General features: G+C 41.8%; 122 protein-coding genes, 3 tRNA genes, 1 rRNA gene, 3 pseudogenes and 1 riboswitch (2 of these 130 cut by a window edge). Of the genes and pseudogenes, 35 read left to right on the top strand and 94 right to left on the bottom strand.

Annotation, left to right across the window (positions count from 1 at the left end):
- The 23 genes from NQ503_RS04750 to NQ503_RS04640 all read right to left on the bottom strand — a co-directional run.
- On the bottom strand, nt 1-509 hold the 5' portion of the coding sequence (locus tag NQ503_RS04750; RefSeq protein WP_005426950.1) for a TlyA family RNA methyltransferase. Its footprint begins 301 nt before the window's first position; 509 of the gene's 810 nt are visible here — the first part of the coding sequence; it begins with the start codon at nt 507-509; the stop codon falls past the left edge of the window.
- Nucleotides 506-2,368, bottom strand: a complete 1,863-nt coding sequence (gene dxs, locus NQ503_RS04745; protein ID WP_005426951.1) for a 1-deoxy-D-xylulose-5-phosphate synthase — start codon at nt 2,366-2,368, stop codon at nt 506-508. Before dxs ends, NQ503_RS04750 begins: the two co-directional genes overlap by 4 nt.
- A 16-nt stretch (nt 2,369-2,384) precedes the next feature.
- On the bottom strand, nt 2,385-3,272 hold the full coding sequence (locus NQ503_RS04740) for a polyprenyl synthetase family protein (protein ID WP_055055475.1): 888 nt from the start codon (nt 3,270-3,272) through the stop codon (nt 2,385-2,387).
- Nucleotides 3,262-3,492 carry an exodeoxyribonuclease VII small subunit gene (gene xseB / locus NQ503_RS04735; protein ID WP_005426954.1) on the bottom strand — a complete coding sequence of 77 codons (231 nt, stop codon included), beginning with the start codon at nt 3,490-3,492 and terminating at the stop codon, nt 3,262-3,264. The genes NQ503_RS04740 and xseB overlap by 11 nt, the downstream gene beginning before the upstream one ends.
- Nucleotides 3,489-4,700: an exodeoxyribonuclease VII large subunit gene (xseA, locus tag NQ503_RS04730; protein WP_117592608.1), complete on the bottom strand. Its 1,212-nt coding sequence runs from the start codon at nt 4,698-4,700 to the stop codon at nt 3,489-3,491. Before xseA ends, xseB begins: the two co-directional genes overlap by 4 nt.
- Before the next feature lie 5 nt (nt 4,701-4,705).
- The gene (gene nusB / locus NQ503_RS04725; protein ID WP_005426957.1) at nt 4,706-5,248 is read right to left on the bottom strand and encodes a transcription antitermination factor NusB; all 543 of its coding nucleotides are present in this window, start codon (nt 5,246-5,248) and stop codon (nt 4,706-4,708) included.
- Between the two features lie 60 nt (nt 5,249-5,308).
- A complete protein-coding gene (locus NQ503_RS04720; RefSeq protein WP_005426959.1) occupies nt 5,309-5,689 on the bottom strand; it encodes an Asp23/Gls24 family envelope stress response protein in 381 nt (126 codons plus the stop codon).
- A gap of 119 nt (nt 5,690-5,808) precedes the next feature.
- Nucleotides 5,809-7,398, bottom strand: coding sequence for a peptide chain release factor 3 (locus NQ503_RS04715; RefSeq protein ID WP_044925960.1), 1,590 nt, complete (start codon nt 7,396-7,398; stop codon nt 5,809-5,811).
- 173 nt (nt 7,399-7,571) lie between these two features.
- Complete coding sequence (locus NQ503_RS04710; RefSeq protein ID WP_070102238.1) at nt 7,572-8,321, bottom strand: SpoIIIAH-like family protein; 750 nt, start codon at nt 8,319-8,321, stop codon at nt 7,572-7,574.
- 11 nt (nt 8,322-8,332) lie between these two features.
- Nucleotides 8,333-8,587 carry a stage III sporulation protein AG gene (locus tag NQ503_RS04705; protein WP_022389260.1) on the bottom strand — a complete coding sequence of 85 codons (255 nt, stop codon included), beginning with the start codon at nt 8,585-8,587 and terminating at the stop codon, nt 8,333-8,335.
- A gap of 40 nt (nt 8,588-8,627) precedes the next feature.
- Complete coding sequence (locus NQ503_RS04700) at nt 8,628-9,203, bottom strand: stage III sporulation protein AF (RefSeq protein WP_005426967.1); 576 nt, start codon at nt 9,201-9,203, stop codon at nt 8,628-8,630.
- On the bottom strand, nt 9,200-10,477 hold the full coding sequence (locus tag NQ503_RS04695) for a stage III sporulation protein AE (RefSeq protein ID WP_005426969.1): 1,278 nt from the start codon (nt 10,475-10,477) through the stop codon (nt 9,200-9,202). The genes NQ503_RS04700 and NQ503_RS04695 overlap by 4 nt, the downstream gene beginning before the upstream one ends.
- Entirely contained in the window at nt 10,474-10,860 is a 387-nt protein-coding gene (locus NQ503_RS04690; protein ID WP_022389258.1) for a SpoIIIAC/SpoIIIAD family protein, read from the bottom strand. The genes NQ503_RS04695 and NQ503_RS04690 overlap by 4 nt, the downstream gene beginning before the upstream one ends.
- 14 nt (nt 10,861-10,874) lie before the next feature.
- The gene (gene spoIIIAC, locus NQ503_RS04685; protein ID WP_005426972.1) at nt 10,875-11,069 is read right to left on the bottom strand and encodes a stage III sporulation protein AC; all 195 of its coding nucleotides are present in this window, start codon (nt 11,067-11,069) and stop codon (nt 10,875-10,877) included.
- Between the two features lie 20 nt (nt 11,070-11,089).
- Nucleotides 11,090-11,608: a stage III sporulation protein AB gene (locus NQ503_RS04680; protein ID WP_005426974.1), complete on the bottom strand. Its 519-nt coding sequence runs from the start codon at nt 11,606-11,608 to the stop codon at nt 11,090-11,092.
- Nucleotides 11,602-12,522 (bottom strand): stage III sporulation protein AA, encoded by a 921-nt coding sequence (gene spoIIIAA / locus NQ503_RS04675; protein WP_044926047.1) that lies wholly within the window; start codon nt 12,520-12,522, stop codon nt 11,602-11,604. Before spoIIIAA ends, NQ503_RS04680 begins: the two co-directional genes overlap by 7 nt.
- Nucleotides 12,523-12,663: 141 nt before the next feature.
- Nucleotides 12,664-13,212: a 4'-phosphopantetheinyl transferase family protein gene (locus NQ503_RS04670; protein WP_005426978.1), complete on the bottom strand. Its 549-nt coding sequence runs from the start codon at nt 13,210-13,212 to the stop codon at nt 12,664-12,666.
- Complete coding sequence (locus NQ503_RS04665) at nt 13,209-15,041, bottom strand: ATP-dependent helicase (protein WP_005426979.1); 1,833 nt, start codon at nt 15,039-15,041, stop codon at nt 13,209-13,211. Before NQ503_RS04665 ends, NQ503_RS04670 begins: the two co-directional genes overlap by 4 nt.
- A 9-nt stretch (nt 15,042-15,050) precedes the next feature.
- A complete protein-coding gene (gene gltX / locus NQ503_RS04660; RefSeq protein WP_044926048.1) occupies nt 15,051-16,499 on the bottom strand; it encodes a glutamate--tRNA ligase in 1,449 nt (482 codons plus the stop codon).
- Between the two features lie 80 nt (nt 16,500-16,579).
- Entirely contained in the window at nt 16,580-16,813 is a 234-nt protein-coding gene (gene acpP / locus NQ503_RS04655) for an acyl carrier protein (protein ID WP_005426982.1), read from the bottom strand.
- Nucleotides 16,814-16,907: 94 nt separating this feature from the next.
- A complete protein-coding gene (locus tag NQ503_RS04650; protein ID WP_005426984.1) occupies nt 16,908-18,086 on the bottom strand; it encodes an FtsW/RodA/SpoVE family cell cycle protein in 1,179 nt (392 codons plus the stop codon).
- Between the two features lie 139 nt (nt 18,087-18,225).
- Entirely contained in the window at nt 18,226-21,096 is a 2,871-nt protein-coding gene (locus tag NQ503_RS04645; RefSeq protein WP_005426988.1) for a YhgE/Pip domain-containing protein, read from the bottom strand.
- A 60-nt stretch (nt 21,097-21,156) separates the two neighbouring features.
- Nucleotides 21,157-23,226 (bottom strand): efflux RND transporter permease subunit, encoded by a 2,070-nt coding sequence (locus tag NQ503_RS04640; RefSeq protein ID WP_044925962.1) that lies wholly within the window; start codon nt 23,224-23,226, stop codon nt 21,157-21,159.
- A 207-nt stretch (nt 23,227-23,433) separates the two neighbouring features.
- On the opposite strand from NQ503_RS04640, the gene NQ503_RS04635 reads away from it, so the two are divergent.
- Nucleotides 23,434-24,057: a TetR/AcrR family transcriptional regulator gene (locus NQ503_RS04635; protein ID WP_005426992.1), complete on the top strand. Its 624-nt coding sequence runs from the start codon at nt 23,434-23,436 to the stop codon at nt 24,055-24,057.
- 45 nt (nt 24,058-24,102) lie between these two features.
- Here the strand turns inward: NQ503_RS04635 and NQ503_RS04630 are convergent, their stop codons facing one another.
- From NQ503_RS04630 to NQ503_RS17705, 7 genes and pseudogenes are all read right to left on the bottom strand, one after another.
- Nucleotides 24,103-25,203, bottom strand: coding sequence for an ABC transporter ATP-binding protein (locus NQ503_RS04630; protein WP_005426994.1), 1,101 nt, complete (start codon nt 25,201-25,203; stop codon nt 24,103-24,105).
- A complete protein-coding gene (locus tag NQ503_RS04625; protein ID WP_044925963.1) occupies nt 25,203-26,219 on the bottom strand; it encodes a FecCD family ABC transporter permease in 1,017 nt (338 codons plus the stop codon). The genes NQ503_RS04630 and NQ503_RS04625 overlap by 1 nt, the downstream gene beginning before the upstream one ends.
- Nucleotides 26,220-26,233: 14 nt before the next feature.
- Nucleotides 26,234-27,409: an ABC transporter substrate-binding protein gene (locus NQ503_RS04620; protein WP_044925964.1), complete on the bottom strand. Its 1,176-nt coding sequence runs from the start codon at nt 27,407-27,409 to the stop codon at nt 26,234-26,236.
- A gap of 2 nt (nt 27,410-27,411) precedes the next feature.
- A complete protein-coding gene (locus NQ503_RS04615; protein ID WP_005426997.1) occupies nt 27,412-28,362 on the bottom strand; it encodes a hypothetical protein in 951 nt (316 codons plus the stop codon).
- A 94-nt stretch (nt 28,363-28,456) separates the two neighbouring features.
- Nucleotides 28,457-29,815 carry a sirohydrochlorin cobaltochelatase gene (locus NQ503_RS04610; protein ID WP_044926050.1) on the bottom strand — a complete coding sequence of 453 codons (1,359 nt, stop codon included), beginning with the start codon at nt 29,813-29,815 and terminating at the stop codon, nt 28,457-28,459.
- 182 nt (nt 29,816-29,997) lie between these two features.
- Nucleotides 29,998-30,203: riboswitch (cobalamin riboswitch) on the bottom strand.
- 46 nt (nt 30,204-30,249) lie between these two features.
- A complete protein-coding gene (locus NQ503_RS04605; RefSeq protein ID WP_005427001.1) occupies nt 30,250-31,530 on the bottom strand; it encodes a Na+/H+ antiporter NhaC family protein in 1,281 nt (426 codons plus the stop codon).
- A gap of 126 nt (nt 31,531-31,656) precedes the next feature.
- Nucleotides 31,657-31,887: pseudogene (locus tag NQ503_RS17705) on the bottom strand (manganese catalase family protein); the annotation flags it as partial.
- A gap of 228 nt (nt 31,888-32,115) precedes the next feature.
- Between NQ503_RS17705 and NQ503_RS04595 the strand changes: the two are divergent.
- From NQ503_RS04595 to NQ503_RS04520, 16 genes are all read left to right on the top strand, one after another.
- On the top strand, nt 32,116-32,430 hold the full coding sequence (locus tag NQ503_RS04595) for a YdcP family protein (protein WP_002578441.1): 315 nt from the start codon (nt 32,116-32,118) through the stop codon (nt 32,428-32,430).
- A gap of 21 nt (nt 32,431-32,451) precedes the next feature.
- Nucleotides 32,452-32,829, top strand: a complete 378-nt coding sequence (locus NQ503_RS04590; protein ID WP_005427010.1) for a YdcP family protein — start codon at nt 32,452-32,454, stop codon at nt 32,827-32,829.
- A gap of 38 nt (nt 32,830-32,867) precedes the next feature.
- Entirely contained in the window at nt 32,868-34,265 is a 1,398-nt protein-coding gene (locus NQ503_RS04585; RefSeq protein ID WP_005427012.1) for an FtsK/SpoIIIE domain-containing protein, read from the top strand.
- A gap of 151 nt (nt 34,266-34,416) precedes the next feature.
- Nucleotides 34,417-35,640, top strand: coding sequence for a MobT family relaxase (mobT, locus tag NQ503_RS04580; protein WP_479688889.1), 1,224 nt, complete (start codon nt 34,417-34,419; stop codon nt 35,638-35,640).
- A 51-nt stretch (nt 35,641-35,691) separates the two neighbouring features.
- Entirely contained in the window at nt 35,692-35,913 is a 222-nt protein-coding gene (locus NQ503_RS04575) for a hypothetical protein (protein ID WP_002570387.1), read from the top strand.
- A 129-nt stretch (nt 35,914-36,042) separates the two neighbouring features.
- The gene (locus NQ503_RS04570) at nt 36,043-36,531 is read left to right on the top strand and encodes an antirestriction protein ArdA (RefSeq protein WP_044926052.1); all 489 of its coding nucleotides are present in this window, start codon (nt 36,043-36,045) and stop codon (nt 36,529-36,531) included.
- A 93-nt stretch (nt 36,532-36,624) separates the two neighbouring features.
- The gene (locus NQ503_RS04565) at nt 36,625-37,017 is read left to right on the top strand and encodes a conjugal transfer protein (protein ID WP_005427021.1); all 393 of its coding nucleotides are present in this window, start codon (nt 36,625-36,627) and stop codon (nt 37,015-37,017) included.
- Entirely contained in the window at nt 37,001-39,451 is a 2,451-nt protein-coding gene (tcpF, locus tag NQ503_RS04560; RefSeq protein ID WP_005427022.1) for a conjugal transfer ATPase TcpF, read from the top strand. The genes NQ503_RS04565 and tcpF overlap by 17 nt, the downstream gene beginning before the upstream one ends.
- Complete coding sequence (locus NQ503_RS04555) at nt 39,451-41,832, top strand: CD3337/EF1877 family mobilome membrane protein (protein WP_044925968.1); 2,382 nt, start codon at nt 39,451-39,453, stop codon at nt 41,830-41,832. The genes tcpF and NQ503_RS04555 overlap by 1 nt, the downstream gene beginning before the upstream one ends.
- On the top strand, nt 41,829-42,833 hold the full coding sequence (locus NQ503_RS04550; RefSeq protein WP_005427026.1) for a bifunctional lytic transglycosylase/C40 family peptidase: 1,005 nt from the start codon (nt 41,829-41,831) through the stop codon (nt 42,831-42,833). Before NQ503_RS04555 ends, NQ503_RS04550 begins: the two co-directional genes overlap by 4 nt.
- Before the next feature lie 16 nt (nt 42,834-42,849).
- A complete protein-coding gene (locus NQ503_RS04545; RefSeq protein ID WP_005427027.1) occupies nt 42,850-43,758 on the top strand; it encodes a conjugal transfer protein in 909 nt (302 codons plus the stop codon).
- Nucleotides 43,759-43,926: 168 nt separating this feature from the next.
- Nucleotides 43,927-44,592 (top strand): response regulator transcription factor, encoded by a 666-nt coding sequence (locus tag NQ503_RS04540; RefSeq protein WP_044925970.1) that lies wholly within the window; start codon nt 43,927-43,929, stop codon nt 44,590-44,592.
- Nucleotides 44,589-45,725, top strand: a complete 1,137-nt coding sequence (locus tag NQ503_RS04535; protein ID WP_005427031.1) for a sensor histidine kinase — start codon at nt 44,589-44,591, stop codon at nt 45,723-45,725. The genes NQ503_RS04540 and NQ503_RS04535 overlap by 4 nt, the downstream gene beginning before the upstream one ends.
- Before the next feature lie 113 nt (nt 45,726-45,838).
- The gene (locus tag NQ503_RS04530; protein WP_005427033.1) at nt 45,839-47,236 is read left to right on the top strand and encodes an ABC transporter permease; all 1,398 of its coding nucleotides are present in this window, start codon (nt 45,839-45,841) and stop codon (nt 47,234-47,236) included.
- A 10-nt stretch (nt 47,237-47,246) separates the two neighbouring features.
- Nucleotides 47,247-47,888, top strand: coding sequence for an ATP-binding cassette domain-containing protein (locus NQ503_RS04525; protein WP_005427035.1), 642 nt, complete (start codon nt 47,247-47,249; stop codon nt 47,886-47,888).
- Entirely contained in the window at nt 47,885-48,055 is a 171-nt protein-coding gene (locus tag NQ503_RS04520) for a hypothetical protein (protein WP_005427037.1), read from the top strand. The genes NQ503_RS04525 and NQ503_RS04520 overlap by 4 nt, the downstream gene beginning before the upstream one ends.
- Before the next feature lie 13 nt (nt 48,056-48,068).
- On the opposite strand, the gene NQ503_RS04515 is transcribed toward NQ503_RS04520, so the two are convergent.
- A complete protein-coding gene (locus tag NQ503_RS04515) occupies nt 48,069-48,422 on the bottom strand; it encodes a helix-turn-helix domain-containing protein (protein WP_005427039.1) in 354 nt (117 codons plus the stop codon).
- 591 nt (nt 48,423-49,013) lie between these two features.
- On the opposite strand from NQ503_RS04515, the gene NQ503_RS04510 reads away from it, so the two are divergent.
- From NQ503_RS04510 to NQ503_RS04495, 4 genes are all read left to right on the top strand, one after another.
- Nucleotides 49,014-49,436 (top strand): RNA polymerase sigma factor, encoded by a 423-nt coding sequence (locus NQ503_RS04510; RefSeq protein ID WP_005427042.1) that lies wholly within the window; start codon nt 49,014-49,016, stop codon nt 49,434-49,436.
- Entirely contained in the window at nt 49,433-49,672 is a 240-nt protein-coding gene (locus NQ503_RS04505; protein WP_005427044.1) for a helix-turn-helix domain-containing protein, read from the top strand. Before NQ503_RS04510 ends, NQ503_RS04505 begins: the two co-directional genes overlap by 4 nt.
- A gap of 501 nt (nt 49,673-50,173) precedes the next feature.
- The gene (locus NQ503_RS04500) at nt 50,174-50,317 is read left to right on the top strand and encodes a hypothetical protein (protein WP_005427045.1); all 144 of its coding nucleotides are present in this window, start codon (nt 50,174-50,176) and stop codon (nt 50,315-50,317) included.
- A gap of 78 nt (nt 50,318-50,395) precedes the next feature.
- Complete coding sequence (locus NQ503_RS04495) at nt 50,396-51,967, top strand: recombinase family protein (protein ID WP_005427047.1); 1,572 nt, start codon at nt 50,396-50,398, stop codon at nt 51,965-51,967.
- An 84-nt stretch (nt 51,968-52,051) separates the two neighbouring features.
- Here NQ503_RS04495 and NQ503_RS04490 read toward each other — a convergent pair.
- From NQ503_RS04490 to NQ503_RS04290, 40 genes and pseudogenes are all read right to left on the bottom strand, one after another.
- Nucleotides 52,052-52,372 (bottom strand): annotated as a pseudogene (locus NQ503_RS04490) (manganese catalase family protein); the annotation flags it as partial.
- Nucleotides 52,373-52,457: 85 nt separating this feature from the next.
- Nucleotides 52,458-53,786 (bottom strand): N-acetylmuramoyl-L-alanine amidase, encoded by a 1,329-nt coding sequence (locus NQ503_RS17875; RefSeq protein ID WP_005427051.1) that lies wholly within the window; start codon nt 53,784-53,786, stop codon nt 52,458-52,460.
- Nucleotides 53,787-53,814: 28 nt separating this feature from the next.
- The gene (locus NQ503_RS04475; RefSeq protein ID WP_044925972.1) at nt 53,815-54,147 is read right to left on the bottom strand and encodes a hypothetical protein; all 333 of its coding nucleotides are present in this window, start codon (nt 54,145-54,147) and stop codon (nt 53,815-53,817) included.
- Between the two features lie 2 nt (nt 54,148-54,149).
- Nucleotides 54,150-54,437: a hypothetical protein gene (locus NQ503_RS04470; RefSeq protein WP_005427053.1), complete on the bottom strand. Its 288-nt coding sequence runs from the start codon at nt 54,435-54,437 to the stop codon at nt 54,150-54,152.
- A 107-nt stretch (nt 54,438-54,544) separates the two neighbouring features.
- A complete protein-coding gene (locus NQ503_RS04465) occupies nt 54,545-54,733 on the bottom strand; it encodes a hypothetical protein (RefSeq protein WP_005427054.1) in 189 nt (62 codons plus the stop codon).
- Entirely contained in the window at nt 54,720-56,579 is a 1,860-nt protein-coding gene (locus NQ503_RS04460) for a hypothetical protein (RefSeq protein ID WP_259893432.1), read from the bottom strand. Before NQ503_RS04460 ends, NQ503_RS04465 begins: the two co-directional genes overlap by 14 nt.
- 1,265 nt (nt 56,580-57,844) lie before the next feature.
- Entirely contained in the window at nt 57,845-58,843 is a 999-nt protein-coding gene (locus NQ503_RS04455; RefSeq protein ID WP_005427064.1) for a tyrosine-type recombinase/integrase, read from the bottom strand.
- A gap of 181 nt (nt 58,844-59,024) precedes the next feature.
- Nucleotides 59,025-59,585 carry a hypothetical protein gene (locus NQ503_RS04450; RefSeq protein WP_005427066.1) on the bottom strand — a complete coding sequence of 187 codons (561 nt, stop codon included), beginning with the start codon at nt 59,583-59,585 and terminating at the stop codon, nt 59,025-59,027.
- Between the two features lie 35 nt (nt 59,586-59,620).
- Nucleotides 59,621-62,752 carry a phage tail protein gene (locus tag NQ503_RS04445; protein ID WP_005427067.1) on the bottom strand — a complete coding sequence of 1,044 codons (3,132 nt, stop codon included), beginning with the start codon at nt 62,750-62,752 and terminating at the stop codon, nt 59,621-59,623.
- A gap of 29 nt (nt 62,753-62,781) precedes the next feature.
- Entirely contained in the window at nt 62,782-63,156 is a 375-nt protein-coding gene (locus tag NQ503_RS04440; RefSeq protein ID WP_005427068.1) for a hypothetical protein, read from the bottom strand.
- 9 nt (nt 63,157-63,165) lie between these two features.
- Nucleotides 63,166-63,882 (bottom strand): phage distal tail protein, encoded by a 717-nt coding sequence (locus NQ503_RS04435; RefSeq protein WP_005427069.1) that lies wholly within the window; start codon nt 63,880-63,882, stop codon nt 63,166-63,168.
- On the bottom strand, nt 63,879-68,003 hold the full coding sequence (locus NQ503_RS04430) for a phage tail tape measure protein (RefSeq protein WP_005427071.1): 4,125 nt from the start codon (nt 68,001-68,003) through the stop codon (nt 63,879-63,881). The genes NQ503_RS04435 and NQ503_RS04430 overlap by 4 nt, the downstream gene beginning before the upstream one ends.
- Nucleotides 68,004-68,061: 58 nt before the next feature.
- The gene (locus NQ503_RS04425; protein ID WP_005427073.1) at nt 68,062-68,313 is read right to left on the bottom strand and encodes a hypothetical protein; all 252 of its coding nucleotides are present in this window, start codon (nt 68,311-68,313) and stop codon (nt 68,062-68,064) included.
- A gap of 239 nt (nt 68,314-68,552) precedes the next feature.
- Nucleotides 68,553-68,978, bottom strand: coding sequence for a hypothetical protein (locus tag NQ503_RS04420; protein WP_005427082.1), 426 nt, complete (start codon nt 68,976-68,978; stop codon nt 68,553-68,555).
- Nucleotides 68,979-69,029: 51 nt separating this feature from the next.
- Nucleotides 69,030-69,593, bottom strand: a complete 564-nt coding sequence (locus NQ503_RS04415) for a major tail protein (protein ID WP_005427084.1) — start codon at nt 69,591-69,593, stop codon at nt 69,030-69,032.
- Nucleotides 69,594-69,607: 14 nt separating this feature from the next.
- Nucleotides 69,608-69,937: a hypothetical protein gene (locus NQ503_RS04410; RefSeq protein ID WP_044925978.1), complete on the bottom strand. Its 330-nt coding sequence runs from the start codon at nt 69,935-69,937 to the stop codon at nt 69,608-69,610.
- A complete protein-coding gene (locus tag NQ503_RS04405; RefSeq protein ID WP_005427088.1) occupies nt 69,924-70,328 on the bottom strand; it encodes an HK97-gp10 family putative phage morphogenesis protein in 405 nt (134 codons plus the stop codon). Before NQ503_RS04405 ends, NQ503_RS04410 begins: the two co-directional genes overlap by 14 nt.
- Nucleotides 70,315-70,635, bottom strand: a complete 321-nt coding sequence (locus tag NQ503_RS04400; protein WP_005427089.1) for a hypothetical protein — start codon at nt 70,633-70,635, stop codon at nt 70,315-70,317. The genes NQ503_RS04405 and NQ503_RS04400 overlap by 14 nt, the downstream gene beginning before the upstream one ends.
- Nucleotides 70,635-70,907 (bottom strand): phage head-tail connector protein, encoded by a 273-nt coding sequence (locus NQ503_RS04395; RefSeq protein ID WP_005427092.1) that lies wholly within the window; start codon nt 70,905-70,907, stop codon nt 70,635-70,637. The genes NQ503_RS04400 and NQ503_RS04395 overlap by 1 nt, the downstream gene beginning before the upstream one ends.
- 53 nt (nt 70,908-70,960) lie before the next feature.
- On the bottom strand, nt 70,961-72,109 hold the full coding sequence (locus NQ503_RS04390; RefSeq protein WP_005427094.1) for a phage major capsid protein: 1,149 nt from the start codon (nt 72,107-72,109) through the stop codon (nt 70,961-70,963).
- Between the two features lie 33 nt (nt 72,110-72,142).
- Nucleotides 72,143-72,814 (bottom strand): head maturation protease, ClpP-related, encoded by a 672-nt coding sequence (locus tag NQ503_RS04385; protein ID WP_005427095.1) that lies wholly within the window; start codon nt 72,812-72,814, stop codon nt 72,143-72,145.
- Nucleotides 72,801-74,072, bottom strand: a complete 1,272-nt coding sequence (locus NQ503_RS04380; RefSeq protein ID WP_005427097.1) for a phage portal protein — start codon at nt 74,070-74,072, stop codon at nt 72,801-72,803. The genes NQ503_RS04385 and NQ503_RS04380 overlap by 14 nt, the downstream gene beginning before the upstream one ends.
- Nucleotides 74,072-75,838 (bottom strand): terminase large subunit, encoded by a 1,767-nt coding sequence (locus NQ503_RS04375; protein WP_005427099.1) that lies wholly within the window; start codon nt 75,836-75,838, stop codon nt 74,072-74,074. Before NQ503_RS04375 ends, NQ503_RS04380 begins: the two co-directional genes overlap by 1 nt.
- Entirely contained in the window at nt 75,835-76,323 is a 489-nt protein-coding gene (locus NQ503_RS04370) for a phage terminase small subunit P27 family (protein ID WP_005427100.1), read from the bottom strand. The genes NQ503_RS04375 and NQ503_RS04370 overlap by 4 nt, the downstream gene beginning before the upstream one ends.
- A gap of 87 nt (nt 76,324-76,410) precedes the next feature.
- Nucleotides 76,411-76,833, bottom strand: a complete 423-nt coding sequence (locus NQ503_RS04365; protein WP_044925981.1) for an HNH endonuclease — start codon at nt 76,831-76,833, stop codon at nt 76,411-76,413.
- An 85-nt stretch (nt 76,834-76,918) separates the two neighbouring features.
- On the bottom strand, nt 76,919-77,728 hold the full coding sequence (locus tag NQ503_RS04360; protein WP_049940445.1) for a hypothetical protein: 810 nt from the start codon (nt 77,726-77,728) through the stop codon (nt 76,919-76,921).
- A 253-nt stretch (nt 77,729-77,981) separates the two neighbouring features.
- Nucleotides 77,982-78,404, bottom strand: coding sequence for a hypothetical protein (locus NQ503_RS04355; protein WP_005427118.1), 423 nt, complete (start codon nt 78,402-78,404; stop codon nt 77,982-77,984).
- 4 nt (nt 78,405-78,408) lie between these two features.
- Nucleotides 78,409-78,597, bottom strand: coding sequence for a hypothetical protein (locus NQ503_RS04350; RefSeq protein ID WP_005427120.1), 189 nt, complete (start codon nt 78,595-78,597; stop codon nt 78,409-78,411).
- A 109-nt stretch (nt 78,598-78,706) separates the two neighbouring features.
- Nucleotides 78,707-78,994, bottom strand: a complete 288-nt coding sequence (locus tag NQ503_RS04345; RefSeq protein ID WP_005427121.1) for a hypothetical protein — start codon at nt 78,992-78,994, stop codon at nt 78,707-78,709.
- On the bottom strand, nt 78,991-79,458 hold the full coding sequence (locus tag NQ503_RS04340; protein ID WP_005427122.1) for a COG3415 family protein: 468 nt from the start codon (nt 79,456-79,458) through the stop codon (nt 78,991-78,993). The genes NQ503_RS04345 and NQ503_RS04340 overlap by 4 nt, the downstream gene beginning before the upstream one ends.
- Nucleotides 79,451-79,609 carry a hypothetical protein gene (locus tag NQ503_RS04335; protein ID WP_005427130.1) on the bottom strand — a complete coding sequence of 53 codons (159 nt, stop codon included), beginning with the start codon at nt 79,607-79,609 and terminating at the stop codon, nt 79,451-79,453. The genes NQ503_RS04340 and NQ503_RS04335 overlap by 8 nt, the downstream gene beginning before the upstream one ends.
- Before the next feature lie 11 nt (nt 79,610-79,620).
- A complete protein-coding gene (locus tag NQ503_RS04330) occupies nt 79,621-79,983 on the bottom strand; it encodes a hypothetical protein (RefSeq protein ID WP_005427138.1) in 363 nt (120 codons plus the stop codon).
- A 62-nt stretch (nt 79,984-80,045) separates the two neighbouring features.
- Nucleotides 80,046-81,278, bottom strand: a complete 1,233-nt coding sequence (locus NQ503_RS04325) for a DUF3850 domain-containing protein (RefSeq protein WP_005427140.1) — start codon at nt 81,276-81,278, stop codon at nt 80,046-80,048.
- Between the two features lie 17 nt (nt 81,279-81,295).
- On the bottom strand, nt 81,296-83,416 hold the full coding sequence (locus NQ503_RS04320) for a PcfJ domain-containing protein (protein ID WP_005427141.1): 2,121 nt from the start codon (nt 83,414-83,416) through the stop codon (nt 81,296-81,298).
- Nucleotides 83,413-83,907: a hypothetical protein gene (locus NQ503_RS04315; RefSeq protein WP_005427143.1), complete on the bottom strand. Its 495-nt coding sequence runs from the start codon at nt 83,905-83,907 to the stop codon at nt 83,413-83,415. Before NQ503_RS04315 ends, NQ503_RS04320 begins: the two co-directional genes overlap by 4 nt.
- A gap of 134 nt (nt 83,908-84,041) precedes the next feature.
- On the bottom strand, nt 84,042-84,437 hold the full coding sequence (locus tag NQ503_RS04310) for an RNase H family protein (RefSeq protein ID WP_005427145.1): 396 nt from the start codon (nt 84,435-84,437) through the stop codon (nt 84,042-84,044).
- Between the two features lie 2 nt (nt 84,438-84,439).
- Nucleotides 84,440-85,231 (bottom strand): rolling circle replication-associated protein, encoded by a 792-nt coding sequence (locus NQ503_RS04305; protein WP_005427147.1) that lies wholly within the window; start codon nt 85,229-85,231, stop codon nt 84,440-84,442.
- A 190-nt stretch (nt 85,232-85,421) separates the two neighbouring features.
- Nucleotides 85,422-85,619, bottom strand: a complete 198-nt coding sequence (locus NQ503_RS04300) for a hypothetical protein (protein WP_005427150.1) — start codon at nt 85,617-85,619, stop codon at nt 85,422-85,424.
- Nucleotides 85,620-85,634: 15 nt separating this feature from the next.
- Nucleotides 85,635-85,790: a hypothetical protein gene (locus NQ503_RS04295; RefSeq protein WP_005427154.1), complete on the bottom strand. Its 156-nt coding sequence runs from the start codon at nt 85,788-85,790 to the stop codon at nt 85,635-85,637.
- A 20-nt stretch (nt 85,791-85,810) separates the two neighbouring features.
- Nucleotides 85,811-85,954, bottom strand: a complete 144-nt coding sequence (locus tag NQ503_RS04290) for a hypothetical protein (RefSeq protein WP_005427156.1) — start codon at nt 85,952-85,954, stop codon at nt 85,811-85,813.
- Nucleotides 85,955-86,134: 180 nt separating this feature from the next.
- Between NQ503_RS04290 and NQ503_RS04285 the strand changes: the two genes are divergently transcribed.
- On the top strand, nt 86,135-86,374 hold the full coding sequence (locus NQ503_RS04285) for a DUF1883 domain-containing protein (protein WP_005427159.1): 240 nt from the start codon (nt 86,135-86,137) through the stop codon (nt 86,372-86,374).
- Between the two features lie 35 nt (nt 86,375-86,409).
- On the opposite strand, the gene NQ503_RS04280 is transcribed toward NQ503_RS04285, so the two are convergent.
- Both NQ503_RS04280 and NQ503_RS04275 read right to left on the bottom strand, forming a co-directional pair.
- Entirely contained in the window at nt 86,410-86,571 is a 162-nt protein-coding gene (locus NQ503_RS04280) for a hypothetical protein (protein WP_154648351.1), read from the bottom strand.
- A gap of 1 nt (nt 86,572) precedes the next feature.
- Entirely contained in the window at nt 86,573-86,776 is a 204-nt protein-coding gene (locus NQ503_RS04275) for a helix-turn-helix domain-containing protein (RefSeq protein ID WP_005427169.1), read from the bottom strand.
- Between the two features lie 229 nt (nt 86,777-87,005).
- Here NQ503_RS04275 and NQ503_RS04270 point away from each other — a divergent pair, with 229 nt between their 5' ends.
- The 5 genes from NQ503_RS04270 to NQ503_RS04250 all read left to right on the top strand — a co-directional run bounded on the left by NQ503_RS04270 (nt 87,006) and on the right by NQ503_RS04250 (nt 91,293).
- A complete protein-coding gene (locus tag NQ503_RS04270) occupies nt 87,006-87,425 on the top strand; it encodes a helix-turn-helix domain-containing protein (RefSeq protein WP_005427171.1) in 420 nt (139 codons plus the stop codon).
- Between the two features lie 9 nt (nt 87,426-87,434).
- A complete protein-coding gene (locus NQ503_RS04265) occupies nt 87,435-87,863 on the top strand; it encodes an ImmA/IrrE family metallo-endopeptidase (RefSeq protein WP_044925982.1) in 429 nt (142 codons plus the stop codon).
- Between the two features lie 23 nt (nt 87,864-87,886).
- Complete coding sequence (locus NQ503_RS04260) at nt 87,887-88,660, top strand: potassium channel family protein (RefSeq protein WP_005427174.1); 774 nt, start codon at nt 87,887-87,889, stop codon at nt 88,658-88,660.
- 139 nt (nt 88,661-88,799) lie between these two features.
- On the top strand, nt 88,800-89,699 hold the full coding sequence (locus NQ503_RS04255) for a BRO family protein (protein ID WP_207635544.1): 900 nt from the start codon (nt 88,800-88,802) through the stop codon (nt 89,697-89,699).
- Nucleotides 89,700-89,874: 175 nt separating this feature from the next.
- Nucleotides 89,875-91,293, top strand: a complete 1,419-nt coding sequence (locus NQ503_RS04250; RefSeq protein WP_005427177.1) for a recombinase family protein — start codon at nt 89,875-89,877, stop codon at nt 91,291-91,293.
- Between the two features lie 81 nt (nt 91,294-91,374).
- Here the strand turns inward: NQ503_RS04250 and NQ503_RS04245 are convergent.
- The 4 genes and pseudogenes from NQ503_RS04245 to NQ503_RS04230 all read right to left on the bottom strand — a co-directional run.
- Nucleotides 91,375-91,473: pseudogene (locus NQ503_RS04245) on the bottom strand (manganese catalase family protein); the annotation flags it as partial.
- A 3-nt stretch (nt 91,474-91,476) separates the two neighbouring features.
- Nucleotides 91,477-91,761: a spore coat protein CotJB gene (locus NQ503_RS04240; RefSeq protein WP_005427180.1), complete on the bottom strand. Its 285-nt coding sequence runs from the start codon at nt 91,759-91,761 to the stop codon at nt 91,477-91,479.
- Complete coding sequence (locus NQ503_RS04235; protein ID WP_022389031.1) at nt 91,758-92,090, bottom strand: spore coat associated protein CotJA; 333 nt, start codon at nt 92,088-92,090, stop codon at nt 91,758-91,760. Before NQ503_RS04235 ends, NQ503_RS04240 begins: the two co-directional genes overlap by 4 nt.
- A gap of 123 nt (nt 92,091-92,213) precedes the next feature.
- Nucleotides 92,214-92,750 (bottom strand): flavin reductase family protein, encoded by a 537-nt coding sequence (locus NQ503_RS04230; protein WP_005427184.1) that lies wholly within the window; start codon nt 92,748-92,750, stop codon nt 92,214-92,216.
- A gap of 146 nt (nt 92,751-92,896) precedes the next feature.
- On the opposite strand from NQ503_RS04230, the gene NQ503_RS04225 reads away from it, so the two are divergent.
- A complete protein-coding gene (locus NQ503_RS04225) occupies nt 92,897-94,084 on the top strand; it encodes an MFS transporter (RefSeq protein ID WP_055055462.1) in 1,188 nt (395 codons plus the stop codon).
- Between the two features lie 81 nt (nt 94,085-94,165).
- Here the strand turns inward: NQ503_RS04225 and NQ503_RS04220 are convergent, their stop codons facing one another.
- The 3 genes from NQ503_RS04220 to NQ503_RS04210 form a co-directional block, all read right to left on the bottom strand.
- The gene (locus NQ503_RS04220) at nt 94,166-94,558 is read right to left on the bottom strand and encodes a DUF1284 domain-containing protein (protein WP_005427190.1); all 393 of its coding nucleotides are present in this window, start codon (nt 94,556-94,558) and stop codon (nt 94,166-94,168) included.
- Complete coding sequence (locus tag NQ503_RS04215; RefSeq protein ID WP_005427192.1) at nt 94,555-95,106, bottom strand: biotin transporter BioY; 552 nt, start codon at nt 95,104-95,106, stop codon at nt 94,555-94,557. The genes NQ503_RS04220 and NQ503_RS04215 overlap by 4 nt, the downstream gene beginning before the upstream one ends.
- Nucleotides 95,107-95,262: 156 nt before the next feature.
- The gene (locus NQ503_RS04210) at nt 95,263-96,180 is read right to left on the bottom strand and encodes a mechanosensitive ion channel family protein (protein WP_005427193.1); all 918 of its coding nucleotides are present in this window, start codon (nt 96,178-96,180) and stop codon (nt 95,263-95,265) included.
- Nucleotides 96,181-96,361: 181 nt separating this feature from the next.
- On the opposite strand from NQ503_RS04210, the gene trkA reads away from it, so the two are divergent.
- Together trkA and NQ503_RS04200 are read left to right on the top strand one after the other, a co-directional pair.
- Entirely contained in the window at nt 96,362-97,717 is a 1,356-nt protein-coding gene (gene trkA / locus NQ503_RS04205; RefSeq protein ID WP_005427197.1) for a Trk system potassium transporter TrkA, read from the top strand.
- Nucleotides 97,718-97,733: 16 nt separating this feature from the next.
- Entirely contained in the window at nt 97,734-99,173 is a 1,440-nt protein-coding gene (locus NQ503_RS04200) for a TrkH family potassium uptake protein (RefSeq protein WP_005427198.1), read from the top strand.
- 210 nt (nt 99,174-99,383) lie between these two features.
- Here NQ503_RS04200 and NQ503_RS04195 read toward each other — a convergent pair whose 3' ends face one another.
- Nucleotides 99,384-101,054 carry a glycosyl hydrolase family 18 protein gene (locus NQ503_RS04195; RefSeq protein WP_005427201.1) on the bottom strand — a complete coding sequence of 557 codons (1,671 nt, stop codon included), beginning with the start codon at nt 101,052-101,054 and terminating at the stop codon, nt 99,384-99,386.
- A gap of 313 nt (nt 101,055-101,367) precedes the next feature.
- Nucleotides 101,368-101,580, bottom strand: coding sequence for a hypothetical protein (locus tag NQ503_RS04190; protein WP_227190354.1), 213 nt, complete (start codon nt 101,578-101,580; stop codon nt 101,368-101,370).
- Between the two features lie 499 nt (nt 101,581-102,079).
- Here NQ503_RS04190 and NQ503_RS04185 point away from each other — a divergent pair, with 499 nt between their 5' ends.
- Nucleotides 102,080-102,823, top strand: a complete 744-nt coding sequence (locus NQ503_RS04185) for an adaptor protein MecA (protein ID WP_005427208.1) — start codon at nt 102,080-102,082, stop codon at nt 102,821-102,823.
- 73 nt (nt 102,824-102,896) lie between these two features.
- On the opposite strand, the gene NQ503_RS04180 is transcribed toward NQ503_RS04185, so the two are convergent.
- The gene (locus NQ503_RS04180; RefSeq protein WP_005427210.1) at nt 102,897-103,097 is read right to left on the bottom strand and encodes a DUF1858 domain-containing protein; all 201 of its coding nucleotides are present in this window, start codon (nt 103,095-103,097) and stop codon (nt 102,897-102,899) included.
- A gap of 200 nt (nt 103,098-103,297) precedes the next feature.
- Between NQ503_RS04180 and NQ503_RS04175 the strand changes: the two genes are divergently transcribed.
- Nucleotides 103,298-103,471, top strand: coding sequence for a DUF362 domain-containing protein (locus tag NQ503_RS04175; RefSeq protein ID WP_005427212.1), 174 nt, complete (start codon nt 103,298-103,300; stop codon nt 103,469-103,471).
- A gap of 56 nt (nt 103,472-103,527) precedes the next feature.
- Here NQ503_RS04175 and NQ503_RS04170 read toward each other — a convergent pair whose 3' ends face one another.
- From NQ503_RS04170 to rpsF, 7 genes are all read right to left on the bottom strand, one after another.
- Complete coding sequence (locus tag NQ503_RS04170) at nt 103,528-104,058, bottom strand: MerR family transcriptional regulator (protein WP_044925985.1); 531 nt, start codon at nt 104,056-104,058, stop codon at nt 103,528-103,530.
- 143 nt (nt 104,059-104,201) lie between these two features.
- Nucleotides 104,202-105,530, bottom strand: a complete 1,329-nt coding sequence (gene dnaB / locus NQ503_RS04165; RefSeq protein ID WP_005427215.1) for a replicative DNA helicase — start codon at nt 105,528-105,530, stop codon at nt 104,202-104,204.
- Between the two features lie 16 nt (nt 105,531-105,546).
- Entirely contained in the window at nt 105,547-105,993 is a 447-nt protein-coding gene (gene rplI, locus NQ503_RS04160) for a 50S ribosomal protein L9 (RefSeq protein WP_005427216.1), read from the bottom strand.
- Complete coding sequence (locus tag NQ503_RS04155) at nt 105,990-108,044, bottom strand: DHH family phosphoesterase (RefSeq protein WP_044926066.1); 2,055 nt, start codon at nt 108,042-108,044, stop codon at nt 105,990-105,992. Before NQ503_RS04155 ends, rplI begins: the two co-directional genes overlap by 4 nt.
- Before the next feature lie 172 nt (nt 108,045-108,216).
- Nucleotides 108,217-108,480: a 30S ribosomal protein S18 gene (gene rpsR / locus NQ503_RS04150; protein WP_005427218.1), complete on the bottom strand. Its 264-nt coding sequence runs from the start codon at nt 108,478-108,480 to the stop codon at nt 108,217-108,219.
- Nucleotides 108,481-108,512: 32 nt separating this feature from the next.
- Nucleotides 108,513-108,971, bottom strand: coding sequence for a single-stranded DNA-binding protein (locus NQ503_RS04145; RefSeq protein WP_005427219.1), 459 nt, complete (start codon nt 108,969-108,971; stop codon nt 108,513-108,515).
- A gap of 73 nt (nt 108,972-109,044) precedes the next feature.
- Nucleotides 109,045-109,332, bottom strand: a complete 288-nt coding sequence (rpsF, locus tag NQ503_RS04140; protein ID WP_005427220.1) for a 30S ribosomal protein S6 — start codon at nt 109,330-109,332, stop codon at nt 109,045-109,047.
- A 291-nt stretch (nt 109,333-109,623) separates the two neighbouring features.
- Between rpsF and NQ503_RS04135 the strand changes: the two genes are divergently transcribed.
- The 3 genes from NQ503_RS04135 (at nt 109,624) to NQ503_RS04125 (ending at nt 113,633) form a co-directional block, all read left to right on the top strand.
- On the top strand, nt 109,624-110,913 hold the full coding sequence (locus tag NQ503_RS04135; RefSeq protein WP_005427221.1) for an L-cysteine desulfidase family protein: 1,290 nt from the start codon (nt 109,624-109,626) through the stop codon (nt 110,911-110,913).
- 70 nt (nt 110,914-110,983) lie between these two features.
- Nucleotides 110,984-112,207: a dicarboxylate/amino acid:cation symporter gene (locus NQ503_RS04130; protein ID WP_005427222.1), complete on the top strand. Its 1,224-nt coding sequence runs from the start codon at nt 110,984-110,986 to the stop codon at nt 112,205-112,207.
- Between the two features lie 163 nt (nt 112,208-112,370).
- Nucleotides 112,371-113,633, top strand: coding sequence for a dihydroorotase (locus NQ503_RS04125; protein WP_259893422.1), 1,263 nt, complete (start codon nt 112,371-112,373; stop codon nt 113,631-113,633).
- A 466-nt stretch (nt 113,634-114,099) separates the two neighbouring features.
- On the opposite strand, the gene NQ503_RS04115 is transcribed toward NQ503_RS04125, so the two are convergent.
- From NQ503_RS04115 to NQ503_RS04100, 4 genes are all read right to left on the bottom strand, one after another.
- Nucleotides 114,100-114,170: transfer RNA gene (locus NQ503_RS04115), tRNA-Cys, on the bottom strand.
- Between the two features lie 26 nt (nt 114,171-114,196).
- Nucleotides 114,197-114,268 (bottom strand) — tRNA-Glu (locus NQ503_RS04110).
- A 12-nt stretch (nt 114,269-114,280) separates the two neighbouring features.
- A tRNA-Asn gene (locus NQ503_RS04105) sits at nt 114,281-114,353 on the bottom strand.
- A 76-nt stretch (nt 114,354-114,429) separates the two neighbouring features.
- A 23S ribosomal RNA gene (locus NQ503_RS04100) occupies nt 114,430-115,343 on the bottom strand (it continues 1,970 nt past the right edge of the window).

Raw genomic sequence — 115,343 nt, 5'->3', positions numbered from 1 at the left:
TCTGTAAGGAGGTTTCTCACTGGAAGAAGCACTTTTGTCAGAGAAATGAAAGAAACATCTATCGATGAAAACTGTGCCGGCTCCTGCAGATTTTCCGGAAGTACATAACGGATATTCGTTTTTTCCATACATACCACTCTCGGATCATTACGAAGTTTCCAGTCAAGCTGTCCATATCCGACATCGATTGAATAGACCTTCACCGCACCATTCTGGAGCATACAGTCTGTAAATCCGCCAGTGGACGCACCAACATCCATACATACCTTTCCATCCAGAGAAACGCCAAAATTATTCATGGCTTTTTCCAGTTTCAGTCCTCCACGGCTTACATATGGAAGTGTATTTCCGCGTACTTCAATCTTCACCGTCTCCTTGAACATTGTTCCCGCTTTATCTTCTTTCTGTCCGTCCACATAAACATCTCCGGACATAATATATGCTTTTGCTTTCTCTCTGGAAGGTGCAAGTGCACGCTCTACCATCAAAAGATCCAGTCTTTTCTTCATTCCTGCTCCTCATATTCCTCAATCGCATCAAGAATATCCGGTGCTGAAAGCCCGATTTTGGCTCTCAGACTGGCAATTTCTCCATGCTCTACAAAACGATTCCAGATAGCGATCGGAAGTACTCTTACTTCCGGATGACATGCTTCCATATAAGCTGCCACATGCTCACCAAATCCACCGTTTCTGACATTTTCTTCTACTGTTACAAATAATTTATGATCTTTTGCAAGCTCATCAAGAAGCTCTGTATCCAGTGGCTTCACAAATCTTGCATTTACAAATGTTGGATTTTCACCTTTGTTCTTCAGTTCTTTGCAGACCTGTTCACAGACCTCCGTCATGCTTCCAACAGACAGAAGTGCTGTTTTCTCTCCACGGTAAAGAACTTCACTTTTTCCAAAACGTATCGGGCTGTCAAATTCCTCCAGTCCCTGATATGCAGTGCCTTTGGGATAACGGATTGCACATGGTCCTGCCGCATGAACTGCAAATTCCAGCATTTTTTCAAGTTCTCTTCCATTTTTTGGTGCCATGACCGTCATATTGGGCATCATTGTCAGATAAGACAAGTCAAAATTTCCCTGATGTGTCTCTCCATCTGCTCCTACAAGACCTGCCCTGTCAATCGCAAAGATCACGTGCAACTTCTGCATGCAGACATCATGAAGCATCTGGTCTACTGCCCTCTGTAAGAAAGAAGAATAAATCGCTACGACTGGTATCACGCCACCCAGGGCAAGGCCGGCTGCAAAACTGACTGCATGCTCTTCGGCAATTCCAACGTCAAATAATCTGTCCGGAAAAGCTTTTTCAAAAGCCTTCAGTCCGGTTCCCTCCTTCATTGCCGCTGTAATGCCGACAAGCTTCGGATTTTCTTTTCCCAGTTTCACCATAGCCTGTGAAAATACATCTGTATACGTCGGTCCTTTCTTCACAGAAAGCTGTCTGCCGGTTTTTATGTCAAACGGGCCAGTTCCATGGAACTGATCCGGATGCAGACTTGCCGGTTCATATCCTCTGCCTTTGTGCGTCAGGACATGAACGATCACTGGTCCTTCCACACGTTTTGCTTCGTTAAAAAGTTTCATCATCTGCCGCATATTGTGTCCGTCAACCGGTCCAAGATACGTCAGTCCCATATTTTCAAAAAGCATTCCCGGTATGATCAGCTGTTTGATACTGCTCTTGGTCCTGCGCATGGTATCTACAACCGCAGTACCTACCTTCGGTACCTTCTTAAGCGTCTTAGTTACATTCAGTTTCATTCCCGTGTAAGCTTCCGCTGTACGCAATGCACTGAGATAAGAAGACATTCCACCAACATTTTTGGAAATAGACATATTATTATCATTGAGTACGATAATAAAATTGGTTTTCAATTCTGCTGCATTATTCAATGCTTCATATGCCATGCCACCTGTCAGTGCACCATCTCCGATCACTGATACGACACGATAATTCTGTCCAAGCAGATCTCTGGCTCTTACATAGCCCAGCCCCGCTGAGATTGAATTAGAACTGTGGCCTGCATCAAATGTATCACAGTCACTTTCACAGCGTTTCGGAAATCCACTCATTCCGCCTTCTTTTCGAAGATTTTTGAATCCTTCTTTTCTTCCTGTCAGAATCTTATGGGTATATGCCTGATGTCCCACATCCCATACGATCTTATCCTGTGGAAGATCCAGCACATTATGCAAAGCCAGTGTCAGTTCCACTACCCCAAGATTCGATGCCAAATGGCCTCCTGTCTGGCTGACTGACTCAATCAGGAACTGTCTGATCTCATCTGCAAGCTGTGGAAAATCTGCCAACGCTATCTTGTGTATATCATTAGGCTTATTGATCTTTTCCAACATCCTTCGTATCCCTCTTTCATTTCCTGCGGGTTGCCATTTCCATGACCAGCTCCGTCAGGAACTCATTTTTATTATACAGTCTGTCCAGAACTGCCAGAGCTTTTTCAGAAAGTTCTCTGACCTGCTCAGATGCTTTCTGTACCCCAAAAAGAGTCACATAAGTAACTTTGTTGTTTTTTTCATCACTGTGTACCGGCTTTCCCAATTCCTGACTGGTACTTGTCACATCCAGAATATCATCCTGTATCTGGAATGCCAGACCAATATCCGATGCAGCCTGTTCGATCATGGAGGTCTGTTCCTCGTCCGCTCCTGCCAGAACAGCTCCTGCCATCATGGACGCTTCGATCAGTGCAGAAGTTTTGTGTTCATAAATGTAATCGAGAAGGTCCTTCTCCAATGGTTTGCCATCATTTTCCACATCAACACTCTGACCGCCCAGCATACCGTAAATACCTGTTTTTTCTGCCATAATCCGCACAGCCCGGATCACCCTGTCTTTGTCATCTGTCAGTTCAAATGCACGAAACATGGTCTCATAAGCATAATTCAAAAGTGTCACACCGCTTAATACGCCCATTGCCTCACCATACACTTTGTGCGTAGTCAGACGACCACGGCGATAATCATCATTATCAATTGCCGGCAGATCATCATGTATCAGAGAATGTGTATGAATCATTTCGATTCCCGCCATAAACGGTTCAGCAAGTTTCTCATCCCCTCCAAATAATCGAAGAGTCTCCAGAAGAAGGATCGGCCTCAGTCTCTTGCCGCCGGCACACATGCTGTAGTTCATCGCCTGTGCCATCGTTTTGGAAAATCCACGTTCTTCCGGAAGCCATCTGCGGATCACTTCTTCTGCATAATCTGTTCTCTGCTGTAATTCTTCTTTAAAATTCACGTAATGTCCCATCCTCATCCATCTGAAGCATCTTCTTTTCTACAGTATCCAGTCTGTCACTGCAGTATTTCAGAAGCTCCATACCTTTTTTGTATAAACGAAAAGAATCCTCCAGCGATGTGTCACCACTCTCCAGCTTTTCAGCAATGGTGTCCAGTTCCTGAAAGACTTCTTCTATTTCTCTGTTCTGTGTATCTGTTTTCTGAATCTGTTCTGTCATTTATTCCAGTCTTCCTTCCTGCTGCTTCGCACTTCTGCCTCGATCACACCATCTGTCACAGAAATCTCCAACAGATCTCCGGAATGTACCTGTTTTGTGGATATAATTCCATTTCCCTCTCTGTCCGAAACAAAAGAATATCCCTGATTTAATTTATACAAAGGAGACAGTCCTCTGTATCGTTCCAGATAGATTCCAAGCATATGTCTTTCTTCTGCAATGCGGTTTTTCATTGCTCTTCGAAGCAATTCATCAAGATCAGCCAGACGCTGTCTGTTATCCCTGAGCTTTGCTTCCGGGTTCAGATACTGAAAACGCATCTGATACTGCATCAGCTGTGCACGGCCAAGTTCTGCCCTGCGCTGCATTGCCTTCTGCATACGGTCTCTGAGGCCAGCAATATTCTGCAGTATCTGTCTGAAATCCGCCACTGCAAGTTCTGCAGCTGCCGAAGGCGTTGGGGCACGAAGATCTGCCACAAAATCTGCGATCGTAAAATCAGTTTCGTGACCTACTGCCGAAATAATGGGCGTCCTGCACTCAAAAATAGCTCTGGCAACTTTTTCTTCATTAAATGCCCAGAGGTCTTCGATCGATCCACCGCCTCGTCCGACAATAATCACATCAACCTCTGCCTGATCCAGCATATGGATTCCACGTACAATACTGTCTGCTGCTCCTTCTCCCTGTACAAGTGCCGGATACAAAATAATCTGCAGATAAGGATCACGTCTCAGTGAAATATTTCTTATATCCTGCACGGCCGCTCCCGTAGGCGCAGTAACGACTCCCAGCCTGTGGATAAAAGCCGGAATTGGCTGTTTGTACTCCTGTGCAAACATTCCCATCTCTTCAAGCTCTGTCTTCAACGCCAGAAATCTCTCATAAAGTGCACCTGCTCCTTCAAGCGAAATTTCTTTTGCATACAGCTGATATCTGCCATCCCTCTCATATACATCCACGGCACCACCTACTACGACACGGTCACCGTCTTTCATTCGAAATGCCAGTCCTCTTCTGTGTCCGGCAAACATTACACAGGAAAGCACTCCTGTCTCATCTTTCAATGAAAAATAAATGTGTCCACTGGTATGATATTTGCAGTTGGAAACTTCTCCCTTTACATAGATCTTCTGCAGAATAAAATCCTGTGTAAACATATTCTTGACATATCGATTGATCTGGCCCACTGAAAAAATATTTTTCATTTTTATTATTCTGTGCTTTCTTCAGACGCTCTCTCAGGATTTTTCTGATCTTTGGAAGCTTTTCCATCCTTTTTGGATGAACGAATGATAATCTTTGCAGAATGAGTCTGACGACGTGGTTTCTTATGTTCCTCACCGGAGTCCTTCTTACCACTGGCGATTTTTCCAAGAATACCATTAACAAAAGAGCCGGAGTCTTCCCCGCCAAAAAGTTTTGCCAGTTCTACTGCTTCGTTGATAGCAACTCCAACCGGTACTTCTTCATCCATTTTCATTTCATAAACAGCCAGACGCAATGCAGTCAGGTCAACACGATTCATTCGTGTAGTTTTCCATCCACGGCTGTATTCATTCAGGATCTGGTCGATCTCATCCAGATGTTCCAGAATATGCTGATATTTGTTCTGTATTGCTTCCTGATCTTTTTCTTCCAGTTCTCCTAGTGTATCAAAATACATGGAAACCTGATCTGACATTTCATTTTCAGAATTAAACTGTGTCATAAACAGCAGTTTAAAAATATGTTCTCTCTGTTCGCTTCTTCGCATGTTTCCTCCTAAAGAAAAAAGGAAAGGTTTACTTTCCTTTTTTCTCTCTTCCAATTTCCTTTACTTATCATTCTCCATATCAACACCTGCAATACGGATGTTTACATCTGCTACTTCCAGGCCTGTCATATTCTCAATGGATGATTTAACTTTGTCCTGAACTTTCTTACTGACTTCCAGAATATTCTTTCCAAATTCAATATTCAGAGTAAGATCCACGGTAACCACACCTTCCAGTACAGTGATCTTAACACCCTTGGAAAGATTCTTGACGCCAAGCTTGCTTACCAGTTCATTGGTGATATTTCCTTCCATGGAAGCGACACCCTCAACTTCTGTGGCCGCAAGTCCTGCGATAACAGTTACTACTTCATCAGCAATCTTAACTTCACCAATCCCACCTACATCCTGTAATTTATAAGTTGTTCTTTTTTCTGCCATTCCAATTCCTCCTGCGGATTTCGAATCGAATTTTGTTATTGTTCACTCCGTTCACAATAACGAATCTGTCAATTATTTATAGGCTTAGTATATCAAATCTGACTGCAAAATAAAAGCGTTTATTTACTGAATTCTGTCAGTACCAGATCTGGATTACGGTCTTCTGTCATGCCTACGCTCCATGCGTTTACAAACAAAAGCAGTGGATTGCCCTTCAGGTCTGTAACCTTCTTCATATCGGAAGTTCCGACAATCTTGGCAACATCAACTTCTTCTTTATTTGCAATCCAGCGGATATGCTCATATGGCAGGTTTTCCAGACGGATTTCTACATTATATTCATTCTCGAGACGATATTTCAGTACATCAAACTGAAGGACACCAACAACACCGACAATAATCTCTTCCATACCTGTATTAAACTCCTGAAAGATCTGGATTGCACCTTCCTGTGCGATCTGGTTGATTCCCTTAACAAACTGTTTACGCTTCATGGTATCGATCTGACGAACTCTTGCAAAATGTTCCGGTGCAAAAGTCGGAATCCCTTCAAATGCAAATTTCTTTCCAGGTGCGCAGATCGTATCTCCGATAGAAAAAATGCCCGGATCAAATACTCCGATAATATCTCCTGCATATGCCTCATCTACCACATGACGGGATTCTGCCATCATCTGCTGTGGCTGAAGAAGACGCATCTTCTTATCCCCCTGCACATGATAAACTTCCTGGGAAGCATCAAATTTGCCGGAACAGATTCTCATAAATGCGATTCTGTCTCGATGTGCTTTATTCATATTTGCCTGAATCTTAAATACAAATGCCGAGAAATCATCTGACATCGGATCAATCTCGCCTTCATCGGATACTCTCGGAAGTGGCGATGTTGTCATCTTGAGGAAATGTTCCAGAAATGTTTCCACACCAAAGTTTGTCAGCGCAGAACCAAAAAAGACAGGTGTCATATTTCCTTTGCTTACCTGTTCCTGATCAAAATCCACACTCGCTCCATCCAGAAGTTCGATTTCTTCCATCAGCTGTTCTCTCTGATCCGGATCCACAATATCATCCAGCCGTGCATCATCAATGTCAATTTCTTCGATCACACCCTCCTTGGTTCCTTTCTGTGTATCAGAGAAAGTCAGAACTTTATGTGTATTACGATCATAAACTCCGCGGAATTTTTTACCGGAACCGATCGGCCAGTTGATCGGACATGTTGCAATTCCGAGTTCTTTTTCTATTTCATCCAGAAGATCAAACGTATCATTTGCATCTCTGTCCATTTTGTTGATAAAAGTAAAAATAGGAATATGACGCATAACGCAGACTTTGAAGAGTTTTCTGGTCTGTGCCTCTACACCCTTGCTTCCATCAATAACCATGACAGCTGAATCAGCAGCCATCAGTGTACGGTAAGTATCTTCAGAGAAATCCTGATGTCCCGGAGTATCCAGGATATTGATACAATAGCCATCATAATGGAACTGCAGTACAGATGAAGTTACAGAAATACCTCTCTCTTTCTCTATTTCCATCCAGTCAGACACTGCATGGCGGGATGTAGCTTTACCCTTAACACTTCCTGCCAGATTAATGGCGCCTCCATACAGCAGGAATTTCTCTGTCAGAGTTGTCTTACCTGCATCCGGGTGGGAGATAATGGCAAAGGTTCTTCTTTTTTCTATTTCTTTCGCATACTTAGACACGTTTTTCCTCCTGTCTATTATCTGTTTTCTCAATTATCCAATTTCTATACAACTTTTTATTCTAGTATATCAAATACCCTGATGTCAAGAAAAAAAGGGAAGAACTGCCCGGCTCAAAAGTCCGGACAGTTACCCTGCAGGATACGGTCTGCAAATAACCATACAGACGCATTTTAATCATAGATTCCTTCCGTAACAATATCTTCTCCTGAAGTTTCCTGCTCCCTGTATGTATCAGTCTGTTGCTCATCTGTCTTCTCTTCGCCATCACTTTCCGAGGTCGTATCTGTTGCCGCTTCATCATTGCCTTCATTTAATGGCGTGATCACAATATTTTCCGGTGTGATTCCTGTCTTTCTTTTTACAATATCTTCAATCTGTGCACGCTGTGCATCTTCCAGCTCAGCCTCCGGAACAACCACATCTGCAGTCTCACCCGTCAGATTGACAATTGCATTTTCAAATCCTTTCGCCTCCAGAAGCATTTCTGCGGCAGCTTCCTTTTCGGATATTTCAGTCATCTGCACCATCGTATTTACTGCTTCCTGTTTCTGCTCATCTCCAACCTCTGTATTGTTCAGGATCTCCTGCAGATCCGCTTTACTCTGAGAGCGAACCTGTTCTCTTGATAATTTTGCCTGTGCTGCAAAATCCGATGCTCCTGTAAGGACCGCTTCTCCCGGCGTACTGCTTCCATCTGGTACTTCCGCAGTCTCCGCAGCAGTCTCTGCATTTTCATCTGCTACCGCTGTTTCATCACTCAGATCATACTCTACCTGGTCCAGGATACTGCTATTGTCCGTGCTTGCCTCTTTATCACCAATTCCCAAATCTACATCTGCAAAGTTCAAATACCCGGCTACGGCGATCAGAATTGCAAGAGATGTGATGATCACCTGATTTTTTTTGAATATTTTTTTCACGTCTTAACTCCTCATTTCATTTTCATTATTCTAATTTTATGAGCATCTATCTGAAATAATGCCATTACTGCCTCCTGTATTTTCCGGACCGTCACAGAATTATCTGCTCCTTCTGCAACGATCAGCACTCCGGTAACTTCATTTCCCCCAGAACCATACAGCCCCTGTCCGCTCTCTGTCATCAGCATTACTTTCACATTTCCTACCCCTTCAACATTTTTCAAAAGATCTTCCAGTTTCATCTCAAGATCTGTCTTGGTTTCCATATTTTCACCTGTCGTCGTTGAATAATTCTGATTTTCTGTTTCAGTCTCTGTTTTCGATATGGGAAATGCGATTACCATCAGTAAAAGGCCCAGAAGCAGAATCACCAGCCAATGTTGTCTGTTCATCTTTCCCCATAAGAAGCTGACAGTTTTTCTCTTCGATTCCGAAGTCCCTGGCAAGTCCATCCCGAATTCCCCTTTCCTGCTCCTGTGTAATGTTTCCCGCTGTACTGATCACCGCCGTAATCTGATCTCCATTTATATGTACGACGATATCCTCTGTTTCTATTCCATTTTCCTTACATTTTTTCGAAATTTCTTTTTGCAGCTCCCTACTGTAATTCTCCTGCAGGTAAAGTGCCTGAAGATTTTCTGTATTTTTTTCTTCCAGTGCTGTCAGTTCTTCCTGATAATTTAATCGAAATTCCTGCAGCAGTTTTTCCCCATTTCCAAACAGGTTAAAAACAGGTGTGCTTAAAATATAGATCAGAAGGATTCCCATGAAAGAACGAATATAACGTTCATATTTTACATCCGGCACCAGATGGAGCACTGCCGAAAAGACAATATAGAAAAAAGCAATCGTTTTTACCCATCGATAAATTTCCTCTTTCATCCGCTTCCTCCAATCCCGGTCATCAAAATAACAAAATCAAGGATACATAAAATCTCTGCCGTAAAAAGAATACGCAGGAGCAGCGCACAGCCTTCTCCCATCGTTGCAAGTGAATCTACGATCCTTTTTTCCGAGACTGGCTGCGCTATTGCTGCCAGAAATCGATAGAGCAGGGACAAAATTCCATAATGGATCACCGGACCGGCCCCTGCTGCCACAAAAGCAAACAGTATAACAACTCCAAGGCAGTTTCTCACAAGTACCGCACTTGTCAGTACCAGCTCTGTAACCATATTCACTGCATTCCCCACTCCTGGCAGCGCACCTGCTGCCTTTCCCAGTGCACTTCTTTTTAAAGTATCCATTACCGGAGCAATAAGTCCTCTCACAACCTGCAGTCCCACTACCATACCAAGAAGTGTTTTCAATCCCCAACTCACTGCAGTGTCCAGAAGTTCCGCCATTTTTCCAAGCATTTCCTCTTTTGACAGATTGTTGATCAGCGAGATCAGCACATACAGGCATGCTCCCGGAAACAGAAGATTCAATATTACTTCCTGGATCAGCCAGGTAAGGATCAGAACCCCCTCATAAAAGACCGCTGCCGTCGAACTCCCTGCCGCTATCGATATAGTCAGGAAATATGCCGGGGCAAGTCCTCTCATAAACTCCGCCATCCATGTAATCGTCTGCTGCACGGACCTGGTAACAGATGAAAAAGAATCCATCAGCAGAATAAACAGCAACAAATAGACAATATAAAAACAGATATCTCCAATCTGTCCGCTCTCAAAAACATCTGCAAAATTCGCCAGTACAGCAGATAGTAAAATAAGAAGCAGTATTTTTATCAGAAGACTCTTTTCCTTTTCCAGACCGGAAAATAAAAAACTGTGCACCATCTCCTGCACAGTATCTTCAGATAATACCTTTTCTCCTTTTATCAGACCATCCAGCATGTCCTTCATGGAAAAGCTTTCTTCTCCGAGCATCTGGTCCAGCATCCTTTGCACCCGTGAAAGATCAAGTTCTTCAAGGATATCCGATACCGTGCTGGCTTCCGTCTGCGTTATCTTTTCTTTCTCTGTCCCTCCTGAATTATTTTCAGTCTCTGTATTCTCTGACTGCCTTTCAGCTGCCTGACAGATAATACTTCCCGATATCAGATTCGAAATTTTCAGATCCGCCAGATTCATCAGTAATACGAGCATTCCTATCATAACTGGTGCATATTTTTTTCCACGCCATCTTCTGCTCTGTTTTCGGCGCTTCATCCCAGAAACTCCTGAATCGTTTCCAGCAATGCCATCAATACGGGAATACTCAGAACCATGACAGATAATTTACAAAAAAGTTCAATCTGTGACGCGGTTGCCTGATATCCTGCATCTTTACAGATCCCGGCAGAAAACTGCCCAATATATGTAATTCCTATCATTTTAATCAGCGTAAGAAAATACTCCGGATCCACCGACAGACTCTGCTGTATTTTTCCGATCATCCGGAAAAGATAATCCAGTTTATCCACAGCCAGTCCCAGAATTATGATACCTATCCCCATCGTTATGAACGAAACATATTCCGTTCTTGTTCCTTTCAAAAAAAAGCCAAGCACTACACCGCAGATTCCCAGCAGAGATATTCTGATAATATCCACGTTTTCTGCTCCTTTCAGATTACAAATAACTTCTGGATGTTCTGAAACAATTCATAAATATACGGAACGATCCAAAACAGAACGATCAACAAACCCGCAAGGCTTACCATAAAAGCCTGCTCATCTCTGCCACTGTGTTTCAATACCTGAGAAAGAATGGAAACAAGTATCCCAACTGCCGCAATCTTAAATATGATCGTAACTTCCATTCTCTCTCCTTTCTCCGGAATTACCAGAATAATATTGCAAGCAGGATGCCACCCATAGCACCAAGACTTCGATATATTTTTTTCTTTTCCTCTTTATCTTTCCGCAGATTTTGCAAAAGATAAAGAAAATCTGTTTCATATAGTTCCAGCTGCCGAATCTGCATTTCCCGGTCCAGATAGCCAAGTTTCTCTCCCAGCAAACTTATTTTTCTCCGTTCATCCTCATCGAGTTTTAAATCTGTAAGGTAATTTTCTGTACAATTTTGAAAAATTATGCTGAGTTTCTCTTCTGTGTTAGCTTCTATGCATGCAGCCACCCTTTCTAAAAACTCCTCGTACCTTCCCCGACATCGACATGCCGTATCGCGAAGCGCATCCGAAAGCGAGCTATTTCCGCACCGTATCTCTCCTTTCAGGCATAAAATAACCTGTAAAAACTCTTCAAGATTTTTCTCATGTAGCATAAGTTCTCTGCTTTTTAAGTATCCCAGTCCTGCGGACGCGAAGATAATAAGGACAGCTCCCACCAGTTTCAGCATGGTTTTCCCTTCCCATCATATATTGCTTCTATACTTCCTGCATGTCCTTTTTTTCCAAGAACAATATATCGTTCAAAGACTTCCAGTTCTCTCAGTTTCTGAAAAAAGGGCTGTCTTAAAATATCTTCCAGTGAATTTCCGTGAGCTGTCGCAAACAATTTACACCCACAATGGACCACGGACTCTACCGCTTTAAAATCTTCTTTCTTCCCAAGTTCATCTACAGCCACAACATCCGGTGACATCGAACGCAGCAACATCTGCATTCCTTTTGCCTTTGGGCAGGCATCCAGCACATCTGTCCGCATCCCCAGATCATTCTGTGGTATTCCCTGATAGCATCCGGCAAGTTCACTTCTCTCGTCCACCACTCCTACTGTCTTTCCCTGGATTCTATCTGTCCCATTGCTGATCTGCCGTATCATATCTCTGAGAAGGGTGGTTTTTCCACATCTTGGCGGTGCAATGATCAGTGTATGATATACCTGCTCTCCATTTCGGATATACGGCAACACTTCATCTGCGCACCCCTGTACCTGATGTGCAAGCCGCACGTTGATGCAGGAAATATACTTCATCCCCCGGATATGTTCCCCATCCAGAATGACTTTTCCGGTAATTCCTACCCGATGCCCTCCCTGTACACTCAGATAGCCCTGACATATTTCATCTTCATAAGCATAAAGAGAATATCCACTGATATACTCCAGTGTTTCTTTCAGATCCTGTCTCGTTACCCGATAAGGCATTCCATTTCCGGTTCGGAGAAATTTTTCTCCGTCTCCATAACACAGAAATACCGGTCGGCCTGTCCGAAGTCTGATTTCATAAAGTTTTTCGTAATCTATCACACATTCTTCCAGAAGTTTCCGGATATTTCCGGCAAAAAGACTCTGAATCTGTCCCGCCCTGATCGTCCTCACCTCTTTTACTACTGCGAACGACTGTATCTCTTTTACACTAATATATGTCCAATGTCCGGATTTAGTACAAAAAGAATCCCGCAGCTTTCGCCACGGGATTCTGTATCACTCCAATATTTTAGCCACAATATTTCATGGCAGCTGTACTTCCGCATGCTCCCATCGCAGTTCCAATGGTTTACGCGACCACACAGCGCCACTATAGTCTTCTCCGAGTTCCAGCATCAGGTAAATTCCATCATCCATGGAAATCGTTCGAAGATCTCGGGACAGGCCTTCTCCCGTCCATTTAATATAGGCTTCCCTTAATACCCACTGCGTAAAAAAGGCTTTTTCCGGTTCATCACTGTCCAGTATTTCTCGAATCATATCCGCCGGAACCATTCTCTCCAGCATCCGTTCATAATTTACCTTTTTATGCACCTGCACATCTATTCCAATTTCCTGGTCTGCGATGATACACATTACATATTTTCCGGAATGTGTAATATTATAATGTATCTTCGGCTGCAGGGTAAGGAATGGTTTGCCATGTTCACCGGTAGCCCTCGGTTCAAATGCCAGCTTCAGTCCATACTCTTTGTAGAGTCCCGTCGCAAGCAGTTTCTCCCCTATCATGTGCTCCATATTTTTGTGTTCGTACTGCTGTGGAACTTCTGTAAAATAAATAACCGCCTTCATACTCCAGCCTCCTTTAAGAATCGGGACGGTTCCCGTTTCTTCTCATACTGTTGTCTCACGTAACATAAAGCCAACTGTTTCCTGGCCCGTGTCATTCCGACATAAAACAGTCTGCGTTCTTCTTCAATGGCAGGTTCCAGTACCGCTTTTCGATAAGGCATACTACCTTCATTAACATTCAGGATATACACCTGTTCATACTCCAGACCTTTCACCCCATGAAGTGTAGAGATCAGAACGCCCTCCCGTTCCTGCTCAGCTTTTCGTGCCTGCTCTTCAAGCTTTTCTGTGTATTCTTCTATGTAGGATTCCCATTCTTCCAGACTGTTCATTCCTTTTGTACTTTCTGTCAACCGGTCCAGAATCTCACTCAGCTCTTCTGGTTTTATTTTACGATACTCTGCATATTCACGCAAGTATTCTTCATATCCCATTCCCTTTCGGATAAAATTAATTGCAGCATAAGGTGCCAGACTCTTCAGCACTCGCAAATGCGTTTCCAATGTTGTGATACGGTCACACATCCAGTCCTTATCTTTATAAAATTCTTTTAGTTCTTCAAAGGATACAACTGATGATAATGACAAGGCATCACGGGAAATATATCGATTGGGCCGATTCATAAATTCAAGGAAATACTTCCTGTTCTTTTCCCCTGCTGCAAAATGCATATAGGCAAGAAGATTCCGGCAGATCCAATGCTGAAAAAGATTCGGGAGTTTTTCCTTCATGTTAAACGGGACCTGTCGTTCCATCAATGCACCTACCAGTCCTTCTGCCTCCTGATTCGTTCGAAGAAGAATTGCCGTATCTTCCAGACGCTCTCCGTTTTCCATCCGTTCTCTGAGTTCCGAGACAACTGCAAGATATTCTTCTCTCGGATTTTGGAATTCCCGTATCTGAACCGCTTTACCTACCTGATTCGGTGTGGAAAGCTTTTTGGAAAAACGTTTTTTATTTTCTCCGATCACGTGCATCGCTGCTGAAAGGATCTGTCCACTGCATCGATAATTCACATCCAGTGTAACTGTTTCCGCATCCGGATAATCTCTGGTAAAATTCAGCATAATTTCAGGCCTTGCACCACGAAAATGATAAATCGACTGATCGTCATCTCCAACGATAAACAAATTATTCTGTGGCTTTGCCAGCATGCGTACAATATCATACTGCAATTGGTTGATATCCTGAAATTCATCCACAAGAATATACTGAAATTTCTTCTGCCATGCTTCCAGAATATCTTTTCGCTGCACAAAAAGCTCATAACAATACAGGATCATATCATCAAAATCCAGTTTACGTCTGCTCTGACAGGCTTCACGGTATCCCTGGTAAATCTGTCGGAACACTTCATCCGGACAGCATGAAGAATAGTAATGTTCCAGTGCAATTTTGTTTCCTTTCACCACACTGATCTCCCTGGCAATCTCTTCCGGAAAATCTCCTTCTTCTGCCAGATCACCACCATAATTCAACGTCAGTTCTCTCAAAATGCCGAATTTTTCTTCATCAGACAGAATATTAGCCGCAGTAAATCCATATGCCTGTTTCAATATTCCATAAAACACGCCATGAAATGTACCAAAAGTAACCGGAGTATACTGCTGTCCGGTAAAACTTAAAAAGCGCTCCTTCATTTCCTTTGCCGCCGCCCTGGAAAAAGTCACGACCAGAATATTAGAAGGTGAGATTCCGCCTTCATTTATCATATATGCAGTTCGTTCTACAATTACGGAAGTTTTCCCCGAACCGGGGCCTGCCAGAACCATCATTGGTCCTGACAGGTGGGCGATCGCCCTTTGTTGAGATGGATTTCTTTTTATCATTTATTACTCTCAGCTGAGTTTCTCAATTGCTGCCTTTACACGTTTCAGTGTTTCTTCTTTGCCGATGATTTCCATAATTTCTGTTGCTCCGGCCGGTGTCATCTGTTTACCGGATACTGCTGTACGAAGCGGCCACATTACATAACCGTTCTTATAACCTTTTTCTTTGACAAATGCACTTAAAGAAGCAAACAGTGGATCATTTGTATAATCTTCCTGTGCTTCCAGAACCGGAAGAACTTCTTTCAATACTGCAAGAGAAGTTTCTTCATTTGTCTTCATCTTCTTATGGCAGTACATTGCAGAATCATATTCCGGAACTTCTTCAAAGAAATCGATCAGTGCCGGGATATCCGGGAATGTCTCGATTCTGGTCTGTACCATTCCGGCAATTTTACGGAAATCATAATCTCTTTTGAGAACTTCCTTCATATATGGAAGGGCTTTTTCATAGAACTCTTCCGGATCCATTTTCTTAATATACTCGCCATTCATCCAGCGAAGCTTGGTAATATCGAATACGGCCGGTGATTTGCTGATATGATGATAATCAAAAGCTTCGACCAGTTCCGGAAGTGAGAAGATCTCACGATTGTCCTGCGGGCTCCATCCAAGAAGTGCGACAAAGTTAACGATTGCCTCTGTAACAAATCCCTGATCCAGAAGGTCTTCATATGAAGAATGTCCGGAACGTTTGGAAAGTTTCTGATGTTCTTCGTTTGTGATCAGCGGACAATGAACGTATACCGGAATCTCCCATCCGAATGCTTCGTAGATACGGTTGTATTTTGGTGCAGAAGAAAGATACTCATTTCCTCTGACAACATGAGTGATTCCCATAAGATGGTCATCAATTACGTTTGCAAAGTTGTATGTCGGATATCCATCAGATTTGATCAGGATAAGGTCTTCCATCTCTTCGTTGTTAACTGTGATATCTCCATAGATCACATCATGGAATGTCGTAGTTCCTTCTGTCGGCATATTAAAGCGGATAACGTGTGGTTCTCCTGCATCAAGACGTCTCTGTACTTCTTCTTTTGACAGACGCAGACATCTCTTATCGTAGATAGAGATTTCTTTTCCTGCAACTACACGTTTCATAGATTCCAGTTCTTCCGGTCCACAAAAGCAGTAATAAGCATCTCCCTGCTCGATCAGCTGCTGTGCATATTTCAGATAAAGTCCCGAAGCCTGTCTCTCACTCTGTACATATGGTCCATATCCCTTATCTTTGTCCGGACCTTCATCATGAATGAGTCCTGTTCCTGCCATCGTACGATAGATGATATCTACAGCACCTTCCACATAACGCTCCTGGTCAGTGTCTTCGATTCGAAGAATAAAATCTCCACCTTCGTGTTTTGCAATGAGATATGCATAAAGCGCTGTACGAAGATTACCTACATGCATTCTTCCTGTAGGGCTCGGTGCAAATCTTGTTCTGATCTTTGTCATTGTATCTTTCCTGCCTTTCAAAATATATAAACTCAGAAAAAACCCCTGAGACATCACTGCCTCAGGGAATGTTCTGCATACTAAGCTTCGATGCCTCTGCCTTTCAGATATTCGATCACATCTCCCACTGTTGCCAGTTCTGTCAGCTCTTCAGCAGGAATCTCTATATTGTATTCATCTTCCAGAGCCATTACCAGTTCAAAAAGATCAAGAGAATCTGCTCCAAGATCATCTTTAAAAGAAGTATCTGCTGTAATTTCGCTTTCTTCGCAGTTTAACTGTTCTGCAATCATTTTTCTCATTTCTTCTAACATTGCTATTTCTCCTTTATCAAGTAACAATTTTGCTCTACTTTGATGTGCAAAGTATATATTCTGAGAACCTATTTGTCAATAGATTTTGCTTATTTTAGAGAAGCCTTTCCGGCTCTTTAAATTTAATCTGTCTGGCCACACTCAATGCCAGTCCCATCTCTGCCATCAGGAACAGGATTGATGTACCTCCATAACTGATAAACGGCAAAGTAACACCTGTATTTGGCATCAGATTTACCACTACGGCAATATTAAAAATAACCTGCAGTGCAATATGAATAAAAATACCGCTCACTATCAATGAGCCAAACAGATCTGATGCATTCTGTGCAATAAAGAACAATCGGTACAAAAGGTAAGCAAACAGAAGAAGTACGATCATTCCGCCAAGAATTCCAAGTTCTTCACATACAATAGAAAAGATCATATCGTTCTGCGCTTCCGGCACACTTCCGAGCTTCTGGATACTGTTTCCAAGTCCTCTTCCCAGAAACCCTCCTGATCCAATCGCATACAATGCCTGTATCGTCTGATAGCCATCTCCTGATGCATAATCCTCCGGATGCAGCCATACAAGGATTCGTCTCAAACGGAAACTTGAACTGGTTTCCATCGTTGCACTTAAGAAGCTGATAGCAACAATAGCAACAACCAGAAGAATACCTGCTGCAATGAGGAATGGTCTTACTTTTGGATGTGCAATAAAGATAAGGCCAATCGTAATACCGAAAATAATGATCGCAGTACTCAGGTTATCTGTAAATACATATGTTATGAATGCAAGCGCACCGCCACTTCCTGCCAGCATCATAAAGCCTTTCAGTGTACCAATCTTTCTTCCCATATTTACGATCATATAAGAAAGACAGACGATCACTGCAATCTTCGCAAGCTCCGACGGCTGAAATGACAATGGTCCCAGATTCAGCCATCGACGCGCTCCATTTGCGCTTCGTCCAAGAGGTGTCTTGACCAGCAGCATCAGCACTGCTGCTACACCATAAATAACCCCTGTAAATCTCGTCAATATATGATAATCTATCTTTGAGATTGCAAGTGCGGCTATGATACATGCCAGACTGATCGCAGCCTGTTTTTTAAAATAATACATGTCATCGCCATGGTTCAGTTCTGCCATGTAAGAGCTGGTACTGTACAGCATAACCAGTCCAAAACAAGTCAAAAGAATGATAACCGCAAGAAGACTGTAATCATAATAATCGGTTTTCTTTTTTATTTTTGGTTTTCTTACAACTGCTTTTTTTCTACTCATAGCATACAGTATAGCAGACTCCTTTCCCGTCCGCAAGAAAAAAACAGGGAAACGGCATACAATCCATTTCCCTGTTATACTGTGGATCAACGACCATTCCCATTCCTGCAAACAATCGTTTATTTGTCACATTTTTATATTACTTATCACTGTCATTGTCGATAGCTGCGGTCTCGATCACGAACTTCACATTGCCGTCCATGTCATCTTCCTTACCACTGAAGGAACGATATGCATTGTCATCAGAGCAGATTGCATCCAGACGATCCAGGATATCCTGAAGGTCATCATCCACGATATCAGAGAGTTTTTTGATTCCATCATCATTAAACTCTTTTGTTCCGTCAGCAAGTTCCTTTGCTCCATCAGAAAGACTCTTAATTCCACTCTTAACCTGTGCACTTCCGCTGCTGAGTGTAGATGTTCCGCTCATAAGCTGCTGTGTACCGGATGCAAGCTGGCTGGCTCCACTGTTAAGCTTGCTGCTGTTTGCAGAAAGTGTACTTGCTCCACTGGTAAGCTGACTCGTGGCACTTGTTACTTTGGAAGTTCCACTGTTGAGCTGTTTGCTGGCCTTTGTAAGCTTGCTTGCTCCACTGGTCAGTGTCTTTCCAGAACTTTCCAGTGCAGTTGCTCCGCTGGTAAGCTGGCTGTTGCTTCCCATCAGAGTCTTGGCTCCGTTTACAAGTGTCTGAGAAGCTTCTGATGCCTGTGAATAACCATCTGACAGATTCTTTGCACCGTCAGAAAGCTGTTTGGCTGCATCTGTCAGATCTTTCAACTGACTTCCATCTCCAAGCATTTCACTGAGTTCTGTCTGAATCTTTGTGATTCCTGCTTTGACTGCCTCAGCACCCTGTGTCAGGGACATAGTCTCTGCAGTCGTACCTTCGGTACTTGTTCCTTTAGCTGTCAGCTGATCTCCTGCTTCACTGAGCTTAGCCCCGTTATCTATCATTCCCTGCAGACCATTATCAAGTGTATCTGCAAGACTCTGTGCTGTTTTCAGAGCTGAGGTTGTATCCTGTGCCTCCAGTCCGGAAGCACCTGCCTCTATCTGGCTGAGTCCTTCCTGGAGCTGAGCAGCTGCCTCTCCAACAGCTGCAGTCTGTGCACTCTGTGCATTTACGGAATCTGCTGCTGCCTGTACCTGTGCTGCCTGATCAGACAATCCTGATACCTGACCTGCATGAGCCTGAAGACTTGCAACACCTCCCTGTGCAGTTGCCACACCACCGGAGATTGCTCCGATCGCACTCTGTACTGCACTGTTGACTGCTGCTGCAGTCGCCTCATCCATGGAAGATGTATCAATACTACTTAAAATATCAATTGCGGAACTTGCACTGTCCAGACCTGCTGAAATCGTACCTGCATCACCCTGCAGCGCATCTCCTGTTCCGGCTGCAGCACTGACCGCACTCGCTGCCGCAGATACCTGATCTCCTGCGGAAGCTGCACCAGTCTCTGTAAGAGAGGCTGCTGCTGCTTTTGCTGTTTCAAGGCCATCTGAAATCTGCTCTGCGCTCTGTGCTGTACTGCCACCATTCAAATTATCAATGATTTGCTTTAATCCGGCGGATGCTTCTTTTAACTGCACAGGTGCCTGTGTATATGCTTTTACATTTGCTGCATACTCAGCTGTACTGGATGCATATTTCTCTGCACTGTCTGCAAAATCAGAAACACTTGCAAGTGAAGTATTCAGTTCCGGAAGTTTTGCAGCTACAGCTGTTGCAAGTTTTGAAATACTGTCTGTAACTGTTGTAATTCCTGCTGTTTCTGTTCCGATACCTGTGAGCAGTTCTCCGATCGCAGATATATAATCCTGAATTCCCTGTCCGAGAGAAGAAGCGCCGGATACATATTTCTTCACACCATCTGTCAGTGTATTGCTTCCTTTTACATACTGCTGAACACCGGACGCCAGTGTGCTGACACCACTGTTGTATTCTTTCAGGGATTTTGAAAGAGTACCAACTCCGGCTGCATATTCATTTACACCGGATGCCAGTTTGTCTGCTCCGGCAGTATAAGAGGAAACACCACTCTTAAGAGTAGCTGCTCCGCTGTTCAGACTGCTTACTCCACTTACGAGGGTTCCGATACCGGAATCAAATTCCTGATATTTTTCATCAAGCGTAGATGCTCCATCAGAAAGTTCCTTGCTTCCATCTACCAGTTTGGCTGCTGCATCTGTCAGATCCTTCATAGAATCTTTCAGATCATCAATACCATCAATGTTATCTACATCCAGAGAATCCAGAAGATCGGTCAGTGCAAATGTAAATGTAGAACTCATATTAAAGTCTGTCACATCTGCTTCCATTGTAAAGTTTTCCGGAATATCCAGATCAATGTCTTCATCTATGCTCTTAAGATCAAAATTATCAGCAAGTCCCGGCATACCAACGCCTACTACAATATTTCTCTGTCCGTCTGAAAGAATCTTTCCATTATCTATCGTTACATTTGTAAAATTGTCTGTAGGAAGGATCATCGCTGTTACCATTACAAACGGCGCATACAGATCTGTTGTTTTGTTTCCAACTTTTGTTTTATTCTTCACATTATTTTTGTATGCTACTTCGATCTTCAGATGTCCGCTTTTACCCCCGAGATCATCCGGATTTACCTGAGTACCATTCAGATAATATTTAATTTCCATGGAAACTGGAAGATCCTTGGTTGTAGTTCCCTGATAATAAATATCTTTATCATCTGTATTCCAGGTCAGTTTATCTCCATCCTGAGAGAAAGTCTCATCGCCTTTGACATTCTTGATATCTTTCAGATCAGATACATCACTTAAGTCTCCTGCTGATGCAGAATTCTTCAGCCAGTCGGAAACTGTGATCTCCTGTGGTGTTCCGTCTGCTGCCGCATTTACATATACGGTTTCTTCTTTGGAAATATCTGTATTCGCTGCCAGTACCGGGCTAAAGCCCATTACCATAGTCATTCCTACTGCTACAGAAGCTGCTACCGCTTTTTTTCTGTTTCGGTTCATATTATACGACTCCTTTTCCAGCCATTGGCTTTTTTATATTTAATGGTTGTTGTGTGCTTATTATTTTTTATCCGGCAAAAAGCCTTTTGATGTATGAACGATGATCGGATCAAATACCATAAACATCGCAGGCAATACAAGAAGTACAACAACCGTACTGATCACTGCACCACGTGCAAGCAGTGTACAGATCGCACCGATCATATCTACCTTTGAGTACAGGGCTACACCAAATGTTGCCGCAAAGAAACTACATCCACTTACGATAATAGATTTCATTGAGAATTTATGTGCAATGGAAATAGATTCTTTTTTAGTTTTTCCAAGATGACGCTGTTTCTGATAGTTACTTGTCATCAGGATCGCATAGTCTACGGTTGCACCCAGCTGGATGGCACCGATTACGATACTTGCAACAAATGGAAGCGTTACCCCCTGGTAATACGGGATTGCCATATTAACAAAAATTGCAAATTCGATAACAAACAGCAGAATAAATGGTAACGAGATTGATTTGAATACAAACAGGATGATCAGGAATATTGCTGCCATAGAGAGGATATTTACTCTCTGGAGGTCAACATTTGTTGTATCCTGAAGGTCTTTCATCAGAGGTGCTTCACCGATCACCATTGATTCAGGACTGTATTTCTTAACAATCTTCTGAATCGCATCAAGCTGTGCGTTGCATTCATCCGTTGCTGAAGAATACTCTGAGCAGATAAACTGTACTTCATAGTTGTCGGACTGAAGCATTTTTTTAATATTGGAAAGAATCATAGATTCCGGGAATGTAGGTCCGATCAGGGAATTCATTCCAAGTGACCATTTCACCCCGTCAACTTTGTCAATCTGATCCAGCATCTGTGTTTTTTCTTTACTGTCCAGTCCATTTTTCAAAAGTATCATATGAACCGTACTCATATCGAAGTCTTCTTTCAGTTTTTCATTGGATACATTACTGTCCAGTGTAGCCGGAAGTGACTTATCAATATTATAGTAAATCTGAGTATGATTGTTTCCGTAAACAGCCGGATACAGCATTACCAGGAAAACAAGAAGCCATACTTTGTAATGCTTTGTGATAAAACCAGAAGCCTTATCCAGGCTTTTGACCAGTGGTTTATGTTTTGTTTTTTCAATCACTCCGTCAAATACAAGGATCATTGCCGGCAGTGTGGTAATACAGCAGATAACACCGATGACAACACCTTTTGCCATAACAATACCCATATCACGTCCAAGTGCAAACGTCATAACACACAGAGCAAGGAATCCGGCAATCGTAGTAACCGAGCTTCCGGCTACAGATTTAAATGTATCTGCAATCGCATGTGCCATCGCACGGTCTTTGCTATCGTATTTTTTCTTATAATTTTCAAAGGAGTTCAGAAGGAAAATGGAATAGTCCATTGTTACACCTAGCTGAAGTACTGCTGTCAGAGATTTTGTTATATAACAAACTTCTCCAAAGAAAATATTAGTTCCAAGATTGTAAACAACTGCAAGGCCTACACTGAGAAGGAACAACACAGGAATTACCAGTGAATCCATTGCAAGAAGCAGAACCAGCAATGATAAGCAGGCTGCGATCACAACATAGATCGGCATCTCTTCAAGTGCCAGGTTCTTGATATCTGTTACAACACCGGACATACCACTGATAAAGCACTGTTCGTTTGCGATCTTACGCATGTCGCTGACTGCTTCCATCGCTGCATCAGATGATGTTGTATTATCAAACAGTGCAATCATCATGGTAGCATCACCATTAAAGAATCCATCCTTAAACTTTTCCGGAATCATGCTTACCGGAATACTTAAATCAGCCACACTGTCATACCACAGAACATCTTTTACATGCTCCACATTCTGGAATTTTTCTTTTAATGCTGCGACATCTTTCAATTCCATATCTTCCACGACTACCATGGAGAATGCACCCATTCCAAATTCATCCACCATGATATCCTGGCCTTCAACTGTTTCCAGTGATTCCGGCAGATAACTCAGGATATCGTAATTTACTCTCGTCGCTGCCATTCCCAGGAATGACGGGATAAGCAGTAACATACTGATGATTACAATGATCACTTTATGCTTTGCTATCCACTTTCCAAACTTAATCATCATGTCCTCCTTATTGAATATATTTTTCATTAATGACTATCAGTCACTTTTTATTCATCTAGAGTTATATACCCAAACTGACCATTAGTCAATATACGTTTTTGCCAATGTGTCCAAAAATCAACAACTTCTTTTTGTGATATTGACTTTTGGTCATTTCTGTTTATAATAAATGGCGAAACCATCAAATACAGGGAGGTTTTCTTAATGGGTAAATTAGAATCAAATAAAAAGAAAAAAGAAGACGCACTGTATAACACTGCTTTCGAACTGTTTACAACAAAAGGAACCAATAAAACTACGATCTCTGATATTGTTGAGAAAGCCGGAGTTGCCAAGGGAACTTTTTATCTGTATTTCAAAGATAAATATGATATCCGAAACAAACTGGCCTCTTCCAAAACGCAGGATTTATTTTTCGCTGCATATCTGGCTGTTCGTCAGAATCAGATCACAGGTTTTCCTGCTCAGCTCCATTTTATGATCGATCATATCCTAAATGCACTCAAAAATGATTCTCAGCTTCTGATCTTTGTTTCGAAAAACCTCTCCTGGAATGTATTTCAGGCTGCATTGGAACAAAAAATGCCTGACAGAGATGTCAGATTTTATGATAAATATCTCCAACTGATCGAGGAAGGTCATCAGGCTTATGAACATCCTGATCTGCTGCTCTTCTCAGTGATCGAGCTTGCAAGTTCAACCTGCTACAACTGTATTCTGTATCAGCAGCCAGTTCCACTTGAAGAATACATGCCTTATCTGCACAAATCCATTGATGGGATACTTTCCAGTTATCAGAAAGATTCTTCTGATACTTCCGCAGACTAAAACAGAGCTGTACCTTATTGGTCAGCTCTGTCTTATATTTCATATCTATTCTGTTTTTAATTTTCCATCTCTTTTGGCTTTTTCCACAAGTCTCCGATTAGCCGCATTCATTGTACCAAACTTATCCACACAGCAAATGACTTCTGCACAATCATCCATCATTTTCTCTGCTTTTTCCAGATGTTCTTCTGTAACAGCCTCGAATGGTTCTTCGCTGATCACCTCTGCTGCCAGTGCTTTTGCAACATCATAGTCCAGATCATTACTGTGGATCACACCTGCAATAAATGGAATACCCGCTCTCTGCAATTTTCGATATACCGGAATTCCTTTGCCATTTCCACCAATGACAAATACCTGTGGTTTACCTGCCGGAGCGCCCATTTCCAGACATCCAAAAGAAGCATTATAGCTTCCTGTTGTAATTCCATAAAGATGATGGATATATTCGGATGTAAAAATCTCCTCCGGTGTACCATATTTTTCGATCCGGTCACCATGGACACAGATCACATAATCTGATATTTTCTGAGCCAGATCAAGTTCATGAAGCGACATCAACACAGCTGTGTGATGTTCCAGAACCATCTTCTTTAATATAGAAAGAAGTTCCAGTTTATGACGAATATCCAAAAAGGAAGTCGGCTCATCTAGAACAATCACTTCTGGTTCCTGGCAGATTGCTCTGGCCAGCAGAATCCTCTGTCGCTGTCCATCACTGATCTCGGTAAAATCTCTGTCCTTAAAATCCAGTGCATGGACCATTTCCATTGCCTTATGTACCTTTTCCCAGTCACCCTCCGATAAGATTCCCAGCGTACCTGTATACGGATATCGTCCTGTTGCAACAATATCCTCACATGTCATAAGCTCTGGTCTTATTCTCTCCGTCGTTACAACGGCCAGCTTCTGTGCGACTTCCTTGCCTGACATCTGACTCATCAGTTTCTGATCCAGATACACAGTTCCTCCCACCAGCTTTAGCTGTCTGGTAAGACTCTTCAATATTGTTGATTTTCCTGCACCGTTCGGTCCAATCAGAGTAAGGATTTCTCCCCGGTTCAATCGAATTTCAATATCACGGATCAGTGGCTTTCCATCGTATCCTACTGTCATCTGTTCAGAATGAACAAAATATTCTCCCATCAGGCCATCCTCTTTCTTCGAATCATAATATAGATCACAACCGGAGCTCCAAATACTGCAGTAACAGAACTGATACTGAGTTCTGTCGGTGCAAAAGCAGTTCTTGCGATCAGGTCACAGAAGAGACAGAATACAGCGCCTCCAAGAAAACATCCCGGAATAACCAGAAGCGGTTTGGATGTTTTCATAAGACTTTTTATAAGATGTGGTACTGCAATTCCAACAAAGGAGATCGGACCGGCAAAAGCGGTCACACAGGCTGACAGAATACTGGAAAGCAGGATCAGTGCAATACGAAATGCTTTGATATTTACTCCCATATTCTGTGCATAGCCTTCGCCAAGCTGATATGCACTGATCGGCTTAGACATTAAAAATGTAAGAAAAAGTGCTGCAAACACCACAACTGCCATCACTGAAACATTATCCCAGCTGGTTCCGGAAAAACTTCCCAGTGACCAGTTATGAAGATTTACAATATTGGAATCATCTGCAAAAGTAACCACAAAATCTGTTATCGCAGAACAGATATATCCAATCATAATACCACTTACAACAAGCATGGACATCTGCTTTACCTTTCGTGAGATCAAAAGCACAAATCCCATGGATATCAGAGATCCGGTAAACGCAGCCAGAATCATCAGACCTGAAGTAGCTACCATGGATTTTCCCAGCAGATAGATCATTGTCAATGCCACGATCAGTTTTGCACCTGATGAAATACCAAGTACAAAAGGACCTGCGATCGGATTTCCAAAAAATGTCTGCAGAAGAAACCCTGATACTGAAAGCGCTCCTCCAAGAATCACTGCCGCCAGTATTCGTGGCAGTCTTATCTCCCAGACAATATTATAAGCAGTCTCATCTCCGTTTTTGTGGAACAGTATCTGAAATATATCCTTCAGTGAAATAGAAATACTTCCTGAATTGATATTCCAGAATATAAAGACCAGCAGAAGCACTATCAGTATTATAAAAGACAGCCAGTATCTGAAATGTAATTTCTTCCGCATGTTACTTCCTCTCATCATTTTAATTTATGCATATAAGTCAGTGTATCCAGATTTGGATCATCTGAGGTCAGCATGGTATGAATATCTTCGATCATTGTTCCAAGTTCCATTGTCTCCTGAAACAGATTCTGATTGGTACACCAGACATTTCCATCCTTAACTGCTTTAAAATCAGCAAGCAGAGAACTCTTCTCCAGCATCTGGCTGATATCTGTCAGTTCACCATCGATCGTACTATTGTAGATGATATAATCCGCATCCTTAGCTCCGGCATAAAACTCTTCCATCTGCATATTCATTGTGGAAAGAGAGTTATCATCCTCCGCTCCAAGGTCACTGAAAATATATTTTCCACCGGCGAGTTCGATCATCTTGGATACGTAATCTCCTGACTTACGAACATTGGCAGCCCCTACTGAATTGATATAGAAGAAAGCCACTGTCTTTCCGGTAGATTCACTGTCCTCTATTGCTTTCAATTTATCAACCTGTTCCTGAAAAAGTTTGTCTGCAAGTTCTTCTTTTCCAAGAAGAACCCCATATAGCTTCAACCACTCAGTACGGCCAAGCGGATGACTTTCGTAACTTGAATGCTCTACCAGAACCGGGATCCCGAACTGCTCAAGCTTTTCTTTTACTTCCGGTTTATGGTAGATCATTGTAGACTCAATCGCCAGATCACAATTTTTAGACAAAATCAGTTCGTAATCCGGTGCACTGTACTTACCAGCAAAAGAAATACTTCCATCTTCCAGTGCTTTCTTAGCCTCATCGATATACCATCCGTCAGCATTGGTTCCTGAAAGACTGATGCTGTCCAGCCCGTCCAATGCACAGAAAAGATCCATTGCCGATGTTGCCACAAGATAGATATTATCAAGTGGCTGTTTAATAACTGCAATATCACTGTCAAGGCCTTCCGGAGCTTCTTTTCCTTCCGGAACAAGAAGAAACTGCCCATCTCCTGCAATTGTGATAAGTGCATAACCATCTTCATAATAATCTACTGAAAACTGATCTGCATACTGAAGTTCCAGACTGTGATCATATTTTAAGCCAGCCAGGTCCTGTCTGACGGCATTACTTTCTGTCGTCTCTTTTTCATCAGCTGACTGAGCCCATACAGGTACAGTCAGCATCATTGATGCGCTCAATGCTGCGCATAAAAAAATGCGTAACGTTTTTCTCATTTTTATTTTTCTGCCTCTTTAATACTTGCGGAATCAAACTGTAAAGTATATTCAATCTCATGAGGAGTACTCATTGCAACGGTGTCCGCTGTGACTTCCATAGGATAATCAAAACCATCTACCGGAATTTCAAACACAGAATTTCCATCCTTGTTGACTGGTTCATATTTGTCATCACCAATCAGCATATAATCATAGTACGGACTGCTCCATTCTACAGATGCAGTTACCTTTCCATCTTTAACTGTAAATTCAGCCGGAGAGGTTACTGTAGCCTTTCCGGATCCACCTTCCAGCTTCACATCTGCAGTATAATCACCATCTTCAAGTTTCAGATCTTCAGCAGTCATCTTTTTTGTATCGGTTTCTTTTGTGTCAGAAACTTCAGCATCGGCTTCTTTCTGAGGATTTGTTACTTTTACTTTATGATCGTACCATTTGTTCTTCTTTCCGATCAAAGCAACATCAAATTCTTCATCAATGGCAGGAACCGGGATATCAAATCCGTAAACTTCTTCTTTATATCCATCACTATATGTTACTTCATCTGTTGTCGGCTCAAGAATCTCAGCTCCGTCTTTCTGGGCATCTTCTGCCTTTCCAACAAAAAGATTTACGATCTTCTTTGAATTCAGGCTCACATGGATTGTCATCTTACCATCTTTGACTGTCAACGTTCCTTTACCGTCATTTGCTTCATTTACATGAAACATTCCACTGTCTGTATCAAACTCTGCACTGTAAGTACCGTCTTCAAGCACCGTATCCTTTGCATCGTCCTTTTTGTCCGCTGTATCAGCTTTTGCATCATCCTTTTTATCATCTGATGATTTTGAATCTGTCACTGTTGCAGAAACTGCCTTTGCTCCTGTCTCTGCCATAACCGGGCTGAAACTGCCAAGTACCATAGCTCCGCTTAATACGCATGCCATCATTGCCACTGAACGTTTCATAATATAAATCCTCCTGATTTTACAGGAACTGCCCGGAAGACAATCAAGCCTTCCGGGCAGTCCCGTTTATTGCATAAATTATTTACACATTACATTATTCTGCTGCAGAATCGTCTGTAACTTCTTCTGCACCATCTGTTGTGTCATCTGCTGCTTCTGCAGTATCATCTGTTGTTTCTTCAGTTGTATCAGCTGTTCCAAGAGAATCAATTGCTGCTTTTGTATGCTCTACGTAAAGATCCTCTACAGCTTCAATTCTTCCAAGACCTGCGATCTGGCAGTCAACGCTGTCAAATGCACCAGATGCATTGAACTGAGATTTCCAGGAATCGTCATCATCACCAGCCATATCGTTGTTTGCATGGTCACCAGCAACAACCATCAGTGGACGAAGAACAACTTTCTTAAATCCAGCATCTTTAACTTTTGCGATAACAGCCTGGCATTCTGTATCTTCCGGTTCACCTTCTACAGTACCAATGAAAGCATTTGTGAATCCAAGGTCATTCATCTGTGTCTGCATCTGATCATATGTTACATTTGCTGTATGGGAAGTACCATGTCCCATGAATACAAATGCTGTTCCATCTTCTGCAGCAGCTTCCATACTGTCATATCCAGCTTCTTTGCAGGCTTCATCTGTGATAGCCTGTGCAACAGCTTTCTTATCATCGTTAATTACAGTAGCGTCATCACCAACTTCGCCAAGCATTGGCTCTGCGATTGCAACAGATTCAAATTTATCTTTGTATCCATCAATTGCTTCTGTCATTTCATCATATTCAGCACCATGCATCAGATGTGTAGGCTGAACAACAAGATTTTTAACGCCATTATCAACTGCACGGTCAAGTGCCTGCTGCATATTGTCAATCACTTCATCATCTCTTGCTTCTACATGGTTGATAATGATCTGTGCTGTAAATGCACGTCTTACAGACCAATCCGGATATGCTTCCTGCAGTTTGTCTTCGATTCCTTTGATATCCTCAGCACGGCTGTCGTTGAAGGATGTACCAAAGCTTACAACAAGAAGTTCGTTCTCACCGATTTCATCCTGGTTACGAGGATCATCTTTGGATGCATCACCAGTGTCACGTCCGAAGTAATCCGGATCAGCTTCTTCGCCTTCAACCAGTTCCTTCTGAGCGTCTGTCAGTTTATCCCATGCTTCTTTGGCAGCTTTGCAGTCTTCATCTGTTGTATCAGTTCTTTCCTGAACATAAATCTTGTCGATCAGTGCTGCTACTTCATCTGCTGCTTTCTGATCATCATCGGAAGCTTCTTCTGTATCAGCGGTTTCTGCATCATCTGCGGTTTCTGCATCATCTGCGGTTTCTTCTGTTGCTGTCTCAGCAGTGTCATCAGAAGCGTAGATGCTTGCAGATCCCATCATTGTGACTGTTGCTACAGTCATTGCAATTGCCAGTGCTTTTACAGTTTTGTTTTTCATGTTTTTTTCCTCCTGTACCTGTTTTCTCATGAAAATTAAAATGAATAACAAAGTACGGCAGCAAGCCTGGTCAAAAAATATTTTTCGGAGAAATACTATATTTCCCAATAAAAAAACTCCTGCACCGGGCTAGAGTTTCTGGATTATGGTACAACCAATTACTCGTGATCCGGAATTTAAAATCCCCGTACCAATAGCAGGCAGGTTTCCTGACTTACAGATCAATACACCCGAATCGTCTTCCCAGTTTCCCAGTGACTGTGCATACACACATGATTCTGCATTCCCTGTATACAGTGACGAGATCGTACAGGACTTACACCTGTTTCCCTTTTAACTGAAGGCTATTTGATTATCTAACATCAGCACCTGTTATTTTTATTATTCAATTTCTTACAGAATACCACTATTTTGGTCAATTTACAATAGGGCAGTTATTTTTTTAACACTAAATCGCACAACGGAAGCAGATACAAAAACACTGCAAATAAGACGCTGTATCCCGGTGCACCTGCTGCTGTAAGCGGAACAGCACACGCGATCGACCACGGCACCAAAGGTGCTATGAGCACTGCACTGTCCTCCAGATTATTGGCAAAACGCAGCTTATCCGGTTCTGTTCTGCTGCAGAGCTGATCTGTAAGCATGATTGCCAGTGTCTGATTACATGCCATAACGCTTGTCAGGATTGATGTGACAAGCACTGCAAAATATGGTTTTGTCCTGTCGGCAAGCAAACAGACCATTTTCTGAAATCCATTCAGGATTCCTGTTGCCTGAAAAATACCTGAATAAGATGAAGAAATGCATACGATTGCTCCAACCTTCAACATCGAAGTGATACCACCTCCATTCAGCATTGCCGCTACCGTCACATCTGTAGAATGGAAACCATTCAGAAGAAGTTCAGGAAGTTCCGTAAATGCCATATTCTGAAGGCCAATACAGACAGGAATTGCAGTAACTATACTTGCGATCATCGCGATCTTCACCCCTGCCTGCATAACAGCCAACAGCAGAATCACCGCTGCAGGCAGCAATGCAATCCAGCTGAGCCGGAACTCACTGCCAAAAGCATGTCCAAGATCCGGCATCTCTGTTTTTCCATGAAGCTGTATGCTGACAGTCAGATAAAGAATACAGGTAATGGTAAATGGTGCCAATGCACTTTTGATCATATTTTTTATATTTGTATAGATACCTGTCTCCGTCAGCTCCGCCACCAGAAGTGCACTTGTCGAAACAGGAGAACAACGATCTCCGAAATATACCCCGGAAAGAATTGCACCACCGGTCATCCATGAAGGAATTCCAAGTGCAGAAGCCATCGTTGCACATACAACACCAATCGTAGCTGCCGTACCAAGAGCAGTTCCTGTCAGGACTGAGATCAGACAATTCAGAAGAAATGTCATCAGCAAAAATGTCGATGGTTTTATCAGATGCACGGTATAACAGATGATTGCAGGAATTGTTCCAGCCTGTCGCCAAAGTGCTGTCAGCATTCCGATCAGTATAAATGTGAGCAGAATATTTTTTACTTTCCAGACTCCCTGTAATGCCATCCTGCTAATCTGTCTCCAGCTATATCCCTGTTTTTTTCCATACAGGCTGAAAATGATCAGACCTGCCAGAAGAGCATATAATATAGATTTTCCCGTTATGATGCATATAATGAGCAAAGCACAGAAAATCCCAATCGTCAGAACTTCCATGATCGTTTTCCTTTCATATTTAATGCGTTGTCATAATAACATGGATGAAAGGAATTGTAAAATCCTGTATTTACCCTAAAAGACCCGGAAGAATCCTCCCAGGTCTTATTTGATATTTCTTTGTTGTTATGAATTTTTACAGGACGCCTCACATGGACAGTCAAAGCTCGGATTGAATGCATAGAAGTTTTTCGCATCCAGCTGTTCCTGTACGGAACGAAGTGCTTCCCCGAAACGCTGGAAGTGTACGACTTCTCTCGCACGTAGAAAACGAATCGGATCTGCAATTTCAGGAATGTCACGGACAACTCGAAGAATATTATCGTACGTTGCCCGGGCTTTCTGTTCTGGGGCGACCTTGTAAGTACAACATATACAAAAATATAGAGGGTAAAGCAGATATTCCGCCTTTCCAGTGTATCAATTCAGACGTTCAGAAATGAGCGTCTATTTTTTTACCCCAAAACCAAAAAGGATGTGATACTACGAAGAAATCACCACCGCCGGAGCGTTCCCCTCCGTTTCCAGACCAGAATCCGAAACCAACCATCAAACACAACATTCAGAAAGGACAGGTACATCTATATGGAATTAAAATTCGTTATTCCCAACATGGAAAAGACATTCGGCAACTTGGAGTTTGCCGGAGAAGACAAAACAGAACAGAGAAGAATCAACGGACGCATGGCGGTACTCTCCCGCAGCTTCAATCTTTATTCAGACGTGCAGAGGGCGGATGATATTGTGGTTATCCTCCCTGCCGAAGCCGGAGAGAAGCATTTTGACTTTGAGGAACGTGTAAAGCTCGTCAATCCCCGTATCACCGCAGAGGGCTATAAAATCGGCACAAGGGGCTTTACCAACTACATTTTGCACGCTGACGATATGGTAAAAGCGTAAGGAAAAGGAGGACATCAGACTATGAGATTAGCAAACGGAATCGTGATTGACAAGGAAGCAACATTCGGGGCATTGAAATTTTCTGCCCTCCGCCGTGAGGTTCACCTCCAGAATGAAGACGGCTCGGTATCAGAAGAAATCAAGGAGCGTACCTATGACTTAAAATCCAGAGGACAGGGGCGTATGATTCAGGTTTCCATCCCTGCCAGCGTGCCGTTAAAGGAGCTCGATTACAACGCAGAGGTGGAACTTATCAATCCAGTGGCAGATACTGTGGCAACGGCTACCTTTCAGGGAGCAGAGGTGGACTGGTACATCAAGGCAGAGGATATTGTCCTGAAAAAAGGGGCTGCCATGAATCCCCAGACACCGAAGAAAGACGCTCCCCCTGCAAAATAACAGCTAAATAAGAGAAAAGCGAAAGGAGGATTGTTCCCATGAAGCAGCTTTTTCCCCGTGGAAAACGTATCCGCCCCACGGATAAAGACCTTGTGTCCCATACTGCCCTTGCCGCCCTGTTCCCTGTCTTCCTGCTGGTTGTCCTGCTGTTTCATACAGGGCAGATTGCCGGAGCCAACTGGCAGGAAGTGTCCCTCTCCCAGATAATACAGGATGTAAACATCCCTTACCTGTTATTCAGTATGGGCGTGGCAGGAATGGTGTGCCTTACAGCAGTTCTTCTGTTCTGGCGATACCGCAGGGATGAAGTAAAGCAGCTCATCCACCGCCAAAAACTGGCAAGGATGGTGTTGGAAAACAAGTGGTATGAATCAGAGCAGAGAAAAGAAGACGCTTTTTTCAAGGACTTGTCTTCCAGCCGTTCCAAAGAAACCATCACTTACTTTCCCAAAATCTACTACCGTATGAAACAGGGCTTGCTCCATATCCGTGTGGAAATCACTTTGGGGAAATATCAGGAACAGCTCTTAAACTTGGAGAGAAAGCTGGAAAGCGGCTTGTACTGTGAGCTGACGGATAAGGAATTAAAGGATTCCTATGTGGAGTACACCCTACTCTATGATACCATTGCCAACCGTATCTCCATTGAAGACGTACAGGCAAAGGACGGCAGGCTCCGGCTCATGGAAAATGTCTGGTGGGAGTATGATAAGCTCCCCCATATGCTCATTGCCGGAGGAACCGGCGGCGGAAAGACCTACTTCATCCTGACCCTCATTGAAGCCCTGCTCCGCACTAACGCCGTCCTGTTCGTGTTAGACCCAAAGAACGCTGACCTTGCGGATTTACAGGCGGTTATGCCGGATGTGTACTACAAAAAGGAAGATATGCTCGCCTGCATTGACCGTTTCTATGAAGAAATGATGAAACGCAGCGAAGACATGAAGCTCATGGAGAATTACCGGACAGGGGAAAATTACGCTTACTTGGGACTTCCGGCACATTTCCTTATCTTTGATGAATATGTGGCATTTATGGAAATGCTCGGCACAAAGGAAAACGCCGCCGTCCTCAACAAGTTAAAACAAATCGTTATGCTTGGGCGGCAGGCTGGCTTCTTCCTGATTCTCGCCTGCCAGCGTCCAGACGCAAAGTATCTGGGGGACGGAATCCGTGACCAGTTCAATTTCCGTGTAGCTCTGGGGCGGATGTCGGAAATGGGCTATGGGATGATGTTCGGGGAAACCACAAAGGACTTCTTCCTCAAGCAGATAAAAGGGCGTGGCTATGTGGATGTGGGAACCAGCGTTATCTCGGAATTTTACACGCCCCTTGTGCCAAAAGGACACGATTTCCTCAAGGAAATAAAAAATCTCATAGACAGCAGGCAGGGAGTGCAGGCGGCGTGCGGAGCAAAAGCCGCAGAAACGGACTGACCTGCTGTTGCTGGTGTGCCGCAAGGCACGCCAGCATGAACCCCTCGTATCTAACAGAGGGGTACAAATCGACAGGCAACAACCAAACAACAGGGCAGAATCCCACGGTACACAAGGGATTTTCCCCTATCCGGCGTGTGTCAACAAGGCTCTGAAAGTTGACATACGCTTTTTTAGACTGGAGGGATTTTCACTGAATGAAGAAACATGGGTACGGGACATCAAAGAGAAACGGGAAGTTTACGGTATCTCACAAAAGAAACTTGCCTTAGCTGCCGGAATCACCCGTCCGTACCTGAGCGATATTGAAACGGGCAAGGCTCACCCATCCGAAGCATTACAGGAAGCCATCACGGAAGCTCTGGAACGCTTCAATCCAGACAATCCCCTTGAAATGCTCTTTGATTATGTTCGGATTCGCTTCCCTACTACGGATGTGAAGTATATCGTGGAAGACGTGCTGCGGCTAAAGCTATCTTACTTTATCCATGAAGACTATGGATTTTACTCTTACACGGAGCATTACTATCTGGGGGATATTTTCGTTCTGGTATCGTCGGAACTGGAAAAAGGGGTGCTGCTGGAACTGAAAGGGCGTGGCTGCCGCCAGTTTGAAAGCTATCTGCTGGCACAGGAACGGAGCTGGTATGAGTTTTTCATGGACGTTCTCATGGAGGACGGCGTGATGAAGCGGCTTGACCTTGCCATCAATGACAAAACGGGAATCCTGAACATTCCCCATCTGACAGAGAAGTGCCGGAATGAGGAATGTATCTCGGTCTTCCGCAGCTTCAAAAGCTACCGCAGCGGCGAACTGGTACGGCGTGAGGAAAAAGAATGTATGGGGAACACCCTGTATATCGGCTCCCTCCAAAGTGAAGTGTACTTCTGCATTTACGAAAAGGACTATGAGCAGTACAAAAAGCATGATATTCCCATTGCGGACGCAGAGGTAAAGAACCGCTTTGAAATCCGGCTGAAAAATGAGCGTGCCTTTTACGCCATCCGTGACCTGTTAGAACATGACAATCCAGAACGGACAGCCTTTCAAATCATCAACCGCTATGTCCGGTTCGTGGACAGGGACGATACAAAGCCCCGTTCAGACTGGCGTATCAGTGAGGAATGGGCGTGGTTTATCGGGGAACACAGGGGCAGCCTGAAACTGACAACCAAACCGGAACCCTATTCCTTTGAACGCACCCTGCACTGGCTCTCCCATCAGGTAGCCCCCACGTTAAAGCTGGCTCTCCGTCTGGATAAGATGAACCACACCCAGATTGTCCATGACATCATCACCCATGCAAGGCTGACGGAGAAGCATGAAAAAATCCTGAAGCAGCAAGCCGCCGCTGCAAAGGAGGTGGTGCTTTAACGGCGGCAATTTTAGAACCTAAGAAATCTTACAGCAAAGAAAGGAGCTTTTATGAATTTCGGACAGAATCTTTACAACTGGTTTTTATCCAACGCCCAGTCCCTTGTGCTGCTGGCAATCGTGGTAATTGGACTGTACCTCGGATTTAAGAGGGAATTTTCCAAACTTATCGGTTTTCTGGTAGTTTCCCTTGTAGCGGTTGGGCTGGTCTTCAATGCGGACGGTGTAAAGGACATCTTACTGGAACTGTTCAATAAGATTATCGGTGCATAGGAAACCCTTGTTACACTTCCGTTATGGAGCAAGCTCTGATTGCTTCATGGCGGAAGTCCACTAGGGGCTTGGGGAGCGTAACTCCCCAAAAGGAGCATGACAGAGAATGGAGGTGACACTGTGGAAGAAATGCGGATTTACATTGCCAACTTAGGCAAATACAATGAGGGCGAACTGGTCGGGGCATGGTTCACGCCGCCTGTAGACTTTGAGGAAGTCAAAGAACGTATCGGTTTGAATGATGAATATAAGGAATACGCCATCCATGACTATGAGCTGCCCTTTGAGATTGACGAATATACCCCCATTGAGGAAATCAACCGCCTGTGTGAAATGGTGGAGGACTTACCGGAATACATTCAGGAGGAACTATCAGAGCTGCAATCCTACTTTGGCAGTATTGAAGAACTCTGTGAGCATGAAGATGATATTATCTGCCATTCCGGCTGTGATGATATGGCGGATGTGGCTCGCTACTATCTGGAAGAAAGCGGACAGCTTGGCGAACTTCCGGCACACTTACAAAACTATATCGACTATGCAGCCTATGGGCGTGACATGGAATTGGAGGGAACCTTTGTTGTCACGAACCACGGCGTATATGAAATCTTACGGTAGACCCGTCTGTATCTCTTTCAGGAAATACAGGCGGATTTTTTTATTCAGGGGCGGCTCTTTTGCTGCCCCCATCTTTTAGAAAGGACGGACAATATGAAGAAAATACGAAGCTATACCAGTATCTGGTCGGTGGAAAAGGTACTCTATTCCATCAATGATTTTAAGCTGCCATTCCCCATCACGTTCACACAGATGGCGTGGTTCGTGGTATCGGTGTTTGCAGTGATGCTCTTAGGGAACCTCCCTCCCCTTTCATTCATTGACGGGGCATTTTTGAAATACTTCGGCGTACCCTTTGCCCTCACTTGGTTCATGTGCCAGAAGACCTTTGACGGGAAGAAGCCTTACGGCTTCCTGAAATCCGTACTGGCATATCTGGTACGCCCGAAACTGACGTATGCAGGAAAGCCCGTGAAGCTGGAAAAGGAATATCCGGCACAGCCCATCACGGCAGTAAGGAGTGATATTTATGGCATATCCGATTAAGTATATCGAAAATAACCTTGTGTTCAACCATGACGGGGAGTGCTTCGCTTACTATGAGCTGCTTCCCTACAACTATTCCTTTTTAAGCCCCGAACAGAAATATCAGGTACACGATTCCTTCCGGCAGCTTATCGCCCAGAACAGGGACGGAAAGATTCACGCCCTGCAAATCAGCACAGAATCCAGCATACGGGCGGCACAGGAACGCTCCAAACAGGAAGTGACAGGCAAGTTAAAGGACGTTGCCTGTGCAAAGATTGACGCACAGACCGAAGACCTGATTTCCATGATAGGGGAAAATCAGGTGGACTACCGTTTTTTTATCGGCTTCAAGCTGCTTGTCAATGAGCAGGAAGTCACCATGAAGCAGTTTCGCAGGGAAGCAAAGACCGCCGTTTCCGATTTCCTCCACGAAGTCAACCACAAGCTCATGGGGGATTTTGTTTCCATGAGCAATGAGGAAATCTGGCGGTTTCAGAAGATGGAAAAACTGCTGGAAAATAAAATCTCACGCCGCTTCAAAGTCCGGCGGCTTGATAAAGACGATTTTGGCTACCTGATTGAGCATTTATACGGGCAGACCGGAACCGCCTACGAAGATTATGAGTATTATCTTCCGAAAAAACGGTTTCAGGAGGAAACGCTGGTGAAATACTATGACCTCATCAAACCCACCCGTTGTCTGATAGAGGAAAACCAACGGTATCTGAAAATCGAACAGGAAGACGGGACAGTATATGCCGCCTACTTTACCATCAACAGCATTGTGGGGGAACTGGACTTCCCATCCTCGGAAATCTTTTACTATCAACAGCAGCAATTCACCTTTCCCATTGATACCTCTATGAATGTGGAGATTGTCACAAACCGGAAAGCCCTCTCCACGGTACGGAACAAGAAAAAAGAGCTGAAAGATTTGGACAACCACGCATGGCAGAATGACAGCGAAACCAGTACAAACGTGGTGGACGCTTTAGACAGCGTGAATGAGCTGGAATCCACCTTAGACCAGAGCAAGGAATCCATGTACAAGCTGTCCTATGTGGTGCGTGTGACGGCTCCCGACTTGGAAGAACTGAAACGCCGCTGCAATGAGGTGAAAGATTTTTATGACGATTTGAACGTGAAGCTGGTTCGCCCATTTGGGGATATGCTGGGGCTGCATGGGGAATTTCTCCCTGCCAGTAAACGGTATCTGAACGATTACATCCAGTATGTCACCAGCGACTTCCTAGCTGGTCTTGGCTTCGGGGCAACCCAGATGTTAGGAGAAACGGAGGGCATTTATATCGGCTACAGCCTTGATACAGGAAGAAACGTGTACTTAAAGCCTGCCCTTGCCAGTCAAGGGGTAAAAGGCTCTGTCACCAACGCCCTTGCTGCCGCTTTTGTCGGCTCCCTCGGCGGTGGAAAATCATTCAGCAACAACATGATTGTCTATTATTCCGTATTGTTTGGGGCACAGGCTCTCATTGTTGACCCGAAAGCAGAACGGGGACGCTGGAAAGAAACCCTGCCGGAAATCGCCCATGAAATCAATATCGTAAACCTGACCTCGGAGGAACAGAACAGGGGCTTACTTGACCCGTATGTAATTATGGAGAACCCAAAGGATTCCGAATCACTGGCAATCGACATCCTGACTTTTTTAACGGGCATTTCCAGCCGTGACGGGGAAAAGTTCCCTGTTCTTCGGAAAGCTATTCGTGCAGTGACAAACAGTGAGGAACGGGGGCTTTTCAAAGTGATTGAGGAACTTCGGGCGGAGGGAACCACCATCAGCACCAGCATAGCCGACCATATCGAATCCTTTACGGACTATGACTTTGCACACCTGCTCTTTTCGGATGGGGATGTCACACAGTCCATCAGCCTTGAAAAGCAGCTCAACATCATTCAAGTGGCGGATTTGGTGCTGCCGGATAAGGAAACCTCGTTTGAAGAATACACCACAATGGAGCTGCTTTCCGTGGCAATGCTCATTGTAATCAGCACCTTTGCCCTCGACTTCATCCATACAGACCGCAGCGTATTTAAGATTGTGGATTTGGACGAAGCATGGAGCTTTTTACAGGTAGCACAGGGCAAAACCCTCTCCATGAAGCTGGTTCGTGCCGGACGTGCCATGAACGCAGGCGTTTACTTTGTCACCCAGAACACAGACGATTTGCTGGATGAAAAGCTGAAAAACAATCTGGGCTTGAAGTTTGCGTTCCGCTCCACGGACATCAACGAAATCAAGAAGACCCTCGCCTTTTTCGGGGTGGATTCCGAAGACGAAAACAACCAGAAGCGGCTCCGTGACTTGGAAAACGGACAGTGCCTTATCAGTGATTTGTACGGGCGTGTGGGGGTAATACAGTTCCATCCTATCTTTGAAGACCTGTTCCATGCCTTTGACACCAGACCGCCTGTTAGAAAAGAGGTGGAATGATGGTGATACATAGAACTTCCAACCGACAGCAATTCACAGTTCCTTATCACACAAAAAAGGGCTTGTCTTGGAAAATGGCAGGAAAAGTGATTGGCAGGGTGCTTCTGGCACTCCTGCTCATCCTCCTGCTGCTTGCAGTCTTCGGCACAGCCGCCCACGCTGCCGGACTGGTGGATGATACGGTGGACGCTGCCAACGAATACAGCAAATACCCTCTGGACAACTACCAGCTTGATTTTTATGTGGACAGCGGATGGGACTGGCTCCCGTGGAACTGGCTGGACGGTATCGGAAAACAGGTGATGTACGGGCTGTATGCCATTACAAATTTTATCTGGACAATCAGCCTGTACCTTTCCAACGCCACGGGGTATCTGATTCAGGAAGCCTACTCGCTGGACTTCATTTCCTCTACGGCGGATTCTATCGGAAAAAATATGCAGACCCTTGCAGGCGTTACCACAGGCGGCTTGTCCTCGGAGGGATTTTATATCGGGTTCCTGCTGATTCTCATTCTGGTGGTGGGGATTTACGTTGCCTACACAGGGCTTATCAAACGGGAAACCACAAAAGCCATCCATGCTGTTGTCAATTTCGTGGTGGTGTTCGTGCTGTCCGCTGCCTTTATCGCCTATGCCCCTGATTATATCGGGAAAATCAATGAATTTTCCGCAGACATCAGCAATGCCAGCCTGACCCTTGGTACAAAGATTGTGCTGCCGAACTCGGAAAGTCAAGGAAAAGACAGCGTGGATTTGATACGGGACAGCCTGTTTTCCATTCAGGTCAAGCAGCCGTGGCTCCTGCTGCAATACGGCAACTCGGATGTGGAAAGCATTGGGTCTGACCGTGTGGAAAGCCTGCTATCAACCAGCCCAGACGAAAACAACGGGCAGGACAGGGAAGAAATCGTGGTGGAGGAAATCGAAGACAGGGAAAACACCAACCTTACCATCACAAAGACCATCAACCGCTTGGGAACCGTCTTCTTCCTATTTATCTTTAATATCGGTATCTCCATTTTTGTATTCCTGCTCACAGGGATAATGATTTTCTCACAGGTGCTTTTTATCATCTACGCCATGTTCCTGCCTGTGAGCTTCCTCCTCAGCATGGTTCCCTCTTTTGAGGGGATGTCAAAGCGTGCCATTACGAAACTGTTCAACACCATCCTTACCAGAGCCGGAATCACCCTGATTATCACGGTAGCGTTCAGTATTTCCACTATGCTCTACAACCTGTCTGGGGAATATCCGTTCTTCCTGACGGCGTTTTTGCAGATAGTGACCTTTGCCGGAATTTATTTCAAGCTGGGGGATTTGATGGGGATGTTCTCCTTACAGAGTGGGGATTCCCAAAGCATGGGGAGCCGTATCATGCGAAGACCCCGTATGCTCATGCACGCCCATATGCACCGTTTACAGCATAAGTTAGGACGTTCTGTGGCGGCTCTTGGGGCTGGAACGGCTGCATACCACGCAGGGAAACAGGCTGGCTCAGACCAGAGAACTGCTTCCCACTCCGGCTCTTCCAAACGGACACAGGCAGACCACAGCAGACCAGACGGGCAGGCAGCACCGGAAAAGGAATCCGCATGGAAACGGGCTGGCTCTGCGGTAGGTGCGGTGGCAGATGCCAAAGATAAGATAGCCGATACTGCCGGACAGCTTCGGGAGCAGGCAAAGGATTTGCCTGTCAATGCAAAGTACGCCCTTTACCACGGGAAAACACAGGTATCAGAGGGAGTACGGGATTTTACTTCCAGCGTGACCCAGACCCGAACTGCCAGAACCGAACAGCGGAACGCACAGGCAGAAAGCCGCAGACAGACCATTGCAGAACGCAGGGCGGAACTGGAACAGGCAAAACAGCCGCAAATGACAGCTTCCGAATCCCCCAAAGGGGCGGCTCCTGTCCATGAACGCCCTGTTACTGCAAAGCAGACAGAAGATTTCCGAAATCGTGCAGATACCGCTCATACAGAAAAACCAGCCATGCAGCCAGCTTCCCCATCCATCAGGGAACGGGGACAGGTTCCTTATGGGGGAACTGTGGCAGAACGGTCTTCGGTTCCGGTGGTAAAGGCTGCTTCCATCCACCATGAACAGACACCGCCTGTAAGGGCAGAACGCCAGATAGTCCCTCCGGCTTCCCCAGACAAACCAGATGAAAGACAAAAGGTGGCTCCCACTGTTACACCGACTGCTCCCCGTCCGGCAAGACCTGTCCAAAATGATACGGCTCCTGTGATACCGGAAAGAAAACGGATTACCCCTGCGGTAAAAGAATCTAACTTTACCATCCGGCGTACCACCGCCAGAAAGGAGTGGACAAAAACGGTAACAGCGGCTTCCAAACAGAAGAAAGGGGAGAAACCATGAAGTTAAGACACCTTTTCTTCGCCTGTTCCGGCGTGTTTGTGATGATGTTCTCCCTGCTCCTTTTGGTGGTGATTGTCTTCTCGGATGAGGAAGACGGAGGAAGCGGCGGAAACCTTATCTATGGGGGCGTGAGCGTATCACAGGAAGTCCTCGCCCATAAGCCTATGCTGGAAAAGTATGCAAGGGAATATGGCATAGAGGAATACTTAAATGTGCTGCTCGCCATCATTCAGGTGGAATCTGGCGGCACGCTGGAAGACGTTATGCAGTCCTCGGAATCTCTGGGGCTTCCCCCAAACTCCCTTAGTACAGAGGAATCCATCAAGCAGGGCTGCAAATATTTTTCGGAATTGCTCGCAGCGGCAGAAACAAAGGGCTGTGATTTAAACAGTGTGATTCAGTCCTACAACTACGGCGGCGGTTTCCTAGACTATGTGGCAGGACGTGGAAAAAAATACACCTTTGAACTGGCAGAGAGCTTCGCAAGAGAAAAATCCAGCGGAAAGAAAGTCACCTACACCAACCCTGTTGCGGTAGAGAAAAACGGGGGCTGGCGGTATTCCTACGGAAATATGTTCTATGTCCTCTTGGTATCGCAATACCTGACCGTGGCACAGTTTGATGATGAAACGGTACAGGCTATCATGGAGGAAGCCTTAAAGTATGAGGGCTGGACGTATGTGTACGGGGGCGATTCCCCCTCCACTTCCTTTGACTGTTCTGGACTGGTGCAGTGGTGCTATGGCAAGGCAGGAATCGCCCTGCCACGGACAGCACAGGAACAGTACAATGTGACGCAGCATATCCCCCTGTCCGAAGCAAAAGCAGGGGATTTGGTCTTTTTCCACTCCACCTACAACGCCGGAACCTACATCACCCATGTGGGGCTGTATGTGGGAAATAACCGGATGTACCATGCCGGAAATCCCATTGGCTACGCAGACCTGACAGGCTCTTACTGGCAACAGCACCTTGCCGGAGCCGGACGAATCAAACAATAAGAAAGGATGAACCGATATGATTCAGATTAGAAAAGAGGAACACCAGAAAAAGCAGAAAGAAAAGAAACTGAAAGTTTACAAAGTCAATACCCACAAAAAAACTGTGATTGCCCTGTGGGTGCTGCTGGCGGTGAGCTTCCTGTTTGCCGTCTATAAGAATTTCACGGCGATAGACATTCATACTGTCCATGAAACCAAAGTAATTGAGGAACAAATCCTCGACACTCACAAGATAGAGAATTTTGTGAAGAATTTCGCAGAAGTCTACTATTCATGGGAACAGTCCGCCGCTTCCATTGATAACCGGACAAATGCTTTAAAAGGGTATCTCACCGGAGAACTGCAAGCCCTGAATGTAGATACTGTCCGAAAGGACATCCCCGTATCGTCTGCCCTGACTGACTTCCAGATATGGGAAATCACAGAAGAAAAGGAGCAGCATTATCAAGTGACCTATACAGTGGAACAGCGTATCACAGAGGGAGAATCCGGTAAAACTGTCCGTTCCGCCTATCAGGTGACAGTCTATGTGGACGGCTCTGGAAACCTGACGATTATCCAGAACCCTACCATCACCAGCGTTCCCGTAAAATCCGGCTATACGCCAAAAGCGGTACAAAGTGACGGTACGGTGGATTCCATCACCACAGAGGAAATCAACGAATTTCTCACTACCTTTTTCAAGCTGTACCCTACGGCAACCGCAAAGGAGCTGACCTATTATGTGAATGAGGGCGTGCTGAAACCTGTGGGAAAAGAGTATATTTTCTCAGAACTGGTGAATCCAGTCTACAATCGAAGCGGAAATCAGGTGACAGCTTCCCTTGCAGTGAAATATCTGGATAACCAGACCATGACAACTCAGGTATCACAGTTTGACCTTGTGCTGGAAAAGAACGGGGAAAACTGGAAGATTGTGAAATGATTATATATTCCAATAGTAAACAGATGACTTTTTATCATCTGTTTACCATTGGATGTGAGATAAATTCTTGTTTTAATTCCTAAATCTTTCTATAATAAAATTAAATTATCAATCTAATTTCATATTCTTTTCATATAAATGCTGTACAGTAAAAATGGAGGTGAATATATGGCTAAAATATTGATTGTCGAAGATGATAAAAGAACAAATATGGCTATTTGTGAATATTTAAAACCAACCGGACATAACATTGTTTCTGCTTATGATGGTGAGGAAGCATTGCAATTATTTCATAGTACAACAATAGATTTAATTGTTTTAGATATTATGCTTCCACGATTAACCGGAATTGCTGTTTTACATGAAATAAGAAAAAGCAGTCTTATACCTGTACTTATGCTCACAGCGATTGAGGATGAATATACGCAATCACAAAGTTTTGATGAATTAGCAGATGATTATGTAACAAAACCTTTTTCTATGGTATTGCTTGGAAAAAGAATCACCGCTCTTTTACGCCGCTGTGGACAAATGCAGTCTATAGACACTATTACTTTCGGGGATGTTACTGTCAATTTTTCTGGATATACAGCCCATGATAAAAATGGAAGAATTGACATTACTCCAAAAGAAATAGAATTATTAAAACTTCTTATAGAACACAAAGGACTGGTTTTGACCCGTTCACAAATTCTTGACGAACTATGGGGATATGATTACCCTATTATCGACCGGACAATAGACACTTATATTAAAAATTTGAGAAAAAAATTACGTCTTAATTGTATTGTAACAGTAAAAGGAATCGGCTATAAGTATGAGGTGGTGGAATGAAACGATTAAAAATATTGCCTAAAATTTTTTTATATACATTCAGCATTATGGTATTTATTATAATTGCAGCTCATCTGATTTTATATTTACTTGCCCCACGAATTGCTATAGATTACACTCCATCAGTAATATCAAATCAAAGTGAATATGTATTAGATGGCAGTATCGACCCTTTGCAGTTTGTATCACAGGCAATTTGGCAGGCGTTACCATTTTCTGTTTTTTGTTGTATTATTCTTTGTGCAATATGTTCCTATTTTTTTTCAAAAAGTATTACAACACCAATTCGGAAAATTTCAAGTGTGACAAAACAAATGTCTAAAATGGATAAATCTGCTGTTTGTATAGTATCTTCTCAAGATGAAGTGAGAGAATTGGCTGATAATATCAATCAATTATATTATCGTCTATTTACAACTATTAAAAATCTTGAAGCAGAAAAGGAAAAGGTTAAAGAAAGTGAACAGGCAAAAATTGATTTTTTAAGAGCAGCGTCACATGAATTAAAAACCCCAGTAACCGCTTTAAATGCAACCTTGGAAAACATGATTTTAGGAGTGGGAAGTTATTGTGATTATTCCACATATCTTCCTGAATGTAAGGATATAGTAGAACAGCTTGCAACCATGATTCATGAAATTTTAGAAACTTCCAAAATAAATATGGAAACTACTCAGGAAGATTCTACGAAATGTAATTTATCAGACTTAATTTTGAATGTATGTGAACCATATAAACTGATTGCTGCGACTCATGGTATCAATTTAAAGTTAGATATTCCTCAAGAATACAGGATAATGATTCCACAAAAGCAATTTAGTCGGGCATTTTCTAATATTATTGCAAATGCTGTCACCTATACTCCAAATGAGGGGAGTGTTTTTGTCTGTTTAAAAGAACATACTTTAACGGTAGAAAATGAATGTATTCCGATTGATAAACAACAATTAGCACATATATTTGAACCATTTTACCGTCCTGATTTTTCTCGCAATAGTGATAGCGGTGGAAATGGATTAGGACTTTACATTGTCTCAACTATTTTTTCATCACTTCATATTTCATATGAATTTTTACCAACAGAATCACAAAAAGGGATGTGTTTCTCTATCCTCCTGCCAAAAGCTCTCTAATTTCAGAGGGCTTTTTTTCGCCCTAAATTCTATATTCATTTCATATGCATTCCATATTGAACATTTATGATATTCCTGTATTCAAAATAAAAAATCAGGAGGTATAAAAAATCATGAACTTTATGAAGAGAGCATTTCTATATGTTTCACGCAAAAGAGGAAAGAGTATTTTGCTTTTTTTCATCCTTTTAATTCTGTCAACTTTTGTTCTAACGGGACTAAGTATTGGAAGTGCGTCAAAACAAGCTCAAAAAAATTTAAGACAAAATATCGGCGGTTCTTTCAATATTGATGTCAATTATTCAGATTCAAATCCATATTATCACGAAGAAGAAAGTGAGAATGAAGATGGGTCTTCCGACCTTTTAATGTACTCGACTGAACAGGTGACATCAAAAATGGTAGAAAACATTCGGAATATTTCCGGTGTTAAATTCTGTGATGCAACAACGGAAAGTCTGATAAATTTTGATAAACTTTTACCATTTGCCGGAACTGTTCCATTAGATGAAAGTCTTTCTCATTGTGTAAAAAGCATTGGTGTATGGCGTTCAGAAGAACAAAATTTCTTTACTTCTGGAAAAATCCAACTAATAGAAGGCAGGCATATTTTAGACAATGACATACACAAAGTTATTCTGTGTAAAGACTTAGCAGAAAAAAACAACTTAAATTTAGGTGATTCCTTAATTGTAACAAATGAGAACGGAAAGCAGCTATCTTTTGAAATTATTGGATTGTTTCATGCACAAAAACTTGAAAAAGTTGGAGAATCAATCCCAACATATGATAAGATACAAAACTTAATTTTTACAGATATAGAATCTATTGTCGAACTTGAAAATAGTGTTGCAGTGCAAGGGTTTGATACAGTAAAAGTTACCGTAAATGACCCTAAAGATATTGAAAAAATTATAGAGCAAGTAAAACATTTCCCTGATTATGAAGAAAATGTTTATAACATTTATGCTAATGATGAGGTTTACAAAAACACAGCAATTTCTTTAGAGAATTTAGATAAGTTAGTTATCGGCTTATTACTTGTAATCATTATCGCAAGCGTTATTGTTCTTTCACTTATTCTCACACTTTGGGGAAAAGAGAGAATACATGAAACAGGCGTTTTGCTCTCCATTGGAATAAAAAAATCCAGCATATTAGGACAATACCTTATTGAAGTTTTAATGATAGCAATTTTAGCTTTTACCTTATCTTTTGTTACAAGCAATATGATTTCTGGAAATATCGCAAATACCCTTTTGCAACAAAATACAAAAAATGAAAAACAGCAGCTTTCAACACAAGAAGACCATACAGAAATGAAAAGTCTGGATTTTAGCGTTTCAGAAGATTCAGAATCCGCTACTCCTGATATTAAGGTAGAAATTACTTTGCCCGATATATTGCAATTATACACAATCGGTTTTTCTATCATTTTTATTTCAGTAACTATATCTTCGATTAGTGTTATGCGTTTAAAACCACGGGAAATTTTAGCCCGTATGAGTTAAGGAGGAACAAATGTCAATTTTTAAGTGTAATCATGTATCATACTCTTATGATAAAAATACAAACGTGCTGAAAGATATTACCTTTTCATTTGAACTAGGAAAAGTATATGCGATTTTAGGTTCATCTGGTTCCGGAAAAACAACATTACTTTCACTACTAGGGGGACTTGATATACCAACTACCGGAACTATTTTATACGAAAATGAAGATATTAAAAAAATAGGATTGGAATCTCATAGACAAAATCATGTTTCTCTTATATTTCAAAATTATAATTTGATTGATTATATGACGCCGATTGAAAATGCAACTTTGGCAACAAAGAAAGATGTTGATGTGGTTCCTCTTTTAAAACGTCTGGGACTTTCTGATAAAGAACTAAAACGAACAATTTTAAAATTGTCTGGTGGGCAACAACAACGTGTAGCAATCGCACGTTCCTTAGCTACTGATGTCCCTATTATACTGGCAGATGAGCCTACAGGAAATCTTGATGAAATAACTGCCGCTGAAATCACACAAATATTACAGGAAACTGCCCACAAATTGAATAAATGTGTCATTATTGTTACTCATTCTAAAGATGTTGCTCAAAAAGCTGATGCTGTGTTAGAACTCAAACAAGGAATATTAAGGCAGGTGAAAAAATGAAAAAATTGATTATACTAATAATTTGTTTATTACTTTCTACTTTTGTGTTTAGTGGATGTGTAAACAGAACAGAAGAAAGTGAATCTGAAAAAGTTTCTTACGATTACGAAATTTCGGGGCAGGAGGATATGTCAAATATAGAAATTGTGCCAGAAAATGAAAAGTAAGCCAACGGAAGAATTATTCTTCCATTCGCTTATATTTCATAATACCATCCGCAACGCTTTCCATGATAACAAGGTCTGCGTCTGTAAAATTGTCAATTTTGCTTTCAAGCTGTCTTCGTCTGCTGCTTTTTACCAGACTATCAGAGGATAAAAAGAACTCATCCACTGATACATTCAGCAGAGATACAAGGTCGTAAAGCACCTGTAAACTTGGGTGCTGCCCTTTATTCTCAATATTGGTTAAATAGCGTGGGTCAATTTCAATCATTGCTCCCACCTGTTCACGGGTCAATCCCTGTTTTTTACGGGCTTCTTTTATGGCAAGCCCAAACGCCCTGAAATCATATTTATCTTCTTTTTTACGCATAATACACCACCTCTATACATTTTACTGTTCCTGTTATAATAGTGACAGGTATAGAAAAACGTATTATACAGTTGTACAGTTCCTATTATGCGTACCAAAGATAAAACTATGCTGCTGAAACGGAAAAAAAAAACCGTTATTTGGCAGCATACTTTCCCTGCGTCAAAAATTACATCATCATTTCCAGACGACGGTTTAACAAAAGCCGCCGTCTTTTTTGCCTGAAATGCAGATGATTTTTAAAGTCCACTACTTGATACAGAAAGCGGCTTACAGGAGGAAGCCGCTATGCAAAATATTTTCTTAAATATATCTACATTCGGTAAGCCGTTAAAAAAAGCCATCCGCCTACACTAGAAAAGTCTGACCCTCAATGTGGTTTTTCAGAATACATAGAAAGAACTATCGAAGCACACAAGCAGAAATATCGTCTGTTTGCGTGCTTTTTTAGTTGGAAGAAAAAGTTTTTAAATTTTTCTTCTCAAAACGCAACTGAACCCCCTGTCCTGTCGGGACTAAGAGCGAAAAGGGGGAAAGAAGCAGAAATTCCTATCAACTCGCTCCCTTTCAAGGCTGGAAAGGGGGTGAGCAATGATGAAGCCATCTGAATTTCAGACAACCATAGAGAACCAGTTTGATTACATCTGTAAAGTCGCTATGGAGGATGAACGCAAAGACTATCTTAAAGCGTTGTACAGACAGTGTAAAAGGGAAACACTGTTCTGTGATATGGACGATTATACCGTTAATCTGTTTTCTTCCGAAGACACCTATCCATCCCACTTCCATACTTTTGAAATGGATGGATTTACTGTCCGTATTGAAAACAGCCTGTTAGCAGAAGCGTTGGAAAATCTGGATGGAAAGAAACGTGATGTTATCCTGAGATATTATTTTCTTGGATTTGACGATACGGAAATTTCAAAAATTCTGGAAGTCAACCGTTCTACCATCCAGAGAAGAAGACACGCCGGACTGGAATTTATCAAAAAATTTATGGAGGACGAAGCATGACAGCAAAGCACCCTATGATTCCGTTTCCTGTGATTGTAAGGGCTGCGGACGGCGATATTGAAGCAATCAACCAGATTGTACGCCATTACAGCGGTTTTATTGCCAGCCGTTCCATGCGTCCCATGAAAGACGAATATGGGAATACCCACATGGTTGTAGATGAAACCCTACGCCGCCGGATGGAAACACGTCTGATTGCAAAGATTTTATCTTTTGAAATCAGGGAACCAAACTAAAAATAATGCTCGCCTGTGGAAGCGTGGACAAGCCCATGCTTCCCAGACAGGGCTTGCCAGTCTATTAAAGTGCATTATCACCAGTGCATTTTAACAGGCTGACAAAGCCGGATTGTTCCTTGAAAAAGAAAGCGTCTAATCAACGCAGCATAAAGCAGCCGAATACGTTTCGATAGAAAGAGAGCCGTTGGGCTGGCACGCCGTGACCCACCAAAGGAGGGATGAAACCGGATAGCGATTCCTGCCAGCGTTCCATAAGCAGCTTACCGCAAAAGCTGCCGCCATGACCTTTCTATTGTGATAATGATACTTCCGTACAGCCTTAGTCCGTGTGATGATGTAGCACCGCTGGCAAAGGGTACGGCTGGATGAGAACCATGCAGGGGTGAGATTCCCATGAGCTTTAGCGAAAGCTGTTCGGTTTGCTAAGGATGATTCTTTCATAATGAACAAGCATTTTTGCATAGTCTGTAAACATAATAAAGACTGTGAGGTGGAATTATGCCAAAAGAAGCAGAAATTTCCTGCAAAAATGTATTTAAGTGTGAAGATAAGTCGGCATTAAAAAAAGAGTTCAATCAAAAATGGATAGAACTTATCAATCAATTAGAAAAATCCAAAGGGCAGGTATTACCTGTAAAATGATAGACAAACATTTCCCAACACGGTATAATAAGTGTAGGTGGAATGTTTGTTTTATCTTCTCTTTAAGGGAGATAAAATATGATGAACACAAAGTCAAAAGTTGCTATTTATTGCCGCTTATCAGAAGAAGATAGAAACAAACAACATGAAACTGATGATAGTAACAGTATTCAAAATCAAAAATCCATGCTGATTCAATATGTATTGGAACAAGGCTGGGAAGTCTACAATATATACAGTGATGACGATTATACTGGTTCAGATAGACGAAGACCAGAATTTAACAAACTGTTAAATGACGCTGAACACCGAAAATTTGATATTATCCTCTGTAAAACACAATCCAGATTTACCAGAGAGTTAGAGTTGGTAGAAAAATACATACACGGATTGTTTCCTATGTGGGGGATTCGTTTTATCAGTATTGTAGATAATGCAGATACCGCTAATAAAGGAAACAAAAAATCAAGACAAATCAATGGTCTGGTTAATGAGTGGTATTTAGAGGATATGTCGGAAAACATCCGCAGCGTATTGACTGACCGCCGGAAGAATGGATTTCATATTGGTGCATTTGCTCTTTATGGTTATAAAAAAGACCCTGAGCAAAAGGGACACCTGATTATTGACGAAGAAGCTGCTGCTGTTGTAAGAGAAGTTTTCACTTTATTTTCACAGGGATATGGCAAAACAGCGATTGCCCGTATGCTGAATGACCGTGGGATTCCAAACCCTACGGAATATAAACGGCTTCATGGTTTACGATATAAGCAGCCTACCAGAAAAAATAGTACCTTATGGAAATATTTTGCTATCTCTGATATGCTGACAAATGAAATTTATATCGGAAATATGGTTCAAGGAAAATACGGCAGTGTTTCGTATAAGACAAAACAAAATAAGCCCAGACCTAAAGAGGAATGGTATAGAGTAGAGGGAACACACGAACCGATTATTGACCGTGAACTTTGGGATAAAGTACAATCTATGGTAGCTGAAAAAGCAAAACCATTTACAGTAGGAACCATAGGGCTGTTTGCCAGAAAAGCTCGCTGCATGAACTGTGGCTATACCATGCGTTCTAATAAGCAGACAGATGGAAGACATTATTTACAATGTTCAAATCGCCATGTTGCAAAGGACGCTTGCATAGGTTCATTTATTTCTGTGAAGAAGTTGGAGCAGGCAGTTATTTCTGAACTGAACAAGTTATCACAAGAATATCTTGATAAAGATGAATTGGAACAGAACGTGGAATTTCACTCCAACGTAAAGGAGAAAAAAACTTCTTTAGAAACACAACTTATTACCTATCAAAAAAAGATTGAAGAAGACGCAAAGGTAATCAGAGAACTTTATCTTGATAAAGTAAAAGGGATTCTTTCCGAAAATGATTTCCTGAATTTGTCAAAAGATTTCACGAATGACAGAGAACGGCTTGAAAAGCTGGTGATTGAAACGCAAAAACAGCTTGATGTAATTGAGAGAAAAATCCAGACAGGCGATAATCGCCGCCAGCTTATTGAGCAATACACAAATCTTGAACATTTAGACAGAGAAACCGTTGAAACTCTAATTGATTACATATTAGTAGGAAAACGGATTCCAGGGACAAGAAATGTCCCGATTGAAATACATTGGAATTTCTAAGTTCTGTAAAATCTGGTGTCTAGCACACCAGATTATATAGAACTTCTACTTAACACTTCTATGTTGCACATACGCAGTCGTACCATCCGCAGCAAGGTCTTCAAACAAATCTGTGATCGGATCACCTTTACTCTGGAATTCACATGCATTGAAAGGAACTCCACCGGCTGCCTGTGGCCATACACCTACTGTGTGATCAATATAATATGGCCCAAAACCACTTTTTTCAATTTCTTCCATAGAGAGATCTTTTGTCAGCTGATGAACGATCGTGGAAACCATTTCCAGGTGTGCCAGTTCCTCAGTGCCAATATCATTCAGCACTGCCATGGCCATGCGATTTGGCATAGTAAAACGCTGAGAAAGATAACGCATAGATGCTCCGATCTCGCCATCCGGGCCACCAGACTTCAATACCCTATAATACCAAAAATTGACATTTTTCAGATGATACAATATTCTCGGCAGATGGGTACCTGCCGGGAGTTTTTTAGATCGCGATCAGATCTTTCCAGGTCTTTTCACCTGCTATTCCATCTGCTTCCAGGACTCCTTTTCTGGACTTCTGGTAAGTCTTGAGCGCGTAGATCGTATTTTCATCTGCTTTTCTAGAAAGTGTCAGGGTTTTTCCATTCTTTCCTTTGAATCCTCTGGCAATCAGGATCTCCTGCAGTAAGAGGACGGATGTTCCTGTGCTTCCTAATTTAACAAGTTTTGGTTCAAACATGTAACCATCTCCTTTCGTGGTAGTTGAAGTGTTGGTCGCTGTATTACTTGATGTGTTAGTTGATGCACTTCCCATGTAAACTGCAGTCTTCTTTACGAATCCCGGCCAGAGCCCTTCGTCAAGGATCCTACGCGGGCAATGTTTCCTGGATGCATCATAGTGACGTTTCAGATGATCAGTTGACCAGCCATACTGTTTCAGAAGGTATGCTGCCAGCTGTTCAGCTTTGTCCACTGCTTTGTAGTAATCTGTTTCCGGATTTACGCAAATCTCAATATTGATAGAGTTCCGGTTCGTGATTCCGTATTTTCCTTTTCCGTCTCCTACAGCCCAGGCGCCATCACTATGTTCTAATGTCTGATAGATACTTTCAGAATCTACATAATAATGGACTGTACCGGCAAGGTTTCCATTCTTCATGGCAAGAGCATGTGCTCTGGCATTCGCTCCTTTGCTCCAGTTGTCGGTTTCGTGAATCACAACATAGGCAGGTTTGTTCTGACCGATATAGCAGTTCTTTTTGCTGATCATCTTCTTGATGTTTACTTTCACTGTGTTCTCCTTTCCTGATGTGGATGTTCCGGAATTCATAGTCAGAATACTATTCAGAATTGTGATAATCTTCTTTCCATAGTCCTTTCCGGCAGCCCATCCATAATGTTGTGGATTTTCCTGGATGCCGAGATATTCCACATACTCTGCACATCCCCTGGTCACATATGTGTATCGTGGATCTACAACAGTCTGTTTCAGACGGCTGGTAGATGCGTATGCCTGCAGGTGCTGGATCTGTGCCCGGATGCCTTCGGCTGGGGTCTTGAAACTGTTGCCTTTTACTCCATTCTTGGTCACTCCCATTCCACAGAAATTATTCTGGTCCAGGGTAACTGCTGACTCTGAGAATGTGAAGTTGCCTGTTTCCAGACAGCTCTGAGCAAAGGCAATGTCACCTCTTACTCCCTCGATTGCTCCTTCAGAAATGTACAACGGAATCATCTTGATAACCGAATCGGGCGCCTTTGGATTAACTTTTTTGATATAGGTCTGCATCTGCGTTACGGTAGCTGCAGCCTGTCCCATAATCTTTAGCATTTGTATTCCTCCACTAAAAAGAGGACGATCACTCGCCCTCTGAATCTTTATATTTCGTTCTATCCCAGATACTCTTGACTTTTTCCCAACCGCCTGTTGCCACTAAATAAACTACGAATGCGGCAATAAAAGAAGCAAATATATAATACCAGGTGATTACCATCTTATAATATGTACATAAGATGATCAAAGCTACCGGGCACAGGATCAGCGATGTGACCAGTGCCACGATACTTGTTGGAATCTTATTGAGTCCCGGCATTTCCTTGATTACCTGCACGATGATCGACACCAGAAATGCAAGCACTCCGATCAGTGCCAGTCCATAGGTTACATACTGCATCATTACGTTAATATCCATATTCATTCTCCTTTTCGCTTGATATGCAATTCTTCAATTTCCTGTTTCATTTTTGTTACCATCCCGTTCCCGCCCAGTGCATGATATGCATCATACATCTCACAGAAATTCTGATATGCATATGATGGGATGTCACCCAGCTGCATATATTTCGCATGATACTCGATCAGCTGTGTACGGAGCAGGAGCATTGTACCTTTACTGTTGGCATCCCTGTCTTTTTTCTGATTCTTCAAAAGCCATACAATATATCCCAACAGGGCCGGTAATACAATAGTATATGTCTGCATGAGTATTTCTTTCACTTTTTCACACTTTCTCCGGTTGCGCCGGCGCAATTTTAAGTAAAATAAATAGAGCCTCACGGCTCCGCTCTGATTCTCTCCATATATTGTCCTCAAATTCGTTCTTTTGTCTGATCTTCTATTGCTTTTACGTGATTAAGCATATCACCTACAGCATAAAATGTTGGTGCTTTTACATTTCTTTTTACAATAGCACCATTGTCATCTACCTCGTTATAAGTAGTAGTAATGGAATATTCTCCACCCTGATTGATGATGCTGATAATCTTAATTACTTTCATTGATCAATTCCTCCATTTCTTTGTCGTAGTCTTCGACAATCGTGTCGATAATAATGTTATAGTCCTTCTGGGCATCTCTGGCATCTTTCTGCGCTGCTTCCTGTACTTCTTTCTCGTCTAGTCGCAAGTGTTCAAAGCTTTTCTGGATACACTTAACCTCCCAGGAAAACTTTAAATTCGGTGTCCCCCTGACTGTAAAATAACTTTCTTCCTTTTCCGCTACCCATATATCACCATCTCCTTCCTTCTGTAGAAATACCTGGTATTCAATTCCGGAATTTATTGTTTCCGAAAATTCCGGATCTATATCAACAATCGCAATTCCTCTATCATTGGTCTTCCCACAGCCAAGATCTCCAAACATTGGTGTCGGAGTTTCGTAGCAGTACAATAGCCGATCAGAGAAATTCTCCGTTCGGGCTACGCGTGATTTGGTTCCACGGACTTCTAGGTTTCCTTGGAGTTTGATTGCATCTTCGCCATCGTCTGAAAAAGAATCATAAAACTGAATACGGGATGAAGACCCTGCACTGATAAGCAATGCAGCGTCTCCTCCAACAATGCCACCATCAACAGTCAAATAGTTTGTCCTTGTCCCATCTGGTGACAATTCAGTTATATGGTCATCATCGTCATCATTGAAATATATTCGGTCATTTGCCGGATCTAAAGTTAATTTCTGATCATTAGATTTTATAATCCCGTCTTTAACTGTCCAACCACCCAGAGTTCCATATGTAGCCACGAATGAACCGTCTGTGAGAATCTGGAAATAATTATTTGCCGTAACCAGTCCATTAAAATTGATTTTGTTTGCACTAATAGAAACCTTTTCAGAAGACTGATTGATTGATGAAATGATTCCATTCTTAGATACTTTAGATTCAATAGAACTCTGAAGGATATTTATCTGGCTATGTGTTGATTCTATGATATCCTGCTTTATCTGAACATTTGTTACATAAAGAACAGATGCGTTAGAAGATGTCACAAATTGAATGGTATGTTTTCCTTTTTTCAGTTTTACATCAACTGAAAATTCTTTCCATTCCTCAGACATTTCCGATGAATAAAATGGTTTGATTGTAGTATCGTCAATTTTTATATTTAGTGCAACCTTTTCAGGACTAGCAGCCTCAAATATTATCGTATTAGATTCATCTGCATCAACCGTATAATCATAATTCATCCAAATTGAATTCCCAGAAACCAGGTAAGCACATGTTTTTCCTAAGTAAGTTATACAAGGTTTTTTGCCGGCATATGCAACCCAGCCAGTAAATGTTTCAAATGTTCCATTTTTACAATAATTAGTACCATATATTTTTTCACGCACATCTAGTTTGATTTGATCAGTCTTCTGGTCAATCATGCTCTTCGTTTGCTCTGTGGTCGAATATCCACTAAGCGTATCAGTCTTAACATAAGTTTCTGATACCGCAGTGCTTAATCCATCTACCTGTGCTTTTACATAAGTTTGCATTGATTTGGTGGTGCTATAGTCATCATTAATTGTTGTAGACAACTGCTGTAGTTCCCCTGAAAATCCATCTACTGCAGATTTATATTCACCGACCTTTGTGTCCAGAGAAGTATATTGTTTACTTACTGCATCATATTTTCCGGTTACATCTGTATACTTCTGATTGAGGCCTTTTACGGTCTGCTCCGTGGATGCCATCCGGCTGTACATGGTCTTGTTGCCGTTCTGCAGTTCTATCAGTTCGCTCTCAGATATCAGAGCACTGATCTTGCCCTGTTCGACTTTGAAGCTTGTTTCCAAGCCTTGAAATCTTTTCAGTGTACCAGATGGAGCAAACAGTGTTATTTCTTTTATAAATCTCAAAGCATTTCCCTCCTTTCGAAAAATGCATAATAAAAGACATCCGATGTGGATGCCCTTTAGCATGAATTTTTCTTTTCTTTATAAAATAGTAAGCCTCAAATTCCTGAATTTTCAGGTAATATAGATTCTTTAAACGGAAGATGCATTGTAGTTGCAACCGCTAAATCTACTGGAACCTTCCCTAAAAATCTTTCTGGAAACAGGTATCTTATAATGTGCGATTCCGTGGTAGGTCCTAATGGGATTATATATGGTATCCAATTGGCTGCTTCATTCGGATCAAGCAACATTGCAGTCCGAAACTCTGGCTTCAATGATAATGGCTCAAAAACATATGGAGACTGGCGATATATATAATAGCAATCTCTTTTTATTAAAAATATAAAATAGTAACCGGTTAAAACCCTTTTATAAAGGTATGATCACCAATGGACTAGTTACTGTTCCTCTTGTTCCGGGACTTTATCTAGTTTCAACGTATCGTAGTGGAGGATACAAGATAAGTTCATTATCTATAGTTAATATTCAGGCACAGGACGGTTCTTTTATCGAAACGCTTGTTAAAGGTGTGGATTACGACAGCACCATTGAAATGAAATATACTGAGAGAAACATTTCATTTCAATATAAGATTAGCTTATCTGGTGAATGTACAATCGTTATATTCAAGTTGGTTTAAAGATTTATGAAATATAAAATAGTAACCGGCTCAGGAGCTCAGAAAACATAACTTCTGGTTCTGATCTTGCTGAAGATGTACTTATAAAATGTGACTATGGAGAAATTAGGTTATTCACAATACAAAGCACAGTAACTATCAATCAAGGTTCTCCGGATGGCAAAGGCGGATTTCTACTTGTATATCAAAGCAAAGCCGGCAGCGAATACAGAATTGTTGTGCTTTTTTCTTACGCTGAAACTATATGGATGAAAATCAAATCTACTACTTGGGGCGAGTGGAAAAAAATACAATTGTCTTAAAACAAAATAGTAAACTGCCTGGTATCCGTCGATGCTGATTCAGAGAATATAAATTTGAGGATCAAAAAAATTTACTATTGGAATAGTGGAAGTAAACTCGTTGCCGTTTGTGAAGATAAAGATGGAAATATAGAAAATAAGTTTATTTAAACCTACTCCTGTTTAGTCTGCGGGAGTGCCTTTCCATTCTCTACCGCCTTCTCTTCCGAAATCTTCTGCAAAAGTGCATACTCAATAAGCTGCCATCTCTGCCAGCTTCGAAAATTCATATGAATCCATCCAGATCAGGCTATGTATCTTCGGAATGATGCCCGTACATTTTCTTCTGATACTGTAACATACATCATGGTCGTATCTGGTTTTTCGTGTCCTGCATAATGCTGGATTTCTTGCAGTGGAATACCTCGATTACCGGCATCGGTCAGCAATGTTCTTCGGAACTTGTGTGGATGAGCATGAATATCAGTCTTCTGTCCGAGTGTCCGGAGCATAGACTGTATAGCCTGCTTGCCTAATCTTGTATGTGGTTGTTTAGAACTCACAAACAATGCCGGATTCGCGTCATTCCTGGATAACAGGTATTTTCTCAGATGATATGCGCATTCATCTGTGAGATACACTTTCCTCTCTTTCTTGCCCTTCTCTCCGTAGATGATAATCTCGTTTCTGTTCCAATCAATATCTCTCCTATCCAACCGTACCACTTCACCAATTCTGGCTGCTGTACTGTATAAAAACTCCATGATTGCGATATCCCTCTGGCACCGTGCAGAGCAACGCAAATGCTCGCGCTCTGCCGGTGTAAAAGGTTTCTTAATCTTCTGTGGTACCTTGATTTTCTTAAGACGCCGCATAGGATTGATGTTGATGTATCCTTCATCCGATATCCATGCAAAGAAGCTGCTCAGATACCGTCTGATCGTATCCATGTACGATATTGATATCTTTCTTGTTTCCTGGTACATTGCCAAATAATACCGAATATCATTGGTTGTGATGTCCTGCAGGCGTTTATTCAATGATGTGATCAATTTGGTCACACATTCTTTGTATCTGTCCAATGTGCCAAGACTGCAGTTCTCGATTCTCTTACTGGCCAGGAATGTGTTCAGGATCTTTTGCCATCGCAGCTCGCTTGTTACAAGCTGCGTGCACTCTTCCTGGATCTCGATTCCGTGGAATTCGATTGCCATTACATTCTCCAACTTCTGCAGTTGTTCATTACTTAGTGTTTCTGCCATCTTTTCCAGTATTTGATTCTGGATCTGGTCAATTTTTGTCATATAAAAAGCACCTCCTACAGTGCTATTTTGCCATGTAAGAGGTACTGTTCACAAACCAATTAAACAGGAGTTCTGGGCCGCATATAGAATATACTTTTGTAGCTTCCAATACACCGTCCATCATATCCATGTTGTCGCAAACGTTTCGTTGTTATGTTCTCCATCATTTTTTTGATCCTTGCTATTTTAAAGAAATTCCTCTTGCACTAACTTCGTTCATTCCTGCCTTACTATAGTTTACCCATACATAATATGTACTGTCTGTGTTATTTATAGGAGGAACGCATGTTACTATAGCAGGATCTCTTTCTGCCTTATCAATTACTGTATTATCTGTGCATTCGGTTTTTGAATTCGTTACAGCAATCTGCGAAGGTTTTGATTGCTGATAACAGGCTTTTATTTGCACAATAAAAATGTTTCCTTTTGGGACGGTAAATTCTAATCCACTGTATACAAACTCTCCGGCTTTTGAAACATTCGCTCTTTTTGATATGTTGATTATTTCTATGGTTTTTTTACTATTTAATTGGTTTAAAGCCGCCAAAAGTGTCATATTTCCCTGATCCAGTGCGAAGGTCTGGGATGTCAAATTTTTGAGGATCTGAGTTGTCAGGTCCTCAAGGGTGATAATCCCGCCTTCATTTGTTGTCGGATCAATAAAAATCAGTTCTTTTCCTTTTGGAATCTCTGTTACTTTGGTCAGTCCATTCGCGTTCTGACCGTCCTGTGGTAATGCCATATTTTTTCTCCTTTCTGGTGTCCGATTCGGACACCTTACGCATCTACATTTACGCACATGGCTTTGTTTCCGATCACGAGAAGCTTATCTCCTACTGTAAGAGCCATCTGCACATATCTGATAAACTGTCCGATTACAACTCCACCGAACATATAATCATCATTGTTTACTGTTACTGAATATCCATACTGAAGGAATGCTTCTCCCTGCTCTGTCCTCCTGCTCCAGGAGAACCATGCTGCCGGATATTCCTTCGTGACTTCTCTGCCGGCTTTGTACAATGCCGCTGATACAGTCGTTGTTCCGTCTCCATTATCCTGGCACTTGGTGTTGTACAGGAGCGTTCCATCGGTCACTCCCTGCAGGTCTGTTGTGGTCTTGGATAATTTCGTCTCAAAGCCTTCCATGCCACTCTTGATCTCAGTTACTTCCTGTGAAGTAGTCTGAATCGCTTCTTTTGCTTCCTGGGCTTTTTGGTCCACCGCCGCAATGTCCTGTGCAAGTCCTGCAGCATCTGATATGATTGATACAGTCTGAGTGTCCAAGAGCTGCACTCCGGAAGAATCGTACAGGGAACACCGGATGATCTGCACATCCGGAGATGATGGTGTGTATACCGTCAACAGTTCAGCGGATGAGGAGCCATACTTGATCTCATAGGTCTTTCCGGAATCCTTTGATTCTTCGATTTGAAATTTTCCGGAATAGCTGCTCACGGATCCATTGTCATTCTTGTAGGCCGAGAACGTCACATTTGTCGGTTCCAGCGTTTTATCATCTTTCTGCTTCCGGATAATCTGAGTACTAACTCGAAGGTCATAACTTAGACCAATCTTTCCGTCTTTTGCCTTGGAGACCGAGAATCGTTTTGTGATCCAGGAGCCCATAGATTTTACAATCAATACTTTACCGCCGATCACAAGTCCCTTTTCACCTACCAGCAGCACCTTTCCTTCTAAGCCGTACAATGCTGAGATATCTACATAACCGCTGTCCGTGGACATAGCAGTTACCTGGTACTTTCTCAGCTGTGGATTCCATGTGCCAGTGATTCCATCTGATGCAGTTGTGTGGATCTCATCGATATGATCAGATACATCCGTATCGCCCAGGAACACTGAGAATACTGTATAACATGAACTGTAGTCTCCGCCGGATCCATCCGTGTAGGTATGGACCACATGAGCATCATTATTTAGTGATGCTGACATTGCGTCCAACGTTGAGATTCCGGATAAGGTTTCCAGTGCTTTCTTGGCTGCGTCTGCCGCCGCAGATGCACTGTCTGATGCAGAGCTTGCCGTGGATTCAATCTCGGTGATGTTCTTGGTCATCTTGGTGTAAGCCTGGTTCAGGCTCTGTCCGGAATCATCCAGCCAGATACGGTTACTCTTGATGACCTGAGTACTATCATTGATTGCTGTGAACAGGCTGTCTATATCCAGCTTGGAAGCGGCAATGTTGGCTGTGTCAGAAACCATCTCATTCACAATAAGTCCATCAGCAATCGCTCCTGGCTTCACACCAGTGGAATCGATCAGAGTTCCTTTGCCAGTCTCATCAAAAAGTGCAAAGGTAAAATCCCCTTTGGCATCCCTGCCAGCCTGCATCCGGACTACTCCATTGGCATCTTTCCACTGCTGGGTTGCTCCAGATATCTGGATGCCTCCATCGTCTGACATGATCTTGAATTTGTTGGTGCTGATTGTACCAGCCAGAAGATCTCCAATGGTAACGGACTGCATAACTGCTGTTCTGATCAGAGCCGTATCGATCACTGCATTGTCGGAAGTAAGATGAATATTCTGCAGGTCACCGATGCCGGCATCTCCGGAAAGAAGGTTCCTTATGTTGGCATAATTGGAATCAAGGACTTCAATCTTGCCGTTCACTGCTGATAAATCTGTGGTTCGTAATTTGCCAATATCAGCTTCTGCTGCCGTAAGTCTTTTGGTGTAGGTCTCTTCAAATTCTGCAACATTTGCTTTAAGCGTTCCAAACTCACCTTCAACTGCAGTCAGTTTTCCGGAAACCTGTACATATTTCGTATTGAGTTCCTGTATGTACACAGAATTGACGATTCCATCTTCCAGATCAATAACCTGCCTGCTATAGATTCCATCAATCGTATCACCATCAATCTGGCCATTATCGTTCGTGATGTTGTCAACAGTATTTGCAGTATCTTCATATTTCTGTGCAAGCTCATCAAACGTCAGGACTTTATTCGCCAGTGTACAGCTGTTCTTTTCCGGTGCATCCGGATAGGTCTTCATCCTTACAATACGCTGTTCTTCTCTGGTGTCAGTGAAATCGTCGAGTAATGTCACCGTGTCGCCTATGCCATATTCGAGAATGCTGTATTTTTCAGAATGCTTTGCCAGGTCTATCACATTGGCCGAGTATGACGTATAAGGCTTGCTCATGTCTTTAAGCTTTGCCTCTGCATCCTCTTTTAATGATTCCGGAACTGTATATCTTTCGTCTTTCCAGATACACCTTTTGACTTTTGAGCTGTATTGATGGTTTTCCAAGTATGTCTTGCCATCATTCACCGTCTCAATCGTTAATCCGTCTTTGCCATATGGCTCTATCTCTGTATAAAAATCATATGAAGTTGACTGTACAGTAAGTTGTGTAAGATTCAGCTGGTTCGAAAAGTAACATCCTTTGTCTTCACCAACCGAAGTATATACATTAACTATCTGGTCCTTTGAATTGATCGTAATCTCACACCTGTATGTTTTAAGTGCCTGTTTCAATACGTCCAGTGCAGAAACGTTGGACATTGATAACGTTCTTTTCTTGCTTACTTTGCATATTCCAATTGTCCATCCGGTTCCCGCAAATGCAAGCTGCAGGGCATTTCTGATAGTCTGCTCTTCTGATCGGAACTCGCGAAAAGCTTTGCCCTCCAGTGATTCCAGATCCAACTGTGCCAGGATCTTGGCTGTGCCTCCGGAATTCTTTTCAATCTCTTTTACAACATAACGGTCATCCTTAGTCTCAATATATCCTTCGTTTACTATTGCATTTCTTATATTTCTGTAAGGTGCAGAAAAAGAGAGTGTTCTGTCATCCAATTCCAGAGCACTCTCAATACATAAATCCGTATATTTTTTCAGTCCCTTTACCGGGACTTTGTTTTTATCCAATATTCTCAGCATACAATACAAAATCCCTTCTGAGTCATTTGTTATTCAATAATCGGCATCAACAACACGATCTGATTTGGCGTGATATGCATCTTGGAAACTTCGTTCTTACTGAAATGTTCTACTTCAACATCATTTTCTGTCTCCATGAGTGTCTTTATATCCCGCCCATATTGTTTTGTATCAAGGATCTTCACTCTTCCATCACTGCTCGTGATAAGTTCACCGTTCTTATCTTTTTCTCCGTATTTTTTCAAAATGTCGTTCTCTACTTTGACAACCGGTTCTGCTGCCCGCATTAATTTGTAATTATTGTTTGCTATTTTAAAAGCAAGCTGCCAGTCATTAATTTCTTTATTTCCGGCAATAGTCAGCGCCTTCTGAATTTCTTTGATCGTTTCATTTTTTAATTTCATGTCGTTCTCCTATACATATCTTGGTTTATATTTCAGTGTAACTGCGCATTTGTCACTCGAACAGCTTATTGTATTTGTGCCTGGTTTCAGTACCGGGAATTCCCACATATCTGCATCGGCAAATTTATTCAATCCTTCCTGCAGTACTGTACAATCCTCACCATTAATGATAACCGTTTTTCCGGCTTTAAGATTCCTGATCGTAATCGTCTCCTTTTCTCCGGATATACGATTATAAGCTGCTCCAGTAATTTCCACGGATCCCAGATCTACTGATGGCGCGATTTCCACGATGCAAGGCGCCTCGTCATTTCCTTTTACGGTTATAGACTTTATTGTATTTGTCATATTTATTGATATCTCTTTGCCAAATTCATATCCTATAAAATTCAGCGTCACCTCGTGACATTTACGTTTAATAGCCTCTTTCACTGTTATTTTATCCAGTACGCATTCAAAACGATTCGAATATCCGTCAAGTTCCAGTTCCAGCTTTTCATACATGATTGCCAGTAGATCACTTCGATTATGTATAACATCTTCCTTTCCTTTGCCATATACTGCAACAGCCACGGTTATTGTCTTAAATCCTTTTGTGCTCTTTTCCATAACAGGTGTTTCAAGTGCTGCTGGCCACTCACTTTGAGAATTAACTTCTCTATGTTCTATTTCATATCTCAACTGTTTTGCTGAAAATATGCTTATATCGATACCATTGACTTTCATCTCATCCTCCTTGTTCTCAAAGCAGTATTATTGGATATTTTCTCTCCAAGTGCATCCGCTGCCTGATTCTGATCAACATAAGCCATATATTTCTTTTCTGCAATTATCTGCAGATATGGCAGATATTCCATTAAAGCATCCATAGTTTTTTCCGGAACTGCAGTATTCCTGGTTTGTGTCTGTCTTTGGAGATTATCTGGATAGCTCATGCTTTCACGAATGATTCCATTGACATCCTCCATTTTATTTTCGTATCCTATTCCAAAACCCTCTGCAGTATAGGACCCAATCTTTTCAAATACCTTTGATGGACTGTGTATATCCAGCCGGCTTCTTGCCTCATTAACAGCCGATGCACACATATTCGCTACTGCATTTATTACGCTGGACCTTCCTGCTGTGATTCCATTTGCCAGACCATATGCCATATTTAACCCCATATTGTATATTGCATTGGTATCAACTGACTTTGTCATGGATCTTGTTGCATTTGTTCCAATCGCCGCTGCAATCGTCTTTACGCGTGGGTTTCCCCGCTGTAATGCATTATAAATTGCTTTAACAGTATCATTTCCAAGTTCCACCGCCATATTAACTGCCGTACTTTTAGAATCTTTTATTCCAAGTGTCAACCCGGATACAATATATCTGCCTGACTGCCTCGTCTTTTTAGATGGTGAAGCTACTCCAGATGCTTTATTTATACTGTCAATCGTCTTGATTCCAAGATCTTTGCCCTCTTCTGTCGCCTGTTTCTGAGCCTCTTGCATTCCCTCAACCAAACCTTGCACGGTATATTTACCACTCTCGTTGGCTTGCATGTTCATAGACTGTCCGAGTTCCTGCCATGCATTTTCTCCTCCTGCTGCCAATTCTCCTACAGCCTGTGTCAGGTCCTGCCCCCACTGCTCACTCATTGATTTAATATCTACGCTTTGTTTCCATAAATCATTTGCCTTCGCCAACTCGTCCGTGGTCATAGAATTGAATGCCTGCACATATGTTGAGCCTTCAGGTCCCATGTCGGCCAGCTTCTGCAGTAATCCCTCGTCGACACCTTTTTCAGCAAGTTCAGTTAGGTTCTGTTCCCAATTCCTTACACCATCAATCTGGCTCTGCATATTTGATAATAAAGTGTCTTTGGATATTTCTGTACCGGCATTAAACTCTTCAAACATATTCATCTGAGAGTCAAGGCTATTCTGCACGCTTTCCTGCATTGTCAGAACTGCATTCGTCACATCAGTTGCCAATGTCTGTTGTGCCTGTGAAAGGCTGTTGAATGCCTCAAGCTGTTGTCCTGCAGTCTCTATGCTCAAACTGGCTGCCGCCTGTTGCTGTTCCACAGCCTCTGTATTGGTATTAACCGCATCTGTATTGGCATCGGTCGCATCAGTGTTATTTTCTGCAGCCACAGTATTACTCTCAATATATTCTGTATATGTATTGATTTCTTCCTGTGCATCATTGACAGAATCATTTAATTTTTTCTGAGCTTCTTCCTGTTCTCCTTTTTTCTCAGTGAGAACCTGTTCGTCTTCTGCCATTTTCATACAGGCATCTGATACAGTCATCAATGCACCGTTATATTCAATCTGGGCTTCTGATGTATCATAAATCTTGGCCAGAAGTTCATCTGCTGTCTCAGTTCCCGCATATTCTGCATCATTGAGTTTTCTCTGGGCTTCTTCTCTTTCCTTTTGCTTATCAAGTACAGCCTGTTCAGCTTCTTCTCTTTTTTTCTGGATCTCATTCAGTGCATCTGCTGTCTTCTGGAGCTGCTGTTCTGATTTTGTCTGTTCAATTTCAGCATCAACAAGTTTTTCTGTTGTCTCTTTGACTGCTTTCTGAACAGCCTCAATCTTAGCCATCTCAAGAGAATTTTGTATATAGTTCTTCATTTCTTCGGAACCCATACTAAGTTTTCCGGTTACAGAGTCAATCTCTAGTCCCATGTCCGGAAACATTGTATTCAATTCTCCAACTACTGTTTTCATTCTATTTTGCTCAGCAGTTGTTAATTTGGTTTTGCTTGTCAGTGCATCCAGTTCATCAACCAACTTATATGCTGTAGCTTCACTGGCAGCATTTCCTGATACTGCATCTTTGATACCATCGGTAGCCTTATTCAGAGCTTTCGCTGCTTTGCCTGCACTTTCATTGACATCATCCGCTGCATCTGCCAATTCATGCGTGGAATCTTTTGCTATCTCAGTATTTTTTGAGAAAACAACCAGTGCAGTTGTAAGGGCAACAATTCCCCCTACAACGAGCGTGGCCGGATTTGCCAGCATTGCAAGATTGAAGCCGCTCTGGGCAACAGTTGCACCTTCCGTTGCTACAGTCATTGCTGTTTGAGCAGTCGTTAATGTCTCAATTGCTTTTCCTGCTTCTGATGCAGTCTTTAGTGTTTTTACCGCACTATATACCTTTAGGATCTGTGGTCCGGCGATTCCTGCCGCAGCTCCTACTGCGCCAACAACTGCTGTAACTTCTTTTACTGGTTCTGGTAGTTCCCGAAACTCCTTCGAAATCTTTTTTACTGTATCAGTAGCAGAATCAATCGCTGGTGCTAACACTTCAAAAAACTCTCCTACTAATTCTGAACCTGCAGTCTTCAGATTATTTGCTGCTACAGTTGCTTTATCCCATGGATCCAATGTAGTTTCAAATGTATCCTCTACTACATTTTTGTAGTTATCCATAGAATCTGACAAATCATCCAGGCTGATTCTGCCCTCTCTGATTCCGTCAGCCATAACCTGAGCGCCTTTGCTTCCAAAAGTATCCTGCGCCAATGCAAGAGCTTCTGTGCTAGTCTTCGCTTTTTTAATCCTGTCAATTGTCTTTTCAAGTCCCTGCCTTGCACTCAGCCCTTCTTTTGCATAATTATTTGTAGCTGTTTTCAGTCCTTTTAATGCAACTCCAGCATCAACACCATTTGTCTCAAATATTGCAAGTAAATTGGCTGATTCTTCCACGCTAAGGTCTAACTCTTTAAACAATGCCGCATTAGAATCCAGCTGCGACATCAGCTCAGTCACGCTTTTTCCGGTTTCCTGTCCTCTCTGTGTCAATAATCCAAGAAATCCGCTAGTCTGTTCTGTAGTGATTCCAAACTGTTCCATAATTCTGTCAGATACATCGATAGATTCATTAAGATCCGTATCATTGATTTCAGCAAATTTCATGAACTGTTTTGATGTGTCCTCCAGAACTTTTCCGGTTTGTCCAAAACGTGTATTTACTTCTCCGATTGCTGTTCCGACATCCTGCATATCTGCAGGCATGTCCCCGAAAACATTATTTGCACTTTCCTGAAGACTATCTAATGCTTTTCCTGTTGCACCGGTCTTGGTGACAATGGTGTCATAGCCTTCATCCAATTCCTTCGCCGCATCATATGCACTGGAAGCCAGATCACGCATCTTTCCGGAAATATTGTCTGCAATCTCGCCAATCTTTTCCGTGACAAAAATCTTATTGACTGAAGTATTCAGATTATCGGTTGCTTCTGCTGCCACATTGACTTGTTTTCCGAATGCATCGATTGATGTTGCGCACCCATCAGCGGACTTTTCAGCTTCCTGCATATACGCACTGTTTTCACTCAATGCTCTTGTTGCAGTGATTGTCTGTGCTTCAGCATTATTCAGACTCTTCTTCCAGTCCTGTACACGGCTTTCTGCTTTCTGATAACTAACTTCGCCCTTCTCCACAGTGGTAGATAACTCTGATACAACCTTCTGCTGTTCGGCCATAGTCTCCTTCGTTGTATCCTGTGATTCTTCCATTTTCTTTAATGTTTCCTGGGCTTTTGACAGTTTGGTTTTATACTGTTCCAGTTCAGAGCCTACCCGGTTATAATCTTCCTGTGCATGTTCCAGACCTTTTCTTACAGCTTCTTCTTTTTTTGCCTGTTCATTTAAAGTACGCTGTAAAACATCATGCTTTTTTCTTAACGCTTCAAGTGTATTCGCACTTCCTGTCGTCTGAGCACTGACCAGTTTCATTTCTGATTTCATTGTTGCCAGTGATTTATTGCACGATGTTACCGCTGTCTTAAATTCTCTCTCTCCATCCAGCGCAATAATTGCACCTATTTTTCTCTGCTTTGCCATGCTCAGTCTCCTATTTTAGCAATAAAAAATCTGCTTACCATCACACAGTAAGCAGATCTTATTTTTTTATAATCCACGGATCATTTAACAGATTTGCAACAAACCTCGCTCCCATGATCCATATCACAGCTTTCCAAAAAAGATATTCTATAGAAAATAGCAGGACTGCTGCTATTGCAAATGATAATATAAGCAATGCCGGTTGCATATCAAAACCTCCAAGGCATGCAACAAATACAAATAAAGCAAGTACAATCGTACTTCCCGCATGATATTTCATCCATCGTATTGCTTTTTGCTTTCCATTCATAAAGAGTCACCCTTTTTATTATACGAAACTTTTCTTGTTGCTTATATTATACTCCTTGTAGTCTTACAAGTCCATAAGTGAAACTTCCTTTTTCTCTTCAAAAAGACACCTTTTGGTCTTGAAATTATAGAAATTACGATATTCAGCAAACATATCACACCATTTTCCAAAATACATTTTTGATATTTCATTTTCTGTATAGCCTATTTCATGGCCAATGAGAATAACCCACGCAAAATTTATGGTGTTTTCTCCTTCGTCTCCTTCTGCGTGGGGTTCTGGTTTTTTCTTTTAAAGCATCTCATAAACTCTTCGTGTAACAAATCACTTAGTTCTCCAATACTGATATCCACCATCCGGATCAGATCTTTTTCAGAGTACTTTGTTTCCTGTGCGCTGCATTCAATTCCTTCTTTTATAAATTCCCACAGTCCATAATGTACGGTCTTAATATCTGGCAGTGTCGATTTTCCAATACTCTTGCCATTTTCATTTGTTTTTGCACTTCCATCCTCATTATAGATCGGTTCAAAGCCAATCAACTTATTTTCAAATTCTGAGATATCTCCATAATCTTCCTGAATCTTTTCGAGAACTAACATATCACATCTGATCGGCAGTTTCACTCCGGACAGTTCAATATAGGCTAAATCTATTCCAAGCATATTCGTTCCTTTCCAGGGCTGGCATTCCTACCAGCCCTCTGTATTTTCTTTTCAGACAGTTTCCTGCGGATTAGTTACACCAAAGAATTTATAAATATAGTCAAGTGCTTCTTTCTCTGTATCAAACTGCTTGACCTTTTTCCATGTACCATCATCTTCCTTTAATGCGCGGCCTGAAATTGATGGAGTCTTATACTCAATAGAATCTCCTTTTGTAGAATATTCCTCAGATGGTTCGCTGTATTTTACCTTTACAAGAACATTCGCTGTAAAGAAACGTACCCCATCAATCTTTTCAACGGTTACCCATCCTGTACCCACATAGCTGCTTTCATCATTTGCATTCATTGTTACTTCTTTGCCTTCAGTACTCACTGTATATCCAAACATTTTTTCATGTGCTTCAATAGGAAGCGTACTCGTTCCAAGGGTAACATCTGCATAGTTAAATTCCTTGTCATATTCAGCCTGACCATCATCTGCATTTAAACTTCCTTCAGCGTAGTTAGGCGTTACATTTAAGGAAATCGCTTTACCTAATACAAATGGTGTGCTGTACTTTCCAGCTCCTGTTCTCTGTGCTATGATCGGTTTTCTTAATCCAATATATGCCATAATTCATCTCTCCTTTATTCTTCAATGCTACATTCAAAAATCATATGTCTGATAGTATTCTCATCTTCTGTCTGTATGATAACTTCCGGAAATGTGAAGCCAGCATCAAACAAAGCTTTGCGGATTTTTTTCTTCCAGCTTATATAAGATTCATTTGCTGGCATAAAAAAATGTATCTGCATACTGTTTACTACTGTTTCCGGTTGGTCATCAGCAAAATCAGTTCCATAATCATCAGCAAAATTATATGTCACAAAACGTTTAGCTCCACCTGTATACAGATCTGGTACACATGGAACTCCAAATGGTCTTATTGCCGCAACGATTTTTTCAGAAGTCTCCAAGTTTCTTCATCTCTCTTTCAAATACTTCCTGCATTTTTTCTGCCACAGCTTCCTCACTTTCTCTCACTGCCGGACTGATTACAGGTGTTGCTGTTTGTTTTGATGTTCCATATTCCAGATAACATGCTTTTTCCATATTGCTGACACCTTTATTGTCTTTTCCTGTTGGCCGAACAGAAATGCTGTACCCTTCTTTCGTCTGCTTCGCTTTCGAAGCTTTCATTGATTCAGCAAGGGCTCCTGTAGCCTTATGTGCTGCAGTCCTTTTTTTTACATTCTCTTCCAGGATGGGAACGACTTCTTCCAACATAGTTGGTGCAATCCGGTCAGTATCCAGTGTATTCAGGGCCGACATAAGGTCATCAATCCCCTGCATATTAAAATCTGCCATTCTCTCTCTTCTCCACCGTGAGTAATATCATACGGGATTTTTCCGGTTTAAACGTCTGTTTGATGTCATATATCTGACTGGTCGATTCATCGATTAGAAATGGGGCATTATTATATACACAAGCTGCGATTTCCACAATCATACTGGCATTGTATCCAACCTGCTGAGCTAAAATCTTATCCTGCCTGGTTGCATCCTTGAAACTTGCCCTGATACCAGTCATATATCCCCATTCTTCGTTCTCAAAACCTTCTGAATCTTCATTCGCAGTACGTTTTATCGGTAACGAAATGCTTTTGTTCCACATTATTCGTCCTCCATAGTCAACCGAAATACCTTCTGTCTGTAAAGCTTTAAATATATTTCTGTATCTGATCGGTCATCTCCCAGATATGCTTTTACATATAGTGTCACAGCTGTTGTTACCTGCGGATCTATGCCATTCATATCCAGTAATTTCTCCGGTACTCCTGAAGCTTTCATATCTGCTATACAGTCATTTATATATAATTGAATATCTGTGTCATAGATATCTATGTCCCCTGGTATTCCACATCGGCTTTTTATTTTTTCCAGCATTTAATCACCTTTTCAAGGCATGCCGGCATATTTTCCGGCATGCTCCATTTCCATCATTCAGTTGCTTCTGTAATGGTCAGAACACCATTTACAAATGCAGCATCATCTTTAGTCTTGCAGTCTTCTCTTTCAATTGCACGGAAAATTGTCAGATCTTCTTCAAATGCATTTAAAGTACCTGCTACTGCTGTATTTGAAGTAGTTAATGTAGTTTTCTTTCTGTCCCAGAATTTAATTCCCTCTTTCAGATCGCCAATGATCATTGGAATCTTTCTGTTTCCTTTAGTCGCTGTATCAGATGGCATATCTCCATTCGGGATTACCTTTACAGGAACTCTGGTTGCGCCGGCGCAAAGTACCGAATCCATAGGGTTTGATGGAGATGGTTGCAGAAGGTATTCACCCTTATCGTTTTTCAACGTATCCAGCCACTGAAGACCATCATCATTCGTAATAACTTTTGATGTTGGTTTAAATGCCTGTCCAAGAGTTACATTCAGAATTTTCTTTATATCATCCAGCGATGCGATTGCTGTTTCTTCTTTTTCTTTGATTACATCTCGAATAATCCTATTTCTGGTAACACGTGATTCATCACCGATCCAGATAATAAGAGCATCTGCAATATTGGCGTCAGAATCTTCCAGTAACTCATTAGTAACCGGATAATATCCTGTATATTTTTCAATTTCGTATCCCACACGTTCAAACTGTGGAGTATTTCCGGCTGGAATCTTCGCACCTTCTCCCACTTTTGTAAATCCAGTCTGCTGAGCTCGCTTTTTATAAGTTCTTGATCCTTTATTTGTAGTTACTACTTCCACATCGACCAGATCAACCAGTGAAAACTTCGCTGCCCTGCGTTCATTGATTCTTGTCTGAATATCTTCCGGAACTGTATAGCCACCGTCAGCTGCAGTACCTTCGTTCATAGAATTTCTGAATCCTTTTCTGGCAGCATCAGCAAACTCTTTTACTGAATCTTTTTTCTGATTAAGATTCACGCCTTTGTTTGTGTTATTTTCAAGATTCGTCACTGCTGTATCATCAATGTCTTTCAGAATGTCAAATTCATCCTGCAGTTTTTTGAGTTCATTCTTAGCTGCTTTCGCTTCCTCGATCTTCCCCTGATCAACCAGACTTCTTACTTCGACTTTCTTATTATTGATCTTATCCAGTAACTCTAATAATTTTTTGTTCATTTTTTTGCTCTCCTTTTGAATAAAATAAAGGATTCAGACTCCATACATGTCTAAATCCTCAATTAACTCTCTCGCTTCTTTTTTCTTGTTTTCTACATTTCTTTTTTCTTCGATTGCCTGCTGCCTCAATTCATCAGTCAGCCACATACCATTATAACTGTTTGTATACTGCTGATTATGCTGTTCTGACATAATCTCATCCACAAATCCATAATCAAGGCACTGGTTTGCAGTAAGCCATGTTTCTCTGTCCATGAGCTTAAGTATCTCATCTAAAGAACGTCCAGATTTTTCTGTATAAGCAGCTGCCAAAGCTGAATTCATCTGCTTCAGAATCTCTGCATTTTTCTGCATATCATGATAATCACCAGAAGCTCCTGACATAGATACATTATGTATCATGATCATTGCCACAGGACTCATCTGACACTTTCCAGCCATTGCTATGACACCAGCCGCACTTCCGGCCATACTCTGAATTTTGATCACGACATTTTTCTTCTGTTTAAGGGCACTATATATTTCCTGACCGGCCATAACAGATCCACCACCAGAATTCACAAGTACTTCGATTTCCTCATCTACTGCAGCGCTGTTTAAAATATCCGTCACATCGCGAGGACATGTCGCATCCATTTCAAACCAGTCGTAAATCCATTTATCATCATTGCTGATAATGTCTCCTTTGATATTAATCGTCAGCATTTCCTTCACCTCCTTTAGTATACTGGGCTCCAACTTGTGTTATAGGAATATAATTTCCATTGACCATCAATACATCTCCACCATCAGCTGCCGGCATATCGAGATATTCTCTAGCTTCATTTGGCATGTATATTCCATTATTTACAGCTTTTGAAAGATTTTCCATCTGAGTCTTACTGTCAGTTCTTAAGATTGACCGTTCATTGAATTTGTAAAACTTTTGATCAGCAATCTCATCCGGCATTAAGACTTTTCCATTGATTTCTTCCTCATACATTTTGATTCTGTATGACATGGTTTCTACTAAAAAAGCCAGCTGCTGTGTCTCACTATTTGAATAACTGGACTTTTCATAATTATTAATCTGGTTTGGCTTAATTCCAAACGCACCGGCAATCTGTAAAGCGCTGTATTTTCTCAATTCGAAAAACTGAGCATCTGCCAGGCTTACATTCAATGGAGTCAATGTCAATCCTATGGGAACCGGCACGATTTTTCCTGCATTCTGAGGTCCTGACAAACCATCGGCGAACTTTTTCTGTAATTTTTTCACTTTCTCATCGCTTAGATCTCCGGTGTATTGCATGGCCATTCTTGCTGTAAGCCCGTTTTCGTACAATTGATTCATATATCTCTGGCTGGCATTTGCTCCATCGACCGTATGAGACAATATACTTCTCACGGACTCTCCCATGAATCCATCCAGGCTGTACCAGGTTTTAAAATGCATCACTTCACTATCCTTAAACAGATACTGTTTTCCTGTTCTTGGATCACTATATCGATAATAAAGTTTTCCTTCTCCGCCCCAGATACCAACATCATCCATGATTGGAGTTACATAGTTACTCTGCATTGGCCACATATCCATAATCTGATATTGACCACCATATCTAGCCGGCAGGAACTTTCCTCTTATCCAGATATAGCCATTTCCATAGTGCTGACAATTCTGTTCAACTGTGGTCCACATAGTCGTTGGTGTCATATATGGATTTGGACGTACACTCATGAGTATCCCGGCAGTTGTAGGATCAGCACGGATCCGTCCTCTTTCTGTCTGTTGATAATATTTAAGTGGCATTTTCCCCAATGTTTCCGCAAGTAATTTCAGACACGTATAATATGTTACTTCTGATACTGCTTTATAATTTGTCGTAGATATTCCAAGCCACTCTAAAAGTTCTTTATCATTCAGTTCTACAGTTTGTCCTTTTAATGCCTGTATTGCATTTTTTATCCTTTTCGCAATATTCATTACCAGTCACTCTCCAAAAATTCATCTATTCCCTTCAATACAGAAGGGTAAAACTCATGATACATAGCGAGTTTGTATGCACACAAAACAGCATCAACGGGATCGATTCGCTTTGTTGTGGCATCTTTATCAATCTTGATCAATCCATTATTTTTTCTGATAACCGCATTGCTCATTGCAAAATTCAGAAGTGGATTATGCGTATACAAGATATTTCTTGAATATACCTGTTCTCTGAATCCCTGTGTAGATTCATTCAGTGATTTATGACTTTGATATACTTCTTCTACAACGTATCCCTGATCAGACAAATCCATCATCAATTTGCTTGCATTCGCTGGATCAAAACATAGTGTATGTATCTTCCATTCATTTTCTCTACATACCTTCAAAACATATTTCATTACAGCATCCTGATTAACAATCGGTGTCTCCGTGACCGTCAGGAATCCCTGTCTCTCCCATGCATCATAGTCTACTTTATCTTTTGCCTTCCTTTCACAAAGTTTTTCTCTGTTCGGTATAAACGAATGCGAATATACAATATATTTTACAATCGGTTCATCATTTTCATCCAGTTCTTCACTCTTAAATGGGATAACAAATGCTACTGAAGTTAAGTCAATCTTTGCCGACATATCAAATCCGACATATACATCCATCCCTTTTGTGTCAATCGGAATCTCACAAACTTCACAGGCATTCCACTTTGCCATGTCCATGTAGCCGTTTTCTTTTGCCTGTACCCAGATATTGAGCATCTTTGTCAGAAATGCAGTCATCTTCTCAGGAATACTTTTTGCAACCTTCCACGCATCCCTGATCTTTTCTCTACCATTTTCGTAACTCATCCTTATCGGATTTGCTTTTTCCCACAATCTCTCATCTTCCAGATTTTCAAGATTCTCTTTATAATCCTCCGGATCAACTTCACAAATATCAACCAGATATTTATCATTATCAATATCTATATCCGGATTAAGTATCTTTGAACAATATGTATACTCCTGTGTGTAGCAGGGATAGGTCAGATCCATTCCGGCTGTCGTAATGATCATCAGTAACGGCTCTTTTGTATTAGAGCCAAGTCCTAGATCATAGAATTCAGTTGTTTTATGCTGATGATATTCGTCCAAGATCAACCCGGCCGGATTAGTACCATCACCATTCTGTCCGTCTTCCTTCGACAGAGCTTTGATAAAACTGCCTGTTTTTCTATGAAAGACTGCATCACGTGTGAGCTTGAATTTAGTCTTTAACGGTGAATTATTCAGCATTAATTTTGCTTCATTCAATATGATTTTTGACTGATCGCGCTTAGTACCTGCTGTATAATATTCGTAATTTTCCTGATTTCGAGTAGACCAGACAGATATTTCATATAAAGCTACTCCTGCTTCCATTTGTGACTTTGCATTTTTTCTTCCAACCTCTATAAACGATTGTCGGAATCTTTTATATCCAGTTGCTCTTTCTCTCCAACCATACAATTGGCACAAATTGAATTTCTGCCATACCGTTAAGACAATCGGCTGTCCCGCAAGATCTCCTTTTGAATGTCTGAGCAGGCTGAACCATTCAACAATTCCATTTGCTTCTTCTTCATTCCAAATGTAAGGCCACGGCTCCTTCAAGCTTAAAGCTGCCTCTTCTTTTTTGCAGTCCTCTAAAAATCTCCTGCAGGCCCACTTATGTTTCTTTCCGGATATTATTACGCCGCTAAGGCACTGCCTGGCATATTCCTGTAATTCCTCTTTAATCGTCATATATTACCAAACTTCTTTGTAATATCTTCTTGTGTTTTATCTGTCTTTATAGCTGCTGCCTTCAGCCTTGCATCTATAGTTAAGCCACATAATGAAGCAAATCTTCTCATTTCCTCAGCATATCCTTTCTGGATATCTACCATAGGATTCTTTACCACAATCACTCCATTACGTGTCTCGCGATCTATGTAAAATGTCTGATCTCTTAAAATATTTGTAGCTTTTACATAATTTGCGAAAGCATTACAGTAGCCGCCCAGGTTATTTCTATCCAGATTTCCAATAAGATTTATTTTTTTCAGTTCTTTTACGATTCTTTTCCATTCTTTCACTGCCACTTCATCGATTAGCCAATCCGAAGGTCTGCTGAGCTGGCTCGATCCGGTTTTTACTTTTTTTTCTTCATTTTTTCTGCGTTCCATGCTTATCACAGTGAGGTTTCCTCTCTGCATTTCCAATGGTTTTCTCGGTCTTCCCACTCTCATTCCTCCTTTCTGCCAACTTTTTTTAAGTATTTAGAAATTTGTGTGAAGAAAAGGGGCAGTGCGGTCTGGAGCAATCGCTCCAAACTTTTACACCGCCCCCTGCCTTACCAATTCACGGTATTCGTTCAGCATTTTCTGTAATTCTATCTGTATTTTTCCTTTATCTGTTTTATATATTTGCTCTATTTTACTGTGTGTGTCATGATTCAAGCTCATAAGATTATCCGGATCATTTCTTTTATTCCAGTCATCCCTTAATGGAATTACGTGGTGGACAGTATCCGCCCGTATCACAACGCCTTCTGTCATATACATGTAAACATCTATGTATTGATCCATGTCCAACACATTCTCTCTGATTCGTTGCCATTCTGCACTATCATAAAACTTCTTACTCTTATTATCCCGACTGTATCTGTCATACTCTCTGTGCCTTTCTTTCTGACATGGACATCTGCTGCCGGTCTGTATTCTCTTCCCACATCGGCTGCATCGTTTATATATTGGCATAAGCTCACCTCTCAAATACTGTGCACGCTGTATGAAAATTGGCATTAGAAAAGCACCCCGAAGGGTGCTCTATGTTAGCATATATTTACAAACATATTATTCCTAATCTATCTATCTCTTCCCAAATGTCAAAAGTTCTAAGTACATCACATTCAAGATCCGTATATAATTTACCATTTCGCACACTCCACGTTATTGGAACTTTACATTGGTTCTCAATATTCTTCATTACAATAGCTATTTCCTTCTTTGTTATTCCTGGTTTTAACTCAATTATAATTGAATTATAACTATTCGTCATTTTTAAATCTCTAGTATTTCTTTGCTCCATTTTCAATTCCTGAATATCCTGCATCATACTACGAATCATAATTTCAAGTTTATCTTCGCTTGACATTGAATCATGGGAAATATCAGCAGCCATGGCTTGCCATATTTTTATAATTGAATTTTCTTTACCATCCCTTGTTGATATAATCGCTTCTGTTATTTTTTTTCTCGCCTCAAGTATATTTTCATACAATCTATCACTTTTATAATACACTGTATTAATACCAGATATATCAAATATTTTATCAGTTTTATCATCTTGAACTAAAACAACAGGTTTGTCATATGCCTGCCTTATCCCAAGTTCATACAAAACATTTGGATTACGATTACTTAAATCACATATTGCCATAGGGCATCTATATAATGCGTCAAATATTTTTTTCATTATCGAATCACATATTTTGTTTTCATCAACTCTATAAGCCTCATATCCTGCCGATTCAATAGCTGGTTTAAAAATCTGAGCATAAATTTTATCAAAATGATCTGTTGGGTAATCACCTTGATCACTAATTGGCATAATAACAAAACACTGTTCTCTTTCTTTTTTTGTTTCCCCCATGATATTTCCTCCCACATATATTTTCTTCATAATACTACAAAACGTCCCATATTTCTACAGGACGTTTTGCAAAAATGTATGTAGTTTGGAATATGCTTTTCGGACCGGACACCAGTCATCGGGATAAGCATTAACCCGCTCCATGGGGAGATACTTATGAGAAAAGAAAATCGAACGTCTTGGATATCTCCAATTCGTTCATGATATACTATAGCATCTTTTATCGGGACATGTGGGACATTTGGGACAAACTTTAATTTTTTTCAAAAAATCTTTGAAATTCTTTCTTGATACTCTCTGCTGTTCCTCTGCGTCCCATCCGATCTGCTACCTGCTGCCAGGTCATTTCCTCGAAGATCTTGTATTTAATAATCCGCTGCATCCGGAATGGGATTGATATCATCCATACTTCAACCTGCAGTTTCAACTGCTCAGCCTTCTCTTTCTTCTCTCGTAGGATCTCTTTCTTGTTTCTGAGTCTGATATCGTCTGAATAAGAATATGTCGTTCCCTGTACTTTAAAATGTTGTGGGTTGTAAGGAAATTCCGGATTACTTCCAGATACAGTCTCATTTGCTGTGATACTCTTTCTTTCCTCCAGCTTGTGGATTTCTGCCTCAGTCTCTTTGATCACCTCACATGCATCTATGTACTCTTCCAGAATTCTCTTGTCCATGATGTCAGCCTCCCCGTTTCCATTTCTTCTTGGTTTTTCTGTCTCTGATCTCTGTTATCTCCAGTCCCATCCTGTATGCCATTGCCCGAAGGATACAGTAATCTCTGTATATCTGTTCTGGCATATGTCCTTCACCTCTAATAGCTTCACCAGCTGTTGGATCCGGATATCCTTCATGATTTCTGTATGCCATAGCTATTCACCTTCATCCTTTATGCATATATCCCAATATTCACAGGTCAGACAGCAATGTCTGCACTGTTTCTTTCTAGCTCTGAATATCCAATGTATTAATCTCTTCATTATTCCGTCTCCTTATAGCACTCCGGAAGTGGCATCCAGGCAATTGGTTTCCAGGATTCGCTTAATTTGCTTGAGGTTAATTCTGAACAGAATTCCTTTTCGTTTGTATAGAAAAGCTGTTTTCCCTCTTTCATATAATTCGTGAAAGCCTTGCAGACACCTCTTTGTCCAAATTTATTCTCAACTGTAAGTAACACTGGATAACCACAACAATTCGGCATATCACTGATCGGAATCCAGTTACTTTTATTTGGTTCTGCATCTTTGATATCTAATATCTCTATCATCTTTTCCTCTTTCCTTTTACATATTTCGAACATTCTGCTTCCGGCTGTCCCATATTCCGGCTATGGCCGGTTTTACCGTAATAATCGCATTTGTATACTTTTGCAAGCTCTTTCCGTGTTCCATAGATACATGTCCGACATTTCTTTGTATCAAATACTTTCTGCGGTTCTTTTTCTTTTCGGTATTTACCTAAGCCGTACTTCCTGATCCAGTTTGTTACCGTTTCCGAGCATGTTCCAAAATATTCTGCAATCTGTTTTGATGTGCATCCGTTCTGCAGCATCTTGATCACAACTTGTTCATCATAGGTGCTTTGCTTTGTTTTGGTCTTCAGACCGTATTCCTTCATTTTCTTGAATACAGTTCCTTGTGAGACTCCCAGCTCTACAGCAATCTGTGTCTGTGAGTATCTTTTATCTATGTAATTTTGCAATGTTTCTTTTGCTATTTCCACTTTATCCATATTGATGCCCTCTCAGGAAATTACGCATCATGGATTCTCTCCAGTCTGGCTTATGATCAGCACATTCATCATCATCTTCCACCAGGATCCCTTTGCGGTCGCAAAGGCCGTCATCATTGTCTTTACAGGTCTTACATGTCTTATCTTCCATACACATTCTCCTTATAAATAGCTCTTTCCGAATATTTCTATGAACTGCTGCCGGCTGTGCGTCCTCTCATACTCTTGCTGCCCGATCCGGTGCAACAGCCTCATTGTTTCCGGGCAGTTGTGCACTGCCAGCGGTCCCATTGTGTGGTGATCCAGGCAGAGCCATACCTTCATCCCAGTTTCTTCGGAATGTTTCCGGTTGGGTCCTCCAAATATATGATGCTCATCTATAAACAGATGTTTCTTGTAATTCCCGTCCAGGAGCATGCAGAGATAGCATGTCCCATTTTTCTCATGCAGAAGACTTTTGAGATGTTTCATTCTCTTCTTCTTTTTCTTTTGTGTCTTTGGAAAAATCAATCCTGACTGATCCATGTTCCGCTCCTTTCCGGAGGAGGCTATACAGGCACCTCCTCCTGTGTGAGATATATGTGATTTTAGATAGCACCCGTTACTTTAATTGCCAAAATGCAATATCCATCTTCCAGACCGGTATAATCTTCAAGTATGTATGTGATCTCTGTCTGGATGTTCCTGCCTGTATGCCTGCCTTCTTTGAATTCCATAAGGTCCAGGCTGTCTCCTACGTGAAAATTGTCATTCTTGCAGAACCAGAAAGACATCTTTCCAGAAAGAACATCATCGTAATATGATGCCGCCATCCTGAGCTGCTTCGTCTTCTTTGGCTCATCTGATGGAAGATGTTCCATTTTCTCCTGGTCTTCCTGCTCCTGAAGTTTCTTCTTTGTTTCTCGGTCAATCCTTGCCTGCTGCTTGTTATATTTCTGTTCCTCATTTTTTTGCGCCGGCGCAATTTCCGGTTCTGGCATATATTCCGGATGGTTCTGGATTCTGTCCTGTCCCGGTATCTGGTCTTCCTGCTCCTGGAGCTGTTCTGTCTGTTCGATTTTGTTGGACTCAACAGCTTCACCGAAGCAAGTCTCCCAAGCACGGTCTCCTGCTGCCCCTTCGAAGATCTGTCTTGTCCGGTCGGCAAATTCCTGGTATGTCATCTTTACCGGATCATCACCAAACACTTTTACAAGGATTTCTGTGTCCATGCCATAGAACATTAGGAATACAGTTCCTTTCCGGTAACTCCTGCTGCCAGATGGGGATATCATTTCTGCAAGATCTCTCATTTCCATGTCGGATCCAAAGAATGTATTCATGGCATCCCGGTTGTCATGCCAGAATTCGTATATGGTCGCCTGTATCTTTTCTTCTGTTGTCTGTGCATTCTTCCAGTCCAGAAGATTGTCCGGATTTGATTCATTTTCCCTGTTGAACCGGTTCAGCTCACGGATATCTTCTTTGTGTGCTTCCGGCCGGATCATCTCGTGATCTTCTTCTGGGATCTGCAGCATCTCTTCCAGCTGTGATCGGTTGTAATCTTTATACTCATCCCTCAGTTCCGGAGTATCACCGGGCACGGAATATTTTTCATATACACGGATGAACCGGCTTGTCCCTGTTGCACTCATGCCATATTCCGCTTTGGCAAATTCTGCGATGGTATTGTAACCATCGTTTTTGTATGCTCCGGATTTATCTATTCGGCTCAGCTGCCATCCGATCCGGACAAAGCTCTTTACGATTGTTCCCAGATTGTTTTTGATATCATTTTTGCACTGTATGTAATCATCCAGGCTCAGCTGCATGTATTCCATTGTGTTCTCCCTTCCTTTTATGCTGTCTGTTTCTGCATTCTCTTTTTATTCCTTAACTGCTCTGTATAGTTATCCAGCCATTCCTTCATGTTTTTCTTATCCGGTTTGCAGTCCTTGTTTCCGTACCATTGCAGGATGCGATTTCTTCTTGATTCGATCTCCACTGTGATATATGGCTCTTCCGGAGCAATCTTAAAGCGTAACATCAGGATATAGCTCTCGCCCTCATTGTGTTTCCGCAGGTAATTATCACCGCCGACACAATGGTGAAGAGTCCTGCCTTCCATCACGATCTCCGATGCCGACCGTGCCGGACGGATGATATAACTGTCGTCCTCGAAAAGATATTCGTTCCTGAGCTTCCTATATTCTGACCGGATGTTCGGAAATCTCCGTTCTGCTTCTTTAAGCCGCTTATCCGCTTTATCCTTGTTTGCTTCTGCTGCCATCCTGTCATGTGCATCCTTTAAGTCTCTCGGGAACTGGTATACTGTATTGTTCAGGTCGTAACCAAGACTCAGCCGCATTTCAAGATAATCCATGTAAGTGCGCGCAGTCTGTTTCAATTGTTCGCTTGACATGCCGCACAATGTCCCATACTGGCATCCTGCATACTTTGCAATATGGTTTAATAGCTTCTGCAGGTTTATATATCTGGTTGCCATCTCGATCTGTCCGCCTGTCAGTTCCAGTTCGGCCAGCTTTTCAATCTGCTCCTCCGTCCATATCCTCTGCAGTCTTTTCTCTGCTTTCATGATCTGCAACATATGGATATTCCCTTTTGTATGGATCAGCTGTTTTACACGTTCTTTTCGTATTCCCAGAAAATCATCTGGCCGTGTAGCGTCCTGGTCAGTTACAATCCCATATCTGCAGTTGACCAGTTCTGTGACCACATCGGTTAATCCCATCTTAGTCAGTATTTCAATCTGCGGTGTCTCCATGTATCTTTGCAGGTACATCCTTGGATCTGTCTTTCTGACTGCTGCCGCGTATTCTTTCAGTGCACAGTATTGATATGCTGTTCCCTGCAGTTCCTGGTATGTCTCTGACAAGATCGGTGCAGGATGTATCGTGATATTGGCATTTCCATACAGATTACAGTCATCCCAGTAATCTTCTCCGGAATACCAGCTATGCTTATGGAAATCTGTCTGTGTATTTTCTCCCGGTGCCAGATATGTCCTTGCAACCTCCACGCCTGACATTTCTTCGTAGGCACCATGCATCTCATCACCATTTTCCCCCGCCAGAATCTCCAGAGTCCATTTTTTGGAGACTTCCAGGTACCGCATGACTATGCCTTTTTCTTTGTATTTCTGTCCAAGAAAAAGATGGATTTTCCTTTCATGGCTGCCTTTTACTTTTCCCTGACACTTATAGATTCCGGAAGCTCCACACAATTTGCATCTTCCTATGTTTCCTTCTCTCGGTTCTTCCACCCGTCTCATAAACTGGCTTTCGTAGGATTCTCCGGGTTTCCATCTCGCATCGGTTACCCCGCCGCATTTACTGCATGCGATCTGTACCATGCTTCCCCGTTTCTTGTAGTACAGGTAATGCTTGTTCCTGAAATATACATCATCTGCTGTTTTAAGGATTTTTTTCTCCGGCAGGGGCTTTGTATTCCTGATCCTTTCTTTCAATGCCTGCTGCCGACGTTCATATTTTCTTTCTTCAATCTTTCTCCGGGCAGTGATCGTGATATCATCCTGTTTTTTCTTGACATAATCCCACCAGCGGTCTTCGTCCCACACTCTGGATTTGCAGAAGTTCTTTATCCGGTTCATATCATCTTCACTTTGGAGGACGTTCTTCTTTTTCTCGTTCTCCCATGTATCTCGGCTATCCTCAGGCGGTGTCCAGATCAGTCCTCTCCAGCCACCGCCCGTCTTAATCCTCTGTTTTGACCAGCTTTCATCCTTTGGAAAATATGTACCAAAATCCTTTTTCGTGACCACGATCCGGACCAGCGGAGTTTCCATTGATGTCTTTTTGTTCTGGTATACTTCCAGAAACAGGTGCTTCTCATGCCCGATTACCTTAACTGCCGTCACCCCGACATATTTCACATCTTTTTTACAGATTACGGAGGGCAGTTTCAGATATGGGATCTTCTCTATCGTTTTCTTCTTCATTTATTGCTGCCTCCCAGGTAATATTCTCGGATCATCTTCTTTGCCTCTGCAGTTCCCGGTATACCGAAGTCCACCCTGCTGGCATTGATTCCAGCTTCTTTCACGATTTTTTTATCTATAGTAATCCGGTTTGCAAACGAATATTTCAGCAGCACTGCCATACATCCTGTTAAACTCTTGCCTTTCTTTCTCACCTGGTGCGCCATCATCGGTTCTTCCATGCACAGACCTTTGATGTATTCCACCCAGTCGAGCATGAGCCCTTTCAATTTCAGTTCTTTTGCCTCTGCATCCAGTTTTCCGACTGCTGCCGTGGTTGAATCGCACAGTTCCGGAATCATACCTTCCAGATACATCGCTACAAAATCTTCCGGAATCCCGTTCTCCTTTGCAAGCTCACGGATACTGTCCATGTCTTCCTCGTTAAACAAATTCTCGGCCAGCTCATTGATCTCTTTATAGCTGTCCATTTCTCCAAATTTATCAAACATACATATCTCCCTCTTATCCACATGCACAAATCCACATTTCTTTCAAGTAGACCGTGCTTTTGCACTTTTTTATCCACATTTTTCAACTGGTTACAATTTGTAGCCGTTTCATTTCCTGTTTTTCCCTATTTCTTTCAAGTAGAGCCTGTTTTTGAATACGGCAGCATAGACTCAACTTTGAACCGGACTGCATGCGGTTGTAAAAGTCTCTCCAGTTGCTGCCACAAATCTGCATTCTTAAGCTCCTGACCGTTTCCTCTTTTCCATTCCGCCGATTTCCAGAGAGTCATCTTTCCATGTCCATTCGCCAGATAATGGCTGTCTGTATGGATTGTGATCATCGCCGGCCGGATCATCCTCTGCAGTGCCGCAACCGCGCATTCCATCACAAGCTGATGTCCTGTCACATCCTGTACGTCAGTCTTCTTCTCCAGTATTTTCCCCTGGCACACCAGGATATACCGGTACCAGGCTTTCCTCAGCTTTGGAGCATGCGAGGATGTGATCAGAAATATATGTACCTCCTGCATCTTTAAATCCTCCTTTTCAACTGCACTTTTCTTTTTGGCTCCGGAAATCTCGCCATCGTATATCTACGATACTTAAAGCCTGTCACCGGGTTGATTCCCTCGTGAATGGATATGATGTAATAACCTTTTCTTGGCTTCACTTCATTCTTCCATCTCACCAGTTTATCTACGTGAGGCTTTTTCAACAGCATGTTGCGACTGGTGTTGTAACTGGTTTTCTTCAAACGCGGCTTCGCCGGAGCGCCGTCCTTCTTTATTTCCTTTGTATGCTCATCTTTTGTCATGTAAGCAGCAAGCTTTGAAAAATCCTCATCGTATACTTTAGGTTCATTCCTGATCTCAACTGCATAGATCCCGCCTTTTTTCCATGCCTTCTGCATAATACTGGCAGTATCTCCAATCTCGTTCACCACAAAGTGGATATGCCATGCTCCTTTTGTGCCTCTTTCAATATTCCGGATCCAGAACAATTCCCTGTTTCGTTTCTTATACTCTATCCGAACGATCCGTATTGCCTTCTGAAAATCTTTCAATGCTGTTTTCATATCAGGTGGTCTGTTTGCCTGACTATACGTCCATGTACCAAAGCAATCGCCAACATTGAAATATTCCAACAGCTTATGCCTGCATCTCTTCACTTTGTTATTTATATTCACCAGACGCATCTGCTCTTCTGTAGGCTTTTTCTTTTTTATCCGTTTCTGTCCGGGAGCTCCATAATTGCCATCATGATTCTCTTCTATCTCAATGATCTTTCCATTCCGGAATCTGTACTCTTTTCTTCTGGTAGCCATAGTCTTATGTCCTAACTTTAATATCTTTATCAAGTACTATACGGGGCTGTTCCCCCCGTGAAAAAAGTCAAATAAAAACAGGATTTCTCCTGCAAGCTATTGACGTTATGTCCTCCGGATGGTAATATGTATATAGTGATTTTTGTCCGGAGGACATGATTTTTTTGGTCTGTACATTGCAGTGTACAGATCATTTTTTTATGCCTTTATGCATTGATATAAGTTCTCTCAGTTCTTCTGGCGTTCCAAGATCTTCATAAGCTCCAAGAAGATTAGCAACTTCGCCAAATACCGTAAGCTCCTCCTGCTGCCATTCCAGCCTTAATGTTTTCTGTGTGCTCATCTGGATCCTGTACGAACCATTTGGATTTTTTCTTGTTAGTCTCATTCTTTTTTCCTTTAATCAACAATTTCTCCATACATGCCACCGTTTGGCTATGTACACTGCTACGATCAGTGCCAGTGCTCCGGCAAGCTGTTCGCCTGCATTGTTCCAGATCCAAAATGGAAGATAGCTTGCACATCCTCCGATCAAGATGGAATCTATTAAATCTTTCATGCTTGTCCTCCCTGCTGCCTTTATCCGGCAGCCCTCTTTTCGTAGTTCATTGCCTGCAATGCGTTTTCCACGCGCTCTCGGATAATCTCAGATGCTTTTGCACCTGATACCTCCTCTTTTACACCATTAACCTGTATTCTGGTGATAAACTCTATCTTTCCCACATTCTCACCTCCCTGTGATATGGTATGAAATGTGCCTGTCTGCGGTTCCTAGGTCGAAATTTATCGAATTTTGCCGAAATAAGTCGAACTTTGTAGCACATATTGTTTTATATGTTTTAGTCTCCTATACTTTATTCACAAGGCACTGACATGCCTGAGTAAATAAGGAGGAGAATATTTATGTCTGTAAAAATACCTTATGCGTATAGCAATGGTACACTTTCTGTAGAAGTAAGACTCAAACATGCTGCTGATGTATTTTTAGTAGATACGGTAAACTACCATAAATATCAAAAAGGCGAACGTTTTAAATATTATGGTGGTCATTATACAAGAACTCCCGTTCGCATCACCGTATCCGGTGTTGGCAATTGGTATTTAATTGTCCAGGGCAGTGAATATGAATATCGTTTCTACTAATCTGTTTTCCATGAGGCCCCACAGATTGTGGGGTCTCATTCCCTATTTAAAGTCGCATTTTTACACATATACTCTTCAACTTCTTTCATGCAGTCTCTAAGATTAGAAATTGTCATTCCTTTTTCTTCTACAAAACGAATAACTTTCCTTTCTAGTTCCTCTGCATCTTTATGTATCATAAGTTTTTCTTTCTCCACCTCAACTCGCCTCCTTCTGGTCTGACAAAAAATATTCAATTGGTACATTAAAATACTTTGCCAAACGTTTTAAACTTTCTAAGCTTGGTTCTGATCTTCCAGACTTCCAATTAGAAAAAGCAGTTTGGCTTATTCCTGTTTCCTTTGAAATCTGATATGATGTTTTGTTCACTTTCTCTAATAACAAGCTATATTTTTCGTACATAATTACACCTCCTTACGAAAGTATATTCTCTTGCAATTACTTTCGAGCTGTGATATACTTTCAATCATAAAACTACCACATTTTATAAAAGAAAGCATTTCACATTCGAAAGTGTTTTTATAATTGCTTTCGTTTTCGTAAGCAAATAATACGTCTTTTCTCGTTAGTAGTCAAGTGTTTTTACTAACTTTTGTGAAAGTATGCTATCTTTGTGAAAGGAGCCCAATTTATGTACGAAGTATTTGAGCAACTTCTACAAAAGAACGGTGTTACTTCTTACAAAGTTGCAAAAGAAGCCGGCGTGACCCAAACAGCATTGAGCAACTGGAAATCTGGTCGAAGTACACCAACAACAAAAACATTGCAAAAAATAGCTGACTACTTTGGCGTAACCATTGATTATCTTATGACTGGGAAAGATATTTCTGCTCCTCAAGAATTAACTGCCAAGGATAATCGTGATATTGCTAAAGATCTGGACAGTATCATGGAAAAACTTACCTCTGGTGAAGATGGACCTGCAAGCTACAACGGTGAGGAATTGAGTCCGGAAGCTGCAGAGCTATTCCGGGATGAATTGGAAATTGCTTTGAAGAGATTAAAGATTATAAATAAAGAGAAGTACACTCCTAAGAAGTACAAAAAGTAGGTGGATTGCTTGAATCGTAATATCAAGAAAATTGTTTCTTACTATAAAAGAAAAACAGGAACATCAGACCCTTTTGCCATCGCTGATCAGCTTGGTATCCTGTACCAGATTTGTGATCTGCAGTTCGAAGGATGCTATATGTTCCTGAAAAATCACCGCTACATATTCATTAATCAAAGTCTTCCGGAACACGAACAACGTCTGGTCATGGCTCATGAGCTTGGTCATGCTCTCCTGCACCGGAAGGAAAATTGTTATTTTATTCGTAACAAAACACTTTTACTGAATTCCAAAAAGGAAATCGAAGCCAACAAGTTCGCAATGGAGCTGCTGTTACCAGATTCATTCCTTGCGGAATACAGGGATTTTACTATTGATCAGATATCCAGAATGACCGGATATCACCAAAAACTTTTAGAACTAAAATTTCATGAATAATTCAATGGAAATGGAGAATTTTAATGTCAAATTCTATTGATATGAAATCGCAATTTTCATTTATATATGATTTATTATTTTCTATCCTTGCACTTGTAGCTGTTTATCTGGCTTTATGTGATTTAACCACTGGATGCACAGATTTTCAACTTAAGCTCGACAATGCAATCACCGTAATTTTTATTATAGATTACGTTGTTCGAGTTATTGTTGCAAAAAATAAAAGACTTTTCTTTAAACAAAATATTTTTGATTTAATTGCCATTGTACCTTTTAATTCTTTATTTAAGATATTCCGTGTTTTCAAATTTCTTAAAGTATTAAAAGCTCTAAAATTTTTAAAATTGGCTCGTATATCAGCCTATTTTGCAAGATTCTACAAACGGGTAAAATTTTTCTTTGAGATTAATGGACTTAAATACATGGTATTTACCAGTTTGCTCTGTATCATCACAGGCGGCATTGCAATTCATTTTGTTGAAGGAATGGACATTTTTGATGGTATATGGTGGAGTTTTGTGACTACAACAACTGTCGGCTATGGTGATATTTCTCCCACAACTCCAATTGGCCGAATTATTGCGGCTATATTAATGATAGTTGGTATTGGTTTGATCGGATCCCTTACCAGTACTATTACTGCATTATTTTTTCAACAACATGAAAAGTCAGCCAAACTCGATACTAAAAGTGAAATGTTAAAGACATTGCAGGCTCAGCTCGATGATTTCGAAAATTTATCAGATGAAGACATTGAAACAATCTGCAAAACCATACAGTTTCTGCATGACAAATAACTCCTTGTTGAATAAATACAGAGACTTTACTATTGAGCAGATATCCAGAATGACCGGATATCACCAGAAACTGATTCAGCTTCGAGTTGAGAATTGAATAAGTCGGTGACAAATTGTCACCAATTGAAGACGAAAGGATGTGATTATCTTCTTTTTCTATATGTATGACGAAGATGCCAATACTACTGTTCCGGTAGAGGCTGAGTCCGAGAATAATGAGGAACTGGAATTTTTCTTTGATGATAAGGTGAGAAAGGTCTGGCACAAGCAGCAAGAAGAATGGTACTTGTCCGTTTCAGATGTTGTTTCTGTTTTAACTGATAGTAAAGATGTTAAGCAATATATTAAAAAAATGCGTTCCAGAGATTCAGAATTAAACTCCAACTGGGGTACAATCTGTACCCCTGTTCAAATGATTGCACAAGACGGAAAGAAAAGACGTATAAATGCTGCTACTATAAAAGGTGTACTCCGTATCATTCAGTCAATTCCTTCAAAGAAAGCTGAACCATTCAAGTTGTGGCTTGCAAAAGTTGGAAAAGAGCGTCTGGATGAAATTGCAGATCCTGAACTTGCCTTTGAACGTATGATCCGTACATACCGTCAAAAAGGATATAGTGAAAAATGGATTGAGCGTAGGCTGGAAGCTATCGATCACAGAAAGAATCTCACCGCTGCCTGGGATGAAGCCGGTATTAAATCCGGAAAGCATTATGCTATGTTGACTGACACGCTTACACATGAATGGTCCGGCAAACATGTAAAAGACTATAAAGCATTCAAAAATCTGCACAAAGAAAATCTCAGAGACAACATGACAGACATCGAGTTAGCTCTAAATCAGCTCGCAGAAATATCCGCCACTCTAATTGCCAACTCGCAAAAACCAAATGGTTTTGCTGAGACTCGCAAAACAGTTGTCGAAGGTGGTTCTATTGCCGGCAATGCCAGAAAAGAATTGGAAGGAAAGCTTGGTCACAGCGTTATTTCACCACTTAATGCTTCAGATCCTGCATTGCTTGATAACAACGAAGAATAACCAAAAAGAAAAGCCGCCTCAGTATTGGCGTACTGAAGCGGTTCAGATCTCCGAAGAGATACTCGTTTTGCAAGAATTATTGTATCATCTTCGGAGCAGGCGCACAACCAGAACGTTTGTGCGGCTGTTATTTTTGTACCCAATTTTACATATTTTATAAAACCGAGGTGATATCATGAGTGATCGTATTGGAGCTTTATATATACGAGTCTCCACAGATGATCAGGCGGAGCTTTCTCCTGATGCTCAGAAGCGCCTGCTGCTGGACTATGCTAAAAAGAACGGTATCATTATCTCTAATGATTTTATCTTTTCCGAGAGTGTATCCGGCCGGCATGTTCAAAAGCGTCCTGAGTTTCAACGTATGATCGGCATTGCCAAGCAGCCGTCACATCCGATTGATGTGATACTGGTCTGGAAATACTCCAGATTTGCCCGTAATCAGGAGGAATCTATCGTATACAAGAGTATGCTCAAGAAAGACCATGTGGAGGTAATAAGCGTATCTGAGCCTCTTATAGATGGTCCTTTTGGTTCTCTGATCGAGCGTATTATTGAATGGATGGATGAATACTACTCTATCCGTCTCTCCGGAGAAGTTCTTCGTGGCATGAAAGAAAAAGCTCTCCGGAATGGATACCAATCCTCTCCCTGTCTTGGCTATGAGGCTGTGGGACACGGAAAGCCTTTCCAAATCAATGAAGCCGAGTATGCTATGGTATCTTATATCATGGATCTGTACGATAATCAAAACATGGATGAAACTGCCATTGCAAGGAAATGTAATGATCTGGGATATAAGACCAAACGGGGTAATCCATTTGAGCGGCGAACCATTGATCGGATCCTGCAGAATCCTTTCTACTGTGGAATCGTGTCCTGGAATGGAGTAGAGTTCGAGGGCGCGCATGAAGTCCGGATTTCAAAAGAACGTTTTGACCGGAGGCAAAGATTGATTGCTTCCCGCAAACGTCCCATGAAAGCCCGGAATATATCTACGTGCAAGCACTGGTTATCCGGATTGCTGAAATGCTCTGTCTGTGGTGCTACCCTCTCCTACACCGGCAACGGCAAGTGTCCATACTTCCAATGCTGGAAATATGCAAAGGGATTTCACAAAACTTCTGTCGCGCTGTCTGTAAAAAAAGCAGAAGAAGCTGTGATCGAATATTTTGATCAGGTTCTTGCCGGTGCGGACTTTACATATGTACGCAAAGAACAGCCTGCTGCAGATGAGACTGCTGCCATTGAACAGCTCCAGAAGGAACTATCCAAACTCTCTGCCAGAGAAAACAGGATCCGTGATGCATACGAAAGTGGAATTGATTCGTTGGAAGAATATAAAGCCAACAAAGAACGGTTGATCAGTAATCGACTACAGCTTGAAACTGAATTGGAAAAGCTCCGAAAAGAGCAGGAAGAAAAAGAAGTAAACAAGGAAGATGTGCTTCATGAGATTAAATCTTTGAATGACATACTCAAAAATCCAGATGTGAGTTATGAAGAAAAAGGAACTCTGATACGTACAATTGTTGACCAGATTATATATGACAAAGAATCCGGTAAAATGTACTTTGACATTATCGTATCATGATTCCAGTTCTTCTTTTCCCCTTATAAAGTGCCCGAAGCCCGCATAAATACTGGGTTTGTGGCACTATTATAGGGTATTACAGTCCGGGCCACCATACTGACTCATGATGAACTGGGCGATCTTTGCATTTGGAGTCTTAATATTTACCGGATACTGCAGTCTTTTTTCATAATTCCACATAAACTATCTGCACCCTCCTTCCGTTTCCCATGGGAATGGCTGTTGCACCCATTTCCATGTATCCCCACCAGATTCCAGTGCAGCATCTACTGTCAGTGGGCCATAACACTGCGCATATTCTTTCAGCAGTTTCTGGCGTTCCTGTTCACACTCCTGATAAAAGGAGATTGCCTCTTCACAGCATGGATGTGTATCCAGATAAAGCAGAACATCATTTACTGCAAAACTGACTTCGTTGATACGGTTCATTAATTTTTCTTTTGCAGTACACTGATTGCGATACATCATCTCTGCCCACCTCTCTTTCCACAAAATGGTTTACAGAGCTGCGGAAAAACAGTTCCGACCTTCAACGCATATCCAAGATCATATGTCGTAGTAAATTTCTGGCAGGGAACATACGCCATGGCTGCTTCCATCTGATCGATGTGTGTATACATTTCCGCATCTCTGGTTTTGGCATCCGGAAGGTGACACGGGCATGGCGAAGGGCGGGATGGCTGATTTCTGGAATTATTACGGCAGGAACACTGCTGCCCGGACATCATCTCTTTTGCCATTCCACAAGTTGCATTATATGGGCGGCCACATGGACGGTTCATCTGATAATTTTCCATGAGCAAATCCTTTCTGTCACAAATAATATGTCTCTATATTTTATGACATAAATATGGAATGGTGCGCATATCTGCCCATAAAAACAGCTCCCTTCACCGGGGAGCTGCACATTTCTTATCGCATTACTCAATCACATATGCATCTACGATTTCTCCGTAATATGCAATGTGTGTATCTCTGTTTGCACCTGAAAATGAACTTTCTACATTCTGTGGGTAAAACTTCTCTCTGTTTTCCTCTGTCATGGCCTCTGTATCCTGTGTCTGTTTATAGACTACTTTGCATTCCAGTGTCAGTGGAAGTTCTTTTACTCCCGGGACAGAAATTGTTTCCGGTTCTTCGTAAGTCAGACCAATTTCTTTCGCTTTATCTACATCCCTTCCTGATTTTGCCCCACAGTATCCAAGAATTTTTTTTGCACTGTCATCCAGTGGAATATTAACCGTAAATTCGCCATTCTTCTCAAGAAGACTCCTTGTAAAACGACTTTCTCTGACAAATGTAATAAAAACTGGTTTTCCCCATTCTACGCCAACCATTCCCCAGGAAATTGTCATAGAGTTCACTCTGCCATCTGCTTTTCCGGTAATCAGCACTCCATTTTTTACTCCGTTCAAAATTTCTCCCATATGTTCAAAAACATCTATTTTTTTCTTCATGATCTTATTTTCCTCCTGTTAGTTTACATACATTTCTTTTGTACTTTATCTTAAGATAAAAAACAGGAATCTGCAAGTATTTTGTACTTTATCATTCACGTTTTTAAATGTATAATAGAAGTACTTTAACAAAGGAGTTCAGAATCATGTCACCATCAAAATCCAAAAATCTTACCCCTTCCTATGCAGTCATCCAGGGACTGTACTGGATGTATTTTGCAGCAATCATGAGTTTTTCCGGTTTTTTTCTTCTTTCCGGTGGATTTACCAATACTCAGATTGGAATCCTTGCAGCTATAGCAGGACTTCTGTCTGCAGTACTGCAGCCTGTCCTTGCAGGTTACGCTGACCAGCCACAAAGCCCCTCCCTGAAAAAACTGATCCAGATGCTGTATTTTCTTCAGCTGATCCTTGTGATCGGATTATTTTTATCCCATTCTCTCATACTTACCGGACTTCTTTATGGTTCCAGTATTGCCCTGCTGCAACTGATGACTCCTTTTATTAATTCCCTTGGAATGGAAAGCATCAATCAGGGACATTCTCTCAATTTTGGTCTTGCACGTGGAATGGGATCTGTCGCTTATGCCTGTATCTGTTACATTCTGGGGATCATTACGGTAAAAGCCGGACCTGTTTCCATCCCGATCACTGTAATTGTCCTTACCCTGCTGTCTCTTGGTATCCTTATTCTTTTTCCATTTTCCAAAGCAAAATCAGACAGCACTGCCACGAATGCTCCCAAAAGCAGCTCAGACAGTAATCCAATACTTTTTTTCAGGAAATACAAACGTTTTTCCCTGGTACTGCTCGGATGTATCTTTATCTATCTCAGCCATGTTCTGCTGAATAACTTTAATTTTCAGATTGCCCTGGCAAAAGGGGGCGGAAGTGCAGAAATGGGAACAGCCTCAGCAATCGCCGCCATATGCGAATTACCAACGCTTTTCCTTTTTGGCTATATCATCCGCAAATTTCGCTGTGACCTTCTGCTAAAAACTGCCGGTATCTTTTTCACGATAAAAGCACTTGGCACGCTGCTTGCTCCGGGTATTCCGGTATTTTACGGCGTACAGATTTTTCAGATGCTCGGATGGGGACTTATGACTGCAGCTTCTGTTTATTATGTAAATGCCCTAATGGAACCGGAAGACGCAATCAAGGGGCAGGCCTATTTCACAATGGCATATACCCTTGGAAGCGTACTTGGTTCTTTTCTTGGCGGAACACTCATCGACCTTGCCGGAGTACACGCAATGCTGCTCTTCTCAACAGTCTCTGCATTCATTGGTGCACTGATCGTACTAATCTTTGCTGAACGTACTTCAAAATAATATTCCAAAAAACACCGCAAACAGATACTACTTTCATCTGTCTGCGGTGTTTTTCATTTGTTATTTTTCATTTATTATTTTTCATTTGTTTCGTTTCCATCTGCTCTGTTTATTCGCACAAATCTCATTCCACTGACAATTCCCACAGATTTCCACCCGTTTTCCTGACTCGATCACATTTTTCTGCACATTTTCCACAAATTCCTGAAATCTCATCTGTGCTTTTTCACTGAGTCCGCATGCTTCAAGCACTTTACGGTCATAGGCTTCCACCAGACCGGCACTCACGCAACTTCCCTCTTTCAGATTCGGACACTCTTTACAGATTTCATCTCCGGATACGGTAAGCTCAATATCTGCGCCTTTTTCAAAAAACTCCAGCATCTTCTGCATATTTACTGTGAATCCGTCACTGTAGCCTTTTCCTTCAAAATACGCAAGACACATTCCATGATGCGGTCTTAAACAGATCATGCTACAAATTTGCGGAGCTTTCTGGAAAGACCATAAGCCAGAACAATTTTAATAATATCCGGAATGATAAATGGAATGACACACCATCCCAGAACAGTTGCAAGACCAACGGCACCATTCGCTCTGCTGTAAACGATCATAAACCATGCAGTACCAAAAGCATAGCATACGATCAGTCCTACGATCATGGACACAATCTGCATTACGGATTTCTTACCCGGAAGTTTTTCCATTGCCCACATAACAAGGGCAGAAAACAGAAAACCAATAATATATCCGCCAGTTGTTCCAGCAAGAACACCAATACCTCCAGAAAATCCTGCAAATACCGGTACTCCAATTGCTCCAAGCAGAATAAATACCAATATGGAAAGTGTTCCTCTTTTTCCACCAAGGACACCTACCGCTACAAAAACGCCAAACGTCTGCAGTGTAAACGGAACAGCTGTCGGAATGGATATCCAGGAACAGATTGCCATAATAACTGCAAATACGGCAATGTACACAATATCATAAGTTTTACTTCTGGTTGCTGCTATTGTACTCATTTTTTTCTCCTCCTCGTGATGACAGTTCTATCTGTTATCTATTTAACAATTTAACACAGGCCTTTCCAATTGTCAACTTAATATAAAAAGAGGTTTACATTTAAAAAATTATATTCTTAAATGTAAACCTCTTTTTATAATATTATTTATCGTCAACTATTTCTGTTGATGTACATAAACCTCCATCTGGTTATATGGAATCACAATTCCGTTAGCATCAAATTCTTCTTTTATCTTCTGATTCAGGCGCCATTTCGTTGGCCAGTAACGTTCTGTCGACACCCAGACACGCAATCCCATGATCACTGCACTGTCTGCAAGCTCGTCCACAAACACAACCATTTCTTTTGTGTCGCTTTTGGTATCTGCATCTTCTCTGAGAATTTTCTCAATGATTCTCTTTGCCTTCTGAATATCTGCCTCATAGGAAATTCCAACTTTGATCTCAAGTTTACGATTCTCCTTGGCCGTTACATTTATGATTGTACTGTTTGACAGTGTTCCATTTGGTACCACAATTTTTTTATTGTCAATGCTCAGAAGTGTTGTATAGCAGATCTCAATCTTGGCGACCGTACCCTCACACCCGTTTGACTGATCCTGAATGATATAATCTCCAACTACAAAAGGTTTAAAAAGCAACAAAAGAACTCCTCCTGCCAGATTTGCAAGACCTCCCTGTAGTGCCAGACCAACCGTCACACCTGCCGTACCAAGCAATGCCGCTACAGAAGATTCCTTTACACCAAGGCTTACTGCAATATTGATGATCAGAAGGACATACAAAACCGCTTTCCCGGCAGAAGAAGCAAACTGTATCACACCAGCATCCACATTGGCTCTCTCCAGAGATCGTCTCATAACATTCAATATCCACTGAATGATTTTTCGTCCCACGAAGAACACAATTACTGAAAGAACAACTTTAATACAAAATCCCATAACTGCCGGAACCTGGTTTTCCATATACTGTTTAAAATTCAACAGATCTTTCAGACTATCCTTCACACCGTCAATTCCCATTTCCTGCAGACCTTCATCTACTTTACTGACAGTTTCACTGACTGTATCCATAAAAAATCCCTTTCTTTTTTCAATCTGTAATTGTATCTATCATACATCTCTGATATTTTCTTTTGTATTTATTAATATACCATGATTTTTCTGCAAAAACTATTTTAAATATTTAAAAATCCCATATACAGTGATATAATGGAAACGCTTATAAAATTATATTCTTTTTACGGAGGAAAGCATGCATATTATAATTGTCGGATGCGGCAAAGTTGGAAGCACCCTTGCAGAGCAATTACAGGAAGAAGATACTGATCTTACTCTGATCGATACAGATGCAGACGTTATCAACAATCTCACCGAAGATATTGATGCCATGGGGATTGTTGGAAATGGAGCCAGCATCAATACACTTATGGAAGCCGGCGTCAAAACTGCTGATATCATGATTGCAGTCACCGCTTCTGATGAATTAAACCTGCTCTGCTGTCTGATTGCACAGAAAACCGGACATTGTCAGACCATTGCCCGTGTACGCAATCCAATTTACAGTAAAGAGATTGGTTTTATTCAGGAACGCCTTGGTCTTTCCATGATCATCAATCCGGAACTGGCCACTGCCAGAGAAATCTCAAGACTTCTGCGTTTTCCGGCAGCCATCAAAATCGATCCATTTTCAAAAGGACGTGTAGAACTTCTCAAGTTTAAAGTTCTCCCGGAATTTGAACTGGATGGAATGTCAGTTTCCCAGATTACAGACAAATATCGCTGTGATGTTCTGTTTTGTGCCATTGAAAGTAAAACGACCTTAAGCATCCCGGGCGGTGATCATCTGGTTCACAATGGCGATTTTATCTCTATTATCGCAACACCCAAAAATACAGCTCTTTTCTTTAAAAAGATTGGGCTGAAGACACATCAAGTCAAAAATACTCTGATCATTGGCGGCGGCACAATTTCCTATTATCTTGCCAAAGCCCTTTCTGATCTGAAGATCAGTGTTAAGATCATTGACAAGAACAAAGAGCGCTGTGAAGAACTCAGCGAGATGCTTCCAAATGCCACAATTATCTGCGGTGATGGTACAGACCGCGCACTTCTCATGGAAGAAGGTCTTTCCACAGTAGAATCCTTTGTCACACTCACAAACATGGACGAGGAAAACATTTTCCTGTCACTGTCTGCAAAAAATATGACACAGGCCAAACTGATTGCCAAAGTAAACCGTCTTCCTTACAAAGACGTTATCGATGAGTTGGATATTGGAAGTGTGATCTACCCGAAATATATTACCTCTGATTCTATTCTCCGGTATGTACGTGCCATGCAGAATACTATCGGAAGTAACGTAGAAACCCTTTATCATGTGCTTGACAATCAGGCGGAAGCGCTTGAATTTATCATTCGTGATAATTCTCCTGTTGTGGGAATTCCACTTTCCAAACTGAATCTGAAAAACAATCTTCTTGTTTGCTGCCTTACACGTGAGGGGACTGTCAGAATTCCAAGAGGACAGGATTCCATTCAGATTGGCGACAACGTGATCATTGTCACAACCCATAAGGGACTTCGCGATATCCGCGATATTCTGGCATAAGAAGGGATGTATACAGATGAATTTTCGAATTATTGCTTATATCGTTGGATGGGTGTGTAATTTTCAGGCAATGTTCATGGTTCTTCCATGTATCACGGCTCTCATTTATCAGGAACATGAATTTTTCGCTTTTCTGATTTCCATGATTGTCTGCCTGATCGTAGGTCTTCCACTGACTATCCGAAAACCTAAGAACAAAGTTTTTTATACCAAAGACGGATGTGTTGCAGTAGCTTTGAGCTGGTTTGCACTTTGTATTTCCGGTGCAGTACCTTTTGTCCTCAGCGGTGCTATCCCACATCCAATCGATGCTTTTTTTGAGACAGTATCTGGGTTCACAACAACCGGATCCAGTATCCTGACAGATGTGGAAGTTCTCCCTCATTGTATTCTGATATGGAGAAGTTTCACACACTGGATCGGTGGCATGGGGGTTCTTGTATTCTTGCTCTCACTGCTGCCACTTGCCGGCGGGTATCATATGAATCTGATGAAAGCCGAAAGCCCTGGTCCTTCCGTCGGCAAACTGGTTCCAAAAGTTCAGCAGACCGCCAAAATTCTTTACACGATTTATATTGGAATGACACTGTTCCAGATTATTCTTCTTCTGATTGGCAGAATTCCTCTGTTCGATACCCTGTGTATTTCTTTTGGTACAGCCGGTACTGGTGGATTTGGTATCGTCAATGACAGTATGGGAAGCTACAGCACCTACTGTCAGGTTGTCACAACGATTTTTATGATTCTTTTTGGAGTCAACTTTTCTGCATATTATCTTCTTCTTACGAAAAAGTTTGTGCAGGCATTTAAATTTGAAGAAGTACGTTATTATTTTGGAATCATTCTCGCTGCAATCCTTGTGATCGGATTAAATACAGCTCATCTGTTCCGCAATCTGGGTGAAGCATTTCAACAGGCAGCCTTTCAGGTTGGTTCTATCATTACAACAACCGGTTTTTCCAGCACAGATTTCAGCCAGTGGCCCTCTTTGTCCAAAACGATTCTCGTACTTCTGATGTTTGTCGGTGCATGCGCCGGAAGTACCGGTGGCGGAATCAAAGTTTCCCGAATTTTGATTCTATGTAAAGCAGCCAAAAAAGAATTCCAGTTATATCTGCACCCGAATGCAGTCAAAAAAATCAAAATGGATGAAAAAACGATTGGACATGATATCATCAGATCTACAAACATTTATCTGAGTGTATATCTCCTGATCTTAGCAGCTTCTGTCCTTATTATCTCTCTGGATAATTTTGATCTTATTACAAACTTTACAGCAGTCACCGCAACATTGAATAATATCGGTCCTGGTCTGGAAATTGTAGGCCCGATGGGGAACTTCAGTTCCTTTTCCTATCTTTCCAAATGTGTGTTAATTTTTGACATGCTTGCCGGACGATTGGAAATTTTTCCTCTGATGCTTCTTTTCTTTAAAGGAACCTGGAAGAAATTCTAGTTCACAATTTTTTCAAATTTATACCATATTTTTTTCACATTTATTAGGTATATTAATATGCATAGAAGGTGCATGCCTTCTATAAAATATTTTTCTTTTTCATACGCGCCGGTACGAAAGTACCGGCCTCCTTCCATTTATGGAACTTTTTTTATTTACGCAACGTCAAAAGCTCTGTCGTATCAATCACTGATACAACAGAGCTTTTTATTACTGTAAATTATCGCTGATCGTCTGCCAGATACTGCTGTTTTCAAATCCCAGCTTCCACTGTGCAACGCCCGCAAGATTATATTTCGGAATCAGTTTCACTTTCTCCGCAATCGATTGTGCATCTTCCAGCCAAATCTGATACGTTGAATTATCTTTTTCAAATGTTGCATAATTCTGACTGACACTTCCGTCCCATACAGCTTCAACGCCATTTTCAGTAAGGACATTCTGTGCTTCATCCATTCCAATCGCCTCACTGGTCAGAGCCCCACCAGTTGTTTTCCAAAGTCTTGTATAAAACGGAATTGCAAGAACTGTTCTTTCTGCCGGCGCTTCTGCAATCGTATCCTGCACGCCCTGCTCCACCCATGGAAGAGAGGCCACAGATCCGGCATCTGACCCTACATAATGTTCATCATACCCCATAATAACAATATAATCTACCACCAGTCCTTGTTCTCTGCGGTCATAATGGCTGGTAAAATCTTCCGGAACCGGATTATCTACTGAAAGAACAAGATTATTCTTATGACATTCAATAGAAAGTTCTCTTAAAAATTCCAGGAAATGAGGTCCCGCATCTTCACTGAGTGTCTCGAAATCCACATTTATACCATCTAGCCCAACGGTAGTTGCTGACTGAATCAGCTGCTGAATCATATTTTGTCTGGATGACAACTGTGAAAGTGTATCCGTTGTACTCACTTCTGCCGTAAAATTATCAATCAGTCCCCAAACCTTTAATCCGCGTTCATGTGCAAGTGCCACATAGTCCGCCGACGCAATATTTCCTATATTTCCTGCTGTGTCCTGAATATAATACCATGTAGGAGAAATTACATTTACACCGCTGACATTTGCGATCGTGTCCGCCAGATATGCATTTGCATCCTGACTTGTCACCTGATGCCAGCTCATATTTACTTTTCCATCCATAGTAAGATAGGTATATTCCTCTTTCTCAAATGATCTCTCAAAATCTTTTGTCTCAGCAGATGCTATCATATCCTTCTGAACATATCCTATATAGCCATCCATTGTAGCAACCTGGGCCCAGTCTTCCAGTTCTTCCAGAAAGATTAATGTATCCCCCGTCTTCACATCTGTCAGGATCGGAGACTTGATTCCACCCTGATAACGGATACTTGTATCTTTTTTAGCTGTCGTTGTCTGCACTCCGGTAAATCTGTACTGGATTGCAACTCTGTTCGGATTTTCATATACATAGGCATCCAGGTCTGTAAATTTCTGCACGAAACCAAGACGCAGATAAACTGTTCCATCCTTCAGCCATACATCGCCTTCTCCGCTCTCTGCTGCCGGATAATACTGCAATTCAGAAGGTGTCGCATAAAGTACTTGCTGGTCAGCACTATCCCAGTAATATCTCTGATTCAGATATGTATTTACCATATCAAGTGGAAGATATATCTGATCTCCTGACATCAATGCGCGTTCTTCCATGATTTCAGTTCCCAGAACAACTGCCATTTCCCCATCTCCGGGCTGTCCATAATATTCTGTAAGATTCATTCTTTCTTTTGTAGGAATATATTTCTTAATAAAATGCATTCCCAGCCCCATAACTGCCAGCACTAAAATCAATATGCAGACAATTACGACAGGCATGTGTTGATTTCTCGTTTGTTTTTTTGCCTGATGCTTCATCTGTTTCTCCCTTTAATTTCAGATAAGATCTGTAACCATTCTGTGTTGCGCTTCTTTTTTTCTTACGTATCGTAACACTTTTTATGCTATTCTCAGTAACCTGATTATTACATATACTTTTTTATTATAACATGCTTTACTATATAATGTCTTAACTAATTATAAATTTTCAAATATTTCCTGTACAGAATCATTACCTCAGATTTTTTAATTTTGTGCAGGATTTTCCGGTCTGGTTAAGTACGAGAGGGGAAACTGCACTTGTACCGGAAAATCGCTGCAATCATCTTATGTATATAAAAGCAGGTATTTATCATCTTCTGTTTTTGGGAAGTTCCCTGATATGTTCAAAGTTCACTTTTGCAATCCTGCCTTCTTCATCTGCAGTATAATCCCTCATGTAACCACCGTCTTCTGCGATCATACAGGCTTTCGCAATACATTTCGGTGTACTGGGATTTCCATTCAGAAAAAGCCTGACACCTTGTTTCCGATAATCTTTTAATTCATCCTTCAAAGGTTTCAATGACTTTTTACTGCATTTACTGTGTGACATATTTTATTTTTTTCGGCCCTCCTTTCCTGAAATTGATTTTAGAAAACACCTGATAGGTTCAAGAAAAAATAATCCTCCGTATAATTGAATTTAATCTTATGGTGGGATTTCCACACTGCCCCAGCAAGAACGCTGTATGATATGTTGTATTACCGGCAATGATATGGAAGGAAAATGTATTGTGTAAGTTTTGCCTCTAATCTGTTCTTCAGCTATATGACGAATATTTTTTCTTATTCCTCATTATACAGAGTTCCTTTGTTTATGCAAGCCTTTTTAGCACTTTATCTAAAAATTCCCAATTAATTTCTAAATATTTTATAAATAGACAGGTTCTATTTCTTTACATTTTCTATGATTGTGGTATATAATATGTCATATTAATAAGTCATGGACTATATAGCCTGTCGTTCTGATATTTTCATATAATATAGCAGAGACAGGTGCATAAGAATAGGATGTGATCATAATGAAAATAGAAAAAATCAATGAAAATCAAATCCGCTGTACATTAACCCGAGAAGATCTCGAAAGCCATCAGGTTAATCTCAAAGAGCTGGCTTATGGTTCCGAAAAGGCAAAAAAACTTTTCCGCGATATGATGCAGCAGGCACAGATACAGTTCGGTTTTGAGGCTGATAATATTCCTCTCATGATCGAAGCAATCCCGGTCAATTTGGACAGTGTCATCCTCATCGTTACTAAAGTAGAAGATCCGGAAGAACTGGATACTCGTTTTTCCAAATTTTCACCATATAAGGATAATGCTCAGGCAGAACCACTTCAACTTGACGGAGCAGACAACATTATTGATATCTTCCAGAAAATATGTGAGGCAAAAATGAAAGGTACTACTCGCAAGCAGGCCAATCAGAAAGAAACTTCTGAGAAATCTGCTGCCTCTTCTGAAACACCGACAGTTGATCTGATCCGGTTGTTCAGCTTCTATCATTTGGATGATGTCATCGCTGCTGCACACGGTCTGAATGGATTTTTCACAGGCAAAAATACTCTTTATAAAGATTCTTCAGACGGTCGTTACCAGCTTGTCCTTCATCAGTCTGAATACTCACCAGAAGAATTCAACAAAGTTTGCAATATTCTTTCTGAATATGGATCTGGCAGAGCATTTTCCGCAGCCGGTGAAGCTCATCTGAAGGAACATGGAGAACTGATTTCTTCCAGTGCCCTTCAGCAACTTACACAGCTTTGATAAACACCATGACTTATAAAATGCAAAAAAGACTGGCCCGAAAGCCAGTCTTTTTTATGCGGTAAATCCGTGCTTATTCACCAAGGAAATCATTGATCTGCTGAACCAGAACATCTGCGTCCATTCCATGAACCATAGCTGCTTCTTCCAGAGATTCCATCTGTGAAGACGGGCATCCAAGGCAGTGCATACCAGCTCTCATGAGAATTGGTGCAATATTAGGATCTAAAGTAATTAACTGGCCAATCAGCATGTCTTTTGTAACTTTTGCCATTGTAAATTGCCTCCTTTAATATGGAATTCTTAAAATTCCCGACTACGATTTATTATAATATAAAAGTTAGAAGCGGTCAACCAAAAATATCAATTTTTTTGCTTGTTCACAATTTTATACTTGTAATCCATAAAGATATATATTAGAATAACGATATAGAACCTGTAAGGGTACTAACGAGAATAAAGGAGGATACTATAATGGCATATGTAATTTCTGACGAATGTGTAAGCTGTGGAACATGCGCAGCTGAATGTCCAGCTGAAGCAATTTCTGAAGGTGCAGAGCATTTCGAAATCGATGCTGATGCTTGCCTTGACTGTGGAACATGCGCTGATGCCTGTCCTACAGAAGCTATTCACCCAGCTGAATAATTTCATTCATATCAACCAAAAAGCTGCAGCGTCTGCTGCAGCTTTTTTATATTCCGTTACTTATCCCGGCGCCTTCGTCCAGATTTTTTCTCAGCAGCAGCTGCTGCCTCTTTTCGTGCAAGCTGCTGTCTGCGTATCGCATAATCAAGCGATCTGCATCTTTCTTCATCTTCATTCTGTGCCTTCAGTTCCTGCGTGATCAGTCTTTCAAGAATCGCCTGAAATTCTAAGATCTTATCATTTTTCCCCTCGTCTTTTTTGGATATTTTTTCTTTTAAATCCCTGTCTGTTTTTACTTCAGCATGATCTATGACTTCTCCTTCCAGAAGTGTTGATGCACTTTCTCCAAATCCGGTCATAGATGCTGTTATCTGAGGGATCAGGTTCTTGATTGCCCGAAGCTGCAATCCTCTTTTCTTCAGTTCTTTAATATTCAAAAAAAGTTGAATATCATATCCGGTGTAATAACGGTGTCCCAATTCGTTTCTGTGAATCTGTAGTTCCAGTTCCTCTTCCCAGTATCGCAGGACATATGACTTGACTCCAGTCATTTCCACCGCCTGTCTGACTGTATATCGTGTCTCCATCATGCACCTCCTTATGAACTTCATTACATTTTATTATAAAAAGTAACCCTTACGAATTCAACAAAAAACGTTCGACAAAAAAGCAGGCATCCACCTCAGAACTATGTTTATTCTTCGGTAGATACCTGCTTTCTGCTTTTTTATTATTTCTTCATGTTTACAAACTGTGTATATCTTGGCAGCCATACCAGTTCAATCGTTCCGATTGGACCATTTCTTTGTTTGGCAATGATTACTTCTGCAATATCTTTCTTCTCTGTATCTTTGTGATAATAATCATCGCGATACAAAAACATAACGACATCGGCATCCTGCTCAATCGCACCAGACTCTCGAAGATCCGAAAGCATCGGTCTGTGATCCGGTCTCTGTTCAACCGCACGACTAAGCTGCGACAGTGCAATGACCGGTACACTCAGTTCCCTGGCAAGTGCCTTAAGCGAACGAGAGATATCAGAAATTTCCTGCTGACGTGAATCACTTTTGCCACTGCCACTCATCAACTGAAGATAGTCGATCATAATGATTCCAAGATTATGTTCCAGTTTATATTTTCGACATTTGGATCGCATTTCCGCAATACTGATTCCCGGTGTATCATCAATGATCAGGTTGGAACGTCCAATGATATCCGCTCCTTCCACCAGCTTTGTCCAGTCCTCATCTTTCAGATTGCCGGTACGCATATTCTGTGAATCGACATGCGACTCCATCGCCAGAAGTCGGTTTACAAGCTGTTCCTTTGACATTTCCAGACTGAATATCGCAACCGTAACATCTTTACGAAATGCCATATACTGTGCAATGTTCAGAACAAATGCAGTTTTACCCATAGAAGGACGTGCTGCGATCAAAACCAGATCTGACGGATGCATACCTGACGTCTTGTAATCCAGATCGATAAATCCTGTCGGAATACCGGTTACACTGCCTTTCAGTTTGGATGCCTTCTCAATGTTGTTGATTGCATTCAACACAACCTGCTGAATCGGTACATAATCCCCGCCAATACTTCTCTGCAGAATATTAAACAGTTTCTTTTCCGACTCTTCAAGAATCATCTCTGTACTTTCTTTTTCCAGATAACAGGTATTTGCAACATCTTCTGTCGCTTTGATGAGGCGACGCAAAAGTGCTTTTTCACTTACAATGTTGGCATAATACTTCACATTGGCAGAAGTAGGAACTGCCTCAATAAGCTCTCGTACATATTCCATACTGCTGATATCCGGAGGAAGATCTTTTTCTTTCAGTCGATTCTGCAGAGTGATCAGATCAACCGGCTTCCCTTCATTACAAAGCTCTACCATTGCATCAAAAATAATGCCATACTGATTCTGATAAAAGTCATCACTTGTCAGGATTTCCGATGCAATCAGAATCGCATCTCTGTCAAGGAGCATGGCGCCGATGACAGACTGCTCTGCCTCAATACTGTGAGGCGGTATTCTTTTTATCAGCGCTTCTTCCATAGCAGATTCTCCTTACTTATGCTTCTTTGATCCATACTTTCAGACTTCCGGTTACTTTAGGATGCAATTTCACCGGAACCTGTGTCACACCGAGATTTCTGATCGGACTTGGCAGTTGAAGTTTCTTTTTATCAATATCCAGCCCAAGCTGAACTTTGGCTGCTTCTGAAATTTCTTTGGAAGATACAGATCCGAAAGTTCTTCCGCCTTCTCCTACTTTCAGTGTCAGAATGATTTCTTTTGTTTCAAGATCTTTTGCAAATGCCTGTGCTGACTCAAGATTTTCCTGTGCAACTTTTTCTGCATTGGCTTTCTGAAGTTTCAGGTCATTCAGATTCTTCGGAGTAGCCTCTACTCCCAGTTTTTTCGGAAGAATCATATTTCTTGCATATCCGTCACTTACATTTACAATGGTGCCTTTTTTACCAAGTGCCTTTACGTCTTCTAATAAAATTACTTTCATTTCTTGCCTTTTTCCTCCTGATACAACTCATCTATAATTTCTTTCAGCATATCCTGTACTTCGTCAATCGGACGTTTTACCTGTGCGCCGGCAATATTAATATGTCCGCCACCGCCAAGTTTTTCCATCATTACCTGTACATTAACTTCATCGATTGCACGGGCACTGACATAAACTTCTTTATTATATGTGGTCAGTACAAATGATGCTTTTACACCGGCAATATTCAAAAGTTCATTTGCCGCCTGTGCACCGACAACTGTCGGACTTTCCAGTCCCTCACTCGGACATTTTGCAATAGCAAAGCATCCTCTGTAGATTTCTGCTGTTCGAACAGCTTCCGCTCTTGCCTTATAAGAATCAATATTATCACGAAGCATCTTACGCACTCTGGTCATATCCGCACCGGAACGACGCAGGAATGCGGCGGCCTCAAATGTACGCACACCGGCCCGTGTAATGAAGTTGTTTGTATCTATCATAATACCGGCATAAATGCAATCTGCCTCAATATTACGAAGTCTAAGATCATCCGAGAAATACTGCAGGATCTCAGCTACCATTTCACATGTTGAAGATGCATATGGTTCTACATAGGATAATACCGCGTTCTGGATCACTTCGTTGCCTCTTCGGTGATGGTCGAGAACCACGATTGTCTTTGTCATGTACAAAAGTTCTTCGCACTCTGTATAGCTTGGCTTATTTGTATCAACAACAACCACTACCGTATTGTCATCTACCAGTTCCATTGCCTGGTTCCGGTCAATGAACATAGATGGTTCATAGTCCGGATTATTTATATATCCAGCCATAAGCGGACGTATGGATGTAGATGGGTCATTTACAACAATGTGTACCGGTTTGCCAAGTGTCTTACCTGCACGATAAATACCAATAGCCGCGCCCAGAGCATCAACATCTGTGATCTTATGCCCCATAACAACAACACGTTCTTTAGTGCTCATGAACTCTTTCAGCGCCTGTGCTTTGACACGGGCTTTGACACGGGTAGTCTTTTCCATCTGCTGGGCCTTGCCACCATAATAAGTAATGCTGTCACCGTTTTTGATAACAACCTGATCTCCTCCACGTCCAAGTGCCATTTCAATGGCAATACGTGAATACTCATAGTTCTGAAGATAAGTTGCAGCATTCAGACCGATACCAATACTTAAAGTCACTGTCATTTCGTTACCGATATTAACAGTTTTTACTTCATCAAGGATATGGAATTTCTGCTCCTTCAACGTTTCCAGCGAACTCTGCCTCATGATCAGAAAATATTTATCTTTTTCCAGTTTTCGAACCAGGCCATCATAATTGGAAAAATATTTCGTGATCTTACGGTCGATCAGAGCAATCAGAAGCGATCTTCTGACATCTTCTACACTTTCCAGTGCTTCTTCATAATTATCCAGATATGCAAGAGCAACAACAAGTTTATTGTCTTCATTCGCCTGGATATATTCCTTTAACTCAGTCTCATCGTACAGATACATTGCAATAAGACTCGTTGTTTTCGGAATATCCATCAGCAGTTTGGACGGTGCAACAGACTCTCCCAGAAAAACTTTCTGCATAGAGATACGATAAATGCGGTCCCCAAACTGGGTACTGACTTCTGTGATATCTTTTCCATCATGTCCCGGAAGTTTGTTCGCTGTAATATCCGGAAAGATCGTACTGACATTCTTTCTGTAAAACGGATCTTTTCCCGTCAGCTGAGAAAACATTCTGTTTGACCAGATCATTCTCCCCTGCATATCCATCACTGCATATGGAAGTGCCAGTTCTTCGAGTACTTTCTTTTCCAGAAACTCATACTGGCTGGCAAAAGCAATCAGATCATTAAACATCAATGGTCTGTGATAAAACAGAAGTGTAATCGCTGCCACAAGATAAAGGACGTTTCCCATCGTGACAACCACACCTGCTTTGATGTTAATCACATATACCAGAATGTTCAATACAATCAGCAGAACGGACAAATACAGTGGCCAGCGGGCTAAATGCTTCAGATGGCCTTTTAATTTTAATTTTCCACTCATAACACTCTTTACCATTCTTTTTCTTAGTTATTTAAACGCTGCCTTTTATTATACCAGATATCCATGAATTATGCCAGATATTTCCCACAAACTAAAAAAAGAGCTACGTCCGGAAAGCATATTCTGCAATCCGGACACAGCTCCCAAACTTCAATAAGCTATATCGATCAGATTAGTCCTGAACATATGGCATCATGGAAAGATGACGTGCTCTCTTAACAGCAACAGTCAGAGCTCTCTGATGTTTTGCACAGTTTCCTGTGATTCTTCTTGGAAGGATTTTACCTCTTTCAGAAACATATTTTCTGAGTTTTGCTACATCCTTGTAATCGATTTCATTATTTTCTTTACCGCAGAATACACAAACTTTTTTTCTTCTGCGTCCGCCTCTTCTCTTCATTGGAGAGTCCGGTCTTTCGCCTCTATTGTAAGCCATGATGGTTTCCTCCTGTTCTTATTTCTTTCAGTTTAGTTAAATGGAAGTTCTTCGTCGATTCCATCCGGAATATTCATAAAGCCGTCTGCGCTTGCTGCCCCCGGACTCGGCATAGACGGAGCCGGTGCTGCATTCTGCTGAGGATGTGATGCTGCATAGCTGTCACTGGAAGCTTTACTCTCGGCAAATTCCTGTTCCTCAACTACAACTTCTGTAGTATATACTTTCTGGCCATCTCTGTTTGTGTAGCTTCCGGTCTGAATACGACCACTTACTACAATTCTGATTCCCTGATGGAAGTACTTCTCTGCAAATTCCGCGCCACGTCCGAACACAACACAGCTGATAAAATCTGCAGTTGCTTCTCCGTCACGACGAAATCTTCTATCTACCGCTAATGTGTATCTAGCAATTGCCAGTGCATTTTCTCCTGCGGAATATCTCACCTCAGGATCTCTTGTTAAGCGTCCCATTAAAATTACTTTGTTCATTAAAATACCTCTTTCTTCATAGTGAGTGAACGGGTTTCTTAATGGTGCTTTCTAAAATCCATCTGTAAAAAGATTATGCGTCTTTACGAACGACTAAGTATCTTAATACGTTGTCCATGATACGTACATGTCTTTCTACTTCTGCCGGACACTGTGCGTCTGCTTCAAACTGAATGAAATAGTAGAAGCCTTCATGCATTTTCTGAATTTCGTAAGCTAATTTCTTCTTACCCCATTCTTCTACTTCTGTGACGTTTCCGTTGTAACGAGCGATGTAGCTTTTAGCTTTCTCTACTACTGCATCACGAACTTCGTCTTCAACTTTTGCGCTCACAACTAATGCTAATTCGTACTTGTTCATGCTTTCTTACCTCCTTATGGTCTTCATGGCCCTCTGCCTGTATATCAGAGAGCAAGGATATGAAAAATATATCACACAGTTGATTATTCTATCATAGAAAATTTTAAATGTAAAGAACTTTTTTGTCGAATAAATTATTTTTTATAAATATCATGTTTCCTCAAAATACATACTTATTTAATCAGTTTTATTTCTTGTTATTTTGCATAATTTATTGTTTTCTTTTCCAAAACAAGATATACTGATTGCACAAACGCATTTGCGTTATCTCAGGAAAGGAGCACATTAAAAATGAACTCTGCATTATATGCAAACTATCTGAACATCCTAAAACAGGAACTTGTCCCTGCTCTTGGATGTACAGAACCGATTGCGATTGCATACGCAGCAGCAAAAGCACATCAGGTCCTCGGAGAATTTCCTGACTCTGTAAATATGAGTCTCAGTGGTAACATTATTAAGAATGTCAAAGGTGTCACTGTTCCAAACTCCGGCGGTCTGAAAGGAATCGATGTAGCGGCAATCCTCGGCATCGTTGGTGGAAATGCTGACAAGGCTCTTGAAGTCTTAAGCGAAATCACAGAAGATGACATTGCCAGAACCCGAGAACTGGTCAAACAGCATGTCTGTTCCTGCTCTCTGGTCGAAGGGGTAGACAACCTCTACATCACTGCCAAAGTAATCAAAGGTGATCATTTCGCCTCTGTTACGATTGAGCACCAGCACACCAACATTACCAGGATTGAAAAAGACGGTGAAGTTATTCTGGATAATCCATATCAGGCAGAATGCAAAACTGTCATAGACAAATCTAAACTTACAGTCAAGGACATCCTAGATTTTGCTGATCAGGTCAGAATAGAAGACGTACAGCCGATCATTGACCGTCAGATTAAACTGAACTCTGCAATTGCTCAGGAAGGGCTGGATAACAACTATGGTGCACAGATTGGTAAAACTCTAATGCATGTATGGGGCAAAAGTGTCACCACAAGAGCTTGTGCCCGGGCTGCAGCCGGAAGTGATGCACGTATGGGAGGCTGCTCCATGCCAGTTGTTATCAACTCTGGAAGTGGTAACCAGGGAATGACTGTTTCTCTCCCGGTCATCGTATTTGCCGATGAATGGGAAGTATCACATGAAAAGCTCTGTCGTTCTCTCGTCGTCAGCAATCTGATTGCCATTCATCAGAAATATTATATAGGAAGTCTTTCCGCATACTGTGGTGCAGTCAGCGCTGCATGTGGTGCCGGCGCCGGTATCACATACATGTATGGAGGTACTTATCAGCAAGTATCTCTGACTATTATCAATACACTCGGAAATGTAGGTGGCATCGTCTGCGATGGAGCAAAACCCTCCTGCGCAGCCAAGATTGCTTCTTCTGTTGACGCTGCTCTGATGGCTTTTCAGCTCAGTATACAGAACAAGAGCTTTCTTCCTGGTGAGGGTATCATCAAGGATGATATTGAAGAAACAATCAAAAGTATGGGTTATATCGGACGTGTCGGTATGCGTTCTACCGATACTGAAATTCTCAATGTCATGATTGACCGGGCAGATATCAATCAGGGATGCTGAAACATAAACATAGCCGTTACTATAACGGAATAAAACGTAACTTATAAACTTTTACAGGGGGATTTATAAAATGAAAAAAACCAGTTTTTTTACAAGCCTTCCATTTAAACTTCTAGTAAGCGTTATCGTTGGTATTATTGCAGGTCTTATTTTAAGCAGCACCGACTCCTATTCCATTACTATGGGAATCCTGAATGTTGTTGTAACTCTGAAATACATCCTTGGTCAGCTGATCAACTTCTGTGTACCACTGATCATCATTGGATTTATCGCACCTTCCATCACTAAACTCGGTAACAGTGCCTCCCGTATGCTTGGTGTGGCTCTTGTTATCGCCTATGTTTCTTCCATCGGTGCAGCTCTGTTCTCTGTTGCTGCCGGCTATACACTGATTCCACACCTTTCTATCGTTACAAACGTAGACGGACTGAAGGAACTTCCGGAAGTTGTATTTGAGCTCTCTATTCCGCAGATCATGTCTGTAATGAGTGCACTTGTTTTCTCCATCATGGTAGGACTTGCAGCTACCTGGAACCAGGCAAAACTTATTACAGGTCTTCTTGATGAATTCCAGAAGATCGTACTTTCTATTGTGTCCAAGATCATCATTCCGGTACTTCCTTTCTTTATCGGACTGACTTTCTGCGGACTGGCTTACGAAGGTTCTATCACCAAACAGCTTCCTGTTTTTCTCAAAGTTATTGTAATCGTACTAATCGGACATTTTATCTGGATGACACTTCTGTATGTTCTTGCAGGTATTTATTCTCATGAAAATCCATGGGAAGTTGTACGTAACTATGGTCCTGCTTACCTGACTGCTGTTGGAACCATGTCCTCAGCCGCAACTCTGGCAGTTGCATTACAGTGTGCCGGCAAAGCCAAACCGCTTCGTAAAGATATGGTGCAGTTTGGCATTCCTCTTTTTGCAAATATCCACCTCTGCGGATCAGTTCTGACAGAAGTATTCTTCTGTATGACAATCTCCAAAATGTTGTATGGCTCCATTCCAGCTCCGGGAACTATGGTTCTGTTCTGTCTGCTTCTCGGAATCTTTGCTTTGGGAGCCCCTGGTGTTCCCGGTGGTACTGTTATGGCCTCTCTTGGTATCATCACCGGTGTCCTTGGATTCAATGAAACTGGAACTGCTCTGATGCTTACCATCTTTGCTCTTCAGGACAGCTTCGGAACAGCCTGCAATGTAACCGGCGATGGTGCTCTGACACTGATTCTTACTGGCTATGCCAAAAAACACAATATCAAAGAACAACATCTTGATATGATCGACCTTTAAATGAATCTCCAATAAATAGTATTTCATAACCAAGGTTCCCAAACCGGAGGGTTTTGCCGACTTGACAAAGCTCTCCGGTTTCTTCTATACTCGTATTAAGTCAATATGAAAACAGATTGTAACTTTCTGCTTTCATTCATTTTTCTGTCAGGAGGTTAAGCTTATGCTTTTAAAAAACGGACATCTTATTGATCCGACAACTAAGACAAACGAGTTTATGGATATTCGTATCGAAAACGGAATCATCACGAAAATTGCCAAAGATCTTACATCTGAAACTGGTGAAGAAATCCTTGATCTGTCCGGCCTTACAATTGCTCCGGGACTCATCGACACTCATGTTCATTTCCGAGATCCCGGACTTACTTATAAAGAAGATATTCATACCGGTTCTCTTGCCGCTGCAAAGGGTGGATTTACCTCCGTCATCTGTATGGCGAACACCAAACCAACAGTAGACTCTGTAGATACCCTTAGCGATATCCTGAATCGTGCCAAAGTGGAAAATATACATATTTATCAGACCGCTTCCGTTTCCTATGGTTTAAACGGTGAAAAAATGACGGATTTCGATGCTCTTGCCGATGCTGGTGCCTGTGGATTTACCGATGATGGAATTCCGCTCCTTAACGCCACCTTCTGCTATGAAGCCATGCAAAAAGCAGCTGCACTTCATATGCCGATCAGCCTCCATGAAGAAGACAAAGCATTTATTACCAATAACGGTATTAACGCCGGTGAAACTTCTGCCCAACTCGGTGTTATCGGTTCACCTGCCATTGCAGAAGAAGTGATGGTTGCACGGGACTGTATGCTTGCCCTTCGAAGTGGTGCTACTGTTGTAATTCAGCATATTAGTTCTGGAAATTCTGTAGAACTTGTCCGCACTGCCAAAAAACTCGGTGCTGACATCCACGCTGAAGCAACCCCTCATCACTTTACATTAACTGAAGGTGCACTCCTGGAACACGGCACTCTTGCAAAAATGAATCCACCTCTCCGTACAGAAAAAGACCGCCAGGAGATCATTCATGGCCTTAAAGACGGCACAATTGATCTTATTGCCACTGATCATGCTCCGCACAGCGAAGAAGAAAAGGCAAAACCGCTGACCGAAGCGCCCAGCGGTATCACCGGACTGGAAACCTCACTTGGACTTGGAATTACTTCACTTGTAAAAGAGGGATACCTCTCTCTGATGGAACTTCTCGAGAAAATGACCTGCAATCCAGCCTTTCTTTATAAGCTTCCAGGAGGGGTGATTCAGGTCCATGCGCCAGCCGATTTTGTTATCTTTGATCCTGATGAAAAATGGACTGTCACAGACTTCGCATCAAAAGCCTCCAACAGCCCATTTAAAGGATATGAATTATATGGAAAAATCCATTATACGATCTGCAATGGAAAAATTGTATATGAAGGATAAATTTGTTTCACATTTCAAATACATAAATTAATCTATTGTTATTAGATGAAGCTCCCCTGGTGTAGCGATCTTGCTGTCTTCAGGGGAGTATTTTATACCGACAGGATTCTTCTTTACTCTTCATAAATCTGATCGAATACACCACCATCTGCAAAGTGAGTTTCCTGTGCCTTGTCCCATCCGCCAAAGTCGTCAATGGTCACAAGATTAACATTCAAGTCAAAAACATCTGCATATTCTTTAAGAATATCTTCATTGGATGGACGATTTGTTACAAGAAAGGAATCTTAAGTTCTGAAAACGATGTCATTTAAATAAAAAAAGCTGCAGGATTCAGCGGTCTTTTGACCGGAATCTTACAGTTTTCTGCATTTTTTGTCTATTTTATGAAAACGTTATCACTTAGGATTTATAAGGATTATAAGAATAAATAAAAAATCCAGGATAAATTCCTGGATTTTAGTAGAGGTGCCACCCGGATTTGAACCGGGGATAGAGGTGTTGCAGACCTTTGCCTTACCACTTGGCTATGGCACCAAATTTAATTGTTTCCTTAAAGGAAGTGACTCCAAGGGGATTTGAACCCCTGTTACCGCCGTGAAAGGGCGGTGTCTTAACCGCTTGACCATGGAGCCAGGTATAAAAAACTCCCCCTGTTGGACTCGAACCAACGACACTGCGGTTAACAGCCGCATGCTCTACCGACTGAGCTAAGGAGGATTATTAGAAAGTGTATCACACCTTCAAAACTACATACATGTTGACAACCAACCGAATCAATTCCGACCATGCTTTCTTGGTCAAGCCCTCACCCTATTAGTAGCAGTCAGCTCCATGTGTTACCACACTTCCACCTCTGCCCTATCAACCTCGTCGTCTTCAAGGGGGTTTACTCCTTTCGGATGGGATATCTCATCTTGAGGGGGGCTTCACGCTTAGATGCCTTCAGCGTTTATCCCTTCCGGGCTTGGCTACCCGGCTATAGACTTGGCAGTCTAACCGGTGCACCAGCGGCCCGTCCATCCCGGTCCTCTCGTACTAAGGACAGCTCCTCTCAGATATCCTACGCCCACGCCGGATAGGGACCGAACTGTCTCACGACGTTCTGAACCCAGCTCGCGTACCGCTTTAATGGGCGAACAGCCCAACCCTTGGGACCTACTACAGCCCCAGGATGCGATGAGCCGACATCGAGGTGCCAAACCACTCCGTCGATGTGAACTCTTGGGAGTGATAAGCCTGTTATCCCCAGGGTAGCTTTTATCCGTTGAGCGATGGCATTCCCACTTAATACCACCGGATCACTAAGCCCTACTTTCGTACCTGCTCCACCCGTCGGTGTCGCAGTCAAGCTCCCTTCTGCCTTTGCACTCTTTGGATGGTTTCCGTCCATCCTGAGGGAACCTTTGGGCGCCTCCGATACCCTTTCGGAGGCGACCGCCCCAGTCAAACTCCCCGTCTGGCATTGTCCCACCGCCGGGTCACGGCGGCTGGTTAGAAACCCAATACTGCAAGGGTGGTATCCCAACAGCGGCTCCTCGGCAACTGGCGTTACCGATTCTCAGCCTCCCACCTATCCTGTACATGCAGTACCGGATCCCAGTACCAAACTGGAGTAAAGCTCCATGGGGTCTTTCCGTCCTGGCGCAGGTAACCAGCATCTTCACTGGTACTTCAATTTCACCGGATGCATTGTCGAGACAGCGCTCA

It is taken from the genome of Blautia obeum ATCC 29174 (genome assembly GCF_025147765.1).
Classification (GTDB): Bacteria; Bacillota; Clostridia; order Lachnospirales; family Lachnospiraceae; genus Blautia_A; species Blautia_A obeum.
This window is presented reverse-complemented; position numbering and strand designations above follow the sequence as displayed.

Bases quoted from the DNA above. Each gene is read 5' to 3' on its own strand.
- dxs (WP_005426951.1), bottom strand. From the start codon at position 2,368: ATGTTGGAAAAGATCAATAAGCCTAATGATATACACAAGATAGCGTTG.
- xseB (WP_005426954.1), bottom strand. From the start codon at position 3,492: ATGACAGAACAGATTCAGAAAACAGATACACAGAACAGAGAAATAGAA.
- xseA (WP_117592608.1), bottom strand. From the start codon at position 4,700: ATGAAAAATATTTTTTCAGTGGGCCAGATCAATCGATATGTCAAGAAT.
- nusB (WP_005426957.1), bottom strand. From the start codon at position 5,248: ATGCGAAGAAGCGAACAGAGAGAACATATTTTTAAACTGCTGTTTATG.
- NQ503_RS04720 (WP_005426959.1), bottom strand. From the start codon at position 5,689: ATGGCAGAAAAAAGAACAACTTATAAATTACAGGATGTAGGTGGGATT.
- NQ503_RS04705 (WP_022389260.1), bottom strand. From the start codon at position 8,587: ATGGAAACCAAGACAGATCTTGAGATGAAACTGGAAGATCTTTTGAAA.
- NQ503_RS04700 (WP_005426967.1), bottom strand. From the start codon at position 9,203: ATGAAAGAGGAAATTTATCGATGGGTAAAAACGATTGCTTTTTTCTAT.
- NQ503_RS04695 (WP_005426969.1), bottom strand. From the start codon at position 10,477: ATGAAGCGCCGAAAACAGAGCAGAAGATGGCGTGGAAAAAAATATGCA.
- spoIIIAC (WP_005426972.1), bottom strand. From the start codon at position 11,069: ATGGAAGTTACGATCATATTTAAGATTGCGGCAGTTGGGATACTTGTT.
- NQ503_RS04680 (WP_005426974.1), bottom strand. From the start codon at position 11,608: ATGCTGAAACTGGTGGGAGCTGTCCTTATTATCTTCGCGTCCGCAGGA.
- NQ503_RS04670 (WP_005426978.1), bottom strand. From the start codon at position 13,212: ATGAAGGCGGTTATTTATTTTACAGAAGTTCCACAGCAGTACGAACAC.
- NQ503_RS04665 (WP_005426979.1), bottom strand. From the start codon at position 15,041: ATGATAAAAAGAAATCCATCTCAACAAAGGGCGATCGCCCACCTGTCA.
- gltX (WP_044926048.1), bottom strand. From the start codon at position 16,499: ATGACAAAGATCAGAACAAGATTTGCACCGAGCCCTACAGGAAGAATG.
- acpP (WP_005426982.1), bottom strand. From the start codon at position 16,813: ATGTTAGAAGAAATGAGAAAAATGATTGCAGAACAGTTAAACTGCGAA.
- NQ503_RS04650 (WP_005426984.1), bottom strand. From the start codon at position 18,086: ATGAGTAGAAAAAAAGCAGTTGTAAGAAAACCAAAAATAAAAAAGAAA.
- NQ503_RS04645 (WP_005426988.1), bottom strand. From the start codon at position 21,096: ATGAACCGAAACAGAAAAAAAGCGGTAGCAGCTTCTGTAGCAGTAGGA.
- NQ503_RS04640 (WP_044925962.1), bottom strand. From the start codon at position 23,226: ATGATTAAGTTTGGAAAGTGGATAGCAAAGCATAAAGTGATCATTGTA.
- NQ503_RS04635 (WP_005426992.1), top strand. From the start codon at position 23,434: ATGGGTAAATTAGAATCAAATAAAAAGAAAAAAGAAGACGCACTGTAT.
- NQ503_RS04630 (WP_005426994.1), bottom strand. From the start codon at position 25,203: ATGGGAGAATATTTTGTTCATTCTGAACAGATGACAGTAGGATACGAT.
- NQ503_RS04625 (WP_044925963.1), bottom strand. From the start codon at position 26,219: ATGCGGAAGAAATTACATTTCAGATACTGGCTGTCTTTTATAATACTG.
- NQ503_RS04620 (WP_044925964.1), bottom strand. From the start codon at position 27,409: ATGAGAAAAACGTTACGCATTTTTTTATGCGCAGCATTGAGCGCATCA.
- NQ503_RS04615 (WP_005426997.1), bottom strand. From the start codon at position 28,362: ATGAAACGTTCAGTGGCAATGATGGCATGCGTATTAAGCGGAGCTATG.
- NQ503_RS04610 (WP_044926050.1), bottom strand. From the start codon at position 29,815: ATGAAAAACAAAACTGTAAAAGCACTGGCAATTGCAATGACTGTAGCA.
- NQ503_RS04605 (WP_005427001.1), bottom strand. From the start codon at position 31,530: ATGGAAGTTCTGACGATTGGGATTTTCTGTGCTTTGCTCATTATATGC.
- NQ503_RS04595 (WP_002578441.1), top strand. From the start codon at position 32,116: ATGGAATTAAAATTCGTTATTCCCAACATGGAAAAGACATTCGGCAAC.
- NQ503_RS04590 (WP_005427010.1), top strand. From the start codon at position 32,452: ATGAGATTAGCAAACGGAATCGTGATTGACAAGGAAGCAACATTCGGG.
- NQ503_RS04585 (WP_005427012.1), top strand. From the start codon at position 32,868: ATGAAGCAGCTTTTTCCCCGTGGAAAACGTATCCGCCCCACGGATAAA.
- NQ503_RS04575 (WP_002570387.1), top strand. From the start codon at position 35,692: ATGAATTTCGGACAGAATCTTTACAACTGGTTTTTATCCAACGCCCAG.
- NQ503_RS04570 (WP_044926052.1), top strand. From the start codon at position 36,043: ATGCGGATTTACATTGCCAACTTAGGCAAATACAATGAGGGCGAACTG.
- NQ503_RS04565 (WP_005427021.1), top strand. From the start codon at position 36,625: ATGAAGAAAATACGAAGCTATACCAGTATCTGGTCGGTGGAAAAGGTA.
- tcpF (WP_005427022.1), top strand. From the start codon at position 37,001: ATGGCATATCCGATTAAGTATATCGAAAATAACCTTGTGTTCAACCAT.
- NQ503_RS04555 (WP_044925968.1), top strand. From the start codon at position 39,451: ATGGTGATACATAGAACTTCCAACCGACAGCAATTCACAGTTCCTTAT.
- NQ503_RS04550 (WP_005427026.1), top strand. From the start codon at position 41,829: ATGAAGTTAAGACACCTTTTCTTCGCCTGTTCCGGCGTGTTTGTGATG.
- NQ503_RS04545 (WP_005427027.1), top strand. From the start codon at position 42,850: ATGATTCAGATTAGAAAAGAGGAACACCAGAAAAAGCAGAAAGAAAAG.
- NQ503_RS04540 (WP_044925970.1), top strand. From the start codon at position 43,927: ATGGCTAAAATATTGATTGTCGAAGATGATAAAAGAACAAATATGGCT.
- NQ503_RS04535 (WP_005427031.1), top strand. From the start codon at position 44,589: ATGAAACGATTAAAAATATTGCCTAAAATTTTTTTATATACATTCAGC.
- NQ503_RS04530 (WP_005427033.1), top strand. From the start codon at position 45,839: ATGAACTTTATGAAGAGAGCATTTCTATATGTTTCACGCAAAAGAGGA.
- NQ503_RS04525 (WP_005427035.1), top strand. From the start codon at position 47,247: ATGTCAATTTTTAAGTGTAATCATGTATCATACTCTTATGATAAAAAT.
- NQ503_RS04520 (WP_005427037.1), top strand. From the start codon at position 47,885: ATGAAAAAATTGATTATACTAATAATTTGTTTATTACTTTCTACTTTT.
- NQ503_RS04515 (WP_005427039.1), bottom strand. From the start codon at position 48,422: ATGCGTAAAAAAGAAGATAAATATGATTTCAGGGCGTTTGGGCTTGCC.
- NQ503_RS04510 (WP_005427042.1), top strand. From the start codon at position 49,014: ATGATGAAGCCATCTGAATTTCAGACAACCATAGAGAACCAGTTTGAT.
- NQ503_RS04505 (WP_005427044.1), top strand. From the start codon at position 49,433: ATGACAGCAAAGCACCCTATGATTCCGTTTCCTGTGATTGTAAGGGCT.
- NQ503_RS04500 (WP_005427045.1), top strand. From the start codon at position 50,174: ATGCCAAAAGAAGCAGAAATTTCCTGCAAAAATGTATTTAAGTGTGAA.
- NQ503_RS04495 (WP_005427047.1), top strand. From the start codon at position 50,396: ATGATGAACACAAAGTCAAAAGTTGCTATTTATTGCCGCTTATCAGAA.
- NQ503_RS17875 (WP_005427051.1), bottom strand. From the start codon at position 53,786: ATGCTAAAGATTATGGGACAGGCTGCAGCTACCGTAACGCAGATGCAG.
- NQ503_RS04475 (WP_044925972.1), bottom strand. From the start codon at position 54,147: ATGGATATTAACGTAATGATGCAGTATGTAACCTATGGACTGGCACTG.
- NQ503_RS04470 (WP_005427053.1), bottom strand. From the start codon at position 54,437: ATGCAGACATATACTATTGTATTACCGGCCCTGTTGGGATATATTGTA.
- NQ503_RS04465 (WP_005427054.1), bottom strand. From the start codon at position 54,733: ATGAAAGTAATTAAGATTATCAGCATCATCAATCAGGGTGGAGAATAT.
- NQ503_RS04455 (WP_005427064.1), bottom strand. From the start codon at position 58,843: ATGACAAAAATTGACCAGATCCAGAATCAAATACTGGAAAAGATGGCA.
- NQ503_RS04450 (WP_005427066.1), bottom strand. From the start codon at position 59,585: ATGGCATTACCACAGGACGGTCAGAACGCGAATGGACTGACCAAAGTA.
- NQ503_RS04445 (WP_005427067.1), bottom strand. From the start codon at position 62,752: ATGCTGAGAATATTGGATAAAAACAAAGTCCCGGTAAAGGGACTGAAA.
- NQ503_RS04440 (WP_005427068.1), bottom strand. From the start codon at position 63,156: ATGAAATTAAAAAATGAAACGATCAAAGAAATTCAGAAGGCGCTGACT.
- NQ503_RS04435 (WP_005427069.1), bottom strand. From the start codon at position 63,882: ATGAAAGTCAATGGTATCGATATAAGCATATTTTCAGCAAAACAGTTG.
- NQ503_RS04430 (WP_005427071.1), bottom strand. From the start codon at position 68,003: ATGGCAAAGCAGAGAAAAATAGGTGCAATTATTGCGCTGGATGGAGAG.
- NQ503_RS04425 (WP_005427073.1), bottom strand. From the start codon at position 68,313: ATGAATGGAAAGCAAAAAGCAATACGATGGATGAAATATCATGCGGGA.
- NQ503_RS04420 (WP_005427082.1), bottom strand. From the start codon at position 68,978: ATGCTTGGAATAGATTTAGCCTATATTGAACTGTCCGGAGTGAAACTG.
- NQ503_RS04415 (WP_005427084.1), bottom strand. From the start codon at position 69,593: ATGGCATATATTGGATTAAGAAAACCGATCATAGCACAGAGAACAGGA.
- NQ503_RS04405 (WP_005427088.1), bottom strand. From the start codon at position 70,328: ATGGCAGATTTTAATATGCAGGGGATTGATGACCTTATGTCGGCCCTG.
- NQ503_RS04400 (WP_005427089.1), bottom strand. From the start codon at position 70,635: ATGTGGAACAAAAGCATTTCGTTACCGATAAAACGTACTGCGAATGAA.
- NQ503_RS04395 (WP_005427092.1), bottom strand. From the start codon at position 70,907: ATGCTGGAAAAAATAAAAAGCCGATGTGGAATACCAGGGGACATAGAT.
- NQ503_RS04390 (WP_005427094.1), bottom strand. From the start codon at position 72,109: ATGAACAAAAAATTATTAGAGTTACTGGATAAGATCAATAATAAGAAA.
- NQ503_RS04385 (WP_005427095.1), bottom strand. From the start codon at position 72,814: ATGCTGACGATTAATATCAAAGGAGACATTATCAGCAATGATGATAAA.
- NQ503_RS04380 (WP_005427097.1), bottom strand. From the start codon at position 74,072: ATGAATATTGCGAAAAGGATAAAAAATGCAATACAGGCATTAAAAGGA.
- NQ503_RS04375 (WP_005427099.1), bottom strand. From the start codon at position 75,838: ATGACGATTAAAGAGGAATTACAGGAATATGCCAGGCAGTGCCTTAGC.
- NQ503_RS04370 (WP_005427100.1), bottom strand. From the start codon at position 76,323: ATGAGAGTGGGAAGACCGAGAAAACCATTGGAAATGCAGAGAGGAAAC.
- NQ503_RS04365 (WP_044925981.1), bottom strand. From the start codon at position 76,833: ATGCCAATATATAAACGATGCAGCCGATGTGGGAAGAGAATACAGACC.
- NQ503_RS04360 (WP_049940445.1), bottom strand. From the start codon at position 77,728: ATGGGGGAAACAAAAAAAGAAAGAGAACAGTGTTTTGTTATTATGCCA.
- NQ503_RS04355 (WP_005427118.1), bottom strand. From the start codon at position 78,404: ATGGACAAGAGAATTCTGGAAGAGTACATAGATGCATGTGAGGTGATC.
- NQ503_RS04350 (WP_005427120.1), bottom strand. From the start codon at position 78,597: ATGGCATACAGAAATCATGAAGGATATCCGGATCCAACAGCTGGTGAA.
- NQ503_RS04345 (WP_005427121.1), bottom strand. From the start codon at position 78,994: ATGATAGAGATATTAGATATCAAAGATGCAGAACCAAATAAAAGTAAC.
- NQ503_RS04340 (WP_005427122.1), bottom strand. From the start codon at position 79,458: ATGGATAAAGTGGAAATAGCAAAAGAAACATTGCAAAATTACATAGAT.
- NQ503_RS04335 (WP_005427130.1), bottom strand. From the start codon at position 79,609: ATGGAAGATAAGACATGTAAGACCTGTAAAGACAATGATGACGGCCTT.
- NQ503_RS04330 (WP_005427138.1), bottom strand. From the start codon at position 79,983: ATGGATCAGTCAGGATTGATTTTTCCAAAGACACAAAAGAAAAAGAAG.
- NQ503_RS04325 (WP_005427140.1), bottom strand. From the start codon at position 81,278: ATGGAATACATGCAGCTGAGCCTGGATGATTACATACAGTGCAAAAAT.
- NQ503_RS04320 (WP_005427141.1), bottom strand. From the start codon at position 83,416: ATGAAGAAGAAAACGATAGAGAAGATCCCATATCTGAAACTGCCCTCC.
- NQ503_RS04315 (WP_005427143.1), bottom strand. From the start codon at position 83,907: ATGTTTGATAAATTTGGAGAAATGGACAGCTATAAAGAGATCAATGAG.
- NQ503_RS04310 (WP_005427145.1), bottom strand. From the start codon at position 84,437: ATGCAGGAGGTACATATATTTCTGATCACATCCTCGCATGCTCCAAAG.
- NQ503_RS04305 (WP_005427147.1), bottom strand. From the start codon at position 85,231: ATGGCTACCAGAAGAAAAGAGTACAGATTCCGGAATGGAAAGATCATT.
- NQ503_RS04300 (WP_005427150.1), bottom strand. From the start codon at position 85,619: ATGAGACTAACAAGAAAAAATCCAAATGGTTCGTACAGGATCCAGATG.
- NQ503_RS04295 (WP_005427154.1), bottom strand. From the start codon at position 85,790: ATGAAAGATTTAATAGATTCCATCTTGATCGGAGGATGTGCAAGCTAT.
- NQ503_RS04285 (WP_005427159.1), top strand. From the start codon at position 86,135: ATGTCTGTAAAAATACCTTATGCGTATAGCAATGGTACACTTTCTGTA.
- NQ503_RS04275 (WP_005427169.1), bottom strand. From the start codon at position 86,776: ATGTACGAAAAATATAGCTTGTTATTAGAGAAAGTGAACAAAACATCA.
- NQ503_RS04270 (WP_005427171.1), top strand. From the start codon at position 87,006: ATGTACGAAGTATTTGAGCAACTTCTACAAAAGAACGGTGTTACTTCT.
- NQ503_RS04260 (WP_005427174.1), top strand. From the start codon at position 87,887: ATGTCAAATTCTATTGATATGAAATCGCAATTTTCATTTATATATGAT.
- NQ503_RS04250 (WP_005427177.1), top strand. From the start codon at position 89,875: ATGAGTGATCGTATTGGAGCTTTATATATACGAGTCTCCACAGATGAT.
- NQ503_RS04240 (WP_005427180.1), bottom strand. From the start codon at position 91,761: ATGATGTATCGCAATCAGTGTACTGCAAAAGAAAAATTAATGAACCGT.
- NQ503_RS04235 (WP_022389031.1), bottom strand. From the start codon at position 92,090: ATGGAAAATTATCAGATGAACCGTCCATGTGGCCGCCCATATAATGCA.
- NQ503_RS04230 (WP_005427184.1), bottom strand. From the start codon at position 92,750: ATGAAGAAAAAAATAGATGTTTTTGAACATATGGGAGAAATTTTGAAC.
- NQ503_RS04225 (WP_055055462.1), top strand. From the start codon at position 92,897: ATGTCACCATCAAAATCCAAAAATCTTACCCCTTCCTATGCAGTCATC.
- NQ503_RS04220 (WP_005427190.1), bottom strand. From the start codon at position 94,558: ATGATCTGTTTAAGACCGCATCATGGAATGTGTCTTGCGTATTTTGAA.
- NQ503_RS04215 (WP_005427192.1), bottom strand. From the start codon at position 95,106: ATGAGTACAATAGCAGCAACCAGAAGTAAAACTTATGATATTGTGTAC.
- NQ503_RS04210 (WP_005427193.1), bottom strand. From the start codon at position 96,180: ATGGATACAGTCAGTGAAACTGTCAGTAAAGTAGATGAAGGTCTGCAG.
- trkA (WP_005427197.1), top strand. From the start codon at position 96,362: ATGCATATTATAATTGTCGGATGCGGCAAAGTTGGAAGCACCCTTGCA.
- NQ503_RS04200 (WP_005427198.1), top strand. From the start codon at position 97,734: ATGAATTTTCGAATTATTGCTTATATCGTTGGATGGGTGTGTAATTTT.
- NQ503_RS04195 (WP_005427201.1), bottom strand. From the start codon at position 101,054: ATGAAGCATCAGGCAAAAAAACAAACGAGAAATCAACACATGCCTGTC.
- NQ503_RS04185 (WP_005427208.1), top strand. From the start codon at position 102,080: ATGAAAATAGAAAAAATCAATGAAAATCAAATCCGCTGTACATTAACC.
- NQ503_RS04180 (WP_005427210.1), bottom strand. From the start codon at position 103,097: ATGGCAAAAGTTACAAAAGACATGCTGATTGGCCAGTTAATTACTTTA.
- NQ503_RS04175 (WP_005427212.1), top strand. From the start codon at position 103,298: ATGGCATATGTAATTTCTGACGAATGTGTAAGCTGTGGAACATGCGCA.
- NQ503_RS04170 (WP_044925985.1), bottom strand. From the start codon at position 104,058: ATGGAGACACGATATACAGTCAGACAGGCGGTGGAAATGACTGGAGTC.
- dnaB (WP_005427215.1), bottom strand. From the start codon at position 105,530: ATGGAAGAAGCGCTGATAAAAAGAATACCGCCTCACAGTATTGAGGCA.
- rplI (WP_005427216.1), bottom strand. From the start codon at position 105,993: ATGAAAGTAATTTTATTAGAAGACGTAAAGGCACTTGGTAAAAAAGGC.
- NQ503_RS04155 (WP_044926066.1), bottom strand. From the start codon at position 108,044: ATGAGTGGAAAATTAAAATTAAAAGGCCATCTGAAGCATTTAGCCCGC.
- rpsR (WP_005427218.1), bottom strand. From the start codon at position 108,480: ATGGCTTACAATAGAGGCGAAAGACCGGACTCTCCAATGAAGAGAAGA.
- NQ503_RS04145 (WP_005427219.1), bottom strand. From the start codon at position 108,971: ATGAACAAAGTAATTTTAATGGGACGCTTAACAAGAGATCCTGAGGTG.
- rpsF (WP_005427220.1), bottom strand. From the start codon at position 109,332: ATGAACAAGTACGAATTAGCATTAGTTGTGAGCGCAAAAGTTGAAGAC.
- NQ503_RS04135 (WP_005427221.1), top strand. From the start codon at position 109,624: ATGAACTCTGCATTATATGCAAACTATCTGAACATCCTAAAACAGGAA.
- NQ503_RS04130 (WP_005427222.1), top strand. From the start codon at position 110,984: ATGAAAAAAACCAGTTTTTTTACAAGCCTTCCATTTAAACTTCTAGTA.
- NQ503_RS04125 (WP_259893422.1), top strand. From the start codon at position 112,371: ATGCTTTTAAAAAACGGACATCTTATTGATCCGACAACTAAGACAAAC.